A 112,714-nucleotide genomic window follows, 5' to 3' on the forward strand; every position below is an offset into this window, starting at 1 on the left:
TCGTTGGAATAGTTATCCCTATAATCCCTTTTTCCTTCCTTACTGGAGGTTCCTTTCCGTTGCTGCTCCTTTATTCATTTGTTTGCCTTATTGTTGGTTTTACTATTACTTTTATGGGCTCGATGTATATGAATAAAATTTTCAAAAATATTGATATAGTTCAACAGTTGAAGAGGTGGTAATGTGTCTCATATTTCCATGAAAAGTGTAAGTAAGTCCTTTAACCGTTCATTTATATTCCAAAATGTTGATTTGACTGTAGATGCAGGACAAATGATAGCCATAATAGGGAAAAGTGGTGTTGGAAAAAGTACACTACTAAATAATGGCAGGTTTAGAACCATTATCTACAGGTATGTACTATCTTGATAATTTTAAAATGGATGAAAGGAATTTAAATCAACTTTCAAGAATAAGAGGTGAAAAAATTGGCTATGTATCACAATTTAGCCCAATGATTCCTAAACTCACAGTTTTTGAAAACATTTGTATACCGCATTTCTTTAAAAAAAAGGATGAAATAAAATCATATACGGAGAGGATAAAATTTTTAAGTAATAAGTTTGAAATTTATCATCTTCTGGATAAAAGGATAGAAAAGTTATCTGGAGGGGAACTGCAACGAGTAGGTATTGCACGATCTTTGGTCAATAAACCTGAAATTATCATTGCTGATGAACCTACGGGGTCTTTAGATGATGAAACAGCAATAAGTATATTAAATTACTTTCAGGAAATGAAATCATTAGGATTGGTGATTATATTAGCAACTCATAATAATATGGTAGCAGAACAATGTGATAGCATATATCAATTAAAAAGTGAGGGTTTATTTATCACGCATTAAACTGGCCGAAATCCCCTTACTGATGGAATTTTCATCTAATAGTTCTGAAGAAAAAAGCGAAAGAGGCTAAGCAATGCCCTTCCGCTTTTCTATTGTCCAGCTATGGCTCCTAACCGGTCGCCTTCGCTTTTCTACGCATTCCCAACGTTGCCCTGGTCCTGTACGTCTGGGTCGAATGGGTTGGTTGAGCTTAGGCCGTTGTTGGTGACGATGAAGTCGCCTGTGTTAAGGGCACCGGAGCCTGCGTTGGTTTTTGAGGAAGACTTTGGTGCTAAATAGAAGGCATCCCCAAAATTGACGACGCCCCCACCTACACTGTTTATTTTAATGGGTCCAACCATAGAAGGCATTAGACAACACCTGCTTTTTTCGGTTTTATCACGCGTTAACTGGCCGTAATACCCCCACTTCAAGTCTTAAGGGTAACCCAACAAGACTAAGTGGGAGATAAACGGTCAGTAAATTCCTGATAAGTTCAACTAACCATCAGTAGGGAATAGAGAAAACCTCCCACTGATGAAAGTTTCCCTCTATCTGCTGATTGTGAACGTATAGCAAGGAGAACTGGGAATTTTAATGGCTTTTATGCCACTGTGCTTACATGATTATTATATGAACTATACCGGAAATGGTTCTATTCGTTTTCATCAATATCCTGATTTTGTTCCATTCCATCCTCATTTTCATCCGCTAAAATCCGAAAATGCTTTAATCTTGCTTTTGCATCAATCTCTTTTAAGCTTCCTACCTGCATGATTGAGGACCCCGTGATCCCTTCAATGTCTATAGAATGAACATGAATATCGCGGTTTTTGTGGTGGCGGTGCTGCTGAATGGAAACGTCTTCTCTAATTTCCGGAAAAGGCCGGGAAAAGAAGGGGAAATCGGAAAAAGGAAAATCGCCTGTATCGAAAAACGCACCTTCCTTTTGTACAGCTAATGCCCGAATATAAGGATCGGCTTTTATGGCATCACCGATTTGAATGGAGGATGCATAGGCAGTTGAATTAATATACATATGCTGTACCTTAGCATTTCGTTTCATCAATTAGTCACCCCTGCCTGCCCCAAATGGAACAATGGAGCCGAAAATGTAAGATTCGGGTGGCGTATCAAACATGGAAGAAAGCTTAATCGTTTCATTATCGCCAATTAAGAATACGGATGATGATGAAACCCCTGTAATGTGGACATGCCCTACATCAAGTCCCCAGTTGTGTACGGTAAAGTTCATGATGGACCTCCTTTTTCATGATCACCATTGATAAATTTTTGAATCGAATGAAGCATTTCATGTTTTACTTCTTCGATAATCTGTTCTTTTGTATGCTGATTAAGTAAACCGTTCTGATTTTCGGCATGTGAACGGATATGATACTGGATTCGCTCTGGCAGCTGCTTATAGACGTCCTGAATAATCATTTTTTCAAATCCTGGTGGAAAGGATTTTTCTGCTTGTTGAGCGAACTGGTTTACTTTAGATGGTAATTCTTGATTCATAAAGGGCTGCAGCTGCTGCATAATGTCCCGGACGAGTGGCTGGTCACCGCTGGAAGAGCTGGTCTGCTGTTGCTGCTGATTGTCTGGAATGGAAAGGTCTTCTGTGGAGGATAAACCTTCAGGGGACAGTCCAATATTTAACGTTCCTTCTAAGGTTTCAATTTTCAGCTGATCGAATTTGTACTCGATTTTTTCAATATTTGTGGAAGGTTTATCCTGTACAGACTGCAGCTGACTTTCCAGGTGCTGAACTTGTTTTTCCAGCTGCTTCATTTTCTTATCCAATGTGGCTAAATATTGCTGCCAGTCATAATAGTGCATAAGCCCTTCCCTCCTGAAATGGGCGAATATCTAAAGCATCGTATGCATGTTCCTGAATTTTTGTGCATCAGGAAGGAGGAGCCAGTGGAACAAAGGGCTGGTATTCCATACTTTCGCCGATAGGTTCGGCTTCTTCTGCAGGCTGTTCATAACCTCCTGTATTGTATAAATTCGACAGTCCCTGAATCGTTCCGGAGCTTCCAATCTGCAGAACAGACGAATTCGTCACTGAGCCCACTCGGAAAAAGCGAATGGATATATTCTGATAAATTGTACAGCTCATCAATATCACCTCTTAAGCATTACCCATGATGGTCTGATCCATAGTATCTGAATCGGTTACGTACGTATACGATTGATCTAATGAAAGGGTTAATCCGTCCCCTGTATTAAAGGATCCTCCACCAGCGAAGGTTTTCGCAGAGCTTACCGGAGACATGGCATAGACATCGCCAATATGAAAAATGCTGGAGGAGCCGACACTGTTTACCTTTACTGCTCCGACAAATGCAGGCATAACCATCGCCTCCTTTTGTGGTAATGTATGTATATATAAAGGTATTTGTTCGCGGTTATTATTTGATTTGACTGAATAAGGAGAGGAGATTAAATATGCCTTCACCAATGAAACGTTCCCAGCGCCTGCCTTGGATTGACGGAGCACGGGGCTTTGCTTTATTTGGGATTTTAATGGTTAATGTTCCAGCTTTTAACGCGCCATTCTTTCTTTATGGCGGGGAAGAACAGTACTGGAGTGGATCTGTAAACCATGGGTTACAAGATTTTATTGATATCTTCTTTCAAGCGAGCTTTTATCCGTTATTCTCCCTTTTGTTTGGTTTCGGTGTGCAGATGATGTGGGAACGACTCCAAAATAATAAAGTACTGGTCAGACGATTGTTTATTTTACTGGCATTCGGGCTCATTCATGCTTTTCTTATATGGCATGGGGATATTCTATTAAGCTACGCAGGCGTTGGCTTTTTACTCTTTTTCTTTTTTCATCAACAGCCCCGGGTTCTTTCAAGATGGTTCTGGGGACTGCTTATGATTCCCGGTGTTTTGTATACCTGGTTTCTGTATATGTCGAGGGAGTATTTGGGATGGGTGAACAGAGAAGCCATTACAAATGCTTTTAATGGTTATACAAGCGATTCCTATATAACCATTGTGACGCAAAATTTTCAGGACTGGATGTATGCAAACAGCGGTTTTCTTGGACTGCTATTTTTAATCATCTCTTTATTACCGATGTTTTTAATCGGAATGCTCTTGATGAAGAAAAGATGGCTGCATGATGTGGATACTTTTCACCCCATAGTAAGAAGAATTCTGTATGTGTCATTGGCCATTTTTCTTATATTTAAGGCAGGCCCTTATCTGGCGGGGAATCCGGAGTGGCTAAGTTTTATCCAGGATCATATCGGGGGAGCGGCTTCCAGTATTTTTTATCTTACCGCCATTACGCTGTTGTTTCAGCATCAAAAATGGGGTAGGCGACTTCAGTTTTTAACGTATGCAGGTAAAATGTCTCTGACGAATTATCTGAGTCAATCGATCCTATGCTTTCTATTATTCTACGGACCAGGCTTCAATTTGTATGGGAAAGTAAGTCCGATTTGGAGTGTCGCTATTGTTTTCGCGATTTACAGTTTCCAGGCTTTCTTTAGCAAATGGTGGCTGGCACGCTTTTATTTTGGTCCTCTTGAATGGATTTGGCGTTCCTTAACTTACATGAAAAAGCAGCCCATGCGGAGAAGAAAGGAGACAGCATTTTGACACCTTTTACTGAAAAAGTCATAACGATTATACAGGACATCCCTGAAGGAAAGGTGATGACATACGGACAAATCGCAGCTCTTGCAGGAAGCCCCAGAGCAGCACGACAGGTCGTTCGCATTCTTCACTCCATGAGCAAAAAATATCAGCTGCCATGGCATCGGGTGATCAATGCCAGAGGTCAGGTTGCTATAAAAGGGGAAGAAGCATTTTTTGATCAGGTAACGAGCCTGCGTGCTGAAGGTGTGGAAGTAAGTGATGCTGGAAAGGTTGACCTTGAAATATATCAGCTTGTAAACCACTAAGCATGATCTTATTAGCCTCATTCAAAATCTTTTGTAAATAAACAGGGAATCATGCTCTTTTATAGAAATAGATAACTCAATGAAAAAAACGATTAATTTTTTTAAGGAGGCGAATCCTTAAGTGGAAAAAGACAGTTCTATCGCTATTAAGGGTGTGAAGGAAATAAAACCGGAAATGTGGGCTTTGGAGATTTATTCTGAATGGTCCGAAACCGAGGATTAGGTGTACTTATGTGATCCGATTTATTAATTATACTTGATTTGAAAATTAACAATTGCAGAATAGTGATGTTATTACATAAAAAGAATCGCCTGGAAAAATATCAGTATGAATGTTTTGGAATATGGGAGGAACGAATCCCTATGAAAATCTTTCGCGAGCGGTTATCTGATGAGGAACTAAGTATTTTAAAAGGAATGATAGGACTGGAACTGAATGGAATTTTAAGTCCAAAAGTTGATACTAAATATGGAAGTCAAACATACACACTTGATGATTCAGCCTCTTTTAGTCTTAATCAATTACAGAAGAAGTCCTATGTGATTTTTACCAATCACCATAAGGAAACAGATATGGGGGATGATTATTGGAAGTTATCCGTAGAGGAACTTAAACATCCTAAAAATATTGGATATGAGAATGATGAATATGGCTATGGATACGCACTAACAGGAAATTTTGCCGGTATTCATATTTGGTCAACAATAAATAAGATTGAAATTTATACGGTTGATTTATCTGAATATGAAGAAAAGCTGGAATATGACGCAGTACTTGTTTTTCACTTTGAGAATGGACTGAAAATAGCGATGTCTCACCTCGTGTTTTTAATTGAAATCTCCTCTGATCCTGAAAAAATCAATCAGATGACAGAAAACTGTTCTGAAAAATTTGTGCTGGAGTAGATGGTCATTATGTAAGGTAAGAAAAAAGACGCGATAAATGTCGCGTCTTTTATAATGGCCTGGGAGGCGCAGTTGGCCAAACGGGCGGTTCGCCTTTGTTTGTACTATAAAACTTCCTTAACTTTTTCAATGGCCCAGTCCAGATCATCTTTTTCGATTGTAAGTGGTGGAGCAAAGCGAATGACATTTCCATGGGTCTCTTTACATAACAACCCTTTTTCTTTTAGTTCCTCACAGTATTTACGGGCAGGCTCATGGAGCTCTACGCCAATAAACAGCCCCTTCCCGCGAATTTCCTTAATCACTGGGTTGTCGATGCTTTCCAGTTCCTGCTTCAGATGTTTTCCTAATTCGTAGGAACGCTCAGCAAGTTTTTCTTCCTCGATAACTTTCAGTGATGCTACAGAAACCGCACAGGCAAGTGGATTTCCCCCAAACGTCGAACCGTGTGAGCCTGGATTGAATACGCCTAGTACATCCTCGTTTGCAATGACTGAAGAAATGGGGAAAACTCCGCCACCCAATGCTTTTCCTAAAATGTACACATCAGGTTCTACATCCTCCCAGTCGCAGGCAAACATCTTTCCTGTACGCCCAAGTCCTGCCTGAATTTCATCAGCCACGAATAATACATTTTCTTCTTTACACAAATCATAGGCTTCTTTAAGAAATCCTTCAGGAGGAACAACAATCCCTGCTTCTCCCTGGATAGGCTCGATTAAAAATCCAGCCGTATTTTCCGTAATAGCTTCTTTGAGAGCGTCTATGTCTCCATATGGAACGACCTTAATGCCTGGAAGTACCGGCCCAAATCCTCGTTGATACTCAGCTTCAGAGGAAAGGGAAACAGCTGTCATTGTACGACCATGGAAGTTGCCTTCACATGCGATAATTTCTGCTTGATCTTCCTCAATGCCCTTCACATCATAGCCCCAGCGACGTACAGCTTTTATTGCTGTTTCCACGGCTTCAGCTCCGGTATTCATTGGAAGGGCCATGTCTTTATTGGTCAGCTTACAGACCTTTTCCAGCCAGGGTCCAAGCTGATCATTATGAAAGGCACGGGAGGTAAGGGTGACACGATCCGCCTGGTCTTTTAACGCTTGAATAATTTTGGGATGTCTGTGTCCCTGATTCACTGCAGAATAGGCACTTAACATATCTAAGTAGCGATTACCTTCTGGATCCTCTACCCAGATTCCTTCTGCTTTAGCAGTGACAATCGGAAGTGGTGAATAGTTAGGTGCTCCATATTTTTCGGTTTGTTCAATGACATTTGTACTGGTGATCGACAAGAAAATCCCTCCAAACAAATATGTGAAATATTTTGAATATAATCATTATAACAGTTTATTCTGGATATTATAATGAATTATCTGAATTAATTAGCAGATTGGACAAAAAGATGATATGATAGACAATGAATGACTTTGTAAGGAGGAGAGAACGTGACACATTTACATATTACAGCGTGGGTTCTGGCCCTCATTTTGTTTGCGATTGTACTGGCTTTTTCCAATCAATCCGGAAAAGAAAAGCCGGCAAAAATTCTGCACATGATTTTGCGTTTGGATTATTTACTTATCCTGTATTCAGGTGGGGATTTATTCGCTAACTATGGAAGCATGAGTGGAGAATTAATCATTAAGGCTATTGCCGGATTATGGGTGATCATTGCAATGGAGGTCATTGCGGTGAGGAAACAAAAAGGCGGGGCAACAAAATCCTGGTGGACCCAGTTGGTTATTGCCTTTATCATAGCCCTTGTACTTGGCTTCGGCCGTCTTCCATATGGGGTTTCATTATTTGGGTAAAGTTTAGGAAAAGTCTATGTTTACACGAAAAAGGCTTAAATCTTTTATTGAGAGATTTAAGCCTTTTTCGTGTGTTCAAAATAGGATGCGGGTGGACTGGTAGAAAAGGTGCGTACAGACTGATTAGCAAGGAAAAATGACATGAATCAACCTTCAACAAACGGATAAAACGTGTGAAAGGACTGATTCAAACTGGAAATTAACCGATAAATACAGAAACCCGGCGTATATGAGAGCTGGCTCAACATTAATGAACGATATCAACCACAAATAGACGTGAATGATATAAAAATAGATTGATAAAATAGATAAACAGACTGATAGATTTTATAAAAAGACTTCCATCATTATAAAGGGAAACTTCCATCAGTGGGGGGATTTCAATCCCCCACTGATGGTTAGTTGAACTTATCAGGAATTTACTGGCCGTTTATCCCCCACTTATTCTTTTTGGTTTACCCTCAAGACTTGAAGTGGGGTATTACGGCCAGTTAATGCATGATAAATCCATAAAACAATCCATTCCACAGGATTATAAAATCCCATGGAATGGATTTTTTGATATTTTATCCGCTTTTCTACTGTTCAGCTCCGACTCCCAGGCCTAAGCGGTCGCCTTCGCTTTTCTACTAATGCGCGGAGGTTGTTTCTTCTTTATGTAGTTGGAAGAAAAGGTTTCGGTAGGTGGCTGCCGGGATTTCTCCTTTATTGTATTTATATTGACAGAAATCCAGCAGGCTGCTTGGTGATTCCGGCCATTCATTCTTTTCATCGTGATACTCAACGATTAAATCTTTCAGACGCATAAATAATTCCTCCCTTTGTTTCATCATGATGTTTCTTTCATCACCTTCAATTTCATATTCTATCACACAAATCGTTGATAAAAGGCGATATAAAAGAATTCATGCGTGGTAATTTCTTCAGTAAGGGAGGAAGTTTCTAACATCTTATAAAATAAGTGTTAAGAGTCATGAAGTAGGGTAGATTATTTGTAAAGATCATTTAAGAAAAATAATGCAATGGTGCCAGGTCCTGCATGGGCTCCAATCGCCGAACCAATATCACCTATAAGGATTTTTTCAGGCTGATATTTTTCTTTAATGATTGAGGCGAGCTTTTCGGCTGTTTCCAAATCGTCACCATGACTTATAGCAATAGTCTGCCGATTGATTTCATTCCCTCGTTCCTCCATCACTTCAAACATACGCTTTAAAACTTTAGCCTTTTTAGCTCCGCGTATTTTTTCCAGAGGGACGAGCTGGCCTTCTTCAACATGGAGAAGAGGCTTAATATTTAAAAGTCCTCCGAAAAAGGCAGCAGCTTTACTTACTCTTCCACCGCGCTGTAAGTATTCCAGGTTATCAACCGTAAAGATGTGCTCCATATGACTTGCATGAAACTGGACGGTTTTAATGATGTCTTCAGCAGCTTCACCATTTTCAGCCATCTGGGCGGCTTTCAGAACAACTAACCCTTGACCAAGAGATGCACATTTGGTGTCTTCAACAAAAACCTCAGCATCAGGGTGTTCTTCAAGGACTTGCTGCTGTGCAATTTTGGCACTTTGAAAGGTTCCTGAAAGCTCTGATGAAAAGCCAACATACACAACAGGCTGGCTTTGTTCAACATAGGAAGAAAACACTTGAAGAAAGTTTTCGGGAGAGGCCTGTGATGTTTTAGGTACCGCACCTTTTTTCATGGCATCATACACCGTTTTTGACTCAATGTCTTTCACATCACGGTAATCCTGATCATTTACATGGACGGTTAACGGCACCATATCAATATCATAATCTTTATAATAGTCATTTGGTAAATCACAAGAAGAATCTGTAATAATTTTCACGTTCATATTTTCACCCACTATATTTTATGGTATTATTTGTACCTTAGTGTATATTGGAAACGGCCATTCGTCAATGTATATCGTACAAATTCGTGTTCATTCTATTCCTTTTAAAAAAAAACAGAATGATTCACTAGATAGACGATAGCTATGAATGCTGGAAGAGAGGTGAAGACGTTGTTCATATTTGAAGCGAAACGTTTTATTATTGTTATTATCGGAGCCTTATTAAATGCTCTTTCCTTAAATTTATTTTTAATTGAGGCCAATGTTTACGCCAGTGGCTTTACTGGATTTGCCCAAATATTATCCAGTGTGTTTAAAGATTTTATAGGGTTTGATATTTCAACCGGTATTCTTTTATTCCTGTTAAATATCCCAGTGACCATTCTGGGCTGGTTTAAAGTAGGAAGAGGCTTCACTGTATACAGTGCCATTTCTGTGGCCTGTACGACATTCTTTCTGGAAATTATCCCGCTGCAGAACCTTGCTGACGATATTCTGCTTAATGCTGTATTTGGAGGGATTCTGGCAGCAATAGGTATTGGGATTACTCTTAAATGGGGAGCCTCAACTGGAGGAATGGACGTCATTGCCATGATTCTTTCCAAGATGAAGGATCGGCCAATAGGTGTGTATTTCCTAATCATGAACGGGTTTATTATTTTAATGGCAGGTTATCTCTATGATCCGGAAAAAGCACTTTATACATTAGTTACTCTGTATGTCACCACCAGATTTATTGATGCCATTCATACGCGTCACGAAAAGCTTACAGCCATGATTATTACGACTAAGGCTGATGAACTTGAAAAGGCCATCCATGCGAAAATGGTGCGGGGGATTACAACGCTTCCTGCCAAAGGAGCTTTTACAAAAGAGGATAAGAATATGCTCATCATGGTTATTACGCGCTATGAGTTGTATGATCTGGAAAATATTATTCGCGATGTGGATCCAAATGCGTTTACCAATATTGTTCAGACAACGGGGATATTCGGATTTTTCAGGAAAGAAGATGAAAAGGTCGTATAAATCTGTAACGCTTTTGGATGAAGTTCGTCTATTTATGTAACAGACAGTCTTCCAAAAAGGCAGGTTTTTTATGTGAAAAAATATTTAATCGTGACATCACTCATTATGCTTCTGGTTGTTCTTTTTGGGTGCGGTACATCCGGTTCGGTAGATGAGGGTGACCAGACTCAGGCTGACCCTTTACCAGCTGATCAGGATAAACAGAAGAATGAGGGAGATGGGTTAGCATTGTTAAAACAGTTGGCGTATGAAGTGACATCAGAAAAATCGGACGATCAAATAACCTTTCAGATGGAATTGACCAATCCCACGGACGAGCAGGTGAAGATTTCTTTTCCATCAGGCCAGCAATATGAAATTATCATAAAATCTAAAAAATCAGATGAGGTTGTGTACCGTTATTCAGAAGGCAGAATGTTTACACAAGCCATCGTTGATTATGAGATCGAGCCGGGAGAAACCAAAACCTGGGAACAGGCATGGGACTTTAAGGAAGCAGAACCTGGAGACTATACAGCAACGGTTATGCTGCTCCCTGAACCTGTCCATCAGCCTTCTAATGAGAACAATCCCTTCGTTAAGCAAGTGTCGTTGTCTATTGATGGTGAAAAATAATGGTAAGAAATGAAAAAGGAGAGCCACCTACTTTGGCATCTCCTTTTTTTATTTTCTGTCTGCTACAATGAAACTTTTTTGTGTTAAAATAGGTAAGAATGTTTTGAAAATTTGTTCGAGATAGAAAGTAGGAGATTTTACAATGAACGCTTTAAGGCAAAAACTATTCTGGATCATCCCCGTACTCATCATACTTACCGGTTTTGTTTTATTATTTGTAACGAATCTGCAACGTTTTACTGCCCCGCCTGCAGAAGGATGGAGCAGAGGGCTTGAGGTAGCTAAAATGGATGGCTTTCATGATCCACAGGTTGAGGCAGACAAAAATGGAACGGACCTTTATTTTCTTCGTAATGGATCGATTCATCACGTGAGCTATGACGCTGACTTTTCAAAAAAGGGAGAAAACGTCATCCCTGTTGATCGTGAACGTGTGGATAGCTTTTATGTACATGGGGATCACGTCTATTATTTTGATGAAGGCTCGATTATAAATGGAAATACAGGTGAAGTAATAGATGAGGCAGAAATATTCCACAGAGGTGAGGATGGTGTCATTTATTACTCACAGGGACAAAATGTTTTTCAGTTCAATCTAAAGACGGAAGAGAAGAAGAAAATCTTTTCGTCATCCCATCCATTTGAAGAAATCCAGGTATCAGGGCCTTATGTTCTGGTATATACAAGTGATTTAAATAAAGGAATCTTATCTATTTTTAAGTATCAGGAGCAGGAAAAATCCTATACAGAGTTTACTCAAACTACTGTCAATGTGGGTATGAGTAACAGGATGAATGAAATCGTATTTTCTGCCGGGAAGGACAAGCTTCATCTGGCTGTCTCTGCTGAAACGCAAAGCAAGCAGAATAAAGATTTTTATTTTTTCTATAGTTCAGTGGATACAGATAAGCCTGAAATTGAATTAGTGGAACTGCAACCGAAAGATCCCGTTACTCAAACGCCCTTACAGGAAATTTCACAATTTCAACTAAGGACAGATGAGGATGGTAAGCTAGAAGTATTATTTAGAAGTGCCGGTTTTACTTTTACGGATACGAATGATGAACAGGCAATGAATGCTTATCACATGAAGTTAGGTCCGGACCAAAACCTGAAAGTTGAAAGGAGAAGCAATACTTATTCATTAACCTCTCGTCCATTTTTTATCGGGGGAGAAGCCATTGGATGGAAGGACAGAATTGATGGAAGTGAGTATCAGCTGTTGATGTCGTCAAGTCACCCTAATATGATTGAAAAAACAAACAATCGTTCACTGAATGAATACTTAATTGCCTTTGGGATTAGTATTGGTGATCTGTCAACAGCAGCTTTTATTCTTTACTTAGTTTTAATACTGATTCTAATCCCTGTTCTGTACTTTGGAGTGGCAGCTCTTTACTATCGATGGAAAGGTAATCGAGATGGCCTTGAGCGGAATCCGAAAGTTTTCTATGGAGGTATGATTGTTTATACGCTGGGAGCTCTGCTGCTCCGAAATCATTTATTCCCGGATAATGCTTATACCATGGCTCCCGGTTATATTTCCTTTCCTGGAAACGATCTGGTTTTTATCCTTGGATTTTCACTCCTTTCCTTTGTAAGTATTCTGCTTGTTAAAAGGGATTGGGGACTTATAGGGAAGTACAGCTATTTTATAGGCTTACAGTTCTTATTTTATGTACTGTTCTTAGGCCCTTATTATTTCTAAAAAAGCGGAAGCACTTATCATGTGCTTCCGCTTCTATCATTTCAGACAGACTGCTTGTCCTTTATTGTGGCTTTACTTGCTGAGAGTGGTTCCTGCTGACCTTTAATAGCCGTAGTTTTCCAATACTTCTTCAACCTTTGGTGTAAGCTGATCCCACTCTGCATCAAAGGTTTTGTTAACGGTAATAAAGTTCTTGTAGCCAAAGACGTTATCAACACCGTCAAGCGTCATTAACTCATTCAGAATTTCATATTCACTCGTTTGTCCAGGCATGACAGAGATACTGCCTTCTCCTGAAAAAATCGCTTCTTTTGCTGTAAATTTCATTGCATTTGGATTTGGAGTACTTTCTACTAATACGCCCATTTTTTTATCCCTCCCTGACTTTCTTCCTTTATATTAGCATGAAAACAAAGATAGAAAAAGATAATAAGACAAGGTTCATAAAATTTTTAAGCTAAGAATAGGGTAGACCAGAGGCATAATTTATAAACGTGATTCATATAAAAAGAAGGTTTTTTTAATAGAAATGGCGTAAATAGGGAAATGGTTCAGGTTTAAAAATATGCGTAAAGAGGAATATAAGTTTGATGGAGAAGGGGTGAAATGATGGATGCCATCCAAAGCAATATGAAAAAAATAGGGACAAGTGTTGTTGAATGGAGCAGAAACAAGCGGGTATCATTAATGAACTGGTTATCATCAGCAGAGCTGGAGGAGTTTATAAACACGTATCCCTATCGAACGTATTTCTTCCTGCTCATGACACCACTTTTTTTAGTGGTTCCGATATTTACACTTCTGGGATCATTTAGCCTGATGACAAGTTATTTTCTGGCAGGGGCGGGCTTGTTTGCCTTTTCTATTTGCTCCCTGTTTGTCTTTCTTATTTTTCCTGCCATTATTATTTATATAAAATTTAAAGAACATCATCATTGGCGCATCATTTGGACAGGCAGTGCCGTATTAACAGGGATTCTGATGATTTACTGGGGCTTCCACTACTATCAGTGGTTTCTGCCGGAATTATAAAACAGGCTGACATTATACGTCAGCCTGTCTGATCAATTCCTTAAATCCTTCCAGAATACGACTGGTGATTTCGCCAGCCTTTCCGTCCCCGATCTTTTGCTGATCAACCTCCGTTATTGGCACCACTTCTGAAGTGGTAGAAGCGAGAAATGCCTCGTCTATGCTTTCCAGATCACGAATACGCAGCTCTCTTTCTTCAAATGGTATACCAAGCTGATCGCAGACCTTTAAGATTGCTAAGCGGGTAATCCCATTTAAAATGTAGTTGTTGGCAGGGTGGGTGATGACTGTCCCATTCTTAACAGCAAAAAAGTTAGAGGAGGATCCTTCCGTAATATGGGCTTCATCACGATAGAGCAGGGCTTCAAAATGGCCATTTTCCTTCGCCTGCTGTTTAGCCATGACATTATAGAGAAGATTGAGGCTTTTAATATCACACCTGAGCCAGCGTCTATCCTCCAATAAAGTCACACTTACGCCATTTTGTTGTGCATCCACAGGGCTTGATACCGGAATTGGGTACGCATAAAGCTGTGGTGGTGTTTGTTTAGGGTATGGATGACTGCGTGGGGCAATTCCTCTCGTAATTTGAAGGTAAATGGCACCGTTTTTAATCTGGTTCTTTGATACTAATTGATTGAGAAGCGTTCCCAGGTCTTCGCTGTCAGTATCATAAGGAATAGCTGTCTCTGTTAAACTGAACTGAAGACGCTCTAAATGCTCCTTCAGCATAAAAAAAGCACCATTATATACTCGTATGACTTCATAAACCCCATCCCCGAACGTATATCCCCGGTCTTCAATATCAGTTTTTGCATTATCGCGCTGGATAAATTCCTGATTTTTTAAAACAATCATGTTAAGTCCCCTTCTTCATAGAATGTTATCCATATGATAGGTTGAATTTTCAGAAATGTAAAGAGGAAATTTTACAGATATGGATAGTCCTGGCCTGCAGCATTTCAGATTTGAGGATTCAGGGTTCCTAAAGTGTGATTTTGATACTAAAAAACAGGTATGGATTCTTTCCTGATCCATACCTGTTAAGGGATATTATACCAGACGTTTTCTTATTTTCGAGCTGATGTAGTCGATGATCATAACAACGACTATAATCGAGATGATAATAAGTCCCAGCTGCTCCCAGTCCCTGTTGGCGGCGGTTAGAACGATTAATGTACCAATACCCCCCGCACCAACGAGTCCAAGTACGGTTGAAGCCCGGATATCGACTTCGAAACGGTAGAGCGCAAAGGATAAAAATTCAGGTAAGACCTGTGGAAAAATGGCATAAAATAATATCTGAGCTTTGTTTGCCCCGTTTGCTTCCATAGCTTCCACTACGTCCATATCAATGCTCTCGATGACTTCTGCATAGAGCTTACCGAGCATACCAAAGGAGGTTAAGCCAATGGTAAGAACCCCTGCAAAAGCCCCGGGTCCTACGGAAATAACAAAGAAAATGGCCAGAATTAATTCAGGGAATGTACGGTCCAGAATTAAGAACCACTTTCCGGCTGTATTCCATATCGGTGATTTCACCATATTTTTAGCAGCCCAGAAGCCAAAAGGAACCGCCAATACGGCTGCAATTAAAGTTCCTGCATAGGCGATAAATACGGTTTCCAGAATTAATTCTGATACTTTACCTAATTCAGCCCAGTCAGGGTTTGCAAGTCGGGGAACAATTCTCGATAAATTTTCCGATAATTTATCCATAAAGGACCATTCAATGCGATTAGCAACTCCTGAAAAGGCCCAATAATAGATAACGGCCAGTATGAGAGCGATGATGAGATTGCGAACCCGTTTCTGATTGTTTTTAGGCTTGGGTGGCAGCTTGAATCCTTCTCTATCCATCATACAACTCTCCTTCTCAGCGCGTTACTAATGGTTTCAATAACAATAACAGCCACAAGTAACAGAATTAATATAGCCATGACCTTCTGATAGGCCATGAAATTCAATTGTGTATCAATAATCGAACCAATGCCTCCAGCACCTACAAAACCAAGGACCAGGGAGGCGCGTACGTTGAGTTCAAATACATATAATCCATAAGAGATAAAGTTTGGCAGAACCTGAGGAACGACACCATACCAGATCACTTGTATGATATTTCCTCCTGTTGACCTTATGGCTTCCATCTGTCTGGGATCAATCGTTTCAATCGTTTCACTTAAGAGTTTAGCCAGCAGTCCTAATGAAAAAATCGTTAGGGCTAAAATACCAGGAACAATCCCAACACCGAAAAAACTGACGAATATCGTTGCCAATAGAATATCAGGCATGGTACGTAAAATGTTCATGATGTTACGGAAGGTTTGATAAAGATACTTATTTTTCACAATGGTATTTGCTGATAATAGACTCATTGGAATACAGATAATTACAGAGAATGTTGTTGCAACTACTGCAATTTGAATGGTCTCAATGAGTGGATCAAAGGCTGCCTGAATGTAGCTCCATTCCGGTGGAAACATCCGTAAAAGCTTTTCGATTACGAGATTTAACTCTGAAAAGAATTCTAAAAAATCTGCCTCTGTTTCACGCAGGCTATAAAGATAAATCCCGAAGACAATCGCAAAAATCACGGAAATTTGCATTTTCACCTTTTTAGGATAGATGGAATAGACGTTATTCTTACTATCATTCTTTTCTGGCTTATTCTGTTGAAGCTGAGGCATCTTCTTCACTTCCTCTCAAATCTTCTTCCCTAATAGGGCGATTATAGATTTGTTCAAATGTTTTTTCCTCAACTTCACTGACTGGGCCGTCAAATACGATTTCACCATCCCGCATGCCAATAATCCGGTCTGCATATTCCATAGCCATATCGATAAAGTGCAGATTTACAATTGTCGTAATGTTATCCTCTTTATTCACTCTTCGTAAATAGGTCATAACCTGATGGGAAGTAGGCGGATCAAGACTGGCAACAGGCTCATCGGCCAGAATAATGGATGGTTCCTGAGTTAGAACCCGGGCAATACTGACTCGCTGCTGCTGACCTCCACTCAGTTCATCGGCACGGTTATAAACTTTTTCTTCCATATGAACACGTTTCAGGGTTATCGTAGGCTAACTTCTTGTCTTCTTTTGGGTAGAGGTTAAAAATACTTCTAAGCGTACCAGTATGACCCAGTCGGCCACTAATGGTATTTTTGATCACACTGGAACGATTGACCAGATTATAATTTTGAAATATCATTCCTATGCTTGTCCGTAGATTACGAAGATCTTTACCTTTCTTAGGTATAATATCCTCATTATTTACGAGTAACTCCCCGTTCGTTGGTGTTACCATCCGGTTGATGCTGCGAATAAAAGTGGACTTACCGGCTCCTGACAAACCAACAATAACAACAAATTCCCCTTCATTAATCTCAACGTTGATATTTTTTAAACCTTGTGTCCCATTGGGATAGACAAGTGAAACGTCTTTGAAAGTAATCATGCTATCTCCCTTTCTTCCTTTAAAAAATAGGGAGAAGCTGGTTTCTTCTCCCTACTTATGGAACATTTCTGTATATTGACTGATTTATCTCTTAATCCAGTCCAACGTTTCCGCCTAAGTTATTATAGGTTTCACGAACGATATCATAGTCGGAATCCTCTGCTTCAATAATGGCATCCCAGTTATAAACTTCATTCATAATTTCAATCATTTCATCATCCTCATTAAAGCTGAGGAATGCTTCTTCAATTTCCTTAGTAAGATCGTCATCTAAGGAAGCTGGAACAGTGATCGTATCATTTGGAATTTCCTCTGTAGTTCCAATTACTTTCAAGTCTTCCTTAATATTTGGATAATCTTCTTCCATCGTATCCCGAACATCATCAAAGGTTGTAGCGATATCTGCGTCACCATCTAATACGGCTACTGCACTGTTGTCATGCCCGCCTGATTGCAGTACGCCACCAAAGAACTCTTCCTGAAGTGCTGTCGTATCTTCTATATCAAACATACCCATGAGTTGTGAAGCAGGGAATAAATACCCTGATGTAGAAGAAGCGTCTCCATAAGCCCAAGTCATGTCACCTGCATGCTCTTCAAGGTCTTCCAGGCTCTCTACTGGAGAATCAGCTCGTACCAGGTACTGAGCAACGTATGTAGCACCACCATTTCGTTCAGATTTTAGTAGCACGTCAACATCATATTCATTGGATGCAAGAACATATCCAAAAGCCGGAAGAAACCCGATATGAGCTTCATCATTCCCTAAAGCCTCAACAAGGGCGCTATAGCTGGTCATAGTTGTTGCTTCTACTTCCTTATCAATAATTTCCCCTAATTTGTCTGCTAAAGGCTGTGCAGTTTCAGCAATTTCTCCCGAGTCCTGTGAAGGTACAAATCCCATCACAAGTTCGTCCGGGTTCAGAGACTCACCGTCACCATTCCCGCTGGTATCATCAGAACCCCCACATGCAGCCAGTACAAGAACCAGTGCCAAGATGAAACCAAGACCTAAAATTTTCTTCATCCTAATTGCTCCCCCTTTGTAGTATTTCGAAATTTTCAACTTCAAAGATAATTATATAGAATGATTCGTAAGGAAACAACAAAATTTACGATTTTTTTACACAATTTTTTATAAAAAATGGATGAGAAACGATCTTACAGAATTAAAATCCAAACATTTATAGGTTTTAAACACAAAAATGTCCGGCATAGGGGACTATGCCGGACTTACAGCATTCACTTATTTTAAGTGCTGATCAATTTGCTGCTCCAATTGCTGCAACTGTTGTTTTTCTTGAGGGTCAGACTCGTTATAAGCAGATTGAATGACGTTACGGGCAACCTGTGCTTCTTTTTGTTTCTGCTGTTGGTTCATTTGTCCATTGGTTAAGCGATTAACGGCATTTCTGGCTTGTTCCATTAACCGGTTTGCCATCGTTAAACTCCCCCCAACGTATGGTTATCAGCTTCATCACGTTTTCTTTCGGCCTCGGTAAATCGTTCCCGATAAGGAAAACGTTCATCGTGCTTCTCAACTGCCTTAACACCCTGTGAAACAAAACGTTTGGATTTGCTTCGTTTACTCAAGGCATGATCCCCCTCAGATAGCACTAAAAAAGCCTGAACACCTTAAGAAGTGTTCAAGCTTAGTTTGTGAGTTTCTCCCCTTGATATGAGAGTATATTAATGGAAATAAGAAAAGCGTAGGCGACTGTTCAGGTCTGGGAGCTGCAGCTTAATTTACAGTCCTTAAAAACTCATCAAGAAACTGGGCGATACCTTCTTCTTCATTGGTTTTTACGGTGTAATTGGCAATGGATTTCAATTCTTCAATGCCATTGCCCATCGCAACGCCAATCCCCGCATAATCAATCATTTCCAAGTCATTGTCTTCATCACCAAATGCAATAATTCGTTCTTTCGGTATATTATAATAATGAGCAATCTTTTTTAAACCAACAGCTTTACTTAACCCTGAGCGGACAATTTCAATAATATGCCATGGAGCTCCCCATTTCCGGTGGTCAATCACGGAAGCATGTTTCTCATCCAGATGACTACGCAACTCGGAAATATGATCCTCCCTTGGAGAAATTAAAATGGATGTAGGATCCTCTTCCAATGTATTTTTCAGACTGCCGACAGTAACAGGGTATTCTTTAAAGTCTGCATGGAAAATTTCCATAATTTCTTCATCATGTTTGTCTAAATATACATGGTCACGTATTTCAGCCATAACGTTTGGTACATTAAAATCATAAGATGTCTGGACAATGGACTGAGCTGTACGAATGGACATTGGAGAATGAACCACATCCCAGTTTCGATCTTTTGGATGGTGAACAAGTGCACCGTTCATATTTACCATAGGGGTATTAAGTCCAAGCTCGTTATAATATTGTATACTTGCACGCTGAGGTCGTCCTGTTGCAATCACTACAATGTGACCTTTCTCGATTGCCTGGCGCAGGGTATTTTTTGTTTTGCTGCGAATCACCTTATCATCGGAAAGTAAGGTGCCGTCAAGATCTAAAGCGATTAAATGTTTACTCATAAGTTCTCACCTCGATGATACTTAGTTTATATGGATTGTTCAGTTGTGTAAAGGATATTTTAAGCGTTTTTTCATCCTTTATTAAATATTCTGATTTCGGAACTGAAAAAGGCTATTTATATGTCAATCACCCTTTTGTTTTCGTAAAATAGAGGTTGATGTTCCAATTCCCTTAGCTTTTCTTCAGTCATCGTTTCTGTTACATTAATGATATTGAGACATAGAAAGAGGGGATCGATTTGATCAAAATTAAGGATGAGATGATACAGGATATACCCGTTTTGCAGGTAGTGGATGACGCAGATCAGCATTCCCCTTTACCAGTCGTTACATATATTCACGGTTTTACAAGTGCTAAGGAGAATAATCTGCCCTTTGCCTACTTATTGGCAAAAAAAGGATATCGGGTTTTATTGCCTGATTGTCTTGAACATGGAGAGCGCACTTTAGGAAAAACAGCCTTTGAAATGGAGCTGGAATTCTGGAAGATTGTAAAACAAAATCTTAAAGAACTGACCATTTTAAAGAACGATATGGAAGAGCGGGGCCTGATAAAGGATCAGAGGTTTGGTCTGGCTGGAACCAGTATGGGCGGAATTACAACGAGTTCAGCGTTAACGCAGTTCCCGTGGATCAAAGCAGCAGCTGTCCTTATGGGGTCACCAAAAACCATGGAAATGGCGCAATATACTATCAATCAAGTGGAAAAAAGCGGGACAAAGCTGCCTTTTAGTGAAGAGGAATTACAGAAGCAAATTCAATCATTAGAACCGATTGATTTATCTCAGCATATGGATAAACTGAACAATCGGCCTTTACTTTTCTGGCATGGGGATCAGGACCCTACCGTTCCATTTAAGCATTCGGAAAGCTTTTATCATCAGGCTCTTGAACAATATCAGGATAAAGAAAGGCTGCATTTTATTCCGGAAAAGAACCGAGGACATAAAGTCAGCAGAGCTGCCATTCTTGCTGCTGTAGATTGGTTTGAAAAATATTTATAATATGTGATAAATATCATTTTGTCTTTACTGTTATTTGTTTTATACTATGAGTAACAACCTTTTCATTTAAATAAAAAAGGGGGGACTTTACAGATGGAAAAAGAATTGGAAGAAAATTTAATGGGAGCCCTTGAGAACGTCATTGACCCGGAACTGGGAATTGACATTGTAAATTTAGGACTGGTTTATGGTGTTGATTTGGATGAAGAGGGAATCTGCACAGTTACAATGACATTAACAGCAATGGGATGTCCACTTGCCGGTCATATTGAACAGGACGTAAAACGGGTTCTTTCAGATATTCCTGAAGTAAAGGATTCGGTGGTCAACATTGTTTGGAATCCACCATGGTCCAAGGATTACATGTCCCGCTATGCGAAAATTGCATTAGGAATTCCAGATTAAAAAATGGCTGTTTCCGATGAGGGAACAGCCATTTTTGTATAGTCAAGGCTTATATCCGCCTTGACCTAGAAGCCGTAGCTGGACAAACGGGCGCTTCCGCCTTTGATCAGATTAGGCAATATGGGAATCAGGCTTAAATCAGTTCGTTCTCTAAACCTTCTACATCAAGGGCCATGTAGTGGTCGTTCATGTTAAGGATGTATTTCTTTTTCAATTTCGCAATAATCCGATTGACCGTCTTCCTGCTTGAACCTATCGTGTTTGCAAGCTTACGATTGGTGAATACCGTATTTAGTTGTACCCATCCGTCTTGATCTTCCTGTCCTCCATGTAATTTTGCCAGTCGAACCAGAAGCAATACAACCTGCCCATGAGTGTTATGAAGTAATTTTTCCTCAAGGCGATTTTGTAGGCTGCGACTAAAAGAGGTCTTATGTTAAGACAAAGAAAATGATGAGCGCAACGGCAAAACAATACCAGGCAAAATATTTCAGATTTCCACTTTTCATGATATTCATAAACCAGATTAAGGCAAAATAAGAAGCAATTAAGGCCCCAATCAGCGCAATCAGGGAAGGAATCCATAATACATTCCCAGGTTTATCCATCATATCTGAGACGGAAAAAATCATTGTGCCTAAACTGACAGGTATATAAAGTAAAAACGAAAAACGCAGGGCTGTGTCCTGTTTTAAGCCTAAGAGCATAGCACCGACAATGGTTGCTCCCGAACGGCTAATACCAGGCATAAGTGAAACAGCCTGAGCCAGTCCAATAATAATCGCATCCTTTACCGTGATATCAGCCTCTCCTTTATGTCCGCGCAAATTTCGGATTATCCAGAGAGCGACACCTGTTATAAACAGGGTAACACCAACCATACGAATTTTATCGCTAAAAGTAGTACTAATCCATTCTTCCAAAAGGACACCTAAAATCCCGGCTGGAATGGTTGCAATGATTAAAAATAAGACAAAGCGGAAGTCGCTGGCCTTTTCTTTATCACGATTGATGACATAGTTGACACTATTTATGGTCAGTCTTACAATATCCTTCCGGTAAATCAGTAAAACGGCCAGCAGGGAACCAAAGTTTAAAAAGCCTTCAAAGGTAATATTTAAGTTGTCAAGTCCCATTAGGTGGCGCAAAAGTACCAAATGTCCACTTGAGGATACGGGTATGGGCTCTGTAAATCCCTGAAAAATTCCTAAAAACAGATATTCCAAAAGGATGAGTAAATCATTCATGTATGTACCTCCTACTGTTTACGTTTCTTATATATAAGATTAACGGATGACAGGCACGAATCCCTCTATGATTCATAAAAAAGTCCCTATTTTTTGTCAATAGCTATGGAACGTGACAAATATTGAACGAATAGACTATTGATGTATAGAAGGAGGGAATATAAGTGCACAAAACTCAACCACATCATCAGGATTTCTATTCGTTATGCAAGTCGCATATGAATAAGTATGTACTGGCGGAAACATCTGATGGGCGTCAATTTGATGGAATCATCGTTGACGTGGATGCAGAAAATGTTATTCTGGCAGTTCCAATGGCCTCAAATGATATGTCTGTTTATCAGGATTCCCAAATGGCTAATCAGAGACAATGGGGCTGGTATGGATTCTACCCGCCTTATGGTTATTATGGATACGGATTTCGTCCACGCTTCAGCAGACTGGTATTGCCTCTGGCTGCACTAACAGCCCTCAGTGTATTGCCGTGGTTTTAATGTAAGGCAACTGTGATTCAAGAAAAAACAAAGAAGAAGGGTCAGATCAGCAAGAAGGAAAGAGAAATCGTCTGCTCCATAAATGATTTCTCCTGAATCACATACTTGCCTTAATCTGACCCTCACTTTACCATATGGTATAACGGATTGAATCATTCCATTAGTTGGTATCTTCCGTTAAAATACCATCTCCTAAAACCGAAACAACGATTGTGAACACAACGGCTAAAACGAGAGCTGCATTGAGATTAAAATTGACTGCAGCCATGTTTGAGATTACATAAACAACGGTTGAGCTTAATAGTATACTCCAGATAAATGTCCAAATGATTCGCATGGTTTCACCTCGTTTGTATCATTCTGTTCTTAGTTTACCAAAGAGACCTTTAAAAATAAAGAATATTTCATTTAGGAATGGGGGGGTATAATTGAATGTAGTGGTGTTCGATTGCTTTAATTGGAAGGGGTATCATTTTGTTGAAAAGTATTTAAATGAAGGTATAGAGGTTATTGGTGTGGGAGAAATCACAGATTCACAGCAGGAGTTTTTATATAGTTTAATTGGACGGAATGCACTCTTTACCTGGAAGAAGAATTTTCAGGAGCTTACAGTTGGAGATAGCCGAACCATCGTTATATCTCTTCAAAAAACACCTTCAGAAATGAAAGAAATCGTAAATTCCTGTTTTCCAAAAGGAGAATACTATATGTTAATGGAAGAAAAAGATAGGGAAAAAGTGCAGGATCCGGCTCATAATGAGTTTATTATTTTGATTCCCCCAACGGTTGGCCCTTGGATGAGTGAAGAGGAATTTGAAAAAGTGTCAAAAAATGATTCCGTTTTATTTGTAGACGATTTAGTTCATAGCGTTTATGATTTAACACAGGAAAAGAATAAGGAAAACTTGTTACATTTTACTTATCAGGAGGATACGGATTGTTTTTATCTTGGGAAGAGGGAGGCTTCTACATTCTCAAGTGATCAGGCTGTCCAAAAAGTCTTAAACCATATCGAACAATGGAAAAATGTCTATTATCGTTTGAAATAACTACATTTATGGGTAAACTAAAGAGATACGTAAAGGCTTTACAAACCGTTATTCATATATCTGAAATAGAGATAGAATTGGGAGTGCAGCAGCGTGAAAAAAATAGGAGCTTTAATTTTTATCATTTTCCTTTTATTAACAGGCTGTTCAAATGTTTTAGAGACCGGAAATATTCAAAATGCCGGATTGCTGGTGGAAGGTTCCATACATGATCAGACATGGGGAAAGAAAGGATATTTAGGCCTCTTAAACATTCAGGAGAATATGGATACTAATGTTTATTTTAAAGAAGGGGTCAACACGCAGATGAAAGTCAACGAGGCCGTTGAGACTTTTGCCAATAAGGGTGTGAATTTAATTTTTGGACATAGCAGCAGCTATGGACAATATTTTTCTGCCATTGATCAGGATTATCCGGATATACAGTTCGTCTATTTTAATGGCGATACATATAGCGAAAATATCACCAGTATTAAATTTAATGCTCATGCAATGGGATTTTTTGCCGGAATGGTAGCAGGAGCTATGACAGAAACCAATAATGTTGGTGTACTGGGAGCCTTTGAGTGGCAGCCGGAAATTGACGGTTTCTATGAAGGGGTGAAATATCAAAATTCGGAAGTGAATGTGGAAATTCGCATGGTCAACCATTGGGATAGTTCAGAACAGGCCCTCAATCGATTTCAGACTCTGAAGGAAGCGAATATCGATGTCATTTATCCAACAGGGGACGGGTTTAGTGTGCCCATTGTGAATGAGGCAAAGGAGTCAAATATATATGCCATCGGTTATATTTCTGATTTGATTGATATGGGAGAATCAACAGTTCTTACAAGTACTGTACAGCATGTTGACCGGTTGTATCCCATTATAGCCAAAAAATTTAACAAAGGTGAACTCCCATCAAAAGTTATGAATTTTGACTTTCGTGATGATGTGATCACAATGGGAACATACAGTGATGAAGTACCGAAGCATGTAAGGGAGGATGTAGCTGAAGCTATTAATCAATACAAAGAAACCGGAGACTTACCCAATCAGATTAAATAGGATGGAAGGTTCCCTGCAAAAGGGAGCCCCCACGGCGTCATTTTTCAAATACTTGAAAAATGATTTTTTTTACATTAAAATTAATACCAGGTCATAATAATAAGTAATAAAAAAGATTGATTTGACCTTTTTGCCGGAACAGGAAAAGCGGAGGCGACTGTTCAGGTCATGCGGGATAAGACAAAGACATGGAGTGGCATGGTTTTGGCCACGGAAAGGCTTTGACTTATATCCGCCTTGACCTAGGAGCCGCAGCTGGACAATGGAAAAGCGGAGGCGACCGGTTAGGCCTGAGAGCCGCAGCTGGATAAAGAAAGCGGAAAACCTTTTAAGGGGATGAATATATGAATGCAGGATTAATAGGAATCGGTCATTTTGTACCGGACAAAGTGGTTACGAATGAAGATTTGGAGAAAATTGTAGATACCAGTGATGAGTGGATTCGCACTCGTACGGGTATCGAAGAAAGACGCATTGCAGATGATGATATGGATACATCTGATATGGCCTACCGTGCAGCGGAAAATGCGCTTAACGATGCAGGAATTAGCGGGGAAGAGCTTGATTTAATTCTGGTTGCAACCGTAACACCAGATCAGCCTTTTCCATCTGTTGCGTGCCGCTTACAAGAGCGATTTGGGGCCAAAAAGGCAGCGGCTATGGACATTAGCGCAGCCTGTTCAGGATTTATGTATGGTTTAGCCACAGCCCAGCAGTTTATTAATTCAGGTGTATACCAAAATGTACTTGTGATTGGCGTGGAGAAGCTCTCGAAAATCACAAATTGGGAGGACCGCAATACATGTGTACTGTTTGGTGATGGAGCAGGTGCAGCTGTTGTCGGTCCTGTAGAAGATGGCAAAGGAATTCTTTCGTTTGAATTAGGATCTGATGGAAGTGGAGGAGATCACCTGTATCAGGACGAATATATCGTCATGAATGGCCGGGAAGTCTTCAAATTTGCCGTTCGTCAAATGGGTGAATCGGCAGTCAATGTTGTAGAAAAAATCGGTTTAAAGAAAGAGGATGTAGACTACCTAATTCCACACCAGGCAAACATCCGAATCATGGAAACTGCCAGAGAAAGATTAGGCATTGAGAAGGAAAAAATGTCCAAATCTGTTCACAAATATGGAAATACTTCAGCAGCTTCCATACCAATTGCTTTGTCAGAAGATGTGAAGAACGGTAAAATAAAAGAAGATGACCTCGTCGTCCTAGTAGGATTCGGCGGAGGTCTAACCTGGGGAGCCGTAGCCTTAAGGTGGTAGGCAGAAAAGCGGAGGCGACTGTTCAGGTCATGCGGGATAAGACAAAGACATGGAGTGGCATGGTTTTGGCCACGGAAAGGCTTTGACTTATATCCGCCTTGACCTAGGAGCCGCAGCTGGACAAAGAAAAGCGGAGGCGACTGATCAGGTCATGCGGGATAAGACGAAGACATGGAGTGGCATGGTTTTGGCCACGGAATGGCTTTGGCTTATATCCGCCTTGACCTAGGAGCCGCAGCTGGACAAAGAAAAGCGGAGGCGACTGATCAGGTCATGCGGGATAAGACGAAGACATGGAGTGGCATGGTTTTGGCCACGGAATGGCTTTGGCTTATATCCGCCCTGACCTAGGAGCCGCAGCTCTAAAAAGAAAAAGCGGGTGACCGTTAAAGTGAAAAAAGGAGGAAGGTGAAGTCCATGGATAATCGTCGCGTAGTGGTTACGGGAATGGGAGCAGTTACTCCTGTTGGAAATAATGTAGAAACAATGTGGGATCAGATTCAAAAAGGTCAATCTGGTATTGATGGCGTAACCCGGGTGAATCCAGATGATTTTCCTGCCAAAATTGCAGGTGAAGTAAAAGATTTTGACCCTGCGGAGTATATGGATAAAAAGGATGCCAAAAGAATGGACCTTTTCACCCAATTTGCTGTTGCATCATCCATGATGGCTGTGAAGGATGCGAATCTGGAGATTAATGATAAAATCGCAGACCGTACAGGGGTATGGATTGGTTCAGGGATTGGCGGAATGGCTACATATGAGGAACAATTCCGGAAATTTATAAATCGGGGATACAAAAGAGTCAGTCCGTTTTTTGTACCCATGATGATCCCGGATATGGCTGCCGGACAGGTATCGATTTTACTTGGCGCCAAAGGGATAAATTCCTGTACAGTAACCGCCTGTGCATCAGGTGCGAACTCCATTGGGGATGCGTATAAAGTTATCCAGCGGGGAGATGCAGATTACATGATTACAGGTGGTGCAGAGGCTCCGATTACGAATATGGCATTTGCAGGCTTTTCAAGTGCCAAAGCATTAAGTACGACTGAGGATCCAAAGACAGCAAGTCGTCCCTTTGATTTAAACCGTAACGGATTTGTAATGGGAGAAGGAGCTGGAATTCTCGTTCTTGAGACTCTGGAATCTGCTAAGAAACGTGGAGCAAAAATTTACGCGGAAATTACAGGGTATGGATCAACAGGAGATGCCTATCATATCACAGCACCAGCCCCTGAAGGTGAAGGAGCAGCAAGGGCCATGCAACAGGCAGTGGAGGATGCTGACATTGAAAAAACGGATATCCAATATATTAACGCGCACGGAACGAGCACAGAATTAAACGATAAGTTTGAAACCCAGGCAGTTAAAACGGTTTTTGGTGATCATGCCTATGATTTATCTGTCAGTTCCACAAAGTCAATGACAGGTCATTTATTAGGTTCAGCGGGTGCAGTAGAATCCATCATTTCGATAAAGGCCTTAACAGATGGTGTACTTCCGCCAACGATTAACTACGAAACAGAAGATCCTGACTGTGATCTGCATTATGTACCGAATGAAGCGATTGAAAAAGATGTTGATGTCGTGATGACGAACTCGTTAGGCTTTGGTGGGCATAATGTATCTTTAATCTTTAAAAAATACAGTGAATAATAGGACCCCCCTGATTAGCAGGACAATCAGGGGGTAAAAAAATCGGCCCAGGGCCGATTTTTTTATGTGTCCGTATTTTCATTTAAAAATTCCTGCATGATTCCTCTCATTTCTGATTCATTAAACTCTAAAACATCTCCTACTCCTTCATGATGGGCATCCCATGCCTTTTCACGAACGGGGATTCGGAGGGTCTCAATCTCATCAACAGGATTCAGAAGAAAATCCTTTCCTAAAGAAATGATCTTCCCGGTATCCATATTCGTTTTAATATAAGGCTGCAATGTTCCGACTAAGCGTGGCAATTTTAATACGCCCGAAAACGAAATGACTTTATCCTTTAATTTCCTCATAACCTTCTGCTGTCTTTCCACACGTTCAAAGTCACTATCACTATAGCGGTATCTTGCATATCCTAACAATTCCTTACCATTCAGGGTTTGCCGGCCTGGCTCTAGGGTAACACCGATATGGCGTGACATATGTTTTTCAACATTGATTTCTACTCCATCAGGTGCGATGGTATTTACTATTTTTACAAACCCCTGAAAGTCGACAATTGCATAATACTCTAGATCTATGCCAAAATTTCTTTTAATTGTTTTTCGTAATAGTTCAGGTCCGCCAAAGCCAAATGCTGCATTAATTTTTTTGTACCCATGTCCTGGTATGTCGACATAACTATCGCGCATAATGGAGACTAATTTGGCTGTTCCTTTTTCAGGGTCATATTGTCCAATCATGATGGTATCGGATCTTGCATTTTCTTCCCCTCTGGAGTCACTGCCTAATAGCAGAACATTGGTTTTTTTGAGTCCATCATCGACCCCTTTAAATTCCTCTTCGTACTGCTTACTTTTTTCACTTTTTTCGTCATTTCCAACGTCTTCCATTGCTGCATTTTTTCCAGCCATATATTCATAAGTTACATACGTTGCCATGCTTAAAAAAATCAATAGAACCGAAAACAGAATCCACTTATTCCGCTTTTTTCTTCTTAATTTTCTTCTCGTTATACGATTATCATCCATCACTTATCTCACCTTTAAAATAGCCTTCATTGATTCGAAAATAAAAGACGTACAGACTGCTAATTATTAATGTACCTTTTATCCATTCAATAGTAAAGGGAATTTCTTATATTTCCCCAGTTATAGTTTATTTATTTGAACATATATATATATATAATAGATGGACATGCCTGGGGGAAGAAAAAATGATTTGGATATTCTGGTTCTTTGTTGGATTTGGATTGACCGTAGCTGGAGGAGTATCGCTGATTATTTATTTGAATATCATTCCAGTCGGATTAGGATTTATCGATTACCTTATATTTATAAAGGACAAGCCCGAAAGTTATTTGCTTCTCGTTGGCATTCTGATTATAACGTTCAGTTGTTTTTTTTATCCATCCGACTGAGGTAAAGATTGGCTCATATAGAATAAAAATGCCAAACATGGCCATAATGAACAATAGAAAGGATGAAATAGTAAAGCGAGGGTCTTGGATGATGTATTTACATGATGTGTGGGTAAACTGGTTTGAAGGGGAAGAAAACGGCTATAATGTATGTCATTTTCACGAATGGAGAAAAGAAGACGGAATTGAGCTTTTAGACCAGGTTCCATTAGTTTATGTAACAGAAACATTATACGATTACATTGAAAACGACCTGCAGGATCTTCCAAAAGAATTACTGGATTCTGTTTATCAACGGGCCTATCTGCGTAAAAATCAGGAACGTATCCCGCTTGAATATGCCTTTGTTGCCACTGATGGAAAATCCATTGTTACGATCGATACGATGGGTTATTCACTGCCAATACGCAAAAGCCGCCTTATTCCAAGGCAGGAACGATTAGTATACGATATGATTGAAAAATTAGAACCAGTATCCTATTCCTTTTCACCCGAACAATACGTCAAAGAATATCATACGCTTTCTCTTCCACCACATGAAATGATTGGATTAACAAGGAAGGAAAGACAATTAAAACAATTACTTATGATGATGCTGGACCAAATGAGACAGACCTCCCATGTATCCGAGTTACGCTATTGGCTAACAGAATGGGCTCCGGGAAATTATGAAAGCATTCAGCAAATGGATTTTGGAGAAGCATGGCAGGAGCTGTATGAGGGATTAAAGCAAGGATGGACGAAAACACACGAAGAAATCTGCCGAAAGATGACAAAGGGACAGCCTTTTTTTGAAAAGCTTTGGGAGCTTGAAACAGGAACAATGAATTCATCGTCAAATCAAGCCTATTATTGACAGATTGCCAAAATAAATAGATGGACCGGCTTACGTAAGCCGGTCATTTTTTAGTTTAAATACATTTACTTTTTATGAAATCGGCCTAAGCCCATCGCTTTCTTAGCTTTTTTCAGCATTTTCCCTGCTTTGAATTCAGCTTTATCAGCGCCAAGATCCAGAACCTCATCCAGCTTGTCTGATTCAATAAGCTCATAGTAACGTTCCTGTAATGGGTTCAAGGCATAAATTACTACCTCTGCCAGATCCTGTTTGAATTCCCCATAGCCTTTTCCTGTGTACTTTTCCACGATTTCATCAATGGATTGACCAGTGAAACTGGAATAAATCATAAGCAGATTGGAGATACCCGGCCGGTTTTCCTTATCATATTCAATCGTACCTATAGAATCAGTAACAGCACTCTTAATCTTCTTCTCAATTTTCTTTGCATCATCCAGTAAAAAGATGGTAGCCTTTTGATTTTCATCGGATTTACTCATTTTCTTCGTTGGATTCTGCAGAGACATTACTCTTGCGCCAACCTTTGGAATATGGGCTTCAGGAATCGTAAAAATATCATTATATTTACGATTAAACCGTTCAGCTAAATCCCGGGTTAATTCAATATGCTGTTTCTGGTCATCACCAACTGGAACGAGGTGGGTACTATATAATAAAATATCCGCAGCCATCAATGGAGGATACGTTAACAACCCGGCAGTGACAGCCTCTTTCCCTTCTGACTTATCCTTAAATTGTGTCATTCTCTCCAGTTCCCCTGTATAGGCCACGCATTGCAGCATCCAGCCAAGTTCAGCGTGAGCAGAAACCTCTGATTGAATAAATAATGTTGATTTTTCAGGATCAATCCCGGCAGCAAGATAAAGTGCGGCCAAAGAACGAATATTTTCTCTTAATTTCAGCCGATCCTGAGGTACCGTGATGGCGTGTTCATCCACGATACAAAAATAACAATCATATTCTTCCTGAAGGTCAACAAAATTCCGAAGAGCTCCAAGATAGTTCCCGATGGTAAGGGATCCACTTGGTTGAATCCCTGAAAAAATGGTTTGCATTCTTTATCACCTCAATAGTTTGTTCATTCTCAAAATTTTTCATTAAAAAAAGCGATTCAGCACATCCCAAAAATAAGGGACGGATGAACCGCGGTACCACCCTTGTTATCTTAACATGTTAAGATCGCTTCATTCGGTAATCAGCTCCAAAGTCCAATTCCAATTCGCCTTGATGCTTGTTCACACCACCCACAAGCTCTCTGAAAATCAGCGGGCTATTGTACTGCGCCTTCTTCACAGCTAATGATATTTAGTTGTTTCTTATTATATAAAGTCTGGAGGAGGAATGCAAGGTGGAAGGTAGGATGATGAGTAATTGCATTAGTCAAAACGTTACCAATAAGCAATAAGTATGTCGTCCGTACATCGGCATGGAATACAACGTTTACATATAATAGATAAAAAGCAACAAAATCATTAAAATGAGTAAACTGAGAGCCTGGAAGGAAAGGGCCTTTAAAAATCGAATACTAATCTTTTCAGATGGAAGGGGTCGTTCCTTCCATTCCTCCATATAATCCTTCTTTGACATTTCAGCCCAGAACCTCCGAAATCCGAACGTTATCCCGTCGAAAAAACGTTCCCTTGTTACGTAGAGAATAAGAGAGAGCATGATATAGGGAAAACTGACATAAAACAGACTGTTAATCAAATATTTCAGGGAATGACCTGGTGCAGCATTGTAAAAAAAGACAAAAAGAGTAATAAGGATATTGATGAATAGGAAGAACCATTTATTTTTTATTATGTACATAATCGAACACCTTTTTTTATTTTAAAAACTGCTTATTATTATACCATGCTCTGATCCTGAATAAACAATAAAAGTATATCGGCCTGAATTTACAAAATATTTCGCCTTTACCAACAAATGAATAAATATTGTATAAAAATAAAAATCTCGTCCATTTAAAAAACATTCCTAAATTTTTATTCATTTGACAAAATTTTCAGTAATCTAGGGGGTGGGTTTGCTGTGACGATAATGGGTAAATAGTCCTATTTTTTGTTATGCAAAAGTAATAATATCAACAAATTTTTAAATTTATATAAAAAAGTTGATGCAAAATGTTTAGAAAACTTGTATAATTCTAAGCGTAGATCATTCATCTACAAAAAATTTAGAAAATTAAATCTTAAGGGGAGGTCATTTAAACCATGAAAAAGTCAAAATGGTCACTGCTCTTAGTACTTGGTCTGGTACTAAGTCTATTCCTGGCTGCATGTTCTGGTGGAGATGATGGTGGAGACACTTCAGACGACGCAGCAGATGACAGTCAGGATTCATCAGAAGAAGGTTCTTCAGAAGAAGTAGAACAAACGTTTAACTTACTTAATGGTGACACGATTCCAACAATGGACTCTTCTATGGCTACTGATGAATTTGCATTTCAATTCTTAGGGGCAACTATGGAAGGTCTTTATCGTGTTAAGGATGGAGAAATTGTAGAAGGTATTGCAAAGGACCATACCGTTAGTGAAGACGGGTTAACCTGGACCTTCGAATTGCGTGAAGATGCAAAATGGTCAAATGGTGATCCTGTTACAGCTCACGATTTTGTTTATGCATGGAGACGTGCTGTAAATCCTGACACTGGATCTGAGTATGGCCCATACATGATGGGTGGCGTAATTAAGAATGCTACAGAAGTAAACAATGGTGATGTACCAGTTGAAGAGCTTGGTGTAAGTGCTGATGGAGACTACAAATTAGTTGTAGACCTTGCGAACCCAACACCATACTTCGAATCATTAGCAACTTTCGGTACATTCCTGCCGTTAAATAAGGACTTTGTTGAAGAACAAGGTGATGCTTATGCAACAAGCACAGATACTTTACTATTCAATGGTCCATTTACATTAGATAACTGGGAAAGTACAGCTAGTTCCTGGGAATTAAACAAAAACCCTGAATATTGGGATGCTGAGACAGTAAAACTTGAAAAGCAGACTTATCAGGTTGTTAAAGATCCTCAAACTGCTGTAAACTTATATGAAGAAGGTGAAGCGGATAGAGCTGGTCTATCCTCTGATCTGGTTGACCAATATTCTACTCATGACGATTACACAGTAACTCCTGAAATGACTGTCTTCTACCTGAAGATGAACCAGACTCGTAATGAAGCTCTGGCAAATGTGAATGTTCGTCGTGCGATTTCAAGAGCGTTTGATAAGCAGGGCATTGTTGATACAATCCTGAACAATGGATCTATGGTAGCGAATGGTCTTGTACCTGAAGACTTCTATCAGCACCCTGAAACAGGTGAAGATTTCCGCAGCATTAATGGTGATCTTGTAACCTATGATCCAGAACAAGCTAAAGAATACTGGGAGCAAGGTTTAGAGGAACTAGGTACAGATTCTGTTGAACTTGAATTCCTTGCTGGAGACAGTGAAACAGCTAAATCAATGAATGAATTCATTGTTAATGAACTTGAAAGTAACCTTCCAGGGTTGGATCTTACATTAGTTCAAGTGCCGTTCGAGCAGCGTTTAGATGCTGATACAAACATGGATTATGATATCCAATTTGCCGGATGGGGCCCTGACTACATGGATCCATATACTTGGTTAAACCTCTGGTTAACAGATGGTGGAAACAATAAGATGGGTTACTCCAATGAAGAATATGATGAGCTAGTAGAATCAACAAAGAATACTACTGACATGGTAGCTCGTATGGAAGCTTTCTTAGAAGCTGAGAAGATTCTATTTGAAGATGCAGCCATTGCACCGGTTTATCAGAGTGCACGTGCTCAGTTAATTAGTCCTAAGGTTGAAAATGTTTACAGCAATTCCTTTGGACCAACTTATGAGTACAAATGGGCTGAAGCTGTTGCTGCTGAATAAGATTAATCATTAATCTTAATCGAATAGGCTAGCTTAAGATTGGGAGGAGAGTATATAGACCATTAAGGTGGCGTATACTCTCTTTTCCATTGTTGGAGAGTTTTTTGGCAATAATGAACTTTCAGTCAACTTACAACAAAATTCGATAAACTTTTTCAGGAGGTGTTGGAAATGGGACGTTTTTTACTGAAGCGGATTGTCTATATGCTGATTACTTTATTTATCATTGCATCCATTACGTTCTTCTTAATGAAGATTTTACCTGGTAGTCCGCTGAGCGCTGAAAATAAACTATCTGAAGAACAGCAGGAAATTGTTCTCGAAAAATACGGTCTGAACGACCCCATTCCTGTACAATACGTCAATTATCTGGTCGGGATTGTACAATTAGATTTAGGACTTTCCTATAAATTTGACTCAACGCCGGTAACTAAAATTCTTGCTGACAGAATTGGACCATCTGCAATTTTAGGTGCTGAGTCTTTAGTGATTGGTGTACTTTTAGGGATTTTACTTGGCTTGATAGCTGCGATCTTCCACAATGGAGTACTTGACTTTACTTCTACTATTATTGCCGTGCTAGGAACTTCGATTCCTTCCTTCGTATTCGCAGGATTACTGCAGTATGTATTTGCGGTTAAATTAGGCTGGTTCCCGGTAGCGCTGTGGAAGGGTGGTCTTGAGTATCATGTTCTCCCGGTAATAGCGCTAATGATTTTCCCTATGGCGATTTCAGCGCGTTTTACGCGAACAGAAATGCTCGAAGTATTGGGATCCGATTATATTACAACGGCCAGAGCAAAGGGTGTAACTCAGGCAGGTGTTGTTTTTAAACATGGACTGAGAAACGCATTAATTCCTTTAATTACAGTAATTGGACCTATGGCTGTAGGTTTAATTACAGGTACGCTTGTTATTGAAGAAATATTTGCTATACCAGGTATTGGTGAACAATTTGTTAACTCAATTATGGTAAATGATTATCCAACAATTATGGGAACGACTTTGTTCTATTCCGTATTATTTGTGGTAATCATCCTGGTAATCGACCTCCTATATGGAATTATCGACCCTAGAATCCGACTGTCAGGAGGGGAGAAATAATGGCTAATAATCAAAATAACCAATATAATGAAAATAATTTGCCAGAAGAATTATTTGAACCCATAGAAAGAACGGAAGACACGAGTGAAAAAATCTCCAGAGAAAGCAGAACCTTTTGGCAGGATGCAAGAAGGACATTATTTAAAAACATACCAGCGATGCTTTCGCTATTTGTATTGATTGCGATTATCATTATGAGTTTCGTTGGCCCTGGTATGAATAAATATGGATATAACGATCAGGACTTGTCCGTTTCCAAGATGCCGGCACGTGTACCCGGATTGGAGAATATTAGCTGGCTGGGCTTTGACGGTACGTTCCAAAGAACTTTTGAAGGGGACACAGTGGAAGAAGCGTCTCAGAAAGCTATTCAACGCTTTGGTAATAAAGAAGAATTTATGGACATTGAGGTAATTAATGAAGGAGATGGAAGTGAAGATTCCGCAAAAGTATCAGGAACCTTTCATCCTTATGAAGCGAAAGGAATGGAAGATACCTATTTCTGGTTAGGTACGGATGAACTGGGACGTGACCAATGGACTCGTGTCTGGCAGGGTACACGTATATCTCTGTATATTGCCTTTTTAGCGGCTACCATTGACCTGTTAATTGGTGTCGGCTACGGTGGTATTTCCGGTTACTTTGGCGGACGTATTGACGATGTTCTTCAGCGGATTATCGAAATATTAACTGGAATTCCAAACCTTGTTGTTATACTTCTAATGACTGTTGTGCTTCAGCCGGGGGTATTATCGATTACCATTGCCCTGACGATAACTGGATGGACAGGTATGGCCCGTATTGTCCGTGGAGAAATACTCAAGCTGAAAACTCAGGAATTTATACTGGCAGCCCGAACCTTGGGGACACCTGACCGAAGAATCATATCGAAACACTTAATGCCGAATATAAGTGGAATCATTATCATCAATACGATGTTTACCATACCAAATGCGATTTTCTTTGAAGCCTTTTTAAGCTTTATCGGTCTTGGAATTGTTCCACCTGAAGCATCACTTGGTACGTTAATTAACACAGGTTTTGATTCTTTAAGACAATATCCATTTTTACTAGTATTCCCGGCGATTCTCATTTCTGTTATTATGATTGCCTTTAATATTTTAGGTGACGGATTTAGAGACGCATTTGATCCTAAGATGCATAAATAGAAAGGTAGGTGTTTAATTATGGATAAGTTACTAGAGGTGAAAGACCTTAAAGTTTCCTTTGATACGTTTAGTGGAGAAGTACAGGCTGTACGTGGTGTCAGCTTTGATGTAAAAAAAGGAGAAACCCTTGCAATTGTTGGTGAATCAGGTTCAGGTAAATCCGTTACAACAAAAGCTTTAATGCAGCTTCTCCCTAAGCCACAGGGATATGTGAAAGATGGACAAATTCTTCTTGAGGGAGAAGATCTTGTCCAAAAATCAGAGAAAGATATGCAGAAGCTTCGTGGGCAGGATATTTCAATGATTTTTCAGGATCCTATGACTTCGTTAAACCCTACAATGAAAGTAGGTACTCAAATTATGGAGCCCCTCGTTAAACACCAGAATATGAGCCGGGCTAAAGCAAGAGAGAGAGCGATAGAATTACTTGAACTGGTTGGAATCCCGGATGCAAATACCCGGATAAAACAGTATCCTCACCAGTTTTCCGGTGGTATGCGTCAGCGTGTAGTCATTGCCATTGCATTAGCGTGTGATCCTAAGCTGCTAATAGCCGACGAACCAACGACAGCACTTGACGTTACCATTCAAGCGCAGATTTTGGAATTAATGAAGGATATTCAGCGAAAAACAGATAGCTCAATTATCTTTATTACTCACGATCTCGGTGTCGTGGCCAATGTTGCTGACCGTGTGGCCGTTATGTATGCAGGAAAGATTGTGGAAATTGGTACAGCTGATGAGATTTTCTATAATCCAAAGCACCCATACACATGGGGATTACTTGGTTCCATGCCGACATTGGATAATGATGGCTTAGACCTTGTAGCCATCCCTGGATCACCACCGGACATGACAAATCCTCCAAAAGGGGATGCATTTGCACCACGTAATCAATATGCACTTAAGATTGATGAGGAGCTTGAACCACCGATGTTCAAAGTATCAGATACGCATTATGCTGCTACCTGGTTGCTTCATGAAAAGGCTCCGAATATTGAACCACCGGAATCGGTCAAACGTCGTATGCATGGTATTGCCAGTACAGGTACGATTCCGGGTGTAGCTAAGGACGGTGAAGAATAATGGCATCTAATGAAAAGTTACTCGAAGTAAAAGATTTAAAACAGCATTTCCGTGTCGGACGTAAGGGTGTCGTAAAAGCCGTTGATGGTTTAACATTTGACATCTACAAAGGAGAGACCTTTGGGTTGGTGGGAGAATCCGGTTGTGGAAAATCTACAACAGGAAGAACGATCATTCGGCTATACGATGCCACAGATGGCCAGGTGAAGTTTAATGGCGAAGATGTTCATGGAAAAAAATCCAACACTGAACTTAAAAAGTTTAATCGGAAAATGCAAATGATTTTCCAGGACCCTTATGCATCCTTGAATTCCCGTATGAATGTGCAGGATATCATTGCAGAGGGAATCGACGTCCATGGTCTTGCGAAAAATGAAAAGGAACGCAAAGAAAGAGTACAGGAATTATTGGAAACAGTAGGATTAAATAAGGAGCATGCCAGCCGCTTTCCCCACGAGTTTAGTGGTGGACAGCGTCAGAGAATCGGTATTGCCCGGGCGCTAGCCGTTAAGCCGGAGTTTATTATTGCTGATGAGCCTATCTCAGCTCTTGATGTATCTATTCAGGCTCAGGTTGTAAACCTTCTGAAGCAGTTGCAGGATGACCATAACTTAACCTATTTATTTATTGCCCATGACCTCTCCATGGTAAAATATATTAGTGACCGAATTGGGGTAATGTATTTTGGACATATGGTTGAATTGGCGGATAGTGAAGAGCTGTACCGTAATCCGCTTCATCCATATACAAAATCTTTACTTTCAGCGATTCCTCTTCCAGACCCTGATTATGAGCGTAGCCGTAAACGAGTGGAATATGATCCATCTATTCATAATCAAGATGAGGAATTTGAATTTCGAGAAATCACACCAGGACATTGGGTAAGATGCACCCCAACCGAATTCGAAAAATATAAAAGAGAATCAGAAAATAAATAATATCCGTTTCTTTTACATGTATAAAGTGTAATAAGAGGTAAATCCCTGTTATTTTATAATATAACAGGGATTTTTTCGTGTCTGAATAATAAAGGCTGTGATTGGTTTATAGCATACCATGAGAGGCCACGTCCGGATTCAGCACCATTGACAAGGAAACATCCTCATTTTGGCCTTGTCAATAGGTGAATAAAATATTTTTCCCGGAGAAAATTAAAAAAAGCCAACAAAATAAAACAAACTTCTAATATAATATAGACATACAATAAAAAATGGGAGTTTGATCAAATTGAATAAACCAAGAAGAGAGAAGGCAAGAACCGACATCCATCCGCTTGGGGTAAATTTATCAGGAGAGGAATTCAATGGCAGTAGGGATGATCTGACCTGGCACCCGTTGCAACCGGGAAAGATACTTTTGATGGCTATTGTAACTCTGATTCTTTCCTTTTTCCCACAACTCATTGTGAATGCGGAAGAAGAAGTGCAATCATTTACTGCAAAAATTCATGATTCATATCAAGTACAATTGAAGCAGCGTTCTCTTCCTGAAGATCCGATTGCACGGTTCCTGTACGACTCGGGTCTTCAATTTGAGTATCCGGAAGCTGTAAGGGGCATTTATGTAACAGGACCATCTGCAGGAGGAAGCCGTTTTGAAGAACTGCTGAATCTGGTTAATCAAACAGAATTGAATTCCATGGTTATTGACATTAAAGACGACTATGGAGATCTAACTTTCGATCCTGGAGAGGACTCGCCATATTCGGATATTGGTAAGAATTATATCAGTGATCTAAGAAGTACACTTGAAACATTGGAAAAAGAAGGGGTATATCCGATTGCACGTATCGTGGTGTTTAAAGATACGAGGCTTGCTGAAAAAAGACCGGAATTATCCTTTAAAGAGAATGGATCAATTTGGAAAAATGGACGAGAGGAAGCCTTTGTTAATCCATTCATGAAAGAAGTCTGGGAATATAACCTTGAAATTGCCAAAATGGCTGCTGAAGCAGGGTTTAAGGATATTCAATTTGATTATGTAAGATTTCCGGAGGGCTTTGAAAAGCGGGATGATATCCTTCAATACAGTGAAGGTGAGTATGCAGATTTAGACATGGATAATGTTCAGAAGCGTGTCAAAGCGGTTACGGACTTTGTATCCTACGCTAAAGAGAAATTGGCCTATTATAATGTTGATTTATCTGTAGATATTTTTGGTTATTCTGCAACAATTCCGGAAGCTCCTGGGATTGGACAGAACTTTTCCAAGATTTCAAGCAATGTCGATGTCATTTCCTCCATGGTCTATCCAAGTCATTGGACCAGTTATTTCGATATTCCATTCCCAGACAAGGAACCCTACAAGCTGGTTAAGGAATATGTAAAGGTGGAAAATGAACGCTTGGGTGAACTTGAGAACTCCCCTGTTTCAAGACCGTGGATTCAGGACTTTGAAGCTCCATGGTTATATTCAGGAGCACCAACCCAATATGGGAAGGCTGAAGTGGAAGCCCAAATTAAAGCATTGAATGAAGGCGGGGTTCATGAGTTCCTTCTCTGGAACCCATCAAATAAGTATACAAAGAATGTGGATTATACCCCACTAGATTAATTAATAAAAAAGGACAATTCTGCTCAGGAAGTGTCCTTTTTTCTCATTAATGATTCAAGTTTGATGCTTTCCGCCAACCTGTTTCCAGTTTGATTGGATGGAGTGAGACTGTGAGGAATAGTGATTTTTTGTTTTTCGACCAAATAGCCTTTCACCGGAAAATTGAACAATAACAGCAGAGAAAGCGGTTAATCCAATGATTAAAATCCCCAATAATGATAACTCTAAAACAAAGGAACCCATAACTTCCGACCCCCCCTACAGTCATCTTATAATTCATTGTATGCTATCAGCGGCGGTTTGAAAAGTCTGAAAATAATTCTCAAGTAATCCCGGAAATATTTCACTTTTACAAGAGGTTTCGTTATAATAAAAAAGGACAAATGGAGAAGGAGTAGATTTATGAACTGGTATGAAAAGCTCAGTAAGTATTTTCCCGTTGAGGAAATGAAATCAAAAGAGCATATGGAAAGACTTCTTGAAGAAAAAGGAGACGTCTATTATAAGGATGAGGGTGAGCATCACGTTATGATGTATGCGGAGTTTGACACCTTCATTTTTATTGATTACGTCTATGTTTCCAGTGCTTCCAGAGGAAAAGGGATTGGGCATCAATTGATGGAGAAGCTGAAAGAAAAAGGGAAGCCCATCATTCTGGAAGTGGAACCCATTGATTATGAAGATACGGATACAGAAAAGCGACTGCATTTTTATCAAAAAGAAGGGTTTCAGCATGCAAGATCGATAGGTTATACAAGAAGGTCATTGGCAACAAATGAAATAAATGAAATGGAAATTCTTTATTGGTCCCCTGAACATGAAACAGAAGAAGAAATTTTTGAGAAAATGAAAAAGATGTATAAAAGTATTCATACCTATAAAGATAAAGAATTCTACGGTGAATCCTATGAGCCTGTTGATAAAGTACTGACCTTTGATGAGAGCAGAAATGACAATATCTTTGACGAACTGGATGATTAAATTTCTGAGCGAATTGAAAAAACCTCCCGCCTGAATGATAATGAACGTTTGTTATTTCTCCCTAAAAAATGGTTTAGGGGATGAGATAATAGGGAATAATAACTAATAATAGTGGCGAAATATTGAACAATATTTAAACAATTCCAATACCCTCTATCCTCATTTATCATTTTGTAGTATACTTAGTATGTAGTATTTTAGATTATATTAATTATAATCTAATAAAACTTTTTTTGTTTCTGGAAGCAATCCTTTTAAAGGAGTGAAACATATGGTAACCTTATTCACATCTCCAAGCTGCACATCTTGTCGGAAAGCAAGAACCTGGCTTGAGGAGCACGATATTCCATTTAAGGAACGAAACATTTTCTCTGAATATTTGACCATTGATGAAGTCAAGGAGATACTGAGAATGACTGAAAACGGGACAGATGAAATCATCTCTACTCGTTCAAAAGTGTTTCAGGAATTAAATGCGGACTTAGATCAACTGCCATTGAAGGATTTAATTGATTTAATACAGAAAAATCCTGGACTTCTTCGTCGCCCGATTATTATGGATGAAAAGAGACTCCAGGTAGGGTATAACGAAGATGAAATTCGTCGATTCCTGCCTCGAAAAGTACGTTCATTCCAGCTGAAGGAAGCGCAAAGACTTGTCAATTAATTAAAGTTCAGGGAAATGAAATTAAAAGGTCCGATTCCTTACATTCATATATATGAGAGGCTAACTGCCACTCATGTATATGAAAAGAATCAGACCTTTTTTCTTTTAATCAGACCTTTTTTCTTTATTCAGGTACTTTCATTATTTAACGGTTTTGATTTTACGCTGATCAACGTTGTAACCAGTGATAATGACAAACAGGATCATTACGATTGGAAGTATATAGTGGAGTATGCTGAACTGCTCAAAAATTGGCTGCAATCGTTCCTCGCCAAGGATCATCTCACTTGCTGTGTAAGCCAGAATACTTGCTCCAATATAAACCAATACAGGGAATTTCTCCATTGTAAATAGAATAATTTTGCTTCCCCAGATGATAATAGGTACCGAGATGATTAAACCAATGATAACAAGGATGATGTTTCCGCCGGATGCACCTGCAAGCGCAATGACATTATCAAATCCCATAACTACATCTGCAAATACAATCGTTTTGATAGCTGAGAGCAGGTTATCACTGCCCTTAATATCCGGGTCGTCCCCGTCATCTGTAAGTAAATGGATAGCAATATAAACAAGAAGAAGCCCTCCGACAAATTGTAAAAATGGGATTTGTAATAGATAAAGTGCTACGGCAGTTAACAAGATTCTGATACATATAGCTAAGCCTGTCCCCCAAATAATCGCTTTATTCCGCTGGCTTAAGGGGAGATTACGACTTGCAAGTGCAATGACAATGGCGTTATCACCACCGAGGACCAAATCAATACCTATGATTGCAATAATGGACTTAATGAATTCAAAATCTAAAAATTCCATGGATAATACCTCCCCAAACAGGTGACAAATAGAGTGAAATACGGTAAAATAATAAATCAAACCTTAGCACATAAGGAGCATGATGTTTAGCTTTTTAAATGCAGGGTAACTAATTTGTAAGGTTTAGATATATGGACTCACGTTTGTTTTTTAAAGAACGAGCAATATAATTTTCATTTTATTTAGTTTTATCATAAAATATAACAAAAGTAGTTTATTTTAAGGGGTTAGTTTTCCCTTCAATTGATAAATGAAAACCAGAAGGGAGAGTTTTAAAATGGAAATCGAGCGTATTAATGAAAACACAGTCAAGTTTTACATCTCCTATATGGATATAGAGGATCGCGGTTTTGATCGTGAAGATGTCTGGTATAACCGGGAAAAAAGTGAACAGCTCTTCTGGGAAATGATGGATGAGGTGAATGAACAGGAAGAATTTACTGTAGATGGTCCATTATGGATTCAAGTACAGGCAATGGATAAAGGCCTTGAGATTATTGTTACGAAGGCCCAGTTATCCAAGGATGGCCACAAGCTTGAGCTTCCAACTGATGAAGGAAAGTTATTGGATTTACCAATAGATGATAAAATGGAATCATTATTAGATAAAGGCCACTTTTTGAATGGTGAGCAGACAGACACAGAGGATCAGGATGAGGAAAATGAGGATGATCAGGAGGAATTTTCCATTGTTCTGAAGTTTACCGATATTGAAAACGTCATACAGTTAGGTCATTCCATCCGTGATTCATTTGTATTTCATGATGAACTTTATCACTATGATCAGGCCTACTATTTGTTTATTCAGTTCAAAGATGATTTGCTGGACGATGATGAACAGGAAGATGTCATTAGCCACATGCTCGAATATAGTGAAGAAAGCAGTATGACCATTCACCGATTAAGTGAATATGGGAATCAGATTTATGAGCAAAGTGCATTGGAACAAATCAAAACCCATTTCCCTAATTTATAGAGGTTCAAGGACATTCCAAAAATATTGGAATGTCTTTTTTTGTGGTTCTAAAATATATATGGGGGTGGGGGAGATAAGGGAAAAACTCTCTGAGTAAATGGTGATAAGGATGTATGATGCTTGTTTTTATTGAAAAATTACATTAGATTAGAAGTGTGAGGTCATTAATCTGAAACAATATTCCAGCTAAAATCGTAGAGGAATTTATCACGTATTAACTGGCCGTAATACCCCCACTTCAGGTTTTGGGGGTACCCCAACAAGACGAAGTGGGGGATAAACGGCCAGTAAAAACCTGATAAGTCAACTAACCATCAGTGGGGGATGGAGAAAACCCCCTACTGATGGAAGTTTCACTTTATAACAGTTAAGGAAGGTCTATCTATGTTTAAACGTATTCAACTTTTCGTATTCTTGATTATGGTCGTCGGTTTTCTCTATATCGTAACCGAATTCTGGGGAAGTTGGATTGTTACGGCTTATTCTATTTTTATATCCATATCCGTCGTTTTTATCTCGTTTTTAATTTTTATTGAGAATCGTAATCCCAGTCAGACTTTAAATTGGCTGCTTGTTCTGGCCGCCTTCCCGGGTGTTGGTTTTTTCTTTTATCTTTTTTTCGGTCAGAACTTTCGTAAACGTAAAATGTTTAAGCAAAAGGCTGAATTGGATCTGAGAGCGTTCAGGCAGGTTGAGGGCAGTCGCTTTCTGAATCAGAGAGAACTTAATCATTTGGGAGATTACCAGCGACAATCCTTTCGTCTGGCTCAGAGGCTTGGACATTCTCCTATTTCATTTCATACGGATACAAGAGTTTTAACAAATGGTTCCGAGAGTTTTCCTGCTATGCTGGAAGAGCTGAAGCAGGCGGAACACCATATTCATTTAGAATTTTATATTGTAAGAGATGATCAATTGGGAAATGAATTTAAGGATGTCCTGGTAGAAAAAGCGAAAAATGGCATCGAAGTTCGTTTCCTTTATGATGCAGTAGGGAGCTGGGAGCTTTCTAATGGTTTTAAAGAGGAACTGAAGCGTGCAGGTGTGGAAATGGTTCCTTTTTCTCCGGTTAAACTGCCATTTCTGAACAATAAAATTAATTTTCGTAACCACCGAAAAATTGTTGTGGTTGATGGAAAAATAGGGTTTGCAGGTGGATTAAATATCGGGGATGAATATATTGGCCGAAACAAGTACTACGGGAATTGGCGTGATACCCATTTATATGTTCGTGGTGAAGCGGTGCGAAGCCTTCAGACGATTTTTCTGCAGGATTGGTATTATATGACGGGAAAAGCTTTGCTGAAGCCTGCCTACTTATCCCCTGAATACATCATTGAAAATAAAGGGGGAGTTCAGCTCGTTGCGGGTGGACCGGATACGGAATGGGAGACCATTAAAATGCTGTTCTTTTCTCTCATGACATCTGCACAGCAGTCAATCTGGATTGCCTCACCCTATTTTATTCCGGATACCGATATTCTCTCAGCCATTAAAACGGCTGCTCTGAGTGGGGTTGATGTGAAACTGCTCGTTCCCAATCGGCCGGATAAAAAAATCGTTTTTTATGCTTCTCAATCCTATTATCCTGAGCTGTTAGAAGCGGGCGTGAAAATTTATCGTTATAATGAAGGGTTCCTACATAGCAAGGTCATGATTGTCGATCAGGAACTGGCATCCATAGGAACGTCAAATATGGATATGAGAAGCTTTCACCTGAATTTTGAGGTCAACGCCTTTCTTTATAAGACAGACAGCGTAGAGCAGCTTGTAACGGATTTTGAGAAGGATCTTCAGCATTCCACTCAGCTGGAACATTCCAGATTTTTAAAGCGCCCGATTTTTATGAAAATATACGAGTCAACCTGTCGGCTCTTATCACCACTATTATAATTTAACGAAACATGTATTTCTCGAAATGAGAGGTACATGTTTTTTTAATTACTCTAGTAAAATTTCAGATTTTATACGTGTTCCTGCCTTATACAAAAGCAAAATAGTCTTTTTACAGATAAGATTTCGTTGTTTATTCTAAGTGAAAGGAATATTCAGACGGAGAGGTGATGGATTTGTTAAAAGCTGTAGATAAGAATGGAACACCTATATTACTTATCAATAAAACCAGGCAGGAGCTGGCAGATTTAAGACAGGAAATCTTTTATTGCCCTCAATGTAATGAACAGGTATTTATCAGGGCAGGGGAAAAGGTGATGCCTCATTACGCGCATTTCCAGCAAAGCTCCTGTCCTAATCGTCATAATGGGGAGGGGGATTACCATTCGAAAGGAAAAGCTGCTTTATTTCAGTGGTTTTCTACTCAAGGAATACCAGTGGAATTGGAATATTATCTCTCTGCTATCCGGCAGCGTCCTGATTTGCTGGTGAAATGGAATGATTGCTACTTTGCTATTGAATATCAATGTGCTGTGATTTCACCGACAATTGTCAGGGAGCGTACAAGGGGATACAGGAAAGCGGGGATTTTTCCCATATGGATACTTGGAGAAAACCGGTTAAAAAGAAGAGGGACCAGCCAGATTAAAACTACATATTTTGATTCCTTATTTATTCAGAAGTTCACGCCTGATACCCAGCCCCAAATCCTCTTTTATAATCCTGTAACCGACCTAATGACCTCACTCGTTTCCCCAAGCCCAATAAAATCCAGAATGTATGGCCGCTTACATTCATGGGTTCTGTCGCATTCAGGTTTTCAGCACTTCTTTTTAAAATCCCAGGTTCTGAATCATCAAATATATGAATATTGGTTAAATGAGAAGAAGAGATTCCGTGGTCTGCGAGCCAAATATGCAGGTTCATCGGACAGGCGGTTTATTTCCTGGCTATATTCAAAAGGACTGCATCCCCAATACTTACCGTCAGAGATTCATTTGCCCGTAACCCATCATTTCTTAATTGAAACACCTACGTATATATGGCAAAGCAAAATTTTATTGGAAATTATTAAACCTTTATCAGTTGGGAAAACTTTTATGTATAATGAGGTGCAATCCACCTTACAATCCATACAAATAAGACGTCCACTGGCATCCATCTATCTCGAGGAATCTGTGGCTGTTATAGAGTATTTGTATCTGCTGGAAAGGCTTCAGATCCTTTCACGTGTAAATGAATATACTTTCAGAAAGGAGAAAGAGGTTGTATTTCCCCGGACTTTGGAAAAGGCTATAAACAGGGATTCCCAATTATTGAATCAATTAGTAAAGTTGGAAAAACAAACCCGACTTCATGTAAAATAGATAAATGAGGATACAGGATGACTTGCAGGATAGATGATTATTGTATACCCATTTATCACGCATGAATTGGCCCCCACTGATGGAAGTTTCACTTTATAAGAAGGAGGACATTGACCGTGGCGAAAAATACAAAAGAATTGCCAAAGAGAGAAGACATTCCAGAAGAACGCACCTGGAAGCTGGAAGATATATTTGAAACGGACGAGGCCTGGGAAAACGAATTTAAAGAAATACAGAACCTTTATCCGAAAATGACTGAATTTCAAGGCAAAATTACAAACTCTGCTGATCAGTTATTAGAGATGCTAAAGCTGCAGGATGAAATATCCAACCGATTAGGAGAGCTGTTTACATATGCGCACATGCGGTATGATCAGGACACAACCAATTCCTTTTATCAGGAGTTAAACACCCGTGCTGAAACATTGATCACGCAGGCTTCAAGTGCAATGAGTTTTATTGTCCCTGAATTATTGACATTAACCGAGGATCAGGTTAAAGCGTTTTTATCTGAGAATGAAGAGTTAAAGACTTACGAGCATTATCTGGAGGATGTTCTGCGGCAGCGCCCACATATCCTAAGTGAAAAAGAAGAAGAGCTTCTTGCTGAAGTTTCAGAGGTTACAAGCAGTCCTGAGCAGACATTTGGAATGCTGAATAACGCGGATATAGATTTTCCTTCTGTAAAAGATGCAGACGGAAATGAAAAGGACCTTACGCATGGACGTTTTATTCAGTTTATGGAATCTAAGGATCGTAATGTAAGAAAAAATGCCTTTGATGCTATGTATGATACTTATGGAAAATACAAAAATACCCTTGCTTCTACACTTAGTGGCGCGGTGAAACGGGATAACTTTAATGCTAAGGCCCGTCATTATGATTCAGCAAGACAATCCTCACTGGATGCCAACAATATTCCGGAGAGTGTTTATGATAATCTGGTGGAAGCGGTAAACGATAGAATATCATTGCTTCATCGCTATGTAAGCTTACGCAAGCAGGTATTGGATGTAGAGGAACTGCATATGTACGATTTATATGTTCCTCTCATTGATGATGTGGATATGGAGGTAAAATATGATGAAGCCAAGGAATATGTTCTAAATGGATTGGCCCCATTAGGTGAGGAATATCAGGAAATCCTGAAACAAGGTTTTGAGAGCCGCTGGATCGATGTTGAAGAAAACAAAGGGAAAAGAAGCGGTGCCTATTCCTCAGGCGTTTATGGAACCAACCCATATATCCTGTTAAATTGGCAGGATAACATTAACAATCTCTTTACGCTTGCCCATGAATTAGGGCATTCGCTGCACAGCTACTATACACATAAGCATCAGCCCTTCCGTTACGGCAACTATTCAATTTTCGTAGCTGAAGTGGCATCTACCTGTAATGAAGCGTTATTGAATGATTATCTGCTAAAGAATACGAATGATAAAAGAGAGAAGCTTTACCTGTTAAATCATTTCTTAGAAGGCTTCCGCGGGACAGTATTCCGTCAGACAATGTTTGCTGAATTTGAACATGATATCCATGTTCGTGCACAGAACGGAGAAGCGCTAACTGCAGAAAAAATGACCCAGCTTTACTATGACCTTAATAAAAAGTACTTCGGTGACGATATAACGATTGATGATAAAATTGGTCTGGAATGGGCTCGTATTCCTCATTTCTATTACAATTATTACGTTTATCAATATGCAACAGGCTATTCGGCCGCAACAACACTTGCCTCTCAAATCCTGAATGAGGGAGATGAAGCTGTGGAAAGGTATTTAAACTATCTTAAAGCAGGAAGCAGTGACTATCCAATCGAAGTTCTGAAGCGTGCCGGAGTAGATATGACTTCCAAGGATCCAATTCTGTCAGCATTAGACGTATTTGAAGAAAAGCTCAATGAGTTTGAAGAGCTTTTAAAGTAAATGATTGAATGAGTATAGTCACTTTCAAAAAAGAATCAAAAAAGTCCCTGTTGAGCAAGTAGCTAACAGGGACTTTTTTTGTCCCGAAAAGGGTGTTTTTGATGTTTTGTGACTAACGATTCTATGGGGCACTTCCGCCTCTGTATTGTCAGAGTAACCTTCTCCTTTTTCCACGATATGCTTTCCTGAAAACGAAAGTATAAATGAGCATATAGGTGGAAATAAACAATAAAGGTAAGGTAATCAATCGTGGGACCATGTTCATCATACCAAGGAAGTTAAGCCAAAGCATAAACAGGAAAATACCTGATACAATGATGAGCTGAATTTTCATGCTGATCACCTCTCGTTTTTGTTAAAATATATGCTAGTACAATCGCATACATAACAGAAAAATGAATATTTTTAATGGCTGCTCAATTATTTTGTGACAGATGTGTGAAATAGTTCACCAATCTATTGCGTTCATTGGACATCCTTGTTATTATATATACGTGAAAGATATCACAATTTAAACAAAACCCCTTTTGTTTGTAGTGAACTTTCTCCCAACCCCCTTTGTCTTGATGAAATAAAAAGGAAGGATGATTATAAATCATCCTTCCTTTTTTACTAATTATTTTTTTCACGCATTAACTGGCCTTAATATCCCACTAATATCCCACATAAATGCTTAATTTCCGATATAACGCCAGAATGTATCATACTTTGCCGGCATTTTTTCTACCAGCCTCTTTATCTGAAGCTTTTTCATTTCCTTTTGTGTCTGTTCACTGCTCCAGTTAAAAACAACGGAAATTTCCTTGGAAGCCACAAAATGGTAGTATTTTAAAAACTCTTTTAATGGCGGTTTTACAGCTGGATTTGGCTCTGATCCGAGCATTTCAAATAATACCTTTACATAAACGTCGTATGGATAAAGTCCTGATACTTTTATGCCTTCCTGTTCATCAGACTGATTAAATAAAACAATCGCCGGTATTTCGTCAACTTCCATTTCCCTTGTAAGCTTTAAATCACACTGTAAGGCTTTTTTTGCTGTTTCACCTGATAAATCCTTCTGAAATTCTTCGAGGTCAAGATTCACTTCTTTAGCACATTGGATCAGAATTTCGTCATTGGATATATTTTCTTTATTTACAAACAAATGCTCCTGGAGCTTACGCAAAAAGGAAGCTCCGGCTTTTCCGCCCTGGAGCTCTGCTGCCTTAATAGCAATGGAGGGCAGCCAAGGTAAAGAAACAGGGTTTTCCAGCCATAAGTCTCCGTCACAGCTCATTCCAGTTCGACTTGCTGTTCGATTCCAGGCTTTAGCCAAGTCTTTTGGATTCTTCGTTTTAGCAAGGTTCAGGGAACTCAGCTTTCCACTTATAATCGGTTTAATTTTAAAGAAGCGTCCATATTCGAGCCTCAGTTTTTTTAGATAGGGCTCCAGTGACCAGCATTCAGGGCACAATGGGTCAATAAATGTATAAATTTCAATTGGTTTATTTAATAAGTCAGAAAAACCATACTGGGTATTATCAGTTTTTGGTGTGCTGCTGGTTGTTGCCCCAGTACTTTTGCGAATCACTTGGATTCTCCTTTCTCATTCTCAGGTGTGTTCATCATGTGGGTTGCGGTCATAGAAAGCTTTTCTAACATTACAGTACGATAGGGTTCTTCAATGCTGGCTTCCTCTAAAGCATTTGTCATACAGTCTACCCAGGCATTTCTTCTTGCAGGGGTAATTTCAAATGGTATGTGGCGAGCTCTAAGTCTAGGATGCCCTCTTTCCTGTGAAAATAAAGGAGGACCACCAAAAAACTGAGTTAAAAACATTTTCTGTTTCCTTGCAGTCTCTGTTAAATCATCAGGAAATATCGGAGTAAGCTTTGGATGTTTTCCTACTCTCGCATAAAAAGCCTCAACAAGCTCTTCAATTTTTTTATAGCCACCAATAGCGTCGTAGATATTGCCTTGTATATCACGCATGGTTATACTTACCCTTCTTCCCGTTATTTTATATTGAAATTAAAAAATGAATGAAAAATGAATAAAGGGAGATTTATTCATCAACTGTTCTATAACAACCTAAGCTTCTTGAGTCTATTGTAGCAACCTTGTTTTGATTCTGGCAACTCATCTGTTTTATCACGCATTAAATGGCGTCAAAGAAACGTTGAATTTTATTTTTGGTTGGTTTTTCTTTAATATTAAAGTCACGAAGAAGCTGGTCAAATACTTCTCGCCCGTATTCAAGGCCGGGGGCTTCAAGTTCCAGTTCAAAATCCTCAGTGTCTGCGTAGAAACTATGATCAAATACGAGAAGACAGGTACGCCATTCTTTCTCAAGTCGTAACGTTTGAAGCTCGCCCATGTATTTTAATTGGTCAACAGGGATTTCCAGCGCTGTAAGTCGTTTTTTTATATTTTCAGGTATCAGCATTGTTCCGTTCTGACAGCTTGTTAAATCGTCGTTGGATATGTCGGCATGCGTTTCAAGCAGTCCATCTGGATGTGGTTCCTTTAAAGTAAATTTGTAATTTCCGTTTTTTTCCCGTATTCGTAAGGCTGAACCCTTTTCCTTCAAGTGGAGGTTATCCGTTTCGAAATAATGATTTACTTGCTTAAAAGCTGTTTGTTCATTAAGATGAAAGGCATCCAGGAGATTATGATATTCAGCTCTGGTTAACATATTTTTAAATTCAATTTCAATTTCCTCATGCATAACATTCAGCTCCCGTAACAAAGTATATGCATCATTATGGACATTTCAGGACAGCATGTAAAGCGAAGATGACCGAATGAATAACTGATAGAATAAACAGATTATGATACAATAAGATTCGATGTAAAAGCTATGTTCGGATGACTGTGAGATGAAGGTGGGATTTAATGTGAATTGGGAAGTACTGCTTGCCCCGTATGCTCAAGCAGTAGATGAATTAAAGGTGAAACTTCGCGGAATGCGGAAACAATATGAAAATGAGTCCAGTCATTCTCCTATTGAATTTGTTACTGGCAGGGTCAAGCCCATTTCGAGCATTATCGATAAAGCCAGGCGAAAGGAACTCCCCATTGATCAAGTGGAAAATGAGATCCAGGATATCGCAGGCTTACGTGTTGTCTGTCAATTCGTTGATGATATATATGCTGTGGTAGAAATGTTAAGAAATCGCAAGGACTTTATTATTTTGGAAGAAAAGGACTACATATCTGATAAAAAGGAAAGTGGCTATCGTTCTTATCATATGATTATTCATTATCCGGTTGAGACGATAAAGGGAGAAAAAATGCTCTCCGCTGAATTACAGATCCGGACCTTAGCCATGAATTTCTGGGCAACGAATGAGCATTCGTTAAACTATAAGTATTCCGGGCAAATACCAGTTGAAATCCAGAGCCGGCTTAAGCGGGCAGCGGAAGCGGCTTTTCGATTGGATGAAGAGATGTCAGCAATTCGTCATGAAGTACAAGAGGCACAAAAAATTTTTCGCAAAAAAAAGGAACGGGATAATCGTGAAACGTGAGAATTGGGGAAAGGGGTGACAGGCAGATATGAAATTTGCCATTCAATGTAAAGGAGATCAGACTTCCAGGGAGATTAAATTAAAGATTAAAAATTACTTACAGGAATTCAATTTGGAATATAACGAACAAGAGCCGGATTTAGTCATTTCCGTTGGCGGGGATGGAACGCTCCTGGAAGCCTTTCATTCCTACAACCACCGTCTTAAGCAAACCGCTTTTATAGGGATTCATACTGGACACTTGGGTTTTTACGCAGATTGGCTGCCAAAGGAATTGGAGAAGCTTATTATTGAAATTGCCCGCACACCATTCCAGGTTGTGGAATATCCCATTCTTGATATTAAAATTCATCCCAAGAACGGCGAAAGTGAAGATCATTACTTAGCCTTAAATGAAGGTTCTGTGAAAACATCAGAGGGATCAGTCGTTCTGGATGTTGAGATAAAAGGAGAGCATTTTGAAACCTTCCGTGGAGACGGGTTATGCATTTCAACCCCTTCCGGAAGTACAGCCTATAATAAAGCATTAGGAGGAGCCATTATTCATCCTTCGTTAGAGGCGATACAGATTACAGAGATGGCCTCCATTAATAACCGGGTGTTCCGTACGGTAGGTTCACCACTTATATTACCGAAGCATCATACGTGTATGTTAAAACCGCTGAATGATCGAAGCTTTTTAATAACCATTGATCATCACACATACTCCTATAAAGATGTTAAAGCGATTGAGTGCAGAGTAGCGAAAGAAAAAGTGAAGTTTGCCCGTTTTCGCCCATTTCCGTTCTGGAAAAGGGTGCATGATTCATTTGTGGCTGATGAGCGTCAATAAAGCAGGTGAAACGAAAATGAAATGGACAATTGAACATAAACATGAGGGGATGCTCGTACGCGATTACTTAACTTCGGTACGGGCATTTTCACGGCGAATGATAAAAACCGTAAAATTTTCGGATGGTATTAAAGTGAATGGCTGCTCTGTTACGGTAAGGTATAACCTGACAAAGGGAGATCTTCTCGAAATTTCCTTCCCTGAAGAGCAGGAGAACAGTCGGCTTGGGCCTATGGAGATTCCTTTGAATATCGTTTATGAAGACCGGGATGTCCTGGTATTGGATAAACAGACCGGTATTCCGGTTATGCCAAGTCCCCATTCGAATGCCGGATCGATTGCGAATGGACTTGTAGCGTATTATCAAAAACGGGGAGAAAAGTATACAGCACACATTGTGACAAGACTTGACCGTAATACTTCCGGGTTAATGCTCGTTGCCAAGCATCGGTTTAGTCATTCACAGTTATCCTTTCAACAGCAGCAGGGAAAGGTGAAGCGGGTTTATATCGCTATAGTGGAAGGTTTTATGGAGAAGAGACAGGGTGAAATTCATGCGCCCATAGGACGAAAGGAAGGCTCGATTATTGAGCGGGAGGTTCGAACCGATGGGCAGGAGGCAATCACCCTGTATGAAGTGGAAAAGGAATATGCCCCGGGATTTTCCTGTGTCAATGTTTCGCTTCAGACAGGGAGGACACATCAGATTCGTGTCCACTTTTCGTGGATGGGTCACCCCCTTTTAGGTGATGACCTGTATGGTGGTCCTGTAGACAGAATGAATCGCCAGGCTTTGCACTGTCACGAGTTGACCTTTTATCAGCCTTTTAAACAGGAGTGGCTTCATTTTACTTCCGGATTCCCGGATGATATGAAACAGCTTATTCCTGAACAGAATTAATCCTCAAATGAACGGAATTTCTCTTCAATATAGGGCTGGTTGGAAGAAACTGAGACCAGCTTCTTTTCGGGTAAACGGAAGGCGGTAAGCTTTCCGCCGAACACGCAGCCCGTATCAATATTTGCAGTTTTTTGCTGAAAACGGGGCTCTTTTACAGGGGTGTGGCCATAGACGATCCACTGATCACCTCTGTAATGCTTTGCCCAGTCACGTCTCTCAGGTCTGCCCTGTTCATCTGTTTTTCCAGTGATATCTCCATACAAAACAAAGGTCTTTACTTTTTTTCCCTGCTTACCAATCATTTCTTCTTTTATTCCGGCATGTGCAACAACTGCATGGACTTCAGGAAGTCTTAAGTATAACGGTGCACTTTCGTATAACTCCATGAACTTTGCTTTTATGGATGCCTTCTCTTCCATAGTGCATTGCTCATATTCTGCGACCGTTGTCTCCAGTCCATGCTTCTGTTTAACTGGATTACCGAGAAAATATCGGTACAGCTTATCACAATGGTTGCCGGGTATATATTTTCCTTTCTGCTTTCCAATAACCAGTTGGTATACCAATTCAATGACATCCAGAGAATTTGGTCCTCTGTCCGTTAAATCCCCTAAAAATACAGGAATACGTGATTCTGGATGTTCGGGAATCCCATTGGTCCACTGATAGCCGAGCTTCGTCAACAGCTCCGTTAATTCCTCATAGCATCCATGAACATCACCAATGACATCAACCTTCATACGCCTTACCTCCTGAATATATAAAAAGAGTGGAAGACAATAGTATCTTTCCACTCCATGCTTCATCTAATAAATCCTTTAGCACGTTAATGCTTTAGTGAATGTGGGGACAGTCCCCGACTAGTCATCAAACATATAGCTCCGGATGCGTGAACGGATGTTTAAAATGAGTCCTATTGCCATCATATAGGCAATCAGGGAGCTTCCGCCTGCACTGATAAATGGAAGAGGAAGGCCTGATATGGGGAGGATTTTTAGTGACATCCCGATATTCTGGATCACCTGATAGGTAATCATGCCAACCACTCCCGCACAAATATAGCTTCCGAATGGATCCTTGCAGGCAAGAGCTGTCTGTATAATCCGGTAAATTAAAAAGAAAAACAAGATAATAACAATACTTGAACCGACAAATCCAAACTGCTCACCGATAACTGAAAAAATCATATCAGATTCCCTGACTGGAATATTGGTTACATCAAAGTTATCAAACCCTTTACCAAACAATTGTCCGGATCCAATCGCAAGGAGGGTATTATTAATTTGATAGCCGGACCCCTGAACATTTTGCTGAGGATCAAACCAGGCTTCCAATCTCTCGAATACGTGACTGAATATCGTATCATTCAAATAGTTCTGGACAAAATCGGGAAATAAAAAATACAGGCCAATGAAGGCGCCGATAATGAGTCCAACCAAACCTGTGATAACCAGCAAAATTCGCCAGCGTATACCAGATACTAAAATCATAAAGGCAACAATACAGGTCAGAACAACAGCTGATCCCACATCAGGCATACCAAATACGATCAAAACGGGGGGCAATGTTACAAGCCCAACCTTTGCAAGTAACCAGACATCATCTTTAAATCCAGGGTTTAACCGCTTCTCATTGTGGGTGGTGATGACGTGTGCAACAGTCAATATCAAAATAATTTTCATAAACTCGGCTGGCTGCACCGTCCCAACTCCAAGATCGTACCATCCCCTGGCATTGTTTAATTCAAGGGAAAACGGCAGAAAATAAACCCCTGCTAATGCAAAGAGTCCAATACCGTATAAGATCCAGGTCATTTTCCGGTAGTTGTCATAATCCAAAAACATCATCGCACCTATAACAATAAATCCTAATACATACCATATAATTTGCTGTTTATAAAAAATGGTATTAGAGTCTGTTAAAAGAATATCCTGCACTGTATATAATGAAATAACACTTATAGCTCCAAGTGCAAGAATAATAAATATTAAGATGTAATCAATATTAAACCGTTTATTATCCTTTTCCATTTTAATTCCCTTTCTATGGTAAAAAACAAAGAAGTTGGACATGATTCGCTAAAATATACATTCTTATTCTATTATATATTGTTCATGAAAATTCACGATTCGTCAATTATAAATATAGACGTCCCACAAGTTGACAAACCCTACAGACCGTTTTACGATAAAGTGAAACTTCTATGAGGGTTCACTGATGATTAGTTGAACTCATCAGGGATTTACTGGCCGTTTATCCCCCACTTCGTCTTGTTGGGTTGCCCTCAAGACTTGAAATGGGGGTATTACGACCAGTTAATGCGTGATAAAACGGTTCCGATGAAAACATACGGGAAACGAAACAGAACTAAGGGGGCTGTAACCTATGGAAAAGTTAGATGAACATACCCTCCCGCACTGGTGGAAAGATGTACAGAAGGCACTGGAAACTGAAAATATAGATGAATTTCGTTCTGAATTCATCAATCTTCACCCGTATGATCAGACACAAATCTTTTTGGCTCAGGAAAAAAAGGAACGAATGCTGATTTATACATACTTGTCACCAGAAGAAATGGCAGATATCCTGGAAAACATTGAATTAGACCGGCTTGATCCGATATTAACGGAAATGGATGCCCGTTATGCTTCTCAGGTATTGGGGGGGATGGCGACGGATGATGCCGTTGATGTTCTGAATACGCTGGATCAAAATGAAGTGGCAAGCTTTTTAACGATTATGGATAAAGAAGATGCTGAAGATATAAAAGGCCTGCTTCATTATGAAGAGAAAACAGCCGGAAGTATTATGACAACCGAATTTGTAGCCATTGAAGCGGCCATGACGATTCGGGAAGCAATGGTACACCTGCGGAACGAGGCACCAGACGCAGAAACCATTTATTATGTCTATGTCGTCAATGAAGATAAACAGCTTGTTGGAGTCATATCCTTACGAGACCTGATTATTTCAGAAGAAGACAGGGCCATATCAGATGTCATGAGTGATCGAATAGTATCCATATCCGTTGGAGAAGACCAGGAGGAAGCGGCTAAGATGATGCGTGACTATGATTTACTTGCGCTTCCTGTTGTGGATTTCCAGCAGCATTTATTAGGAATTATTACGGTCGATGATATTATGGATGTTATGGATGAAGAGGCAAGCGAGGACTATTCAAAGCTTGCGGCTGTATCGGATATGGAAACCCCTGATACAAGTGCATGGATGGCTGCAAAAAAAAGACTTCCATGGCTGATCGTTTTACTATTTCTGGGTATGCTTACCGCAAATTTAATTGGTCAGTTTGAGCAGGCGCTGACCAAGGTTCCCTTACTTGCCGTATTTATACCGCTCATTGCAGGGATGGCAGGAAATACCGGTACCCAGGCATTGGCCGTTGCGGTACGTGGAATTGCCACAGGGGAATCGAGGGCAGATGGAAAAATACGAATTTTGCTGCGTGAAGCGATGACCGGTTTAATTACGGGTATATCCTGTGGTGTGGTCATTACAGCGGTAATCTATCTGTGGCAGGGAGAATTTTATCTTGGATTGCTGGTAGGACTTTCAATTTTAGGATCATTGGTTGTAGCAACCATTGCCGGTTCGTTTATTCCATTGTTAATGCACAGACTTCATGTTGATCCTGCAGTGGCTAGCGGACCTTTTATTACAAGTATTAATGATATTATCTCCATTTTAATTTATTTTGGAATGGCTACCCTGTTTATGGATATGTTAATTTCCTGATGAAAATAGGGGTAATAGCACACACGAAGTTGACCTGGCATATAGTGGAGGGTAGAAAACCATTTAAGAGAAGGGGAGAAATTATGTCCACTAACGATAAAATGGCACAGAGTCCTCTGCTATATATCACTCAGCCGAGGGATGTCCGTGTACAGGCCAGTATGCAGGAGTATTCTGTTTATAAGAAAAAAACACAGAATCAAAAGAAAGATCCGGAACAAGGGGAGGAAAAAGTAAGCGGGGAAGAGGCTGAAACAAAGCTTGAAGATAAAAAATTCCGCGACATGACGGTAGAAGAGAAAATCAGCTACTTAACCCGCCTGCCTTCCCAGATGCCGAAAATGAAATGTGAAGTTCTTACTGAAGATCAGCGTTATCGTGGTCTGATTCAGGACTTTAATGATGACACGATTCGAATGAGAACGGTTCAAAAACCTTACCGTGTTGAACTTAGCCTTTCAGACATTGAAGATGTAAAATTAATGGGCTTCTAAAAGGAATCATTTTACAAAGGTATGGTAAACAATTTCCCTGATTTAGGACATTTAACCAAACACCGGGGAGTACAAACGCATAGACTGTATCTTGAAATGACTACTATCTTAAAGGAGTTGAAGTCCATATGTCTGATCGTAAAAGAGAGATTCATGTTAAAGACTTAGTCATTAAAGCAGATAATGTGGTATTTGAACCACCAAGAAGACGTTCGGCCGATCCATTTTTCGGACCGCCACGCCATCAACAGGAAGAAAATGAAGCAGAATCCAATACAGAAGTAGATGTAGACGTGGATGTGGATGTAAAACAGGAGGATGACTCAGAGGACGAAAGAGAAGGAAGACGCCCACCATTCTCATGGATCTAAACCAAAGGACAGTCTCAGTAAATGAGACTGTCCTTTTTCATTCAGGAAAGGAAGTTATTATGAAAGAAAAGGATCTAATTCGATTTCTTGACGCATTTGAACGTTTTCTCGGACGGAATGAACACTGGCTTCAAAAACCAGAGGAAAAAATTAAGCAATTTGAAAAAGATATGAACGAATGGGATCAGGACTTTATAAAACAAATCGGCAGTGTAGAGAAAATCATAAAAGAGCTGGAAAAAAGAATGGAATGACAAAAATCAGCAAACTTTTTTTGAACCATCCATTACAATGATAGAAAGCAGGCTTACACTCAGGCCTGCAAGGGTATAGATAAATAAGAAGGGAGTGTTATTTATGGGGTACATTCTGCCGATGCGACCTCTGCAGTATGACACTTACCATCAGCGAGTAAACAAAAAGGAAAACGGACCCTATATCATTGAAAAACCTCACCAGGTACTTCATCATAAACTGAACAGCCACGAATATCGCTCGACCAGATATATAAAGCCCGCTAAATTATATTCAGAAACAGGATCAAAAGAGGGAATAAACAATATCCCTGAGACAGCTGCCCGTAAGCTCGTAGCTGGCTTAACCGGGAAAGGGAAGCATATAGACAAAATTGTTTAGAACGAAAAAAGGGGAGGTTAATATGCCTCCACATATAAACCTTCCCCTTCTTTCCATTCAGCGTAGAATACTTCCCTATAATCCTTTATTTCCTGTTTGGAAAGTTCGTCCTTTAACTGGTCTTCTGTAAGCTGAACCTCCTTTAAATTGTCCTCCACAACCTCTCCGTCCAAAATGACACTGTAAGGGAGAGCCACACTTTCCGGTTTTGCATTTACATCGGCGCGCGTCGCCTGCTGCTGCATGGACTTTTTCAGTACTGAAATCGTGCCATCTGTTTCAAAAATGGCAAATTCAACATCCTGAATGGAAAATGTATCTTTGGAACGCAATAAATGCTGTAATTGATTCAGATCCAATTTCGCCTTTTTCATTTGATCTCTTTGCAGTTTGCCATTGCGTATGACAATAGAAGGTTTCCCTTCCAGAAGTTCTCTTGACTTGGACACCTTTTGCGTAATCATTTCAGTTATGTAAATGAGGGACCCCCATAGCAGTACAGCGTATAAAATAGCGAGTATACCCGCATTTTTATCAAACAACGCATTTCCCACTAATTCACCGAGAATCAGTGCGGCAATAAAGTCAAAGGCAGTAATTTGTGTAATCTGTGATTTTCCTAAAATTTTTGTAAGTATAAATAAAGCAATAAAACCAACAATGGAATCAATGGTTAAACTGACAAAATTCATATGTATCCCAACCTTTGTTTAACAATTCTTCCGTACATTTTTTTAGTTTGCTCAACCGGCTGGTTTCCATACAAAATGACATAAAAAAATGACTAACCTGTTTAAAGTTAGTCATTTCGATTAAAGAGTTTTCACCATGGTGACATGCGGGATTCCTGCATCCATAAATTCATCTGAAATCGTTTCGTAACCAAGTGACTGATAAAATTTCTCTGCGTGGGTCTGGGCATTGAGCTTTGATTTCCTGATATGATTTTCTTTTATGACTTCTTCCATAGCTTCTATCATTTGTTTCCCAAAATGCTTTCCCCGTTCCTCTTTTAACACACAGATCCGCTCCAGCTTGCCGTAATCGTCAGCATACCGGAGACGACTGGCAGCAACAGGCTCTCCGTATTTATATCCAACGAAATGAACGGCGTTTTGGTCATGCTCATCCATTTCGAGTTCAGGAGAAACGCCCTGCTCATCAATAAAAACAATTTGCCGGACTTTATAGGCATCCATTAATTGATCATCATTTTGAACAACGTGAATCTGCATGTGGCTCATTTATTTTGTCTCTCCAAATTTAAAGGTTTCGTATACGGTCCAGGAGCCATTTTCTAATTGATAGAGAAGCTGAAAACGGTCAATGGTTTCTTCAATATCAAACTGATGCATTTTCAGGCTGCCATAAACATCTGAGTGTTCCTCAGTGGATAAATCCTGACCAATCGTAATGTGGGGAACGAAAGCAAATTGACGTTCATTCGGGAATTTTTCACTATACAGTTTGTCACTGAGTTCGACCAGCTCCTCAACAGGCTGAACCTTTAAATAGACGGTATTGGTAACTGGATAGAAGGAGCTGACTTTATTAATAATTAAGGGGAATGGTTTCGTTTCCTTTGCTACATTTCTAAGTTCCTGTACAATATCATCAATCTGAGAATCTTCAGCATCAAAGCGTTCCTTAATCGTCACATGAGGAGGGATTAATGCATAGCTGGGGTCATAACGCTTACGATATGAGTTGGCAATATCCTGAACCTCTTTTGATGGAAAAACAGCAATTCCATATTTCATAAATGGTCCTCCTTTAAATCCTTTTGATCCTGTTTAACAGTGAAACTATTTCTATTATAGCAAAAAATAATCCTTCATTTCTAAAAATTTCATCATGATTTTCCAAATGTGGAAATGATGGCGTCAGGTAAATCCTTTTGCCATGTCTTCCATGTATGACCACCTGGTCGTTCATGATAGGTATACGCTGAAGTTTTTATCTGAATCAGCTGGCTTAATTGCCGGTTCGGTTCCAGAAAATTTTCTGTCCCGCCGGTTGTGGTTTGTACCTCTGTTTCTTCCTCACCGATTGTGTGATAGATTTTGATTAAAGAAAGATTGTCGGATGCTTTTGCTGCTTCCAAAACTTTTTCATTTACATATGGTGATTGCATAATGACGTTTCCAAATGTGTTTGGGTAGGTAAGAGCTGTCAAAAAAGAGACGGTTCCTCCCAGAGAATCTCCCATTAATGTACGGGCAGCTCCGAGATAATAGCCGGGCAGGATGTCATCCAGCAGCGGGACAACCTCAAACCGCAGAAATTTTATGTATGGATTGTTTTTATGACCATCAGGGTGATATTTTGCCTGACGATCGTACTTATCCTTATAGTGTATTCCCACAAAAATCGTAGTATGGATTTCACCTTTTTCATGCAATCGATCGCTAAGTGTCGCTGCACGTCCAAGCTGATAGTAGTCATTGCCATCCTGCATAATGCAAATATGGTATTTATATAAAGTGGAAAAATTTTCAGGCTGATAAATTCTTAAAGTTATGGTCTCTTTTAAGTACTGGCTATGGATATTTCTATCAAACATTGTACCCTTTCTGCCCATGTTTACACCCCTTGATTCTGATAGTTGTATTATTTATTTTAACATATCAGAAAATTATGTCGTACAATGCTTTTGTCCCAATGTTATAATAAATCTATGAAAGGAAAGGAGGAGTCGGAGTGTCTGATTTAAAGCAGGTACCAAGTCAGGAGGTTGAACAGGCAGCAAGAGCCGCACTGACCAGTCGGGGAGTACTTATAGAGGATATTGCTCAAATTGTCTATGATATGCAGCATCCTTATAATGAGGGATTAACCATAGATGAGTGTGTTCTGAGTGTAGATCGGGTATTGGAAAAACGGGAAATTCAGCATGCCATCCTGGTAGGCATTGAACTTGACAAACTGGCCGAGGAAAAAAAGCTTTCAGAGCCATTACAATCAATTATTGAAACTGATGAAGGATTGTTCGGTGTTGATGAAACGCTGGCTTTAGGTGCAACCTTCAGCTACGGGAGTATAGCTCTGACAACGTATGGTTATTTGGATAAAAACAAAGTAGGGATCATTAACAAATTGGATACGAAGCGAAGCAATCAGGTCCACACGTTTTTAGATGACATAGTGGGAAGTATTGCAGCAACAGCTTCGAGTCGTTTGGCTCACCGTCTTCGTGATGCTCAGGATGAGGTACCAAGAGAGGAAGCTGAACGAAGAGACGAAGAGGATCGTCTTGGCTGAGACTAAAAAATAAAAACAGGAATGAACCAGCTGTCAGCTCTGCCCCGAGGCTGAGGATGGCAGGTTCATTCCTGTTTTTTATTGTGGAGAAATTTATAATAGTAGATTAAGTATGAAATCAGGTGAGGCCACATCCGTCGCTTGCGCCTTTGTAATTTCCATGAATTTTTATGACTAAAAAAACGAAGAAATTCAAACACTATTTATAAGTACGTCTTAACTAGGAGGTCATGAATGAAAGCCAACGCACTTACCTGGTTCATCATTGCTATTTCTATATTTACATACACCGTGGAGACTCCTCTTATTGTCCAGGCTGAACAGCTGCATCTCCCCGATATGAAAGCATCTTCAAAAGCTGAAGATTTAAGCATTACGTATGAGGAAGTAAAGGAAACCGAGCCGGAGTATAAAATAAATGTAAAGATTCCTTCTATTAAAGGGATGAAGGATGATGTTTTTCAGATGAAGTTTAATGTTGGAATCAAGGCAAAGGCTGAGAAAAAGATCGGGGAATTCAAAAAAGAAGCTGTACAATTTGCTAAGGAATTAGAGCAAAAAGGTCAGCCTTTGCGTCCTTTTCAATTACAAGTGGATCCAGCAGTTAAAAAGAAAGGAGAGCTTATCTCCATCTTAAACGAAGTTTTTGTGTATAAGGGGGGAGCTAACGGTATTCAAAAGGTTCAGACCCTTAATATATTAAACCAGAATCAGGCCAAAAAGCTTTCCTTTTCTGACATTTTTAAAGAGGGTGCGGACTATAAGAAGAAAGTCAATGAGCTTGTTAAGCAGGCTATTGAAAGAAGGAGGGAAGCAGGGGAGGCATTCTTTGAAGGTGAAGAAGGTTTTCAGACCGCAACAAAGGACCAGTCCTTTTATTTTGAAGACCGGAAGCTTGTACTTGTGTTTGATGAATATGAAATTGCGCCCGGAGTAATGGGAACGCCGGCATTTCCAATTTCCCTGGAGGATATTAAGGATTTATTAAAGCCGGAGATATACAATGCTGTTCTTCATAGCTGATTGATTTGTGGTCACCTGCATATACAAAGAGACTGAACCTGTATGTGGTTCAGCCTCTTTTTCATTCATTTCAATCATTAGGAAAGCGAACCGAAACTAAACTGGATCATGTCAGTCTGATTTCCTATTTAGCCTTCTTTACAGGTTTAGTTGGAACCTTCCTTTACGCTGGAACATCAGTGTTCCGAGACGCTGGCTGTCCATCTCCCTGAATGGGTTGGTATATCCCGGCATGGCCTGCGTTTGGGCAACAAGCATCATGTCCTCGTTATAAAGACCAATTTAAGGTAGACCATCGAAAAACAACAAGAAAAATGATACCGACAAAAAGCATGAGCATGACGCTAATAAATAGTTTAGCCTCCTGCAGCATTGAAAATCCCCCCTAATTAAATCCCGTTCTGAATTTATCTTACCGGTAAAAAAGTCGTGCAATAGTGACGGAACTCACGTATTAAATGTGAAAATAATCAATCTTTTTTACTATGAAGGGAGTGTAAAGGGGGCAGAGAGGAATGAAATGCTGCCTGCTTGAAATCTAAAGCTGATGAAGGACAAATCCGAGCGGGAATAACGGGTAATTTCATAGAGTGAGACGTTTCCTATAAAAATAGCAGGCCGAGAATAAAAAGCTCTCAACCTGCTAAAGTGCAATTTTTGGCTATCAAAATATCTGTGTACAAGGGAGTACTGTAATAAACTTACTTATAACTGATCGCCTGGTTTCCAAATTGGTTCCAGCCGGCAATAAACTTGTCTTTTGCTACTTTTCGATTTTTCATATTAGCTAAAGGATCATTGAAGTAAACATAATGATCATCATAGCCAGTGATTAAAACAGAGTGCATTTTATACGTAACCTTAACCTTTCCGGACGGTGTGTTCCACGTTTCCCAATAAGACTCTGGAACATAGGAGAACCAGCTGGTTGTGAGCACCCATACAGGCTTTCCTTTATCAATTTGATTTAATACACGGTCGAAGCTATTTCCAGTAAGGTCAACGATTCTCCCGGGTAAGTATTTTTCACCTAAATCCGCAATGGGGTCATGAAATACTCCAAGTCCGGGTTTATCAAAGGTATACATATTTCCAACAAATCCATTATTAGGATGACCGAAATGGACCTGCCCATTTTTTTTGCTGAAAGGTGTTGGATCCTTTCTGACCTCTTTAGCTAATGTCATTTTATCCACATTAACTCCCGCATGAGCTAACATCATCGATAGCGTTGTTACTTCACAGCCTCGTGGCAATTCAGGCATCTGAGAAACCAGAGGAGCAGATAACAGCTTTCTGTCTGATTGTTTTTCTCTGGCTTTCTGTTTGGCCTGCGGATCATAGTCTTCCACAATATTGGAGGAAATCCATCCCTTATTCTGATCCCCAAATTTAACATGGTACCAGGTTATATCTTCTACTTTCGCTTTTTCAAAGACATCCAGCTTTGTATAACGTTTTAGTGTAGTTATCTTAGAATAACTGGTATGTGGACCTTTTCGAATATTTGCAGCCTGAACGGCAATTTGCTTCGTGTCTTTATGTTCTGTGAGGTTAAAGGATAGCTGTTGGATTTGTTGCTGTTTTTCCTTTTTTGCTGCTTCCTTCTGCTGATTATTCTTGTTGTCCTTCTGTTTTGCAGCAGCAGATTCCACCTCTTTGCTTGATTCTTTCTCTTGACTCTTCATCCTGAGGAGATCCGTCTGTTTCGCTGCAGGGCTTTCACTCTTTGTCATTAGTTGCCCGGCGGTTAACGGATTTTCTGTCTGCTTCCCGGCTAACGTTCTCTCATCTGCCTGCTTTGCTGTATTGCAGCCTGTTAATAGAATAAATAAAAATATGAATACTATGACGAAAAAACGATTCATCATATACGCCTCCTATTTTTGTATATTTAATAGTGCAAAAGACTACAAAATTATTTTTTCACAATAAAATAAAGGATGGAAGTAGTTTACTAGAAGGCTATAATGAAGTCAACTAAATGTGTGTAAAAAACCCCTTAATTGAAAGGGGTTAGAACATAAGCATTTCTTTAGCTCGCCGACTCATTTTGTCGGGGGTCCATGCCGGTGTCCATACCAGATCCACCTCCACATTCTGAACCTCATCTGTACTGTACAGAACTGTCTCAACTCCTCCAACAATTGTGTCGTGAAGCGGACATCCTGGAGTAGTCAGAGTTAACCGGACATAGACTTCACTGTTTTCTTTTACTTGAACCATATAGACAAGACCTAAATCCATGATATTCATGTTCAGCTCAGGATCGATAACTTCATACAAAGCTTCTCCAACCTGTTCTTCTAAACTCACTTTGCTCATCTCCTATTCCTATTTCAAGGGCAGAACCTGCTTAATCCAGATAAACCAGAACCTGTTTGAATTAACCTTTAATATCATCAGTAGGAGATTTTCTATTTTGTTAGAATTCGTCCTATTGAAATACTGAACGCAAGGGCAAATAAAAACCAGATTCCCTGAAACACCTGTAAACCTGTCACACTGTTGAAAAAGGCAGCGATAACATTTCCAAATGTTGCCGCCACAATGCCGGAATAAATGATGACACTTGATTTTTCCCGGATTAAATCCTTTAACATGGGCACTTTTTCCTTACCAACACGATCAGCATATTTTAATGTCCACCATAGGACCGGAACAATTTTCTTGAGGTATCCCAGTGTGCTGAATAGTATCCAGGAAACCAGATACAGGTAAATGAGCAGCCCCCAGATTTTTGAATGGCCGGGTAAAAGGATACTTACTACGAATGTTAGAAAATGAATCGTTCAGCCAAAATATACAGAAATCATGGCAAAAAGGGTAAGAAAGGCCACTGGAACCAGCTGATACATAGCCCCCATAACGACCATAACGGGCAAACCCCAAAATGAGTAAATGAAAGGCCATCCACAGCGCGGGGGTTCGATAATAGCCTTCAGCAATCAAATCAGCATTTTGAAATAAAATCCATTGGGAGACGACTAATGCAATCATACTGCTTAATATAAAAGAAAAAGGAAGCTTTAAATTGACTTTTGTTTGCTGAAAACTCATTGTACATCACCTTTATTTATAGATCGTAATGATAAAGCCGCCATCCTCGTAAGGCTCACATTCATAGCGGATTCCCTGTTCGTCCAGTTCCTGAAACAGAAACATAGGTCTGCGATCGTTAATGATGGAAAGCTGTTCTCCTGGCTCTAATTCCTCGAACTCTAATTCCTCGAGCTTATCCAATGTACGTATCATTGGCTGTGGAGGCTGTAATCCCCTATTATCTAATGTGGTCATTTTTTTCACCTTCCCTTTTTCGGAATGTTACTTTCCAATGCTTTTTTTCAAGCTTTTCTTCTTCATGATCAAATCCCTTTCGATCCAATACTTTAAAAAGGGGGATAGGCTTAAATGGAGCATGTAAAATTAAACCCTGACCTTCCTCCAGATTTTTAATGGCATTCATGATTTTATGAAATGGCTCCTTATTTAAGCGGATATCCTCGCGAACGTCTACTTCAACAAAGGATTGCAATTCCTGTTCAAGCTGATCAATGTTTATAAATAAATTTCCTGTCGCTCCGGAATAGATAATTTTCTTTTTCTTTAATTGAGTCAGAGTCCGGCTAACCGATTTCCGGGTTCTGGATTAAAAATTGCTCAAAGGAGAAGATGGGAATAAAAATTAATATACCATCCTCAATCATTTCTGAATGGACAGGGTAGTTATCTTTACGGAAAAATCCTGCATGTGGAAAAATATCTCCTGGTTTTAAAACATTAACGATCTGTTCCTTTAATTCATCATTCTTATCATCCTTTCAACCCACTTTAAAACAGCCTCTAATATAGTGATACAACGAAATGAAATCGTATGAAGTGATAAAAATCATAGTTGATGCTTGCGTTATCTCACATCATGGCTGTAAAACATCGATTATGATGAATATGTAAAATAACAAGACGAGCTGAAAAGAGCTTAATGAAAATAAGGAGGGAATAAAAATGATTGAACAACAACACGAATTTGTAACAGAGATTATGGCTCCGGAAATTGAACCAAGAATTCGCCACTCTAAGATTTTTGAAGCCTTTGATGGATTACAATCCGGAGAGGTCATGAAATTAGTCAACGACCACGATCCACGTCCACTTCATTACCAATTCATGATTGAGCGTGAAGGAGAATTTACCTGGGAGTATCTGCAGGAAGGACCAGCTCTTTGGAAGGTCGCAATTGTTAAAAATAAACAAATAAATCAAACATACTTCATATGTCAGCATTCCTGAAATGGGATGCTGATTTTTTTGATTCAAGCGCACGATTTTAATTAGACTCAATTGTAAAAAATTAGCTAAATAAAATAAAAAAGGTTTATGTAAAATAAGCATGTGAATGAAGAAAAGCGTAGGCGACTGTTCAGGTACGTAAGCTAGATAAAAGAAAAGGAAGGATAGGACATGAGAAATTTCATGCTTAAGCTATGGCTGTATTTTGATCCCCTGTATTTCCGATTTACACGGTTAAAATATATTGGAATGCACCGGGGGAGTACGAGTAATATTTTCCGGGTTAGATTGACCCGATTTAAAGGCGGGCCCATTCGCCTATCTGATGGAACCGTTATAGAAAAAAATGATTTACTGCTCAAAATTCATCTGCATAATGTCCGTTTACTTCATGATTTAAAAAATGAGGCCAGCGAAGTGAAAAAGGCATTTATGGTCTATGAAAGAGTCAGGGATTCCATGCCGGGACTGGCAACCTATGTGCTTACACATAAACGTCATCAGGAAATTAAGGCTGTGATGGGAATTACATCACTCAATAAGGGGGCCGGTCGGCTTGGGTTTGAAATCAATCATATCAAAAGCCCGGCTTATAAGTGGATGAAAAAAATGACGTTTTATCCAATTCATATATTATCCCTGTCTGAACCTTCCTTAAATAATATGATCAATCAGCCTTCCCCCAATTATATTTTAATGTCCAAAAATCAATTATTGACGAATTATATACACAGACCGCTGGAGAAGGTGATAAGAAACAGAAAAAAAGCCGCCAGAAGCTCAATGTCCTGAGCTTAAGGCGACTTTTTTCATATGGTGTGGCTAACTGACGGCATTCGCTTTGGAAACCGCCGGAATGGAAATACGGTGAAAAGTTACTTCAGGGCGGCTGCCGATTCTGATGTTGACGCCTGTCTGTCCTAACCCCTCGCTGATGTAGAAGCTTTTTTCCTGATAGCTTTGCAGTCCTTTAATCATATTCATTTTAGGCAACTTGCCCATTTTAGCCAGATGATAGGCTTTAGGGTACAGAATCTGCCCACCATGAAAGTGACCGGATAACAGATAATCAAAGTCAAAGTCCTTCATATGAAGCACAGCGTTGGGATCGTGGGTCAGAACCAGATTATATCCGTCCGCCAGCCCATCATAAGACTTTTCAAACTGACTGCGTCCCGTACTAAAGTCATCAATCCCAATGATATTTACCTTTTCTCCGTTCACATGAATAGAGGCATTTTCATTTTGCATAGTGTAGCAATCATAATTCTCCAGCGTCTCTTTAAGTTTTTTAAAGTTTTCCTCATTTAGAACATAATCATGATTGCCAAAAATCGCATAGGTACCGTGTACTGGTTTAAGTTTTTGAAATACCTTCAAATAAGGAATAAGCTTCGGAATTGTTCGTTTTCGGTCTAAAAAGTCACCGGTTAAAGCTATGATGTCGATGGATTCATTTTTCAGTTTTTCATAGAGTTGTTCCGGGGATATGGAAATATGTTCCAGATGCATATCGGAAATGTGAAGTATATTAAGCTGCGTAGTGTTTGTTTGAGAGGATCCATCATGATTAAGGGTTATATGATTCATGGCGATGCTTTGGGTATTCTTATAGGCTTTATAGAAACCGATAATAATCGGAATGATAACCAGAAAAATAAGCAGTAGATTCATAGAAACACCTCCTTAATCATTATACTAGGAATTTGGCCTCAATGAAGTGGGAATTACAGGGGCAGGCTCCATAATATGGATGTTATTATCTTCTCCCGCAAACTTGAGGTTAACCGTTAATTGGTAACGACGAGACAGGGTTACTTCGGCAGGAAATGGTGTTAAAGCCTGAGGTTTGTAATTTTACTTAGGATAGTACAGGATCAGGAACACATACTAAAAAGGCGAAAGCAAGCAGTTTTCCATTGTATAAGTATCACTTAATCCTTATAACAGGAGCATGATGATCATGAAAAAGGTATTGTTTCTTCCGTTTTTACAAATTTCCTCGGGGCATCATCAGGTTGCCGATTCGCTAAGGGACGGGCTCAAGGAACTCGATCCTGCTATTGAATGCGATAAGGTCGATATTCTGCACTATGGTTATGGAAGGATCGAGCGGATGATCTCAGCCATTTATTTAAAATGGATTGATTCTTTTCCGCAAGTTTACAGCTGGATCTACCGCAAAATTGTCGTTGAAGGTCAGTATGAAGAGAAACGGTATCGGCATTACGAATGGTTGTTTATTCGGGTTATCGAGGACATATTAACTGAAAAACAGCCGGATCTGATCGTCTGCACCCATGCGCTGCCTTCTTATTTATTAAGCAGGTTAAAAGAGCGGAAGAAAATTTCAACTCCTGTTGTGAACGTGTATACCGATTATTTTATCCATCAGCTATGGGGAACAAGGAATATTGAATTTCACTTTGTTCCTTCCCTGAGAATGAAGGAATATCTGCTTAAGAAAGGGGTCACTGAAAATCGGATTTTTGTAACAGGCATCCCGGTTCATCGGAAGTTTTCACCTGTGAAGGACCAGCCTCATCAAGAGCGAACCAGGCTCAACCTTATGATTACAGGTGGAAATTTAGGTGTAGGCTTAATTGAAAACTTTGTGGCCAGGGTAAAGAATGAAAGCATTCAGTATCGGGTCCTTTGCGGCAAAAATCAGTCCTTATATCAACGGTTGAACGAGCTTCACCATTCTAATGTGACGCCTATTCCTTATATATCCTCCCGTGAAGAAATGGATTCCATGTATGAGACCTGTGATGGAATTATTACAAAACCGGGGGGCGTGACCATTAGTGAAAGTTTGTTAAAAAGAGTGCCCATATTTGTTTATCATACCCTTCCCGGGCAGGAAGAGTTAAACATGGAACAGCTACGGAATCTTGGTTTAGCTACCAGCTTTCAAACCTGGCAGTCTAATCAAAACTTTGAAAACATGCTGGTAAAGTTTTATGAGAATGACAACACGATCATTAGATACAATCAAAAGCTCAATCAATATCATGCAAGCCTCGAACCAGAATCCCCGGAGGAATTGCTTTATAAGTTGGGGACTGTCCCGCACTCCATTAACGCGTTAACGCGTTAATGAACGTGGGGACAGTCCCTGCATAAAATTCCAGTGCCTGACACATGATAAGATTCAAAGACGTGTCGTGGAGGTTTGGGGTATGAAGAAGAAGTTTCGAAGTTTAATGGGAAAGTCTAAATCAAAATCTGCGAAATCAAAGAAAGCTCAGCAGCAAACCTCCTCCAATCATCAACAGCCACTGACGGGTGCAGTCAATAACGATGTACAGTATATCCAAAACGGGATGGGAAACAGTTCCGATCTTGTCACTCGTTTATTTCAAATTGGAACCGATTATCCTGTTCAGGCAGCGGTAATTTATACAGATGGACTCGTGGATAAAAATTTTGTTCAGAACTTCATCATGGAAACCTTAATGGTGGATATCCGTGTGTCTGACCAGGGACAGAACCCTCTTGAAATGAAAGATATCTTAACCCAAATGAAGGATCGTTCCTTAGCCACGAGTGACATAAGAGAACTTACGGATTATCAAACGGTTTATGAGGAAATTTTATCAGGGAACACTGTCCTCTTATTAAACGGATTTATGATAGGGTTGGCGATTTCTTCCCCGGGCTATGAGAGCCGAAGCGTTGAAGAACCCTCATCACAGCCGGTAGTCCGCGGGCCCAAAGAGGGTTTTACCGAAGTATTATGGACAAACACGAGTCTTATACGGAGAAGAATTAAGGATCCGAATCTTTGGATTGAATCGAAAAAAATCGGAAAGAAATCAAACACTGATGTTGCCGTCTGCTATATAAATGGAGTCGCCAATGATGATATTGTTCAAGAGGTCCATCGCAGGCTGGATAAGATTAATATCGACGGAATTCTCGAAAGTGGTTACATAGAAGAACTGATTCAGGATGAAACGTTTACCCCTTTTCCAACCTTGTATAATACTGAGCGGCCGGATAGTATTTGTGCAGGTCTGCTGGAGGGGAGGATAGCTATTTTAGTAGATGGGACACCATTTGCATTATTGGCACCTACCGTATTTATTCATTATTTTCAGGCAACTGAAGATTATTATCAGCGATCGGATATCGGATCGTTAATGCGCCTGCTTCGATTTCTCTGTTTTTTTCTCGCTTTATTAACCCCATCTGCTTATATTGCATTAACCACGTTTCATCAGGAAATGATTCCTACCCCATTGCTGATCAGTCTGGCTGCCCAGAGAGAGGGGGTTCCCTTTCCGGCGTTTGTTGAAGCCTTCATGATGGAGGTTACTTTTGAAATTTTAAGAGAAGCAGGAACAAGAATGCCCAAAGCCGTTGGTTCTGCTATACAGGTCGTTGGAGCTCTAGTGATAGGTCAGGCCGCTGTTGAAGCAGGGATAGTATCCTCGGCAATGGTCATTGTTGTGGCCTTAACCGCAATCAGCAGTTTTGTCACACCTGCTTTCAATATGACGATTTCCATACGAATCATTCGTTTTGGCTTCATGATGGTAGCTGCAGTGTTTGGTCTCATTGGGATTATTTTAGGATTGATTATCTTAATTTTGCATTTATCCAGTTTACGCTCCTTTGGGATTCCATATCTTGCGCCTATGGGACCGTTCATTGCCAGTGATCAGAAGGATGTCCTTTTACGTCTGCCTTTTTGGAAAATGGGAGAAAGGCAGAAGCTGATTAACAAAAAGAATGTTGTCCGGGGTAATACTTCATCTCCAAGGCCTCCGAACAACAAGAATGATCAATAGGAGATTATGCTTATGATCAAAAAGCTTCAGGGAATTGGCTTATGTTTAATAGTAGCTCTGAGCATTTCGGGCTGCTGGAGTTCCAGAGAATTAACAGATATTGCTATTGTTACCGCACTCGGGATCGATAAGGAAGGGGAAGATATAAAAGTAACGGCTCAGGTGATTAATCCAAGTGAGAATGCCGGTCAAACGTTTACCACACGAACAGCTGTCACCACTTTTACATCCACTGGACAGACCTTATTTGAAACCATCCGGCGGTTAACGACATTGGCCCCAAGGAAGCTTTATTTGAGCCATATTCGAATGATTATTTTTGGTGAGGAATATGCAAAACAGGGGATTGGCGACAGCCTCGATTTTATCTCCCGTGATCACGAAATGAGAACGGATTTTAACTTTGCGATTGCTCGAAATTATGATGCAGAAGACATTATCAACATTTTAACCCCTATAGAAAAGATTCCGGCGAACAAAATCTTTTCCACTTTAAAGTCTTCACATAATTTCTGGGCCCCAACAAAGGTAGTCCAGCTTGATGAACTGATTGCTTCCATGACATCAAAGGGGAAAGAGGCGGTTCTGACTGAATTAGTCATATTAGGGGATGTGAACCTGGGTCAAAATCTTGAAAACGTACAGAATGTCCCTCCTTATGCCTCCATTAAGTCCAGTGGTCTTGGTGTCTTTCAAAATGATAAATTGGTGGGCTGGCTGGATGAGGATCAAAGCAGAGGGTTTAACATCATTACAAACAATATTCAAAATACTACCGGAGTCGTTCCTTGTGGAAAAAATGGGGAATTATCAGTTGAGGCATTTAAAAATTCTACAGAACTGAAAGGAACGATTAAGGGCAATAAACCGAAAATGAAAATCAAGTTTACGTCAGAAGCCAATATCGCTGATGTATCCTGCAGCATTGATTTTACGAATCAGAAGACAATAAAAAAATATGAAAAAAAAATGGAGAATGAAGCGAAAAATGTAATAAAAGCCAGTGTGAAAAGGGCACAGGAACTAGAAGCGGATATATTTGGCTTTGGAGAGGTGCTTAGCCGCTCGAACCCAAAGAAGTGGAAAAAGATTCAGAAAAATTGGGAGGAAACATTTGTTCAAGATTTAGAAGTGGATGTGAAAGTGGATGTGAAAATAAGAAGGACCGGAACGATAACCCAGCCGTTTATGAAAGACATTTCCGGGAAAAAACAGGGTGATCAGTAATGCTTAAGGTGATTTCGCTGCTTGTCGCTGCAGTTATTGTATTTAAGATTGATTATTCATCGGTAAAGACTGGTAAGAAACGGGAGCGCCGGGTTTACATGGCTTTTTTTGCCATTAGTTTAGGTCTGCTCATGCTTCATATATTGGATGTGCAGATTCCTTATGTGGTCCACGGAATAGGGGAAATTTACCACCCAATTTTTGAATCGTTTAATCAGAGACTTGATCAGCACCAGAGCTATAAAATGAATTAAAGGATACTTTGACGTGAGGAGGGATGGTTATGATTGAAAAAGGCAAAATTGACGCACGCCAGTTTACAGTATTAGTCGTCATGTATTCACTGGGGACATCAATTATTGCCATCCCGTCCACTATTTCAACATATGCACAGGAAAATGCCTGGATAACTATAATCCTAACTACTCTTATAGGCTTAATGATTGTTTTTTTACTGAATCAGGTGAACCGGATCAATAAAAATAAAAATCTTTTTGAACTGTTTGAATACGTTTTTGGAAAATGGATAGGAAAAAGCGTTACCGTCCTATTTCTTACCTTTGTCTATATCGTATCAGGAAAAAATTTAAGGCAGATCGGGGACTTCATCACAACACAGGTAATGGTGGAGACACCCATTCAGGTGATTATGCTCATTTTTGTATTAACCAGTCTATATGCTATTAAACTTGGAATTGAGGTTATAGGACGAACAAGTGAAATCTTTTTTCCATACGCATTCACCTCGCTGATGCTCCTGATTATTTTTGTGGCACCACAGGCAGATTTTAAAAACATACAGCCAGTATTGGTAAATAATATTGAGGGTGCTTTTTTAACGGTTTTTCCTACACTGGGCACACCCTATTTTGAATTAGTTGTTTTTTTGGCCTTATTACCGTACGTTAATCGGATCGGACCAGGGAGAAAAGCCTTTTACATAGGTGTTGGAATCGGCTCATTTCTGTTATTTGCCGTTACTTTAATGTCATTACTGGTGCTTGGGCCTGATTTTAGTGCGCGTAATGTCTATCCGACCTATATCCTCGGGAAAAAAATAAGTGGTATACAGTTTCTTGAGAGAATCGAAATATTAGTGGCTATTGCATGGTTTTTTACGATATTTTTTAAGATATCCATCAATTTTTATGTTTTGTCACTGGGTATGAGTCATTTGTTTCAGTTAAGGTCACCAAAAGTTTTATCTACTCCACTGGCGTTCCTGATTCTGATTGCGGGCGTGTACCTGGCTCCCAATATGATTGCCTATCAAAACTTTCTGGCCCATGATCTTGCGCCTCTTGCAGGTACATTTGGAATTGTGCTGCCGGTCCTGTTAATTATCGTAGCCCGACTCCGGAAAAAAAATAAAAAAAAGAAAAAGCGAAAAAAGAGGAAATAGCACTTTAACGCTTTAAAGGATGTGGGGACAGTCCCAAAAAAGGCCGCCTGTTTTCAGGCGGCCTTTTTTGGGATTTATTAATCGTAATTAACAACGGTAGCTCCGATAATAATTAATAGGATGAACAGTACTACAATAAGCGCGAAGCCTCCGCGGAAGCCGTGGCCAAATCCACCATGGTCATAATAGCAGTAGTCTGGTCCTGCAAATCCATGATGCATTCCGCCGACGCCAGGTCCTCCAAAACCTGGTCCGCCAAAGTCATGTGCTCCGGCAACATTCTGGTTATATCCGTACATGTGTGACATGAGAACTCCTCCTTTTTAAGAATGTATCAACCGCTCATTTATTTAAAAGAGACGATTAGTAACCGTATCCAAAGCCAGCACTACCTGCGCCGACGATAATTAGCAAAATAAACAGTACGACAATCAAAGCGAATCCACCTGTATATCCGTGTGACATGATTCATATCCCTCCAAATTTTTGGCTTATCATGGTTCATTCAACCATTACACTAATACCCTATGAATTAGGGAAAATGTCTGTATAGGCTAATGCATGAGAATGACGAAATTTATGAGTGAGTAATGACTGGAAAAGAATCAATCCTTTCCCAGTCATTACTTTTTCCATCCCTTACCAAGGATGATAGCCGAACCCGGGACGAGGACGCGGACGTGGACCGTATCCGAAGCCTGGACGTGGTCTGCCATACCCGTAGCCGAATCCAGGCCCATATCCGTAACCAAATCCTGGTCCTGGTCCTGGTCCGTACCCGTAACCTGGACCGAAAAAGTCGTCAAAAACTGCGCCTGCAGCTGCGCCAGTTAAAAATGGGACTGCAAATCCTCCCCAGATTCGTTCATCATTTTCATATACAGGTTCATGTGGCTGAGGTAAAAAAGGTGGTTGTTGATCGTACATAATTCCCCTCCTAAATATGATAAAGTCATGTCTCATTCAAATGCTGTACGTACTGAAATGGATCTATTGTTAAGCCTGTTAAGCTTTATACACAAGCAGCTCCTACGATGATAAGCAGAATAAATAAAACAACAATCAGCGCAAAACCGCCTGAATAACGATGTGACACAACAGATCCCTCCTTGTTAACTTTCTGAAATAGTCTGATTAACTATCTCTACAGTCAACGTATGTACCTGGTATTTTTGTGTATAGGACACATAACCAGGATAAGAGGATTTTTTAAAAACTTTTTAAGTAAGACTGAGTTAAAACACTTTGGTCGATGAAAAAATTTCCGCCATAACTTAATACAACGTTAAGTAAGATTCTAATGAGCTTTCCAGAGACGGATATCAAGTGAAACAATGAAAAAGGAGAGCAGGCGGAGAACCTTTTTTTATCACGCATTAACTGGCCGTAATAGCCTCACTTCAAGTCTTGAGGATACCCCAACAAAACTAAGTTGGGGATAAACGGCCAGTAAATTCATTATAAGTTCAACTAACCATCAGTATGGGATAAGAAAACCCCCACTGATGGAAGTTTCACTTTCTACAAAAATATAAGAGGCCACCTATTCAGGTGGCCTCGGTTCAAAACATATGATTATCTATCATTTATTAACCAACATAAGCTGCCCCAACAATAATGAGTAGGATAAACAGCACTACAATTAACGCAAATCCGTTGTTGTAACCGAATGACATAATGAAGCATCCCTCCGTTGGTTAGTTTGAAATAGCCTCATGAACTATTTCTACTCCCACCCTATGTAGCAGAAAGAAAAGTGTTCAGGGCAAACACCCAGATCCGAAAAAAATTAATACTTTATCGGTTTAAAGCATGTGGGGACAGTCCCGGCGCATATTCCCCACCCACTCGAGCAAACTAAAATAAGGAAATTCAGAACTCTTTTTGGGGACAGTCCCTCACCCCTTCACCGCGTTAACGCGGTAGCAAATGTGGGGACTGTCCCCACAAAAAGAAAGGATGAGCCACGTGAAGGTTGCGGAGTTATTTGTAAAATGCCTGGAGCAGGAGGGTGTGGAGTATGTGTTTGGTGTTCCAGGTGAGGAAAATATAGATTTAATGGATGCTTTCAATGACTCAAATATTGAGTTTATCGTAACCAGACATGAGACAAGTGCAGCTTTTATGGCAGGAGCTTATGGCAGGCTGACTGGTAAACCAGGTGTCTGTCTCGCAACCCTGGGCCCTGGTGCGACCAACCTTCTTACAGGTGTAGCCAATGCGAATATGGATCACTGCCCACTCGTTGCGATTACCGGACAGGCTGGACTGGATCGTCATCATAAAATATCTCATCAGCACTACGATTTAATATCCATGTACAAACCGGTAACAAAATGGAATGCACAGATTAAAAAAGGTGAAATCACTCCTGAAGTCGTTCGAAAGGCATTTCAGGTTGCTGGTCAGGAGAAATGGGGAGCGACCCATATTGATTTACCAGAGGATATAGCGGAAATGGAAATTGAAGCACATCCACTTGAACCGACCGAACGTCCACACACCACAGCTGGTACTCAGATGATTCAGGAAGCGGCTTCCCTGATTGAAAAAGCAGAACACCCTCTCATCCTTGCTGGAAACGGAATTACAAGACAACAGGCAAAGGAAGAATTAGGCAAACTAATAGAGAAAACCGAGATTCCTGTGGTACATTCGTTTATGGGAAAGGGGGCTCTTTCCTGGAAGGATGATCTAAGTCTTATGACAGCTGGAATTGGAGGACAGGATTATATTACTTGCGGGTTTACAGGAGCAGATTTAATCATTACGATTGGTTTTGATATTGCCGAATACCCGCCAAAAAATTGGAACCCCGAAAGGAAGACCCCTATTTTGCACATTGATACCGAAGAGGCGGAAACCGATAAACACTACCCTGTTGCTTTAAATGTGTTGGGTGATTTAAAACTCAATTTGGACAAACTTCAGCAGGCCTTATCCAAGACTGGCAGAAACAATGATTGGGTTATGAATGTTCGAAAACAGGCCTTAAACGAATTGGAAATGTACAAACAGGATTCAGGTTTTCCTGTAAAGCCGCAAAAAATTATTGCTGATTTACGCTCCGTTTTAAATGAACAGGACATCGCGATCTCAGATGTCGGGGCTCACAAAATGTGGATGGCAAGGATGTATCATACGTATGAAACGAACACCTGCTTAATTTCAAATGGCCTTGCCTCTATGGGTGTTGCTGTTCCGAGTGCGATTGCGGCCAAAATGGTGCACCCTGAAAGAAATGTCGTCGCTGTTTGTGGAGATGGTTCTTTTCAAATGACCGGAGCTGAAATGGAAACAGCCAAGCGACTGAATCTCCCCATTGTTGTGCTGATGTGGAGGGATGAAGGCTACGGTTTAATTGAATGGCATCAGAACAAAAAATTCGACCGGGCTTCCTATATCAAATTCGGTAACCCGGATTACGAGCTTTTGGCAAAATCATACGGCTTTGAATTTATGAAGATTGAAAAAGCAGAAGATTTACAGTCATCATTAGAAAAAGCCGTTTCTTTAAATCAACCTGTTTTCATTGATTGCCCAGTTGATTACCGCGAAAATATGAAGCTAACTGAAAAGCTGGGAAACATCATTTGTTAGCTTCCAATAGAGGAGGAAAAAACATTGATTGGTTCCATTATTAACGGCAAAGAGCTTACAAGTGAAAACACTATGCCTATTCACAACCCTTATTCAGGAGAAAAAATCGATGACATCGCACTCGCTACAGAGCAGGAGCTAAATGAGGCCATTGATGATTCCTATAAAGCCTTTCATGACACGATGAAAAAAATGCCTGCGCATGAACGTGCCGATATTTTGCGAAAAACGGCTGATTTACTGGAGGAGCGAACGGAGGAATTTGCCCAGACCGTCGTTAAGGAAGCCGGAAAACCGATTAGTGCCAGTCGCGGTGAAGTGCATCGTGCCATTCAAGTTCTGAGATTTGCTTACGAAAAAGCGAAAGACATTACTGGTGAAGTTATTCCTATGGATGCAGCAGTTGGCGGAAACGGAAGAATGGGCTTTGCCAAGCGGGATCCGCTTGGGGTAGTAGCGGCTATTACTCCCTTTAATTTTCCATTAAACTTATCCCTTCATAAATTGGCACCAGCGCTGGCAGCCGGAAATGCAGTGATTTTTAAACCGGCCGAAAAAACACCGATTTCCGCCTATAAATTAACGAAGCTCTTTCATGAGGCAGGACTTCCTGAAAGTGCATTAAATTTAGTCATGGGAACCGGCAAGGAAGTGGGCGATCCACTCGTAAAGCACGATAAAATCCATAAAATATCCTTTACAGGAAGTCTGCCGGTCGGACGCTCCATTAAAGAATCAGCCGGGTTTAAAAAGGTCACTCTTGAACTGGGTTCCAACTCCCCTAATATTATTTTTTCGGATGCAGACCTGGATCAGGCAGTGAAGAGCTTAGTAACCGGAGCCTTTGCTTTCTCGGGTCAGGTTTGTATTTCAGCTCAGCGAATTTACGTACAAAAAGAAGTGTATGATCAGTTCCTCAAAGAGTATGTAAGCCTGACAGAATCGTTGAAAGTAGGGGATCCTGCTGAAGAGGGAACGGATGTAGGTCCAATGATTAATGAAAAGGAGGCTGAACGTGCTAAGCAGTGGATTGATGATGCGGCTGAAAAAGGCGCTACCATTGCTGCCGGGGGTGAACGGAACGGAGCTATCCTTAAACCTACCATTATGACAGATGTGGATGAAAATATGAAAGTGATTGCTGAAGAGGTTTTCGCACCGATTGTATCCATTATTCCATTTGATACTGAAGAAGAGGCTGTGAGGTTTTCCAACAACTCCATTTACGGTCTGCAGGCAGGCGTGTTCACGAAAGACATTAACCGCGCCTTCCGTGTAGCTGAAAAACTGGAAATGGGCGGCGTATGGATCAACGAAATCTCCACCTATCGCCAGGATAATATTCCCTATGGCGGGGTTAAGAAGAGCGGGTTTGGCCGGGAAGGGGTTAAATACGCGATTGAAGATATGACAGAATTAAAATTTATCGGCGTAAAACTGGAGCAATAAAGAAAGGGCTGCCTTGTGCAGCCCTTTTAAATTGCGTGAGTTGGTTCAGTGCTGAATTTTTTACATCAGTGACAGTTTCAAAAATAACCCCGGCTGGCCAAACGGGGGATTAATGTCTAATATCGTATCATTCCACATCCATACGTTCCTTTACCCATCCACGTGCATGGAAAGCCTCAACCAGGTGTTTAATCGCAGTTGTATAAGCGGCATCACGCATGCGGGATTTTTTTTGTTTCTGAATTTCCAGGACTCTGTTAAATCCTTCAACCATCCGTTCTTCCAGCTGTTTATTAACCTCATCCTCTTTCCAGTAATAGTTCATCGCATTTTGTACCCATTCAAAGTAGGAGACCGTGACCCCGCCAGCATTACAAAGGATATCAGGTATGACAAAGATTTCTTTTTCCTCTAAAATTTTGTCACCTTCCGGGGTTGTGGGACCATTTGCAGCTTCAGCCAGAATTCGAGCCTGAATTTTCGGTGCTGTTTCTTTTGTAACCTGGTTTTCAATCGCAGCAGGAATGAGTACATCGACGGGAAGGGCAAACATTTCTTCATTGCTCATTGAATCGGCTTCTGTATAATTGGATGCGATATTTCCTTTATTAACAAACTCCAGTAATTTCGGAATATCCAGGCCGTTTTTATTATAAATTCCACCTTTGGCATCTGTAACTGCTACAATTTTCACTCCAAGCTGATGCAAAAATTTTGCCGTCATACTCCCCACATTTCCAAATCCCTGAATGGCTGCAGTTGCCTCTGTCAAATCTAAATTCAGATGGCGGGCAGCTTCACGGATAGTAAACACAACTCCACGTCCGGTAGCAGCGATACGCCCCTGAGAACCACCAATGATAAGAGGCTTCCCCGTTAAAATGCCCGGAATATTATACCCTCTTAATTTGTCAAATTCATCCATCATCCAGCCCATAACTTCCGGATTGGTGTTGACATCAGGTGCCGGAATATCCTTCTGGGGGCCAATAACGGGAGTGATGGAGCGGATATAAGAGCGACTGAGCTCTTCAAGTTCCCGCTCATTTAACTCATTAGGATCTACAATCACGCCACCTTTACCACCGCCAAACGGGATATCCAGAATTGCTGACTTCATCGACATCCAAATGGAAAGCGCCTTGACCTCATCCAAGGTTACAGATGGATGGAAACGAATCCCGCCTTTGGTTGGACCCAGGACATCATTGTGCTGAGAACGATATCCGGTAAAATTTTGGATTTCTCCATTATCCATACGGACAGGTACCGATACCTCCATTACACGCATCGGTTTTTTCAATATATGATAAACATTTTCATTCAACCCGAGATTTGAGACGGACTCTTTAATAAGATCTTTCACAATGTCATATGGATTTTTATGATGAGTGGTAATATCAGCTTCCGGCTTATGCTGTTCCTTCATGTTCATACCTCCAAACATTTTATCCCTATTAGTAAAGTCCCTCGTTCCTGCGTTTTTATGTATGGTTTGGGACTGTCCCCACACCCTTTAAAGCGTTAACGCGTTAATAAATGTGGGGACAGTCCCAAACATGAATAATTAAATTCCCTCCTGAGAATAATAAAAATGGTTTTATGTTTAGTACCTTCATTACATTAATGAATAATTAAGGGGGGATTGGTATGAGGAAATTTTTTATCTGGATGATAATTTTTATGGTACTTATCATTATTCTGGGCTTCAGAATAAAAAAGCTTACCTACTGGTTCTATTATTTAAGAAGAAATATGATGTTATTTTTCAGAGACCGATTTTATTATCTAAAAGACAAAATACGCGCTTCGATAAACGTTAACTAAAATTTAACTAAAATTTAACTGAACTTAGAGGTTGTGAACTATGAGAAAAAGATCAACAGAAGAGAACCAAAATTTGACACCAACTGAAATGGGAAAAATGTGGGCTACATATACCGGAAATACGATGGCCATTTGTGTTCTGAAGTATTATCTTCGTCATGTGGAGGATCCGGATATTAAAAAGGTTTTGCAGCATGCGTTACGCTTAAGTGAGCAAATCGTCAATCAGATTCAGATTTTCTACAAAGAAAGTCATTTTCCGGTGCCCAAAGGGTTTACGGAGGATGATGTGAATTTAGATGCTCCAAGGTTATTTGAAGATGTCTTTTATCTTTATTATCTTCAGTATACAGGAAAAGCAGGGTTAAGTATTTATAATGCAGGCATACCTTTGTTGACGAGAACAGATATCCGTGACTTTTTTATCCAGACCCTCGATTCAACCATAAAGCTTATTTCAGAAGTGAATGATGTTTTACAAAAAAAGGGTTTCTTAATAAATCCTCCTGTATCAAGTCCCCCTGATCAAGTAGATTTTGTCCATAGACAGAGCTTCCTGAACGGTATGTTTGGAGATATCAGACCATTACACGGATTAGAGACAGCACACATTTATGACAATATAAACAACGACATGACCAGTAAAGCATTGCTGATTGGCTTTAGTCAGACAGCCAACCGTGAGAAAGTAAGAAGATATTTTTTAAGAGGAAAAAATATAAATGATAGACATATCGGAACGTATAAGAAAAAGCTGGAGGAGGAAAAAATCCCGACACCAAAATCCATTGATCATCTGGTGACCAATTCAACTACCGCTCCATTCTCTGATAAACTGATGCTCTATCACAAAATTGATATGTTCTCGATGAAAGTACGGACCTATGCCAATGGGGCATCCCTTAACGGCCGGCGTGATATTGGCGGAATGTACGCAAAATTTCTTTTAGATGTTTCTTTATTTGTCGAGGATGGGGCCAATATCATGATTGACCACGGCTGGATGGAGCAGCCGCCCTTAACGGATTATACAAAACGAGATCAGTCAGAATAACAGGAAAAGATCGCCAGGGTGGCGGTCTTTTTTTCTTGTTTTAAGCAATCTCACAAATCATTCAGAAAAATGATAAAATTCCTATATCTATATGTTAAAATAATGGATGCAATCATTCTGAGGTAAGTACCATGTACCGTGCAAAAACATCACTTCCTTAAAAATTTTAATGAAGGAGTTTATCATGAATTTTCAGGAATTTGGCTTCATTCTTTTTGTAGAAAACTATGATGAATGTGTGTCCTTCTACAGGGATCAATTACAGCTGGAAGTAAGAACAGTAAAAGACTCACTCGTTATTTTTAATCTGCCACAGGGATATTTGATGGTCGAACAGGGAGGTGTGTCCGCGAATCAGGAAAAAACAAGAGAACAGAATCCTGCCGTTATTCGTTTTAATGTAGATAATCTTAAGGAAACGGTCCTGCAGCTGGAAGGAAAAGGGGTTCCGTTTTCGAACAGAGAGTTGTCGTTTGATTGGGGGACGATAGCCGTTTTTCATGATCCCGATGGTCACCGATTAGAGTTATTTGAAGTTCACTAGTTAAATAGAATACATATGAGCAAATGTATAAAAAGATGGATGGTATGGAACGGTCACTGTCAGGAGTAAGTCTTTTTTATCACGCATTAACTGGCCGTAATACCCCTACTTCAAGTCTTGAGAGTATCCCAACAAGACTAAGCGGGGGATAAACGGCCAGTAGATTCCTGATAAGTTCAACTAACCATCAGTGGGGGATGAAGAACCCCCACACTGATGGAAGTTTTACTTTATAAAATTCAACAATGACTGGAGGGGTTGCAAATGATTGAATTAGAGCACTTTGAGCGATCAGATTTTAAGCAGTTGATTGAGTGGATAGAGTCGCCGGCATTTATGCTGCAGTGGGGGGGTCCCCATTTTGATTTTCCGCTAGATGAAGGACAGCTGGAAGAATACATAAAAAATGCGAATCATAAGGATGCCGATACAATGGCATATAAAGTCATCGAGCAGGAAACAGGGAAGGTCGTCGGACATATTGCATTAAAGCAAATTAATAAAAAGACAAAATCGGCCAGAGTAAGCAAGGTGCTCGTAGGAGATAAGCAGATGCGGGGAAAAGGAATCGGCCAGCAGATGATCAGGGAAATTTTAAAAATTGCCTTTGATGAGCTTGAACTACATCGAGTAAGTCTGGGAGTATTTGATTTCAATGAATCAGCCATTGCCTGCTATGAAAAGTGTGGTTTTGTAAAAGAAGGCTTACGGAGAGAGGTCGTACAAAATGGAGGTCGTTACTGGAGTATCTATGAAATGAGTATGCTGGAATATGAGTGGTCTAAGGTTAAACAGATTACATAATGCTTCGTGCCTATTTTTCCATGTGCCCATGAACTCACCATCCTTCCCGCATAGTTTAGTAGTAAAAAAAGGAAGGGAGTGGTGGAGGATGGGTTCAAATCGAAAATATCGCCCAAAGCGTCTGAATGATTCACCATTTGAAAATCTGATGCAGCAGATGGATCAGTTTTTCCAGGAGTCGATGAAAAATTTTGATAGCCTGCTTCAGCCGAATTCGTTTCAGGTTGACATGTACGAGGATCAAACCCACGTGGTTATTGAGGCTGATTTATCCGGTTATAAAAAAGAACAGATTTATGTCAGACCAAATGGCCATCAGTTAAAAATCGCCGTAGAGGATTCAAGTGTTTTTGAAGAAAAAAATGATCAAACCTCCTATATCCATCAGCAGCAAACATTTCAGCGGATGGAAAGGAGTATTGCTCTCCCATTTCCCATTTCAGAAGAAGACACGTACGCATCCTTTAAAGATGGGCACCTTAAAATAAAGATTCCAAAAAGAAATCCGCATACAGGCTATATAGACATAGAAGGTTGAGCAGAAAAATGCTCAACCCTTTAACGCTTTAAAGCATGTGGGGACAGTCCCAAGATTCCAATTAATAACAGCACACTTGCAGTCAGGAACCCTTCATTGTATAGGGGGAGCACTCCATATCCCAGCCATCCAAACAGACTTTGCAGAAAAAGAAGTCCTTCATTCAGCAGGAAGCCTGCCAGGAAAATCCATAGTCTCAAGCGTTTTGAACGGTTAGCCTCAATCAGGTTCAGCATAAAATAAAGAGTGACTATAAACAGGCTTACAAATCCGAGTAGAGTAAGATGCAGGTAACCAATGATTTCAAACGTATTGACAATAATATAAAAACAAGTTATATTTATTTTTGTCGATATAAATAACTACATAGGACTCCGTAGCTCAGTGGGAGAGCACTTGCTTGACAGGCAAGGGGTCGGTGGTTCGAAACCACTCGGAGTCACTGCGAAAGATACCCTCATCCATAAACGCTATGGATGAGGGTGTTTTTATCACGTATTAACTGGCCGTAATACCCCCACTTCAAGTCTTGAGGGTAACCCAATCAAGACTAAGAGGGGGATAAACGCCCAGTAAATTCCTGATAAGTTCAACTAACCATCAGTGGGGGATGGAGAAAACCCTCACTGATGGAAGTTTCACTTTATTTGGCTTCCCCTTCCTCTGCTGCTTCCAATTGTAATTCCTTGTTCAATGAGTCTATCATTCCACCACCCAGACCTTCATTAATCATGCGTTCTACATCGAAAAAGCTGGTTTTATTATTGTCCTTTTGCTGACCCATAGAGCTTCCCCTCCAATCCATGTGATTTATATCAACGAATATTTGGAGAGGCTGTGCTATGGTTGTGATGACAGGAAATTTTATAAAGATCAATTCAGGAATCAAACTTTAATTACAGGAAGATATTTTAATTTGCAGGGGACAGGAAAGTGAGGATCATTTAAGAAGGTTTTATAAAAATGGAAAAGAAGTCCTTGGACAATTTTACAAAATTTAAAGAGAATCGGTTTACCAAAAAGATGGTTTATAAAAAGAACGGACATAATGCTTTTGTATAAAACTTTTTGCCGGGACAGGAGCTGCCGCCTCATAAGCATCCAGGTATGAATTTATTTATACATGTGCTTAACGGATCAGGACTCTTCATCACGGATGACACAGAAACAGAAATAAACGAAAATGACATCCTGGATATTGAAGAAGACGAAATGCTTTCCGTTCAAAATAATAGTCAACACCCTTTATAAGTCTATATGTAAATTTGAGTAAAAAAGGGTAACGGAAGAGGAACTGACGGAGCTGCCGGTGTTAAGTGAGATACGAGAACTTTCAGGAAAAACTTTCAGGAAATGAAGAAGAGGGATAAATAATAAATAGCAAGGGCAACGAAATCTGAAAATGACTTTGTGCCCTTGCTGCTTCATAAAAATAGGATTCGAATGATTAATTAAGTTAGCTGGCAGCCTGTTGAACGGCCTTCTTATCTGGAAATACTAAGCTGAATACAACTCCAACAATCAGACAGACAAAGAAGGTTCCTGCCCTGGCTGACACTACAGCCTCCAGCGGGGACAGTGTCCAGATAATTGCACTGAAAAAGCCTGTTATGATGGTCGCAATGACTCCAATTCCGGAAGTTTTCTTCCAAAAGAATGTCAAAAGAACGACGACTGAAAATGTATTACCGATTCCTGCCCAGGCAAAGCCGACCACACCCCCGACAAATGAGTCAGATAATAATGAAATAATGATTCCGAGGATTCCGCCAATAATAACGGTTATTCTTGATATTTTAACAATGGTGCTTTCTTTGGCTTTAATTCCAAATGTTTTGTGGATGATGTCTTCACTAATGGACGTTGTAACCACCAGCAATTGAGAAGATGCAGTCGACATAATTGCAGCGAGGATTGCAGCAAAGATAATCCCTGCGATCCATGGTGGCAGCAATTCAGAAACCATATAAGGAAGAATCATTTCCGAATCTGTAATCGTGTCCTGTTTGTAGAGGACAGATCCCAGAATGCCTACTAAAAATGCTCCAATATAGACGACAATGGTCCAGAAAAAGGCCACCCATTTTGCCGTCTTTAACTCTTTTTCACTTTTAATCGCCATAAAACGTGAACTGAGCTGAGGCTGTCCTCCAAGAAACCCGAAGAACCACGAGAAGTTCGTTAATAACATGGCTCCGAGTGCCAGGCCGGAAAGACCGCCAAACCACTGGTCAGCTCCATTTCCCATAGAGGCCAGGGATTGACTGATGGATAAATCACTTTGCTGGATTTCCATAAAAGCAGCGATAGGCACAATGATAAATGCCAGTACCATTAACGCACTTTGAACCGCATCCGTCCATACTACGGACATAAATCCCCCCATGCATGCATAGGCAATGACAATAATCGCAACGATGATTGTTCCCCATGTAATATCAATTCCGGATATGGAATACAGTGTTTTACCAGTCCCGGAAAACTGCCCGGCAATATAAAACAGGGAGAAGGCTCCCATTATAATGGCAGATAATAAACGGATGATGGTCGCATGCTCAGGAAATTTCACCGCAAAATAATCCGGTAATGTATACACATCATATTTTTTTCTTTCATTAATAAACCTTCTTGATAAAAATAGCCATGAAAAAATAACACCAAAGAACATCCCTGATAAAAGCCAGATCCCGGAAAGACCTGCTAAGTATATAAATCCAACCGCCCCAAGAAACATGTAGGCGGATTCTGCTGTTGCTCTTTCAGAAAAGGCCAATACCCATCCAGGCAGTTTATCCCCGCCCAAAAAGTACTCTGAGGAATTGAGTTTTTTTCTGCTGAAGTAAATTCCTATTCCCAGTACAATGAGTAAATACACGGCAATTTCCACATAAATGATTATACTGTCTGCTGTTAAATTCATGATTTCCTCTCCCTTAAATCCTATTAAACTGATATGTTTTACAGTATTTATTGATTTTAATATAATATATGCAGAGAGAACTGTTTGTCAATCTATTAATGATAAAGGATGTGCAGAAGCATGAATGAAACAAAAATCAATATACCACCATTGTCTATGGACGGGATTACGGCCAAGCTGTTTACGCATGTGGAAAAGTCCGTCATTCAGGATTTTGGACAGGAGGGTAAGAAACTCATTGAGCAGGGGGTTGAAAATTTTGGATATAAGGATGCTGAAGAAATCGCGAAGCAGGCTACAGTTGACGGAATCAATCACAGACTATTCAGCTATATTCCTAGGAATCACCGTGCAGATCGAAACTATGATGAAAATCTAACAATCTATGCTTTAATGGCGAAACTGTTTGCACAAATTGCCAAAGCCGTTGTTGCTCAATTCGGTGAAAAAGGAAAGGATGCCATTCGTGAGGGTGTTCGAACCTTTGGCGAAGAACGGGGGCGTGGCATTGCACAGCGAGCGCGAGCAAATGGAGAAAATAATGCGAGGGAAAACTACCTAACCAACTATGATATGCCAAGAAGTGAATTATTTACTTTTTCCACAGAATACAAAGAAGGTGAAATTGAGCAAAACTTTACTGTGTGCCCGTTTGGACAACAATGGGCGGACGACAGCATGCATGAATATGGGATTCTATATTGCCAAATGATTGATCCTGCTGTTGCGAAAGGGTTTAACCCGAATTTTGAAGTGGAACATGATCAATATATTTTAAGAGAAGGGAATTGTCATTTCCGATTTAAACTAAAGGATGAAGACCATGATTAATCGCAAACGTTTAATAAACCATATTGAGGAACTTTCCCAGATTGGAAGAACAGAAAACGGAGGAATCAACCGGTTTTCATTTACCGATGAAGAAAAGAAAGCTAATAAACTGGTTGAAGACTATATGAAAGAGGCCGGACTAAGTGTCCATTATGATGCGATTGGCAATCTTATTGGATCTGTGGAGGGTACAGAGGATCTGCCGGCCATCCTCCTGGGTTCGCATATCGATACAGTACCTGACGGGGGAAAATACGATGGCCCTGTAGGCGTTTTATCGGCCATTGAAGTCATGCATACGTTAAAAGATCAGGGGATAAAACCGAAGCATCCTGTTAAAGTTATTTCCTTCAGGGATGAAGAAGGAACGAGATTTGGCTTTGGGATGATAGGAAGTCGGGCCGTTGCAGGAACCTTAACGACAGAAGATCTCCAAAGAGAGGATCAGAATGGAATAACAATCGAACAGGCGATGAAGGATGACGGTCTGGAAATCGATCATCTTGACACGGCACAATTAGAAAACATAAAGGCTTATCTGGAAATACACATCGAACAGGGAAAAGTCCTGGAATTCAATCATACAGGTGTAGGCAATGTAACAGGTATTGCCGGTCCATTATGGCTTAAATTCCATCTGGAGGGACTTGCCGAGCATGCAGGAGCTACACCGATGGATCAGCGCCACGATGCACTTACAGCTGCCAGTCACATCATAACGGAGATCGAAAAAATTGCAAATCAGTTTCAGGATGCTGTAGCAACCGTTGGAAAAGTAGCAGTGAAGCCAAACGGTGTGAATGTCATTCCGGGCGAAGTGGAGTTTACAGCCGATATCCGAAGTATTGATGAAAGTGAAAGAAACTCTATCGAACAAAAAATAAAAGATTTTGCACAAAACATAGCAAATGATAGAAATGTATCCTTGCAAATTTCTGAACTGCAGCGTGTTGAACCGGTCCTATGTGATGAGGATATTCAAAAAGCAATTAAGGAAAGCATCCATGAACTGGAAGAGAACGTGGTAAGTCTTCCGAGTGGAGCAGGTCACGATGCAATGCAATTTAAAAATAACTTTCCAGTCGGGATGATTTTTGTCAGGTCTGTTAATGGAATCAGTCATAATCCTAAGGAATATTCCCTGGACGAGGATATCGAACAAGCAGCCAATGTCCTTTATAAAACGTTAAACCGTCTGTAACAGCCTGAAATGAATCATAAGTATTCAGGTTTTTGCAGCAAGAGCTATTCTCCAGGAAGGGGAGTAGCTCTTTTTGTTGAATAGGAAAAGTGGTAAATCTTTTACAGAAAATGGAGGGGCGGAATATGGAGCCACATCTGAAGAATTTTACCGAGATGCATGACCAGTTTCTCCTGGATTGGAACAAAGCTATGCAATCCGGGGATACTTCAGCATTAGAAAGGATGGCTGAAGACTATTATGTAGTTTTTTTTAATAATGGAGCTGCTAAGCCGATGATATTCAATCGGGAAGAGGCGATTCAGGGGATGAAGCAATCCGTTCAGCAGCATTCAGGGGCCAAAAAGAAATTTCATAACAGGGTGATTCGGTTGAAGGAACATGGCCATGCTGTGGTATTCTATGAACAAACCCTTGAAAAGGAAGGAACGATATTGGCGAGGCTGTTTACGATTGAAAACTGGCAGTTGATCAGTGGTGAATGGCTGCTGGTGCGGGAAACCGAAGAGCCTGTAAGTTAGTTTATTCCTTCCTCTATTATCTAAGGGGTTAGCCAATAATTAATAATCCTGAGGCAATAATAGTAATGGATAGCTATGTGTAATGAGGAGGTTGCAGTCGTGCGAACGTTATTAATTGTGTCACATCCAGACATTATCGAGTCCTACAGTCAGCAGTATTTTCTAAACGGAATAAAAGATTTCAGCAATATAACGGTTCACCATTTAGAAAATCTTTATCCTGACTGGAATATTGATGTCAGGAAAGAACAGGAGCTTCTAAGAGAACATGATCGAATTATTTTTCAGTTTCCTTTCTACTGGTACAGCTCCCCGCCCTTATTAAAGCACTGGCAGGATGTTGTTTTAGAAGAAGGGGTGACCCATGGCCCTCGTGGCGGAATCTTGGAGGGTAAGGAATTTGGATTAGTTTTAATGATTGGCGTATCAGAAAAAGAGTATCGGGCTGGCGGCAATGAGCAATTTACCATAAGTGAACTGACAAAACCTTTTCAGGCCATGGCGGGTAAAACTGGAATGCACTATCTTCCTCCGTTTGAAATATACCAATTTGTCTACACGGAGGATGACAGGAAAATGGATATTCTGATTCCCTATTGGCAAATGCTTACGATGGAGAATAATGACAGTCTGGCAACTCGTGAAAATTGGCTGATGGACCTTCTGGAAGACGTAATTAACACCAGTGAAGGCACAGATGAACAGAACATATTGGAGTATGCGAAAAACATTATTGAAGAAAATCAATCAGAAATAGAGGATTTAAAAATTGTCCTGAATCAGATGTATCATCGTTAAGAGAGGTGGATAAACATGGAACAAAACGCATGGATTCATGAACAATTACAGCACTTATTTACGAACACCGATGACTATAATCGGCGTACACTGATCAAAGCGGCCCAGGACTTGATCAGAGAACAGGAAAAACGTATTTACCAGATGGAAGGAGAAATCGAAGGAACCATCTGGAGCCCGAAAAGATGGGGAGAGTAAATGTGGAGTGGGATATGGAGGGATAGGATGAAAGATTTGATACAAATAGATGGGGAAGAAAAAACAATGCATACGTTAGCGAATCTTTACCAAAAGGTTTGGGGACTAAAGGATCATCAATCTATTTATAAAAACTTTTTAAAGCACACAACCTATGAGGGGTATAAAGGGTTAGCTGCTGAAAATAGAGAAGGCGAAATAATCGGTTTTGCCTATGGGTACACATCTCTGCCAGGGCAATATTATAACAGTTTACTAATCAGGGAGTTCCGTTCAGAAGAGAAAGAAAAATGGTTTTGTAACTGCTTTGAATTTGTTGAGCTGTTGGTTGATCCATTGTATCGAAAACAAGGCTATGGCAGGATGTTGGCAAGTCATTTGTTGGAGGGAATCAACCATAAAACAGCTATACTTACCACTCAGGCAAATAACCATGCTGCACAGCATTTATATAGACAGCTGGGCTGGCAGGTCATAAAAGAACCCTTTTTTCCGAATGAGCCGAGTGAACCATTTGTGATTATGGGGAAGGAACGAACAGAACACTCCTGATTAGTAAAACGTTGAGGTTGGGGAATGAGATCACATTGCTTTACTCGAGATAAGACACACCATAATTCGCAAAATGATTAATCATCACAGCCATTTCTTCAGGGGACTTTCCCATGTTCCCCTCAATCCAATCCTTGATGACATTAATAGCCCCGCTGACAACAAAGGTACTGAAATAACGGGATTGTTGCTCGTCTAACTGATTGGCCGATCCCCAGTTTTTTATCATGAAGCTTTGGGCGATTTCCATCAGACGCTCCTCAAAAGTAGGGTCCCCGTTTTTACTTAGAAGGGTTTGAAACATAAATTGGTTTCTTGTGATATATTCCAGCAGTTTTTGTGTCATCTGCAGGGACTCCTCGTCAATGGTAAAGCTGTAGCTGTTTAAGTATTCACTTAAATCCTCAATGATTTCCTCTTCTATTTTTTCCATTAAATCATAATGATCGGAATAGTGAGTGTAGAATGTCGAACGATTAATATCTGCTATTTCGCAGATTTCTTTTACAGTAATGGAAGCTATCGGTTTTTCAGCCAGTAATGAAATAAAGCTTTCCTTTAATACTTTACGTGTATATTTTTTTCGACGGTCCAATTTTTCACTCATCGTTTTAGCCCCTTTTGAATCATTTTTCGTGAAATACAACACAAATGAAAAATGTGTTGAATAGCTGACGGAATTTATAAAACTGTTTGTTGATTATCCAACACACTGTCTATTATAATATTAAAATGGATAAAGGGGATATTGCAAGAGAGGATGAGGCCTTATTGATTTGTCAGCAAGAATAATTAAACATAAAAAACCTATTGTCATCGTGTTTATTTTCGTTGCGCTCATTAGTACAATTGCACAGTTCACTGTATCTGTGAATTACAATATGGTTGATTATTTGCCGGATGATACGCCTTCTATGGAGTCCATGGATGTTATGGAAGAAGAATTTGATGATCCGATTGCAAACGCCAGAGTGATGGTCCGTGATGTTTCCTTAACAGAAGCCCTGGACTATAAAGAAAAACTGGAAGCCATTGATGGTGTATCAAATGTCAGCTGGCTGGATGATGCCATAGATGTAAAAACACCAATTGAAATGGCCGATCCGGATACAGTTGAATCTTATTATAAAAATAAAAATGCGCTATTTTCGATTCACGTCCGTGAAGGGGATGAAGTCGCCGTTACGGATGAAATATACCAATTGATTGGTGAAGAAAATGCCATTACAGGAGAAGCGGTTGATACCGCAACATCACAGAAAATGGCTGGTCAGGAGTCACTAAATGCAGCCTTAATCTTAGTTCCGATTATCATCATTATTTTAATTGTATCCACAAACTCCTGGATGGAACCGTTATTCTTCTTAACAGCGATCGGAATTTCTGTGTTAATCAACTTAGGCACAAATATTTTTATTGGGGAAATTTCATTTGTTACCCAGTCTGTAGCACCTATTCTGCAGCTGGCTGTATCCCTGGACTATGCCATTTTCTTACTGCATAGTTTTTCCGATTATCGAAAACAGGTGTCCAATCCAAATGAGGCAATGCAACTAGCTGTTAAACAATCATTTCCGGCCATTGCAGCCAGTGCATCCACAACATTCTTTGGATTTATTGCCCTGACTTTTATGGATTTCGGAATTGGTGCAGACTTAGGGCTTAACCTGGTAAAAGGAATCGCACTAAGTTTTATCAGTGTCATCCTGTTTCTGCCTGCATTTACTCTGATGTTTTATAAGTGGATTGACCGTACCCAGCATAAGCCTATTGTTCCGGAATTAAAAAACATTGGGAAATGGGTTATGAAATTCAGAATTCCGAGTTTCATTTTATTGTTACTCTTGATTGTCCCTGCATTTTTAGCTCAGGGCCAAACCAACTTTATTTATGGTACAGGGGAGCAGCCTGAAAACACACGTGCTGGTGCAGACGCGGCAGCTATTCAGGAAGAGTTTGGGAAAAACACACAAATGGTTGTTCTTGTTCCAAGAGGAGATATGGCAAAGGAAGAAGAACTCGTTCAGCATTTAGAGGGCCTTCCGAATGTGTCAAGTGTCGTTTCCTATGTGAATACGGTCAGCTCGGCCATTCCACCGCAATATCTGGAGGAGTCAACAACAGAGCAATTTTACTCGGATCACTATGCTCGAATCATTCTGAACACTGAAACGGATTCTGAAGGGGACGAAGCCTTTACATTAGTAGAGGAGGTTCGGAATACGACAGAATCCTACTACGATGAGGTCCATTTACTTGGAGAGAGTGTGACCCTGTATGATATGAAGAATACGGTTGAACAGGATAATACCGTAGTAAATTTGTTGACCGTTATTACGATAGCCGTTGTTTTACTCGTCACATTCAAATCGATTTCCATTCCAGTCGTCCTGTTGTTAACTATACAATCAGCTGTCTGGTTAAACCTGTCTGTTCCTTACTTTATGGATACACCACTGGTTTATGTGGGATATTTGATTGTCAGTACGGTACAGCTGGCGGCGACGGTTGACTATGGAATCCTGTTTACAGAGAATTATGTGAAAAACCGTCGGGAAATGCCGGCCATGAAGGCTATTAAGAAGACCATTGATGGAAAGATTTTTGCGATCTTTATTTCCGCATCCATTCTTTCCAGTGTCGGGTTTATATTATCCTTCACATCAACAAATCCAATTGTGTCATCGATCGGATTACTGCTAGGCAGAGGTGCGCTCCTTGCGTTTCTTATGGTCGTGTTCGTTCTGCCGGCTATGCTGGTGCTGTTCGATCGGGTCATTAGAAAAACAACATTCAGAGCAAATTTTGATAAGGGAGAGGAATGATGATGAAATTAAAACGGTTTACGGCCATATCTATGGCGTTTCTCCTGATTTTACCGACAACACTTGCTTCAGCAACATCAGGCGATTCTTCTTCAGATAATAACAGGGAAGCAAAAGCTGGCACCTATTCTGAGAAAAGTGAGGTTGTCTATGCTAATTTAAGTGCGAATGGTGAACAGGAAGAAATATATGTGGTCAACAACTTTTCCGTTGATCAGCATGGAAATTTGACAGATCATGGTCCATATACAAGTGTGGAAAATTTAACGAATTTAAAAGAGATTCATCTGGACGGTAACAAGGTTGAGTTTGAAGCAACAGAAGATCAGTTTTATTACCAGGGAAATTTAAATGAAAAGCCTCTGCCATGGGATATCAATATTTCCTATAAATTAGACGGAAAAAAGGTTAACCCTGAAGACATTTTAGGTGAGGATGGAAAACTTGCCATTCATATTGAAACAAAGAAAAATGAGAAGGCCGACTCTGTCTTTTTCGAAAACTATATGCTGCAAATTTCGCTTCCATTAGACTCGGAAATCTATCAGAATATCAAAACAGAAAACGGCATGATTGCGAATGCCGGGAAAAACAAGCAAGTGACTTTCACAGTAATGCCGGGTAAGGAAGAAAGCTTTGTGGTGAAAGCTGATGTTACTGATTTAGAAATGGCCGGCATCGAAATAACGGGGATGCCATCCTCAATGTCCATTGAAGAACCCGATTCAGGTGAAATGACAGAGGATATGAAATCACTATCTGATGCCACAGCTGAAATTAATGATGGTGTTGCCGATCTGAATGATGGAATTTCAGAATTAAATGAAGGTGCTGCCAGTCTGCAGGATGGTTCGGCTGAGTATAAAAAAGGCATTAAAGAGCTGGATAGTGGCTCGTCTGATATGATTAAAGGATCAGAAGAGATTAAAAATGCTCTGAATCAGATGAGTAAGTCATTAGAGAGCGGTTCTGGTGAGGATAATTCCGCCAACTTAAATGAATTAAAGTCCGGACTTCAGCAAATTGCTGGAGGATTGGAAGAAACCGAAACCGGATTGTCACAGACGAATCAGCTGCTGGGCCAATTAATTGGAAATATTCCAGACTATGATATTAGTAAAGCAGAGATTGCTGAGTTGAATAGAAGTAATGCAGATTCTCAAGTTATTAATCAACTGGTCGAAACTTATAAGGCAGCTCAAACGGTTCGAACCATGTACTTTGAGGGTAATGGGGAGAAGCAGCCAGCTATAGGTCCGTCTATAGAAAAAACGGTTAAATCATTACAAAAGCTAAAAGATGAAATAGATGGTATCGTGAAGAGCCTGGAAAATTCAGATATGAATAAATCCATGCAAGAATTGCAGCAAGGATTAAGTCAACTATCATCAAATTATAAAGAGTTCCATTCCGGTCTGATTGAATACACAGGTGGTGTGTCCGAATTATCTACTTCATATGGTGAATTGCACGGGGGCATCACAGATTTAACAGATGGAACCAGTGAATTGGAAAATGGCGTGAGTGAGCTTCATGAAGGAACATCTGAACTCGCTGAATCAACACGTGATTTGCCTGACGAAATGCAAAACGAAATTGACAGCATGATGAATGAATACGATAAATCAGATTTTGATCCTGTATCCTTTGTTTCACCTAAGAATGAAAAAGTAAGCAACGTTCAGTTTGTTATCAAAACAGAAAGTATTAAAAAAGATGACGATGAACAGGAAAACGAACAAGAGGAACAGGAAGAAGAAAAGGGATTCTGGGATCGCCTGTTAGATTTATTCAGATAAGAAAAAAGCCCCTGTATTTTAATAGGAATACAGGGGCTTTTGTATCTAGTATTTATCATTCGACAAAATTCGGGTCGTGACAGGCACCTTGACTTTTTTTATTTTTCCTGCAATAATAGTGAAAATTACATATTGGTACCTTTAAGAGCAGTCCAGTGAGGCTGACAAGGGCGTCGGATAATTGGAATAGTGGGTGAAGTCTATTCTTTCGCAGGCATAAGTATGCGTTTATGTTTACCTGTGCATACCTGTGCATACCTGTACCCATCGGAAAAGCTCCTTGTCAGATAATGGCAGGGAGCTTTTTTTATGGCCATTATTAAAAAGGATTTATATTCTAGTTGTCCGATTACATGGTACCAATTCTACTAAATCATTTAGGAGGAATTGGTTATGAAACAAACAGATCATGAATTTTCATTACAGGCAGTGCCTGGCAATCAGCGTAATGGATTTTGGAAGATGTTTGTCGTGATGCTGGGATTTACATTTTTCTCCGCCAGCATGCTGTCAGGTGGTGAACTTGGAGCAGGACTCACAATGGAGCAGTTTATTTGGATTGTTTTAGCCGGAAATTTAATTCTGGGACTTTATACAGGTGCACTCGCCTATATTGCGGCGAAAACTGGTTTATCCACCCATTTATTGGCCCGCTATGCTTTTGGTGAAAAAGGGTCTTATCTAGCGTCTTTTCTGCTAGGTGGAACACAGGTTGGCTGGTTTGGGGTAGGGCTTGCGATGTTTGCCGTTCCTGTACAAAGAGTAACAGGTCTTGAAATGTGGCCGATTATAATCATGGCCGGTTTGGTTATGACAGCATCTGCTTATTATGGAATGAAGGCTCTGGCCATTTTAAGTTTTGCAGCGGTTCCGGCCATTACCATTTTGGGAAGTCTCTCTGTGTTTAAAGCCGTAGATACAGTGGGAGGAGTCGCCGGCCTGATGCAATATGAACCGGCTGAGACGATTAGTCTGGCGGCTGCCCTTACGATTTGTGTGGGCTCCTTCGCAAGCGGAGGAACTTTAACCCCTGATTTTGCCCGTTTTGCAAAAACACGACGTTCTGCGGTTATTACCACTTTAATTGCATTTTTTATCGGAAACACGCTGATGTTTACCTTTGGAGCCATCGGGGCAATGGCAACCGGGTTTTCGGATATTTCTGAAGTCATGTTCACACAGGGACTTATCGTTGCGGCCATCATTGTATTGGGATTAAACATCTGGACGACAAATGATAACTCATTATATGCCTCAGGGCTGGGCTTTTCAAACATTACAAAAATCAAAAAAAGCAAGGTAGTTATCTTTAATGGCATCACAGGTACGATATTTGCTCTTTGGCTATATAACAATTTTGTGGGATGGTTAACGTTGCTCGGGGGAGCATTACCGCCGATTGGAGCTATACTCCTTGCTGACTTTTTTCTCTTAAACAAAGGAAAGTATGACTCATTCGAAAAGATGACTTTTAAAACCGTCAATTGGCCAGCCATTATTGCCTGGGGATCAGGTTTTGCTGCAGCACAATTATTGCCGGGAATTCCCCCTCTGAATGGAATGATCGGATCCGTCATCATTTATGCTGGATTATCTATTTTAATAGAGAAGGTAAACCAAACAGCTTCATCAAATGTAAAAAAAGGTGGCCTGAAATATGATTATTAAAAATGCTAAGCTACGAGGAAAAGAAGGTCAATGGCAGCTTATCCTGGAAAATGGATTCATTAAAACGATAACGCAAGAAATAGTGGATAATCAAAATCATCAAATAATCAATGCGGGTGGAAGGCTCGTTCTTCCGCCTTTCATCGAACCGCATATCCATTTAGATACGACCTTAACAGCGGGTGAACCAAAATGGAATAAAAGTGGAACACTATTTGAAGGAATTGAAACCTGGGCTGAAAGAAAAAGGACTTTGAACGTTGAGGATGTAAAAATCAGGGCCGAAAAAGCTCTGAAATGGCAAGTCGCTCAAGGGATTCAGCATGTTCGTACTCATGTGGATGTAACCGATCCGGACTTAACCGCCCTGAAAGCTCTTTTGGAAGTCAAAGAGGAAATGAAAGACTTTGTGGATTTACAGCTGGTGGCTTTTCCCCAGGAAGGAATTTTATCGTATCAGAATGGGAAACAACTCCTGGAAGAGGCACTTAAAATGGGCGCCGATGTGGTTGGAGGTATACCACACTATGAATTTACCAGGGAATATGGTGTTGAATCATTGAAGATTGCTTTTCAGTTGGCTGAAAAATACCATCGCCTGATAGATATTCACTGTGATGAAATTGATGACGAACAATCCCGTTTTGTTGAGACAGTAGCAGCAGAGGCCCACCGGTATGGACTGGGAAGCCGGGTGACAGCCAGTCATACGACAGCTATGCACTCTTATAATGATGCTTATACTTCAAAACTTTTCAGACTCCTTAAGCTGTCGAATATGAACTTTGTTGCCAATCCTCTGGTGAATATCCACTTGCAGGGGCGGTTTGAATCCTATCCAAAGCGCCGAGGAATCACAAGAGTGAAGGAAATGCAGGAAGCAGGTATAAATGTGTGCTTTGGTCATGATGATATATTTGATCCCTGGTATCCTCTTGGGACGGGGAATATGCTGCAAGTGCTTCACATGGGCATTCATGTGACGCAATTAATGGGGTATCAGCAGATTGTGGATGCTATGGACCTCATTACCAGCAATAGTGCTAGGACGTTAAATATTGAGGACCAGTACGGTATAGAGGAAGGAAAGCCTGCAAACCTGATTGTATTGGATGCTGGAAATGAATATGAAGCCATTCGAAAACAGGCAACAGTTCGTTATTCAATCCGAAATGGAAAACTCATCGCTGAGACTAAACCGAGTGACAGCAGACTAATACTGGAGAATAATGAGGAAAAAGTAACGTTTTCAAAATAAGCATATTCTTATAATGAAGAGGCTGGGATAAAGTACCTGGGCAGGCTTAAGCACCAATCTATTGTTTTTCCGAAAACACTCATGTCCCAGCCTCTTCAATTTTTCATAGAGCGTTCTTTTTGTAATCTATTAAATATTCCAGCACTTCTTCCAAAGATAGTCTGTGGATTTGATAGACTGTCAAGTTTTCAGTCTGTAATACAGCCTCTATGCTAGCTCTGTGATTGGTAACAATTTGCGGTGGGGAAGTTTCAAGCTTCAAAACATTAGGGTGGTGTTTCAGGTTATCTGATAACTCCGAAACCCAAATTCTTGCCCAGCTTTCATAGATGTCATCTTTATTAAAGGAATGAACGATCTTACCTGATTCCAACACCTTAATCTCATCACAAAGCTGATGAACTTCGTCAATGGTATGTGTAGCCAGAATTACACTTTTCTCTTCATGCTCCATAAACGTAAGAATATCTTCTTTCATTTTTCTTCGTGAAACAATATCTACTCCTGCTGTTGGTTCATCTAACAGAAGCAGGGATGGATGGTGACATAGAGAAAGAATAAAATCAATTTTTTTCTTTGTACCCTTTGAACATTTTTCATATTTTTCATCCAGATCAATGTCGTACCGTCTGCTTAGCTGTTCAAATTGCTCATGATCCCAGGCTGGATACCAGCGGGAAATCAGCTTTGCCAGTTTTCTTATTGTTAAAAAATGATACCCACTCAGCAGTTCACCTGCGTAACCGACTTGCTTCTTCCATTCGTCCTCATTTTTTGACCAGTCCTTTCCGAAAACTTTCCCTTGTCCGGAGTCCTTTTTTAAAACCTTCATCAGCAAACGAAAAAATGTTGTTTTTCCTGAGCCATTAGCACCCACCAGTCCGGTTATCGATCCTTGTTCAACCGTCAAGTTCAGTGGACCAATCTTAAACTTCCTAAAACTTCTGGATAAATCTTTTACTTCTAAGGCATGCATCATAATCCCCCATTGTTAAATGTTTTGTTTACGATATTTGAAAAAATAACGTTCAATTCCTCACTCGAACAGCCCATTTGTTTTCCCTGCTGAACCACCTTTTCAAATGCATCATGAAGAATCTGTTGTCGGGACTGACTTATTTGATTATTTTTTATTTCACGGACAAAAGTCCCTTTACCTTGAATCGTCTGAATGAAGCCATTCATTTCTAAATTTTGATATGCCCGTCTGGTGGTAATAACACTGCAGCCCAAGTCACTTGCTAAAGCCCTTATGGAAGGAAGTGGGGTCCCAGGAGGAAGCTTACCTCCCACGATAAGTGTTTTGATTTGCGTTTCGACTTGATAATATATAGGTTCTCTGCTTTCATTGGATACTTGGATAGGTATCCTCATAGGAGAGGACACTCCCTTCTACAAGAAATCTTTTTTTGCCATTCGTTGTTGCAGTAATCGGTTCCAGCCATAACAGCTTGTTATCCCGACAGTCATTGACAATAAAGCTACAGGCCATCCGACTGTTTTTACTAATCCGACGATATTCTCTGCAATTCCACTTGAGAAATATTGATAAAAAAGGATTACAGCGATAACGATGATGGCTGCATAAATGAACGGAATGATATGAAGGGTTTTTCCACTGGTGCCGTATTCCAGAAAGGGGCTCAAACCACCTACTGCAAGCATGAATCCAAACCACACAATCATTAATAGAATCAGTTCAGAAATTGTGAATAGGGTTAAAACGTTATCCGGTATCACAGCAATTAGGACACCTATGCTTCCAAAAAATGCAAAGGACATCGTTAACAAAGTCAAAATCATAAATATGGTCCGACTTAATGTTAATACGGAAAGCGTAATGGGTAAGGTACGAAGCGCTGCCATTCGCTTTAAGTATGGATTTTCCTTTGCTGATTTATAGCTTAAATAAGGTTTGGACATGAAAAGTGAACTGAAAGCGGGGGCAGTACCAATAATCATAAAGTCAAGTAAATAAGGTGTTACCGAAGTGGATCTAATATTTATAATGATATTATCAGAATTCGCGAAGAAGCCCCCAAGAGCAAAGCCAAGTATACTGCTTGCCAGAAATGTAATAAAAACTGCTGTTATATTCTGTTTGTATTCATTTGTGGCGAGCCAGATTGCATCCTTCAACAACGTTCATCACCTCTCTTTTATTCGGCTGGTTGAAATACATTAATAAGACCACGGTCCTCAAGATTTAAAAAGTCGATACCGTATAGGAGTAACACTGTAAAAGCAATACTCCATGTTGTAATACTTGCTGATGTCCAAATGAAGGCCTTCTTCTTTGTAGCTCCTAATGTCATGCTGATTAATGCGGTTAAATGACTGCCAACGAATAAAGGACCAAGCATAGCTAATCCAGGCAAACCGTATTTCTTCCATATATTTTGGGCTCTCACGGAACGTTTGCTTTCTCCTTTGTCTTTATCTTCCCGGCGTCTTTTTCGCCATGATTTTATTTGATGCACAAACATGATAACCAGAAACACCGTTACAATATTTCCGGTTAATCCGAGTAGCATAACAGATGTAATGGATAGTCCGGCTATGGAAGCAATTGGTATGACGCCAAAGGCTTCAAAAAACGGAATAGCAGATAAAATAAATACAAGAGTATATGCCCAAAGCAATTTCACTGATATTTCCCCCTTTAACTGTTAAGGTGTATATATTTATATATACAGTATAACAATAAAAAAATCAACCGAAATTAATAAAAATTCTGAAAAATATGTTAACCTCATGGCTAAAGTGAGGAAGGTTCAAGTGGAAAAGAAGGAGGGATTGATTTTTGGAGAATATTATAGGGCTGTTACTCGGCGGATTAAATTATCAGTTGCTTTAAATATGGAAAGGAAAAAAGGAAACATCTGCAATCATGCAGATGCTTCATCATTCTTATGCTTGATAAATTCTCCCCGATCCGCTGCATCAGGTGGACGTTCGAGCCATTCTTGGTTAATCATGATATTTGCTCCGTCCTCAGCAAATTGACCAATCTTAGCCAACTGCCTGGAATATTCTGATGTAATATCCCAGCACATAGACATGGAGATGGCTGCTCCATAATTTATGGATGTCCTCCTCTTTTATAGGTATTTTTTACAGTTTAAATTGCCATTATCCATCCAAATAAGAAGCAAAAAACATTAAAACATGAAAGCTATTGTGGCCAAAAAAATTCTATAAAAATAGTCATTGACATCTCTACAGAAGGGGAGTAGATTTTACTAGTAATAACAAATCAATCTCATATTTTACTTCTATTGAGGGGACGGTTCTTTTGTTTATGTATCGAAAAATAAATCTATCAGCTGCTCAAAGTATTGCGTTATTTTATGTCTTTGCAGTTATGGTATCGATTAGTTTGCTCAGTTTACCATTTGCCTTAAAACCCGGGGTAAATTGGAGCTTTGTAGATCTCCTTTTTACAGCAGTTAGTGCGGTAAGTGTTACTGGGCTTTCCGTTGTATCCATTGTTGACACATTAAGTACACCAGGAATCTTTATTTTGTTGTTTATCCTGCAGTTTGGCGGAATTGGAATTATGACCTTGGGCACTTTTTTGTGGTTATTAATAGGGAAAAAGATCGGGCTTAAAGAAAGACAGCTTATAAAAACAGATCAGAACCAGTCTACATTTTCAGGTCTGGTTAATCTGATGAAACAAATACTGCTCCTCATCTTAATGATTGAAATGTTTGGTGCTATTATATTAGGAACTTATTTTCTTACCTATTTTGATACATGGCAGGAAGCTTATTTACAGGGGCTGTTTGCTTCAGTCAGTGCTACAACAAATGCTGGATTTGATATTACTGGAAGCTCCCTGGTTCCTTTTGCTCAGGATTATTTTGTTCAGTTTATAAATATTATTTTATTAACACTGGGAGCAATAGGGTTTCCGGTACTCATCGAACTAAAGGAATATATAAGAAATAGAGATCGGAACTACGGATCTCACTTTTCCCTGTATACGAAATTAACAACCGTTACCTTTTTTTCATTAATGGTTGTAGGTACAGTTATGATTATACTGTTTGAATTTAATCATTTCTTTGCAGGGAAAAGCTGGCATGAGTCTTTTTTCTATGCATTTTTTCAGTCATCCACAACTAGGAATGGCGGATTATCCACCATGGATGTCAGTCAGTTTTCTAATGCGACATTATTGGGAATATGCTTTTTAATGTTTATCGGGGCTTCTCCCAGTTCAGTTGGAGGTGGGATAAGAACAACGACTTTTGCTGTCATTGTATTGATGATTATCTCATTTGCGAGGGGACAAAAAGGATTAAAAGTATTTAAACGGGAGGTACATGAAGAAGATATCAGAAAGTCAGTTGTTGTCACTTTTCTGGCTTTAACATTGTGCTTTACAGCAATCATGATACTGGCAAAAACGGAAAATTTTACTATGATGCAGATCCTGTTTGAAGTAAGCTCTGCATTTGGTACGACCGGTTTGTCCATGGGTATAACTCCTGAATTAAGTATGATTGGTAAAATTGTGATTATCGCATTGATGTTTTTAGGGAGAATTGGCATTTTAACATTCTTATTTTTATTTAGTAGAAGTAAACGGGAGGCAGCATACCATTATCCAAAAGAACCACTGATTGTTGGATAATCAAGAAGGGGGATAAGGAGAAAGAGGTATGTATCCATAAACATTTATGGTTGCATGCCTTTTTACATTTAAAGATTGGCACCTTATCCGATTAAGTTGATATTCCTTTCTAATACTCTTATTTTTTCATTTCATAGCTAGCGTGATGTTCAATATCCGTACTCTATATGAAATAATGCAGAAATTTTTTGAAAACTGGGGAAATAACCGTTTAAATATTCTAAATTCTGTACATGCTAGGTAAAAATAAAAAAATTAAGAGGTGTTTGAATTGAAAAAATCTATGTTTCTCAGTTTCCTGGGAATATTTGTTGTCCTGGGAATTGTCGTTATAGTAAATGTAATGAATAATGAACAGACGAATGATAATGCAGAAACGGATGGACAGACTCAGACTGAGGATCCGTATAATCAGGATGCTGTTGAAGTGTCAGAGGAATCAATTGAGGTTACGGCCACCGATGATGGCAAAATAACAGCCAATAACTTATTTATTCCATGGACGATTAACAAAAACGGAGGAACCTTCTATCTGAGTCAGCGGGAAGGATCTGTTATTGAAATTAACGGGGAATTAGGTCTGGTAGAAGTGCAGGATGTTCAAGTATCCGAGAATATTCTTCATGAAGGACAAGGTGGATTTCTTGGCTTTGCACTCGATCCGAACTTTAAGGAGACAAACAGGGCGTATGCCTACCATACCTACTCTAAAAATGGAGAGGTTCTAAATCGCATTGTCTCTTTAACATTAAAAGATAACACTTGGGAGGAAGAAAATGTTCTTCTGGAAAACATCCCTGGTGGAGAAGTAAATAATGGCGGAAGACTGAAAATTGGTCCGGATGGCTTTCTTTATGCAACTACTGGAGATACAGGACAGGCGGAGTTAGCACAGAATCTGGACAATTTGGCAGGGAAAATCTTACGGATGAATCTAGAAGGAGAAGTTCCACAGGATAATCCATTTGAGAATTCGTACGTCTATTCCTATGGTCATCGAAATTCTCAGGGACTTGCCTGGGATGAACAAGGAAATCTTTATAGCTCTGAGCATGGTGAAGATGGCCATGATGAGATTAACCTGATTGAAGCAGGTCAGAATTATGGATGGCCGGAAATTACTGGAAATGAGGAAGAATCCGGGATGAAGGCACCTGTTGCTCATTCAGGTGAAGATACCTGGGCACCAGCCGGAATGGCCTATTCTGATGGTCGACTATATGTAGCATCTTTGGCAGGCAAGCAGATATTCACCTATGACATCGAAAGCAGTGAAACGACTGAATTCTATGACGAAGCAGGTAGACTGCGCGATGTACTGGTTGAAAATGGAAGTATCTTTACGATAACTAGCAATAATGACCAATATGGTGAACCAACAGCCAAAGATGACCGATTATTACAGCTTTCCTTAACCAAAGAGGTTTCCGCTGATTAATGAAACGATGAAAAGGGAAAAGGTAATCGCCCCTATAAGGGAACGATTACCTTTTTTCGTCTGGCTCCAGCGCCCGGCGACTAGCGAGACTTCCTTCACCTCCGTCCGATAAGTCAACATCGACTCACACAGTTCGTCGTGTTTCCTTTTCCGCGTGTTAACTGGCTGTAAGACCCCTGTTAGAAATAAGTGAGGGTCAACAGCCCGTAGACACCCGATTTGTTCAACTAACAATCAGTGGGGGATGCCCCCCACTGATTGAAGTTTCACTTTATCTCCTCCGGCTCAGTCCAGTCCGTACGTCGCTAATAAGAAAAGCGGAGGCGACCGTTTAGGCCCGACGGCATAAGCAGAATATCCGGAGTGGCCGCTTTTTGGCCATGTAGGGTATTCTGCTTATGACCGCTTGGGCTTGGGAGCCGCAGCTGGACAGAGAAAAGCGGAGGCGACTGTTCAGGTCATGCGGGATAAGACGAAGTCATGTAGTGGCATGGGTTTGGCCACGGAATGGCTTTGGCTTATATCCGCCTTGACCTAGGAGCCGCAGCTGGACAAGAAAAGCGGAGGCGCCCGTTTAGGCCCGACAACTTAAGCAGAATATCCGTAGTGGCTGCTTTTTGGCCATGTAGGGTATTCTGCTTATGACCGCTTGGGGGCCTGGGAGGAGCAGCTGGATAAACGGGCGCTTCCGCCTTTGTTCATTCCTTATTGGCTAGTTTTTCCATAATATAATCGGAAAGGACATTGATTTCATCCTCGGATAATGTACCTCCAAATGGTGGCATGCCTCCACTTCCGTTTTTGATTTGCTCAATTAGCTTTTCCCGATCCTTTGTGATGTCACTATTTTTGATGCTTGGACCGTTATGACCACCTGCTCCCTGATCTCCATGACAGGATAAGCAGTTGTTTTCATAAATGGTACGTCCCTGATCCAGAGAGGCATTGCCTTCATCCTGAGTTTCGGTTGAATCCTGCTCCTCATGTTCTTCATGCTCTTCACGTTTCTCGGCTAAAGGAGACGTATTGATTTCTTCCTTTGGGATGTCCTCTGCCGAATTGTACTGGCCTTCCAGGGAAAACGTATAAATTTTATCTCCATGTTTTGTACCAGCCAGGGAATTTCCTGCGGAGAATATAGAAATATATTGTTTTCCGTCAATTTCATACGTAATAGGTGGCGCATTTGCACCTGCGTCTGTTTTGAACTCCCATAAATGATCTCCTGTTTTTGCATCGTAGGCAATGATTCGTCCGTCATTGTGACCGACAAATACAAGGTTTCCTTTCGTTGTTAGAACACCACTGTAGGCAATGGTGTCCCAGTTTTTCTGCCATACGATTTTATTGGTTTTAATATCAATGGCTGTGACAGTACTTCGCATTGGCGAGTTTTCAACAGGCTGCCATACACTGCCCAAATACTCTTTTCCCTGTTCATAGGTGTTTTCTTCATCATCGGCATAGTGAGCGTAAGAAAAATAGTTGTCATTCCCAAGAACATAAAAATACTCTGTATTCGGATTGTAAGCGGACGGCGGCCAGTTTCCACCACCTTGAGGCGATGGTTTTACAGTCATTGGTTCGTCCCAGAATGGTGTAAATAACTTCCCATATTTCCCATCAAATTCTTCTGGTAAATCATTTTTTACGTCTTCTTCAGTCACTTCCTGTGGAACAAAATTATCTCCTTTAGGAAATGGCTGAGTAGGGGATGTTTTTTGTTTATCCAGTTGCGGAACCTCTTTCTCATCAATCCCTATCAGAGGCTCACCGCTTGTTCGGTCAAGAATATATACCCATCCGGTTTTACCGGCCTGTGCAATTCCTTTTTTCATTTCGCCATCCATTTCCACATCAAATAAAACAACCGGATTTGCTGCATCTAAATCCCAGATATCATGGTGAACCTCCTGAAAGTGCCAGTTACGTTCACCAGTATCTGCATCAAGTGCAACCACTGAGTTGGCAAAGAGATTATCCCCCTCACGATTACTTCCATCTAAGTCAGGGGATGTATTTCCGGTTGAAAAGTAAATCTGTCCTAATTCCGGATCTATCGCTGGTGTTTGCCAAACAGGTGCCCCGCCGGTAAGCCAGCTGTTATTGTCCTGTGGCCAGGTTTCGTGGCCTTCTTCGCCAGGGCCGGGAATGGTATAGGTTCTCCAAATTTGTCTGCCCATTTCTGCATCATACGCTGCAACATAACCCCGAATACCATATTCTCCACCTGCAATTCCTGTATAGACTTTCCCATCATAGTAGAGTGGGGCACTTGCAATGGTATGGCCTTTTTCCCATTCATCCACTTCTGTTTCCCATACTACTTCACCGGTTTTCTGGTCTAAAGCCACTAGCCTTGAGTCCAATAGTCCAACAAATACCTTTCCTTCACCTATGGCCACACCTCTACTGGTCCATCCGCAGCACACAGTATCCAGACCATCCGCAAGCTCAGGCTGGAACTCCCAGATGATTTCACCGGTTTTGGCGTTTATGGCCTGTACATCATTTGCTCCTGTAATATTGAACATGACTCCATCATAGACGATTGGAGTTGACTCACCTGAATATTTAAACTTGAAGCCTGAGCCCATGCTTGTTACCCATTCAGCCTTCAGGTCAGCAACATTGGAAGCATTAATTTGATCCAGCTGTGAATAGCGTCCATTGGAAATATTTCCTCCATTTGTAATCCAGTTTGCAGATGGAGGAGAAGTTAATTGTTCCGCAGAAAATTTGGGAGATACTTTTCCCGGATAATCCATATGCTGAAAGGATTGATGTTCCGCTTCAAATTGAGTTTTTTTGTCTTTTTCTTCATTACTGTCTTTCTGTTGCTCTTCTTGATTATTCTGATCATCAGGTTTTTTTGCGACATCGTCCGGGCCGGTGAATTGACTAATGATAACAATGGCAATGATAACAGCAGCCAATACCGCAACACCTGTAATGATCCAGGTATGTCGTTTCATTCTGCGAAGCTCCTTTCCTAATATAATCAAGTTTTCTTCAGTTGTAATTTACCCGAATATGAATAAATTACCCAAAATGTTATGGAAAGGGGAAGATAAAGAAATTTCAGGAAAATGGAGGTGCGGGGAGACTAAAATCAGAGGAATTACCCAGGTTCGCTCAAAAATAGGGATTATGAATAGCTAAATGCAGAGACAACTTATCTATAGTATTCGAGGCCGGAACATCCCAGCCTCATAACCTTATTTTCCAAATTCATTTAATCGTTCATAGGTTTTACGGAGAAAGCGATAAAACAATTCTTCTGTTGGCAATAATTTGCGTTGTGCCGGATAGATGACACCTACAGAACGTGTTAAATTCGGGTCTGCTATCGGTACAACAACGGTTGAACGTGGAGTGTTATCCACCATGGTCATTTCAGGCATCAACGCTACACCTAACCCTGCTGCCACAAGTCCCTTTAATGCATCAATATCCTTTCCTTCAACACCTATGTCAGGTGTGAAGCCTACATTATCACAGGCATCCATGACCTGCTTACGAAAGACAAATCCTTCCGGCAGAATAACAAAAGAATCCTCTTTAAGTTCCTGTAACATAATGGAGGAACGGCTGGCTAACCGATGATTCATAGGAAGAAGAGCTACAATCTTTTCACTGAACAATGTAGTCCCTTTAATTTTTTCTGATTGTTCCCGTTTAGGCATAGGTGCAATCATGGCCAGATTAAAGGTCCCATTAATGACACCATCCATTAATTCGGAATAGAGACCATTACTCATTTGAAATTTTGCCTCAGGATAGTACCGGCGAAATGCAAAAATAATGGAAGGAACGATATAAGCAGCCATACTAATAGGAAAAGCAATTCGTACTGTGCCTCTTTCAGGATTTAAGTATTCCTTGACCTCCCGTTTTGCTTCCTCCATCATATTCATGACCTGCTTCATCCGCTCTAAAAAAACCTCGCCGATAGGAGTTAATTTAACACGTCTTCCTTCTCGTATAAAAAGCTGAACACCCAGTTCATTTTCAAGATTAAAGATTTGTCTGCTGACTGAAGATTGAGCAACATGCAGGGCATTCGCTGCGTCGGTAACATGCTCTCTTTCAGCAACTTCCATAAAATACTTAATTTGACGGTGTTCCATTTCTATTCACCTCATTTAATGCGTTTAATGCATTAATTTCATCTATTATTAATATTGAAGCTATCATTTAATTAATTATAAAATGAAAACATGACAATAAAAAGAGATTATCTAAATTTTTAAATAAGTTACAGGGGTGGATGTTCATGAAAACCATGGAGGATGTGAAGGATATACAGAAACAAAACGTCAGGGATTATGTACAGCAAGTATACCATAGAGTAGAGAAACGAAATGAGTATGAACCGGAATTTTTGCAGGCCGTTAAAGAAGTATTTGATTCGTTGCTGCCTGTGCTTGTGAAAAATCCAACATACATTAATAAGGGAATCCTGGAAAGAATAGTTGAACCTGAGCGTTTCGTGTTCTTTCGTGTCCCGTGGCTGGATGACAAGGGAAATGTAAGAGTGAATCGGGGCTTTCGGGTTCAGTTTAATAGTGCTCTTGGACCATACAAAGGCGGTTTACGGTTCCATCCTTCCGTCAATACGAGTATTATCAAATTCTTAGGCTTTGAACAGATTTTCAAAAATGCATTAACAGGGCAGCCCATTGGTGGAGGAAAAGGTGGATCTGATTTTGATCCAAAAGGGAAATCTGACGATGAAATTATGAGGTTCTGTCAAAGCTTTATGATAGAGTTAAGTAAACATATAGGACCAGATATCGACGTACCTGCCGGGGATATAGGTGTTGGTGCCCGGGAGATTGGCTACATGTTCGGTCAGTATAAGAGAATGCGCGGAGCCTTTGAAGCAGGTGTTCTCACTGGAAAAGGTCTGGATTATGGAGGAAGTCTCGGACGCACAGAAGCAACCGGTTACGGTACGGTTTATTTTGTAGAAGAAATGCTGAAGGATAAAGGGTACGAGTTCGAGGGAAGCACAGTAGTTGTGTCCGGTTCCGGAAATGTATCCATCTACGCCATGGAAAAGGCAATGGAGTTTGGTGCGAAAGTCGTTGCCTGCAGTGACTCCAGTGGCTATATTTATGATCAGAACGGAATAAACCTTGACACCATTAAGCAGTTAAAAGAAGTTGAAAACAAACGAATTTATGAATATAAAAATGAACATCCGGATGCCGTGTTTGTAGAGGGATGTTCAGGTATATGGTCCATCCCTTGTGATATTGCTCTGCCATGTGCTACTCAAAATGAACTAGACCGGGAATCTGCGGAGCTGTTAATTTCCAACGGAGTTAAGGCAGTTGGAGAAGGAGCAAATATGCCGTCAACCCAAGACGCTATTGATTTATTTATTGATAACGACGTCTTATTTGCTCCTGCAAAGGCAGCGAATGCCGGTGGAGTATCTGTGTCTGCGCTTGAAATGGCACAAAACAGCACGAGAATCATGTGGACCAGGGAAGACGTGGATAGCAAACTTCATGAAATAATGAAAAATATTTACCAGGATAGCATCCAGGCGGCAGAAGAGTACGGCGACCCCGGCAACCTGGTAAAGGGCGCAAATATTGCTGGCTTTATAAAGGTGGCCGATGCCATGGTCAGCCAGGGTGTGGTTTAAAAGAGATTGATAAGCGTTTCGATGAAGCATTAGGTCAGATTACGACCTAATGCTTTTTAATCATTTGCTGCTGGTTTCCATTACGTGCCACTTTTTACTTGAATGAGTGTGAACGTTAAGTTTTTTAGCGAAGGTTTCTGCGCTAGATTGGTCAAGAAAGATTTTGTAGGACGGACTGGTTGTATCTTTAAGGATTTCTGTTTTTCCATTTATTTCTCTTGCAATGACGTACATAATGGATCAACCCCTTATTTATAAGTCAACTCCATATTTTCCTAATATTATATCGTAAGGTCGAAGTTTTTGGATTACAGTTTGGTTAAGATTTTGTTTCAGATTATTGCTATATGTTAAAAACATATATGAAACCCGCTCAGATAAATTTTCGAGCGGGTTTGTTCATTCTTTATTTAAGAAAATCTGGTTCAAGGAAGGCTGGATTTGGGTATTTGTAGAAGCCTTCTCCTGTTTCCACACCAAGCTTTCCTTTATCAAGATATTCTTCTTTCAGGAATTTTGCGAGCTTTTCATACATAGGATCGCCGGTTTTATTGGCTTTGTCCTTTACAACATTATAGGCAGTAGTAATTCCAACAATATCTAATATTGCAAAGGGTCCATTTGGTGCACCAGTGGCTATCATCCATGTTTTATCGATGGTTTCCACATCAGCTACATCGTTCACAAGCAGTTTTTCGGCGGCATCCAATAATGGTACAAGCAGAGAGTTTAAAATATAGCCTGGTTGCTCTTTATGTAATGGCAGGGCTACCATGCCAATGGATTTGGCAAATTCGATCACATCTTTAAATACACCTTCATCCGTACCAGGATGCTTCATAACCTCAGCCGTATTATTTTTCCATATCTCATTAGCAAAATGAAGCGCCAGAAACTTCTCAGGACGACCGGTTGCTTCGGCGAACTGGCTCGGCAGTAGTGTGGAAGAGTTCGTCGCAAAAATCGTTTTTTCCGGTGCGGCTTTTCCTAACTTATTGTAGAATTCTGTTTTAATTTCAATAACCTCAGGCACTGCTTCAATGACAAAATCGGCATTTTCCACCGCCTTTTCCAGGTCTGAATGAAAAGATATACGGCTATAAGCTTGATTCACTTCTTGCTCAGTAGCCTTTAAATCTTTTTGATAACGGGTCTTTAGCTTTTCAATTCTTTCTTTTGCTTTTTCAACAGCTTCCTGATTCATGTCGTAAACGGATACATGAAATCCTTTAAATGCTGTCTGATAGGCAATTTGGCTCCCTAATACGCCGCTGCCTGCGACTGTGACGTTTTGATAGTTCACGTAAATTCCCCCTGTTGTATATTTTTTCTTGGACTGTTTATTTGTGATGGAAGTTTCACTTTATGTCAGTCAATATTCATTATATATGTATTCTGAGAAAACAGGAAGGAAAATGTTTTTAATATAGTAAAAGCTCAGGGTTAGTGGCGGCAGAAA

128 protein-coding genes, 1 tRNA gene, 2 pseudogenes and 1 other annotated feature (1 of these 132 only partly in view) are annotated in these 112,714 nt (G+C 40.1%); of the genes and pseudogenes, 70 read left to right on the forward strand and 61 right to left on the reverse strand.

All coding sequences use genetic code 11. The features are described 5' to 3' along the window. The 3 genes from ABD006_RS08575 to ABD006_RS08585 all read left to right on the forward strand — a co-directional run. A protein-coding gene (locus ABD006_RS08575; protein ID WP_343839777.1) for a hypothetical protein crosses the window boundary here: on the forward strand, window positions 1-182 show its end. The gene continues 466 nt to the left of window position 1, outside the view; only the last 182 of its 648 coding nucleotides appear in the window; its start codon lies off the left edge, out of view; it ends in the stop codon at window positions 180-182. A gap of 91 nt (window positions 183-273) precedes the next feature. Further along, window positions 274-369, forward strand: coding sequence for a hypothetical protein (locus ABD006_RS08580; protein ID WP_343840299.1), 96 nt, complete (start codon window positions 274-276; stop codon window positions 367-369). Beyond that, complete coding sequence (locus ABD006_RS08585; RefSeq protein WP_343839779.1) at window positions 326-847, forward strand: ABC transporter ATP-binding protein; 522 nt, start codon at window positions 326-328, stop codon at window positions 845-847. Before ABD006_RS08580 ends, ABD006_RS08585 begins: the two co-directional genes overlap by 44 nt. Before the next feature lie 131 nt (window positions 848-978). Here ABD006_RS08585 and ABD006_RS08590 read toward each other — a convergent pair whose 3' ends face one another. The 6 genes from ABD006_RS08590 to ABD006_RS08615 all read right to left on the reverse strand — a co-directional run bounded on the left by ABD006_RS08590 (window position 979) and on the right by ABD006_RS08615 (window position 3,185). Continuing rightward, on the reverse strand, window positions 979-1,197 hold the full coding sequence (locus tag ABD006_RS08590) for a spore germination protein (protein ID WP_044161490.1): 219 nt from the start codon (window positions 1,195-1,197) through the stop codon (window positions 979-981). Between the two features lie 284 nt (window positions 1,198-1,481). Then, entirely contained in the window at window positions 1,482-1,892 is a 411-nt protein-coding gene (locus ABD006_RS08595; RefSeq protein WP_343839782.1) for a spore germination protein GerPE, read from the reverse strand. A gap of 3 nt (window positions 1,893-1,895) precedes the next feature. Beyond that, window positions 1,896-2,081, reverse strand: coding sequence for a spore gernimation protein GerPD (locus tag ABD006_RS08600; protein ID WP_343839783.1), 186 nt, complete (start codon window positions 2,079-2,081; stop codon window positions 1,896-1,898). Further along, window positions 2,078-2,668, reverse strand: coding sequence for a spore germination protein GerPC (gene gerPC / locus ABD006_RS08605; RefSeq protein ID WP_343839784.1), 591 nt, complete (start codon window positions 2,666-2,668; stop codon window positions 2,078-2,080). Before gerPC ends, ABD006_RS08600 begins: the two co-directional genes overlap by 4 nt. Window positions 2,669-2,735: 67 nt before the next feature. Next, window positions 2,736-2,951: a spore germination protein GerPB gene (locus ABD006_RS08610; protein ID WP_343839786.1), complete on the reverse strand. Its 216-nt coding sequence runs from the start codon at window positions 2,949-2,951 to the stop codon at window positions 2,736-2,738. 12 nt (window positions 2,952-2,963) lie between these two features. Next, the gene (locus tag ABD006_RS08615) at window positions 2,964-3,185 is read right to left on the reverse strand and encodes a spore germination protein (RefSeq protein WP_343839787.1); all 222 of its coding nucleotides are present in this window, start codon (window positions 3,183-3,185) and stop codon (window positions 2,964-2,966) included. A gap of 95 nt (window positions 3,186-3,280) precedes the next feature. On the opposite strand from ABD006_RS08615, the gene ABD006_RS08620 reads away from it, so the two are divergent. The 3 genes from ABD006_RS08620 (at window position 3,281) to ABD006_RS08630 (ending at window position 5,658) form a co-directional block, all read left to right on the forward strand. Next, a complete protein-coding gene (locus ABD006_RS08620) occupies window positions 3,281-4,447 on the forward strand; it encodes a DUF418 domain-containing protein (protein ID WP_343839788.1) in 1,167 nt (388 codons plus the stop codon). Beyond that, complete coding sequence (locus tag ABD006_RS08625; protein ID WP_343839789.1) at window positions 4,444-4,752, forward strand: MGMT family protein; 309 nt, start codon at window positions 4,444-4,446, stop codon at window positions 4,750-4,752. The genes ABD006_RS08620 and ABD006_RS08625 overlap by 4 nt, the downstream gene beginning before the upstream one ends. Before the next feature lie 363 nt (window positions 4,753-5,115). Beyond that, window positions 5,116-5,658 carry a hypothetical protein gene (locus tag ABD006_RS08630; RefSeq protein ID WP_343839791.1) on the forward strand — a complete coding sequence of 181 codons (543 nt, stop codon included), beginning with the start codon at window positions 5,116-5,118 and terminating at the stop codon, window positions 5,656-5,658. Window positions 5,659-5,762: 104 nt separating this feature from the next. Here ABD006_RS08630 and ABD006_RS08635 read toward each other — a convergent pair whose 3' ends face one another. Continuing rightward, window positions 5,763-6,953 carry an ornithine--oxo-acid transaminase gene (locus tag ABD006_RS08635; protein ID WP_343839793.1) on the reverse strand — a complete coding sequence of 397 codons (1,191 nt, stop codon included), beginning with the start codon at window positions 6,951-6,953 and terminating at the stop codon, window positions 5,763-5,765. Window positions 6,954-7,106: 153 nt separating this feature from the next. On the opposite strand from ABD006_RS08635, the gene ABD006_RS08640 reads away from it, so the two are divergent. Then, on the forward strand, window positions 7,107-7,472 hold the full coding sequence (locus ABD006_RS08640) for a YisL family protein (RefSeq protein ID WP_343839795.1): 366 nt from the start codon (window positions 7,107-7,109) through the stop codon (window positions 7,470-7,472). 629 nt (window positions 7,473-8,101) lie between these two features. On the opposite strand, the gene yppF is transcribed toward ABD006_RS08640, so the two are convergent. Continuing rightward, on the reverse strand, window positions 8,102-8,305 hold the full coding sequence (gene yppF / locus ABD006_RS08645) for a YppF family protein (protein ID WP_343839797.1): 204 nt from the start codon (window positions 8,303-8,305) through the stop codon (window positions 8,102-8,104). Between the two features lie 155 nt (window positions 8,306-8,460). Further along, window positions 8,461-9,327, reverse strand: a complete 867-nt coding sequence (locus ABD006_RS08650) for a DegV family protein (RefSeq protein WP_343839799.1) — start codon at window positions 9,325-9,327, stop codon at window positions 8,461-8,463. 171 nt (window positions 9,328-9,498) lie between these two features. Here ABD006_RS08650 and ABD006_RS08655 point away from each other — a divergent pair, with 171 nt between their 5' ends. The 3 genes from ABD006_RS08655 to ABD006_RS08665 all read left to right on the forward strand — a co-directional run bounded on the left by ABD006_RS08655 (window position 9,499) and on the right by ABD006_RS08665 (window position 12,679). After that, window positions 9,499-10,356 carry a YitT family protein gene (locus ABD006_RS08655; RefSeq protein ID WP_343840302.1) on the forward strand — a complete coding sequence of 286 codons (858 nt, stop codon included), beginning with the start codon at window positions 9,499-9,501 and terminating at the stop codon, window positions 10,354-10,356. A gap of 72 nt (window positions 10,357-10,428) precedes the next feature. Further along, complete coding sequence (locus tag ABD006_RS08660) at window positions 10,429-10,971, forward strand: BsuPI-related putative proteinase inhibitor (RefSeq protein WP_343839801.1); 543 nt, start codon at window positions 10,429-10,431, stop codon at window positions 10,969-10,971. Between the two features lie 142 nt (window positions 10,972-11,113). Continuing rightward, the gene (locus tag ABD006_RS08665) at window positions 11,114-12,679 is read left to right on the forward strand and encodes a hypothetical protein (protein ID WP_343839803.1); all 1,566 of its coding nucleotides are present in this window, start codon (window positions 11,114-11,116) and stop codon (window positions 12,677-12,679) included. Between the two features lie 102 nt (window positions 12,680-12,781). Here ABD006_RS08665 and ABD006_RS08670 read toward each other — a convergent pair whose 3' ends face one another. Then, window positions 12,782-13,045 carry a NifU N-terminal domain-containing protein gene (locus ABD006_RS08670; protein WP_343839805.1) on the reverse strand — a complete coding sequence of 88 codons (264 nt, stop codon included), beginning with the start codon at window positions 13,043-13,045 and terminating at the stop codon, window positions 12,782-12,784. Between the two features lie 264 nt (window positions 13,046-13,309). On the opposite strand from ABD006_RS08670, the gene ABD006_RS08675 reads away from it, so the two are divergent. After that, entirely contained in the window at window positions 13,310-13,711 is a 402-nt protein-coding gene (locus ABD006_RS08675; protein ID WP_343839806.1) for a hypothetical protein, read from the forward strand. A gap of 12 nt (window positions 13,712-13,723) precedes the next feature. Here the strand turns inward: ABD006_RS08675 and dat are convergent, their stop codons facing one another. The 8 genes and pseudogenes from dat to ABD006_RS08715 all read right to left on the reverse strand — a co-directional run bounded on the left by dat (window position 13,724) and on the right by ABD006_RS08715 (window position 19,728). Then, entirely contained in the window at window positions 13,724-14,569 is an 846-nt protein-coding gene (gene dat, locus ABD006_RS08680) for a D-amino-acid transaminase (RefSeq protein WP_343839809.1), read from the reverse strand. A 195-nt stretch (window positions 14,570-14,764) separates the two neighbouring features. Next, window positions 14,765-15,571, reverse strand: a complete 807-nt coding sequence (phnE, locus tag ABD006_RS08685; RefSeq protein WP_343839811.1) for a phosphonate ABC transporter, permease protein PhnE — start codon at window positions 15,569-15,571, stop codon at window positions 14,765-14,767. Next, complete coding sequence (gene phnE, locus ABD006_RS08690; protein WP_343839813.1) at window positions 15,571-16,398, reverse strand: phosphonate ABC transporter, permease protein PhnE; 828 nt, start codon at window positions 16,396-16,398, stop codon at window positions 15,571-15,573. The genes phnE (ABD006_RS08685) and phnE (ABD006_RS08690) overlap by 1 nt, the downstream gene beginning before the upstream one ends. Then, a pseudogene (gene phnC / locus ABD006_RS08695) lies at window positions 16,376-17,168 on the reverse strand (phosphonate ABC transporter ATP-binding protein). The gene phnE (ABD006_RS08690) and the pseudogene phnC overlap by 23 nt, the downstream one beginning before the upstream one ends. Window positions 17,169-17,259: 91 nt before the next feature. Next, complete coding sequence (locus ABD006_RS08700) at window positions 17,260-18,195, reverse strand: phosphate/phosphite/phosphonate ABC transporter substrate-binding protein (protein ID WP_343839815.1); 936 nt, start codon at window positions 18,193-18,195, stop codon at window positions 17,260-17,262. A gap of 219 nt (window positions 18,196-18,414) precedes the next feature. Continuing rightward, a complete protein-coding gene (locus tag ABD006_RS08705; RefSeq protein ID WP_044160892.1) occupies window positions 18,415-18,609 on the reverse strand; it encodes a DUF3813 family protein in 195 nt (64 codons plus the stop codon). A 2-nt stretch (window positions 18,610-18,611) separates the two neighbouring features. Next, complete coding sequence (locus ABD006_RS08710) at window positions 18,612-18,761, reverse strand: hypothetical protein (RefSeq protein WP_343839820.1); 150 nt, start codon at window positions 18,759-18,761, stop codon at window positions 18,612-18,614. 148 nt (window positions 18,762-18,909) lie between these two features. Further along, window positions 18,910-19,728 carry a Cof-type HAD-IIB family hydrolase gene (locus ABD006_RS08715; protein ID WP_343839822.1) on the reverse strand — a complete coding sequence of 273 codons (819 nt, stop codon included), beginning with the start codon at window positions 19,726-19,728 and terminating at the stop codon, window positions 18,910-18,912. Between the two features lie 239 nt (window positions 19,729-19,967). On the opposite strand from ABD006_RS08715, the gene yjfP reads away from it, so the two are divergent. Together yjfP and ABD006_RS08725 are read left to right on the forward strand one after the other, a co-directional pair. Then, the gene (yjfP, locus tag ABD006_RS08720) at window positions 19,968-20,732 is read left to right on the forward strand and encodes an esterase (RefSeq protein ID WP_343839824.1); all 765 of its coding nucleotides are present in this window, start codon (window positions 19,968-19,970) and stop codon (window positions 20,730-20,732) included. 93 nt (window positions 20,733-20,825) lie between these two features. After that, the gene (locus ABD006_RS08725) at window positions 20,826-21,137 is read left to right on the forward strand and encodes a metal-sulfur cluster assembly factor (RefSeq protein ID WP_343839826.1); all 312 of its coding nucleotides are present in this window, start codon (window positions 20,826-20,828) and stop codon (window positions 21,135-21,137) included. A gap of 133 nt (window positions 21,138-21,270) precedes the next feature. On the opposite strand, the gene ABD006_RS08730 is transcribed toward ABD006_RS08725, so the two are convergent. Both ABD006_RS08730 and ABD006_RS08735 read right to left on the reverse strand, forming a co-directional pair. Continuing rightward, window positions 21,271-21,495 carry a helix-turn-helix domain-containing protein gene (locus ABD006_RS08730; protein ID WP_343839828.1) on the reverse strand — a complete coding sequence of 75 codons (225 nt, stop codon included), beginning with the start codon at window positions 21,493-21,495 and terminating at the stop codon, window positions 21,271-21,273. Window positions 21,496-21,568: 73 nt separating this feature from the next. Next, entirely contained in the window at window positions 21,569-22,384 is an 816-nt protein-coding gene (locus ABD006_RS08735; RefSeq protein ID WP_343839830.1) for an undecaprenyl-diphosphate phosphatase, read from the reverse strand. A 164-nt stretch (window positions 22,385-22,548) separates the two neighbouring features. Between ABD006_RS08735 and ABD006_RS08740 the strand changes: the two genes are divergently transcribed. Then, entirely contained in the window at window positions 22,549-22,878 is a 330-nt protein-coding gene (locus ABD006_RS08740; protein ID WP_343839831.1) for a hypothetical protein, read from the forward strand. A gap of 160 nt (window positions 22,879-23,038) precedes the next feature. Here ABD006_RS08740 and ABD006_RS08745 read toward each other — a convergent pair whose 3' ends face one another. Next, window positions 23,039-23,215: a DUF2929 family protein gene (locus tag ABD006_RS08745; protein WP_343839832.1), complete on the reverse strand. Its 177-nt coding sequence runs from the start codon at window positions 23,213-23,215 to the stop codon at window positions 23,039-23,041. 91 nt (window positions 23,216-23,306) lie between these two features. Here ABD006_RS08745 and ABD006_RS08750 point away from each other — a divergent pair, with 91 nt between their 5' ends. The 4 genes from ABD006_RS08750 to fabF all read left to right on the forward strand — a co-directional run bounded on the left by ABD006_RS08750 (window position 23,307) and on the right by fabF (window position 27,907). Beyond that, complete coding sequence (locus ABD006_RS08750) at window positions 23,307-23,927, forward strand: hypothetical protein (protein ID WP_343839833.1); 621 nt, start codon at window positions 23,307-23,309, stop codon at window positions 23,925-23,927. A 93-nt stretch (window positions 23,928-24,020) separates the two neighbouring features. After that, entirely contained in the window at window positions 24,021-24,977 is a 957-nt protein-coding gene (locus ABD006_RS08755; protein WP_343839834.1) for a BMP family ABC transporter substrate-binding protein, read from the forward strand. A 344-nt stretch (window positions 24,978-25,321) separates the two neighbouring features. Then, on the forward strand, window positions 25,322-26,248 hold the full coding sequence (locus ABD006_RS08760; protein WP_343839835.1) for a beta-ketoacyl-ACP synthase III: 927 nt from the start codon (window positions 25,322-25,324) through the stop codon (window positions 26,246-26,248). Between the two features lie 417 nt (window positions 26,249-26,665). Beyond that, window positions 26,666-27,907, forward strand: a complete 1,242-nt coding sequence (fabF, locus tag ABD006_RS08765) for a beta-ketoacyl-ACP synthase II (protein ID WP_343839837.1) — start codon at window positions 26,666-26,668, stop codon at window positions 27,905-27,907. 62 nt (window positions 27,908-27,969) lie between these two features. On the opposite strand, the gene ABD006_RS08770 is transcribed toward fabF, so the two are convergent. Continuing rightward, the gene (locus ABD006_RS08770; protein ID WP_343839839.1) at window positions 27,970-28,938 is read right to left on the reverse strand and encodes an LCP family protein; all 969 of its coding nucleotides are present in this window, start codon (window positions 28,936-28,938) and stop codon (window positions 27,970-27,972) included. Between the two features lie 185 nt (window positions 28,939-29,123). On the opposite strand from ABD006_RS08770, the gene ABD006_RS08775 reads away from it, so the two are divergent. Further along, entirely contained in the window at window positions 29,124-29,327 is a 204-nt protein-coding gene (locus tag ABD006_RS08775) for a YuzI family membrane protein (protein ID WP_343839841.1), read from the forward strand. An 88-nt stretch (window positions 29,328-29,415) separates the two neighbouring features. Next, entirely contained in the window at window positions 29,416-30,183 is a 768-nt protein-coding gene (locus tag ABD006_RS08780) for a YjbA family protein (RefSeq protein ID WP_343839843.1), read from the forward strand. A gap of 65 nt (window positions 30,184-30,248) precedes the next feature. On the opposite strand, the gene trpS is transcribed toward ABD006_RS08780, so the two are convergent. Together trpS and ABD006_RS18000 are read right to left on the reverse strand one after the other, a co-directional pair. Further along, window positions 30,249-31,241: a tryptophan--tRNA ligase gene (trpS, locus tag ABD006_RS08785; protein ID WP_343839844.1), complete on the reverse strand. Its 993-nt coding sequence runs from the start codon at window positions 31,239-31,241 to the stop codon at window positions 30,249-30,251. Window positions 31,242-31,313: 72 nt separating this feature from the next. Beyond that, window positions 31,314-31,488: a binding site (T-box leader), on the reverse strand. A 138-nt stretch (window positions 31,489-31,626) separates the two neighbouring features. Next, window positions 31,627-31,995, reverse strand: coding sequence for a DUF3899 domain-containing protein (locus ABD006_RS18000; protein WP_425542203.1), 369 nt, complete (start codon window positions 31,993-31,995; stop codon window positions 31,627-31,629). A 404-nt stretch (window positions 31,996-32,399) separates the two neighbouring features. On the opposite strand from ABD006_RS18000, the gene ABD006_RS08790 reads away from it, so the two are divergent. The 6 genes from ABD006_RS08790 to ABD006_RS08815 all read left to right on the forward strand — a co-directional run bounded on the left by ABD006_RS08790 (window position 32,400) and on the right by ABD006_RS08815 (window position 40,003). Then, window positions 32,400-34,091 (forward strand): peptide ABC transporter substrate-binding protein, encoded by a 1,692-nt coding sequence (locus ABD006_RS08790; RefSeq protein WP_343839845.1) that lies wholly within the window; start codon window positions 32,400-32,402, stop codon window positions 34,089-34,091. Between the two features lie 171 nt (window positions 34,092-34,262). Next, entirely contained in the window at window positions 34,263-35,195 is a 933-nt protein-coding gene (gene opp3b, locus ABD006_RS08795) for an oligopeptide ABC transporter permease (protein WP_343839847.1), read from the forward strand. After that, complete coding sequence (gene opp3C / locus ABD006_RS08800) at window positions 35,195-36,364, forward strand: oligopeptide ABC transporter permease (RefSeq protein WP_343839848.1); 1,170 nt, start codon at window positions 35,195-35,197, stop codon at window positions 36,362-36,364. The genes opp3b and opp3C overlap by 1 nt, the downstream gene beginning before the upstream one ends. An 18-nt stretch (window positions 36,365-36,382) precedes the next feature. After that, entirely contained in the window at window positions 36,383-37,450 is a 1,068-nt protein-coding gene (locus tag ABD006_RS08805; protein WP_343839849.1) for an ABC transporter ATP-binding protein, read from the forward strand. Then, window positions 37,450-38,388, forward strand: a complete 939-nt coding sequence (locus ABD006_RS08810) for an ABC transporter ATP-binding protein (protein ID WP_343839851.1) — start codon at window positions 37,450-37,452, stop codon at window positions 38,386-38,388. The genes ABD006_RS08805 and ABD006_RS08810 overlap by 1 nt, the downstream gene beginning before the upstream one ends. 421 nt (window positions 38,389-38,809) lie before the next feature. Further along, the gene (locus tag ABD006_RS08815; RefSeq protein ID WP_425542208.1) at window positions 38,810-40,003 is read left to right on the forward strand and encodes a putative glycoside hydrolase; all 1,194 of its coding nucleotides are present in this window, start codon (window positions 38,810-38,812) and stop codon (window positions 40,001-40,003) included. 54 nt (window positions 40,004-40,057) lie between these two features. Here ABD006_RS08815 and ABD006_RS08820 read toward each other — a convergent pair whose 3' ends face one another. Next, entirely contained in the window at window positions 40,058-40,246 is a 189-nt protein-coding gene (locus tag ABD006_RS08820; protein ID WP_343839855.1) for a hypothetical protein, read from the reverse strand. A 159-nt stretch (window positions 40,247-40,405) separates the two neighbouring features. On the opposite strand from ABD006_RS08820, the gene ABD006_RS08825 reads away from it, so the two are divergent. Continuing rightward, window positions 40,406-40,984 (forward strand): GNAT family N-acetyltransferase, encoded by a 579-nt coding sequence (locus ABD006_RS08825; RefSeq protein ID WP_343839857.1) that lies wholly within the window; start codon window positions 40,406-40,408, stop codon window positions 40,982-40,984. Window positions 40,985-41,255: 271 nt separating this feature from the next. After that, window positions 41,256-41,651 (forward strand): transcriptional regulator SpxA, encoded by a 396-nt coding sequence (gene spxA / locus ABD006_RS08830; protein WP_343839859.1) that lies wholly within the window; start codon window positions 41,256-41,258, stop codon window positions 41,649-41,651. A gap of 141 nt (window positions 41,652-41,792) precedes the next feature. Here the strand turns inward: spxA and ABD006_RS08835 are convergent, their stop codons facing one another. Further along, window positions 41,793-42,470, reverse strand: coding sequence for a TerC family protein (locus ABD006_RS08835; RefSeq protein ID WP_343839860.1), 678 nt, complete (start codon window positions 42,468-42,470; stop codon window positions 41,793-41,795). 277 nt (window positions 42,471-42,747) lie between these two features. On the opposite strand from ABD006_RS08835, the gene mecA reads away from it, so the two are divergent. The 4 genes from mecA to pepF all read left to right on the forward strand — a co-directional run bounded on the left by mecA (window position 42,748) and on the right by pepF (window position 48,631). Beyond that, window positions 42,748-43,446: an adaptor protein MecA gene (gene mecA / locus ABD006_RS08840; RefSeq protein ID WP_343839862.1), complete on the forward strand. Its 699-nt coding sequence runs from the start codon at window positions 42,748-42,750 to the stop codon at window positions 43,444-43,446. A gap of 384 nt (window positions 43,447-43,830) precedes the next feature. After that, window positions 43,831-45,339 (forward strand): cardiolipin synthase, encoded by a 1,509-nt coding sequence (cls, locus tag ABD006_RS08845; protein ID WP_343839864.1) that lies wholly within the window; start codon window positions 43,831-43,833, stop codon window positions 45,337-45,339. Between the two features lie 170 nt (window positions 45,340-45,509). Beyond that, entirely contained in the window at window positions 45,510-46,706 is a 1,197-nt protein-coding gene (locus ABD006_RS08850; protein ID WP_343839866.1) for a competence protein CoiA, read from the forward strand. Between the two features lie 116 nt (window positions 46,707-46,822). Next, the gene (pepF, locus tag ABD006_RS08855) at window positions 46,823-48,631 is read left to right on the forward strand and encodes an oligoendopeptidase F (protein ID WP_343839868.1); all 1,809 of its coding nucleotides are present in this window, start codon (window positions 46,823-46,825) and stop codon (window positions 48,629-48,631) included. A gap of 673 nt (window positions 48,632-49,304) precedes the next feature. On the opposite strand, the gene ABD006_RS08860 is transcribed toward pepF, so the two are convergent. The 3 genes from ABD006_RS08860 to ABD006_RS08870 all read right to left on the reverse strand — a co-directional run bounded on the left by ABD006_RS08860 (window position 49,305) and on the right by ABD006_RS08870 (window position 51,341). Continuing rightward, window positions 49,305-50,204 carry a ClpXP adapter SpxH family protein gene (locus tag ABD006_RS08860; RefSeq protein WP_425542204.1) on the reverse strand — a complete coding sequence of 300 codons (900 nt, stop codon included), beginning with the start codon at window positions 50,202-50,204 and terminating at the stop codon, window positions 49,305-49,307. Then, window positions 50,201-50,605: a globin domain-containing protein gene (locus ABD006_RS08865; RefSeq protein ID WP_343839870.1), complete on the reverse strand. Its 405-nt coding sequence runs from the start codon at window positions 50,603-50,605 to the stop codon at window positions 50,201-50,203. The genes ABD006_RS08860 and ABD006_RS08865 overlap by 4 nt, the downstream gene beginning before the upstream one ends. Before the next feature lie 166 nt (window positions 50,606-50,771). After that, window positions 50,772-51,341 (reverse strand): CYTH domain-containing protein, encoded by a 570-nt coding sequence (locus tag ABD006_RS08870; RefSeq protein ID WP_343839871.1) that lies wholly within the window; start codon window positions 51,339-51,341, stop codon window positions 50,772-50,774. A 169-nt stretch (window positions 51,342-51,510) separates the two neighbouring features. On the opposite strand from ABD006_RS08870, the gene yjbM reads away from it, so the two are divergent. Genes yjbM through ABD006_RS08885 form a run of 3 tightly spaced genes read left to right on the forward strand, consistent with a single transcriptional unit; the run spans window position 51,511 to window position 53,876 of the window. Next, on the forward strand, window positions 51,511-52,143 hold the full coding sequence (gene yjbM / locus ABD006_RS08875) for a GTP diphosphokinase (protein ID WP_343839873.1): 633 nt from the start codon (window positions 51,511-51,513) through the stop codon (window positions 52,141-52,143). A gap of 28 nt (window positions 52,144-52,171) precedes the next feature. Beyond that, window positions 52,172-52,975, forward strand: coding sequence for an NAD kinase (locus ABD006_RS08880; RefSeq protein WP_343839875.1), 804 nt, complete (start codon window positions 52,172-52,174; stop codon window positions 52,973-52,975). After that, complete coding sequence (locus ABD006_RS08885) at window positions 52,962-53,876, forward strand: RluA family pseudouridine synthase (protein ID WP_343839877.1); 915 nt, start codon at window positions 52,962-52,964, stop codon at window positions 53,874-53,876. The genes ABD006_RS08880 and ABD006_RS08885 overlap by 14 nt, the downstream gene beginning before the upstream one ends. Here the strand turns inward: ABD006_RS08885 and prpE are convergent. Further along, window positions 53,873-54,616 (reverse strand): bis(5'-nucleosyl)-tetraphosphatase PrpE, encoded by a 744-nt coding sequence (gene prpE / locus ABD006_RS08890; protein WP_343839878.1) that lies wholly within the window; start codon window positions 54,614-54,616, stop codon window positions 53,873-53,875. The genes ABD006_RS08885 and prpE overlap by 4 nt on opposite strands. A gap of 120 nt (window positions 54,617-54,736) precedes the next feature. Beyond that, the gene (locus ABD006_RS08895) at window positions 54,737-55,906 is read right to left on the reverse strand and encodes an FtsW/RodA/SpoVE family cell cycle protein (RefSeq protein WP_343839879.1); all 1,170 of its coding nucleotides are present in this window, start codon (window positions 55,904-55,906) and stop codon (window positions 54,737-54,739) included. Window positions 55,907-56,261: 355 nt separating this feature from the next. On the opposite strand from ABD006_RS08895, the gene mgtE reads away from it, so the two are divergent. From mgtE to ABD006_RS08920, 5 genes are all read left to right on the forward strand, one after another. Continuing rightward, window positions 56,262-57,629 carry a magnesium transporter gene (mgtE, locus tag ABD006_RS08900; protein WP_343839880.1) on the forward strand — a complete coding sequence of 456 codons (1,368 nt, stop codon included), beginning with the start codon at window positions 56,262-56,264 and terminating at the stop codon, window positions 57,627-57,629. An 83-nt stretch (window positions 57,630-57,712) separates the two neighbouring features. Then, on the forward strand, window positions 57,713-58,123 hold the full coding sequence (locus ABD006_RS08905; RefSeq protein ID WP_343839881.1) for a CotO family spore coat protein: 411 nt from the start codon (window positions 57,713-57,715) through the stop codon (window positions 58,121-58,123). Window positions 58,124-58,251: 128 nt separating this feature from the next. Continuing rightward, complete coding sequence (locus ABD006_RS08910) at window positions 58,252-58,494, forward strand: hypothetical protein (protein WP_343839882.1); 243 nt, start codon at window positions 58,252-58,254, stop codon at window positions 58,492-58,494. A 59-nt stretch (window positions 58,495-58,553) separates the two neighbouring features. Beyond that, window positions 58,554-58,748, forward strand: a complete 195-nt coding sequence (locus ABD006_RS08915; protein WP_343839883.1) for a hypothetical protein — start codon at window positions 58,554-58,556, stop codon at window positions 58,746-58,748. 103 nt (window positions 58,749-58,851) lie between these two features. Further along, window positions 58,852-59,130 carry a hypothetical protein gene (locus tag ABD006_RS08920; RefSeq protein WP_343839884.1) on the forward strand — a complete coding sequence of 93 codons (279 nt, stop codon included), beginning with the start codon at window positions 58,852-58,854 and terminating at the stop codon, window positions 59,128-59,130. Between the two features lie 17 nt (window positions 59,131-59,147). On the opposite strand, the gene ABD006_RS08925 is transcribed toward ABD006_RS08920, so the two are convergent. From ABD006_RS08925 to ABD006_RS08940, 4 genes are all read right to left on the reverse strand, one after another. Next, window positions 59,148-59,822 carry a DUF421 domain-containing protein gene (locus ABD006_RS08925; protein WP_343839886.1) on the reverse strand — a complete coding sequence of 225 codons (675 nt, stop codon included), beginning with the start codon at window positions 59,820-59,822 and terminating at the stop codon, window positions 59,148-59,150. 120 nt (window positions 59,823-59,942) lie between these two features. Continuing rightward, window positions 59,943-60,365 carry a GNAT family N-acetyltransferase gene (locus ABD006_RS08930; RefSeq protein WP_343840307.1) on the reverse strand — a complete coding sequence of 141 codons (423 nt, stop codon included), beginning with the start codon at window positions 60,363-60,365 and terminating at the stop codon, window positions 59,943-59,945. A gap of 9 nt (window positions 60,366-60,374) precedes the next feature. Then, entirely contained in the window at window positions 60,375-60,890 is a 516-nt protein-coding gene (locus ABD006_RS08935) for a YjcG family protein (protein WP_343839888.1), read from the reverse strand. Between the two features lie 92 nt (window positions 60,891-60,982). Beyond that, window positions 60,983-61,711, reverse strand: a complete 729-nt coding sequence (locus ABD006_RS08940) for an alpha/beta hydrolase (RefSeq protein ID WP_343839890.1) — start codon at window positions 61,709-61,711, stop codon at window positions 60,983-60,985. Between the two features lie 119 nt (window positions 61,712-61,830). On the opposite strand from ABD006_RS08940, the gene ABD006_RS08945 reads away from it, so the two are divergent. Beyond that, window positions 61,831-62,391 (forward strand): phosphatidylglycerophosphatase A family protein, encoded by a 561-nt coding sequence (locus ABD006_RS08945; RefSeq protein WP_343839892.1) that lies wholly within the window; start codon window positions 61,831-61,833, stop codon window positions 62,389-62,391. A 234-nt stretch (window positions 62,392-62,625) separates the two neighbouring features. After that, window positions 62,626-63,414, forward strand: coding sequence for a DUF3298 and DUF4163 domain-containing protein (locus ABD006_RS08950; protein WP_343839894.1), 789 nt, complete (start codon window positions 62,626-62,628; stop codon window positions 63,412-63,414). Window positions 63,415-64,115: 701 nt separating this feature from the next. Here ABD006_RS08950 and ABD006_RS08955 read toward each other — a convergent pair. The 7 genes and pseudogenes from ABD006_RS08955 to ABD006_RS08985 all read right to left on the reverse strand — a co-directional run. Continuing rightward, entirely contained in the window at window positions 64,116-65,282 is a 1,167-nt protein-coding gene (locus tag ABD006_RS08955; protein ID WP_343839895.1) for a C39 family peptidase, read from the reverse strand. A gap of 148 nt (window positions 65,283-65,430) precedes the next feature. Beyond that, on the reverse strand, window positions 65,431-65,739 hold the full coding sequence (locus ABD006_RS08960) for a metal-sulfur cluster assembly factor (protein ID WP_343839896.1): 309 nt from the start codon (window positions 65,737-65,739) through the stop codon (window positions 65,431-65,433). Between the two features lie 92 nt (window positions 65,740-65,831). Continuing rightward, window positions 65,832-66,017 (reverse strand): hypothetical protein, encoded by a 186-nt coding sequence (locus tag ABD006_RS08965; RefSeq protein WP_343839898.1) that lies wholly within the window; start codon window positions 66,015-66,017, stop codon window positions 65,832-65,834. Window positions 66,018-66,042: 25 nt separating this feature from the next. After that, a complete protein-coding gene (locus ABD006_RS08970; RefSeq protein WP_343839899.1) occupies window positions 66,043-66,474 on the reverse strand; it encodes a hypothetical protein in 432 nt (143 codons plus the stop codon). 12 nt (window positions 66,475-66,486) lie between these two features. Beyond that, window positions 66,487-66,711 carry a DUF2249 domain-containing protein gene (locus ABD006_RS08975; RefSeq protein ID WP_343839900.1) on the reverse strand — a complete coding sequence of 75 codons (225 nt, stop codon included), beginning with the start codon at window positions 66,709-66,711 and terminating at the stop codon, window positions 66,487-66,489. Beyond that, on the reverse strand, window positions 66,695-66,949 hold the full coding sequence (locus ABD006_RS08980; RefSeq protein ID WP_343839901.1) for a DUF2249 domain-containing protein: 255 nt from the start codon (window positions 66,947-66,949) through the stop codon (window positions 66,695-66,697). The genes ABD006_RS08975 and ABD006_RS08980 overlap by 17 nt, the downstream gene beginning before the upstream one ends. Window positions 66,950-67,040: 91 nt before the next feature. Then, a pseudogene (locus ABD006_RS08985) lies at window positions 67,041-67,205 on the reverse strand (Crp/Fnr family transcriptional regulator); the annotation flags it as partial. 250 nt (window positions 67,206-67,455) lie between these two features. Between ABD006_RS08985 and ABD006_RS08990 the strand changes: the two are divergent. Together ABD006_RS08990 and ABD006_RS08995 are read left to right on the forward strand one after the other, a co-directional pair. After that, a complete protein-coding gene (locus ABD006_RS08990) occupies window positions 67,456-67,704 on the forward strand; it encodes a DUF2249 domain-containing protein (protein ID WP_425542209.1) in 249 nt (82 codons plus the stop codon). 171 nt (window positions 67,705-67,875) lie between these two features. Further along, the gene (locus tag ABD006_RS08995; protein ID WP_343839904.1) at window positions 67,876-68,496 is read left to right on the forward strand and encodes a YkoP family protein; all 621 of its coding nucleotides are present in this window, start codon (window positions 67,876-67,878) and stop codon (window positions 68,494-68,496) included. A 30-nt stretch (window positions 68,497-68,526) separates the two neighbouring features. Here the strand turns inward: ABD006_RS08995 and ABD006_RS09000 are convergent, their stop codons facing one another. Continuing rightward, window positions 68,527-69,378: a metallophosphoesterase gene (locus tag ABD006_RS09000; RefSeq protein ID WP_343839905.1), complete on the reverse strand. Its 852-nt coding sequence runs from the start codon at window positions 69,376-69,378 to the stop codon at window positions 68,527-68,529. 289 nt (window positions 69,379-69,667) lie between these two features. Here ABD006_RS09000 and ABD006_RS09005 point away from each other — a divergent pair, with 289 nt between their 5' ends. The 5 genes from ABD006_RS09005 to ABD006_RS09025 all read left to right on the forward strand — a co-directional run bounded on the left by ABD006_RS09005 (window position 69,668) and on the right by ABD006_RS09025 (window position 75,129). Next, on the forward strand, window positions 69,668-70,804 hold the full coding sequence (locus ABD006_RS09005; RefSeq protein ID WP_343839907.1) for an MGDG synthase family glycosyltransferase: 1,137 nt from the start codon (window positions 69,668-69,670) through the stop codon (window positions 70,802-70,804). An 82-nt stretch (window positions 70,805-70,886) separates the two neighbouring features. Further along, window positions 70,887-72,500, forward strand: coding sequence for a spore germination protein (locus ABD006_RS09010; protein ID WP_343839909.1), 1,614 nt, complete (start codon window positions 70,887-70,889; stop codon window positions 72,498-72,500). A gap of 12 nt (window positions 72,501-72,512) precedes the next feature. Then, window positions 72,513-73,727: a Ger(x)C family spore germination protein gene (locus tag ABD006_RS09015; protein WP_343839911.1), complete on the forward strand. Its 1,215-nt coding sequence runs from the start codon at window positions 72,513-72,515 to the stop codon at window positions 73,725-73,727. Beyond that, window positions 73,727-73,981, forward strand: coding sequence for a hypothetical protein (locus ABD006_RS09020; RefSeq protein WP_343839913.1), 255 nt, complete (start codon window positions 73,727-73,729; stop codon window positions 73,979-73,981). Before ABD006_RS09015 ends, ABD006_RS09020 begins: the two co-directional genes overlap by 1 nt. A gap of 29 nt (window positions 73,982-74,010) precedes the next feature. Continuing rightward, on the forward strand, window positions 74,011-75,129 hold the full coding sequence (locus ABD006_RS09025; protein WP_343839915.1) for a GerAB/ArcD/ProY family transporter: 1,119 nt from the start codon (window positions 74,011-74,013) through the stop codon (window positions 75,127-75,129). A gap of 77 nt (window positions 75,130-75,206) precedes the next feature. Here the strand turns inward: ABD006_RS09025 and ABD006_RS18005 are convergent, their stop codons facing one another. The 5 genes from ABD006_RS18005 to ABD006_RS09050 all read right to left on the reverse strand — a co-directional run bounded on the left by ABD006_RS18005 (window position 75,207) and on the right by ABD006_RS09050 (window position 76,805). After that, complete coding sequence (locus tag ABD006_RS18005; RefSeq protein WP_425542210.1) at window positions 75,207-75,428, reverse strand: YjcZ family sporulation protein; 222 nt, start codon at window positions 75,426-75,428, stop codon at window positions 75,207-75,209. A gap of 64 nt (window positions 75,429-75,492) precedes the next feature. Further along, window positions 75,493-75,594 (reverse strand): YjcZ family sporulation protein, encoded by a 102-nt coding sequence (locus ABD006_RS09035; RefSeq protein ID WP_343839918.1) that lies wholly within the window; start codon window positions 75,592-75,594, stop codon window positions 75,493-75,495. A gap of 174 nt (window positions 75,595-75,768) precedes the next feature. Next, a complete protein-coding gene (locus tag ABD006_RS09040) occupies window positions 75,769-76,056 on the reverse strand; it encodes a hypothetical protein (RefSeq protein ID WP_343839920.1) in 288 nt (95 codons plus the stop codon). A gap of 85 nt (window positions 76,057-76,141) precedes the next feature. Next, entirely contained in the window at window positions 76,142-76,225 is an 84-nt protein-coding gene (locus tag ABD006_RS09045) for a YjcZ family sporulation protein (protein ID WP_343840313.1), read from the reverse strand. A 493-nt stretch (window positions 76,226-76,718) separates the two neighbouring features. Then, window positions 76,719-76,805: a YjcZ family sporulation protein gene (locus ABD006_RS09050; RefSeq protein WP_143060138.1), complete on the reverse strand. Its 87-nt coding sequence runs from the start codon at window positions 76,803-76,805 to the stop codon at window positions 76,719-76,721. Between the two features lie 283 nt (window positions 76,806-77,088). On the opposite strand from ABD006_RS09050, the gene ABD006_RS09055 reads away from it, so the two are divergent. Together ABD006_RS09055 and ABD006_RS09060 are read left to right on the forward strand one after the other, a co-directional pair. Beyond that, the gene (locus tag ABD006_RS09055; RefSeq protein ID WP_343839922.1) at window positions 77,089-78,729 is read left to right on the forward strand and encodes an acetolactate synthase large subunit; all 1,641 of its coding nucleotides are present in this window, start codon (window positions 77,089-77,091) and stop codon (window positions 78,727-78,729) included. 24 nt (window positions 78,730-78,753) lie between these two features. Further along, the gene (locus ABD006_RS09060; RefSeq protein ID WP_343839926.1) at window positions 78,754-80,178 is read left to right on the forward strand and encodes an aldehyde dehydrogenase family protein; all 1,425 of its coding nucleotides are present in this window, start codon (window positions 78,754-78,756) and stop codon (window positions 80,176-80,178) included. A 127-nt stretch (window positions 80,179-80,305) separates the two neighbouring features. On the opposite strand, the gene ABD006_RS09065 is transcribed toward ABD006_RS09060, so the two are convergent. Beyond that, a complete protein-coding gene (locus ABD006_RS09065) occupies window positions 80,306-81,607 on the reverse strand; it encodes a Glu/Leu/Phe/Val family dehydrogenase (protein ID WP_343839928.1) in 1,302 nt (433 codons plus the stop codon). Window positions 81,608-82,045: 438 nt separating this feature from the next. Here ABD006_RS09065 and ABD006_RS09070 point away from each other — a divergent pair, with 438 nt between their 5' ends. The 4 genes from ABD006_RS09070 (at window position 82,046) to ABD006_RS09085 (ending at window position 84,945) form a co-directional block, all read left to right on the forward strand. Next, the gene (locus ABD006_RS09070) at window positions 82,046-83,059 is read left to right on the forward strand and encodes a DUF3231 family protein (protein WP_343839930.1); all 1,014 of its coding nucleotides are present in this window, start codon (window positions 82,046-82,048) and stop codon (window positions 83,057-83,059) included. A gap of 184 nt (window positions 83,060-83,243) precedes the next feature. Then, entirely contained in the window at window positions 83,244-83,603 is a 360-nt protein-coding gene (locus ABD006_RS09075) for a VOC family protein (RefSeq protein ID WP_343839932.1), read from the forward strand. Window positions 83,604-83,867: 264 nt separating this feature from the next. Beyond that, window positions 83,868-84,407, forward strand: a complete 540-nt coding sequence (locus tag ABD006_RS09080) for a GNAT family N-acetyltransferase (RefSeq protein ID WP_343839934.1) — start codon at window positions 83,868-83,870, stop codon at window positions 84,405-84,407. Between the two features lie 88 nt (window positions 84,408-84,495). Then, entirely contained in the window at window positions 84,496-84,945 is a 450-nt protein-coding gene (locus ABD006_RS09085) for an Hsp20/alpha crystallin family protein (RefSeq protein ID WP_343839936.1), read from the forward strand. Between the two features lie 20 nt (window positions 84,946-84,965). Here the strand turns inward: ABD006_RS09085 and ABD006_RS09090 are convergent, their stop codons facing one another. Next, window positions 84,966-85,181: a hypothetical protein gene (locus tag ABD006_RS09090; RefSeq protein ID WP_343839938.1), complete on the reverse strand. Its 216-nt coding sequence runs from the start codon at window positions 85,179-85,181 to the stop codon at window positions 84,966-84,968. Window positions 85,182-85,315: 134 nt separating this feature from the next. Between ABD006_RS09090 and ABD006_RS09095 the strand changes: the two genes are divergently transcribed. Further along, window positions 85,316-85,387 (forward strand) — tRNA-Val (locus ABD006_RS09095). Window positions 85,388-85,588: 201 nt separating this feature from the next. Here the strand turns inward: ABD006_RS09095 and ABD006_RS09100 are convergent. Beyond that, the gene (locus ABD006_RS09100) at window positions 85,589-85,729 is read right to left on the reverse strand and encodes a hypothetical protein (protein ID WP_343839940.1); all 141 of its coding nucleotides are present in this window, start codon (window positions 85,727-85,729) and stop codon (window positions 85,589-85,591) included. A gap of 284 nt (window positions 85,730-86,013) precedes the next feature. On the opposite strand from ABD006_RS09100, the gene ABD006_RS09105 reads away from it, so the two are divergent. After that, window positions 86,014-86,196, forward strand: coding sequence for a cupin domain-containing protein (locus ABD006_RS09105; protein WP_343839942.1), 183 nt, complete (start codon window positions 86,014-86,016; stop codon window positions 86,194-86,196). A gap of 205 nt (window positions 86,197-86,401) precedes the next feature. Here ABD006_RS09105 and ABD006_RS09110 read toward each other — a convergent pair whose 3' ends face one another. After that, window positions 86,402-87,865 (reverse strand): sodium/proline symporter, encoded by a 1,464-nt coding sequence (locus ABD006_RS09110; RefSeq protein WP_343839944.1) that lies wholly within the window; start codon window positions 87,863-87,865, stop codon window positions 86,402-86,404. Between the two features lie 120 nt (window positions 87,866-87,985). On the opposite strand from ABD006_RS09110, the gene ABD006_RS09115 reads away from it, so the two are divergent. From ABD006_RS09115 to ABD006_RS09140, 6 genes are all read left to right on the forward strand, one after another. Beyond that, a complete protein-coding gene (locus tag ABD006_RS09115; protein ID WP_343839945.1) occupies window positions 87,986-88,696 on the forward strand; it encodes an L-2-amino-thiazoline-4-carboxylic acid hydrolase in 711 nt (236 codons plus the stop codon). Beyond that, window positions 88,680-89,897: a Zn-dependent hydrolase gene (locus ABD006_RS09120; protein ID WP_343839946.1), complete on the forward strand. Its 1,218-nt coding sequence runs from the start codon at window positions 88,680-88,682 to the stop codon at window positions 89,895-89,897. Before ABD006_RS09115 ends, ABD006_RS09120 begins: the two co-directional genes overlap by 17 nt. A gap of 125 nt (window positions 89,898-90,022) precedes the next feature. After that, on the forward strand, window positions 90,023-90,418 hold the full coding sequence (locus ABD006_RS09125; RefSeq protein WP_343839947.1) for a DUF4440 domain-containing protein: 396 nt from the start codon (window positions 90,023-90,025) through the stop codon (window positions 90,416-90,418). 99 nt (window positions 90,419-90,517) lie between these two features. Continuing rightward, window positions 90,518-91,216 carry an NAD(P)H-dependent oxidoreductase gene (locus ABD006_RS09130; RefSeq protein WP_343839948.1) on the forward strand — a complete coding sequence of 233 codons (699 nt, stop codon included), beginning with the start codon at window positions 90,518-90,520 and terminating at the stop codon, window positions 91,214-91,216. Window positions 91,217-91,231: 15 nt separating this feature from the next. Next, window positions 91,232-91,414 carry a hypothetical protein gene (locus ABD006_RS09135; RefSeq protein ID WP_343839950.1) on the forward strand — a complete coding sequence of 61 codons (183 nt, stop codon included), beginning with the start codon at window positions 91,232-91,234 and terminating at the stop codon, window positions 91,412-91,414. A gap of 27 nt (window positions 91,415-91,441) precedes the next feature. Further along, on the forward strand, window positions 91,442-91,966 hold the full coding sequence (locus ABD006_RS09140) for a GNAT family N-acetyltransferase (RefSeq protein ID WP_343839951.1): 525 nt from the start codon (window positions 91,442-91,444) through the stop codon (window positions 91,964-91,966). Window positions 91,967-92,006: 40 nt separating this feature from the next. On the opposite strand, the gene ABD006_RS09145 is transcribed toward ABD006_RS09140, so the two are convergent. Beyond that, window positions 92,007-92,573: a TetR/AcrR family transcriptional regulator gene (locus tag ABD006_RS09145; RefSeq protein ID WP_343839952.1), complete on the reverse strand. Its 567-nt coding sequence runs from the start codon at window positions 92,571-92,573 to the stop codon at window positions 92,007-92,009. 274 nt (window positions 92,574-92,847) lie between these two features. Between ABD006_RS09145 and ABD006_RS09150 the strand changes: the two genes are divergently transcribed. The 4 genes from ABD006_RS09150 (at window position 92,848) to ABD006_RS09165 (ending at window position 99,516) form a co-directional block, all read left to right on the forward strand. Next, window positions 92,848-94,791, forward strand: a complete 1,944-nt coding sequence (locus ABD006_RS09150) for an efflux RND transporter permease subunit (protein WP_343840317.1) — start codon at window positions 92,848-92,850, stop codon at window positions 94,789-94,791. Next, window positions 94,791-96,590, forward strand: a complete 1,800-nt coding sequence (locus tag ABD006_RS09155; RefSeq protein ID WP_343839953.1) for a coiled-coil domain-containing protein — start codon at window positions 94,791-94,793, stop codon at window positions 96,588-96,590. Before ABD006_RS09150 ends, ABD006_RS09155 begins: the two co-directional genes overlap by 1 nt. Window positions 96,591-96,983: 393 nt before the next feature. Beyond that, window positions 96,984-98,258 carry a cytosine permease gene (gene codB, locus ABD006_RS09160; protein WP_343839954.1) on the forward strand — a complete coding sequence of 425 codons (1,275 nt, stop codon included), beginning with the start codon at window positions 96,984-96,986 and terminating at the stop codon, window positions 98,256-98,258. Continuing rightward, window positions 98,248-99,516 carry a cytosine deaminase gene (locus ABD006_RS09165; RefSeq protein WP_343839956.1) on the forward strand — a complete coding sequence of 423 codons (1,269 nt, stop codon included), beginning with the start codon at window positions 98,248-98,250 and terminating at the stop codon, window positions 99,514-99,516. The genes codB and ABD006_RS09165 overlap by 11 nt, the downstream gene beginning before the upstream one ends. Window positions 99,517-99,619: 103 nt before the next feature. On the opposite strand, the gene ABD006_RS09170 is transcribed toward ABD006_RS09165, so the two are convergent. The 5 genes from ABD006_RS09170 to ABD006_RS09190 all read right to left on the reverse strand — a co-directional run bounded on the left by ABD006_RS09170 (window position 99,620) and on the right by ABD006_RS09190 (window position 102,602). Continuing rightward, the gene (locus tag ABD006_RS09170) at window positions 99,620-100,492 is read right to left on the reverse strand and encodes an ABC transporter ATP-binding protein (RefSeq protein WP_343839957.1); all 873 of its coding nucleotides are present in this window, start codon (window positions 100,490-100,492) and stop codon (window positions 99,620-99,622) included. After that, window positions 100,492-100,890, reverse strand: coding sequence for a GntR family transcriptional regulator (locus tag ABD006_RS09175; protein WP_343839959.1), 399 nt, complete (start codon window positions 100,888-100,890; stop codon window positions 100,492-100,494). Before ABD006_RS09175 ends, ABD006_RS09170 begins: the two co-directional genes overlap by 1 nt. A gap of 18 nt (window positions 100,891-100,908) precedes the next feature. Further along, entirely contained in the window at window positions 100,909-101,658 is a 750-nt protein-coding gene (locus tag ABD006_RS09180; RefSeq protein ID WP_343839961.1) for a hypothetical protein, read from the reverse strand. A 17-nt stretch (window positions 101,659-101,675) separates the two neighbouring features. Continuing rightward, entirely contained in the window at window positions 101,676-102,164 is a 489-nt protein-coding gene (locus ABD006_RS09185; protein WP_343839963.1) for a small multi-drug export protein, read from the reverse strand. A 240-nt stretch (window positions 102,165-102,404) separates the two neighbouring features. Continuing rightward, window positions 102,405-102,602, reverse strand: a complete 198-nt coding sequence (locus ABD006_RS09190; RefSeq protein WP_343840320.1) for a DUF3231 family protein — start codon at window positions 102,600-102,602, stop codon at window positions 102,405-102,407. A gap of 215 nt (window positions 102,603-102,817) precedes the next feature. Here ABD006_RS09190 and ABD006_RS09195 point away from each other — a divergent pair, with 215 nt between their 5' ends. Together ABD006_RS09195 and ABD006_RS09200 are read left to right on the forward strand one after the other, a co-directional pair. Further along, window positions 102,818-104,158, forward strand: a complete 1,341-nt coding sequence (locus tag ABD006_RS09195; RefSeq protein ID WP_343840322.1) for a TrkH family potassium uptake protein — start codon at window positions 102,818-102,820, stop codon at window positions 104,156-104,158. Window positions 104,159-104,420: 262 nt separating this feature from the next. After that, window positions 104,421-105,596, forward strand: a complete 1,176-nt coding sequence (locus ABD006_RS09200) for a PQQ-dependent sugar dehydrogenase (RefSeq protein WP_343839965.1) — start codon at window positions 104,421-104,423, stop codon at window positions 105,594-105,596. A 698-nt stretch (window positions 105,597-106,294) separates the two neighbouring features. Here the strand turns inward: ABD006_RS09200 and ABD006_RS09205 are convergent. Then, window positions 106,295-108,571 carry an outer membrane protein assembly factor BamB family protein gene (locus tag ABD006_RS09205; RefSeq protein ID WP_343839967.1) on the reverse strand — a complete coding sequence of 759 codons (2,277 nt, stop codon included), beginning with the start codon at window positions 108,569-108,571 and terminating at the stop codon, window positions 106,295-106,297. Between the two features lie 243 nt (window positions 108,572-108,814). After that, window positions 108,815-109,726: a glutamate biosynthesis transcriptional regulator GltC gene (gltC, locus tag ABD006_RS09210; RefSeq protein WP_343839969.1), complete on the reverse strand. Its 912-nt coding sequence runs from the start codon at window positions 109,724-109,726 to the stop codon at window positions 108,815-108,817. Window positions 109,727-109,872: 146 nt separating this feature from the next. On the opposite strand from gltC, the gene gdhA reads away from it, so the two are divergent. Next, a complete protein-coding gene (gene gdhA, locus ABD006_RS09215; RefSeq protein WP_343839971.1) occupies window positions 109,873-111,255 on the forward strand; it encodes an NADP-specific glutamate dehydrogenase in 1,383 nt (460 codons plus the stop codon). A gap of 406 nt (window positions 111,256-111,661) precedes the next feature. Here gdhA and ABD006_RS09220 read toward each other — a convergent pair whose 3' ends face one another. Then, the gene (locus ABD006_RS09220) at window positions 111,662-112,606 is read right to left on the reverse strand and encodes a 3-hydroxyacyl-CoA dehydrogenase (protein WP_343840325.1); all 945 of its coding nucleotides are present in this window, start codon (window positions 112,604-112,606) and stop codon (window positions 111,662-111,664) included. Window positions 112,607-112,714 lie beyond the last annotated feature (108 nt).

Source organism: Salinibacillus aidingensis (genome assembly GCF_039522525.1).
GTDB lineage: Bacteria > Bacillota > Bacilli > Bacillales > Alkalibacillaceae > Salinibacillus > Salinibacillus aidingensis.

What these genes read in the sequence shown, in the direction of transcription:
- ABD006_RS09100 (WP_343839940.1), bottom strand. Translation starts at nt 85,729, where the DNA reads ATGGGTCAGCAAAAGGACAATAATAAAACCAGCTTTTTCGATGTAGAA.
- ABD006_RS08675 (WP_343839806.1), top strand. Translation starts at nt 13,310, where the DNA reads ATGAAAAAAATAGGGACAAGTGTTGTTGAATGGAGCAGAAACAAGCGG.
- ABD006_RS08760 (WP_343839835.1), top strand. Translation starts at nt 25,322, where the DNA reads ATGAATGCAGGATTAATAGGAATCGGTCATTTTGTACCGGACAAAGTG.
- ABD006_RS08925 (WP_343839886.1), bottom strand. Translation starts at nt 59,822, where the DNA reads ATGAATTTTGTCAGTTTAACCATTGATTCCATTGTTGGTTTTATTGCT.
- ABD006_RS08850 (WP_343839866.1), top strand. Translation starts at nt 45,510, where the DNA reads ATGGATTTGTTAAAAGCTGTAGATAAGAATGGAACACCTATATTACTT.
- ABD006_RS09140 (WP_343839951.1), top strand. Translation starts at nt 91,442, where the DNA reads ATGAAAGATTTGATACAAATAGATGGGGAAGAAAAAACAATGCATACG.
- ABD006_RS09035 (WP_343839918.1), bottom strand. Translation starts at nt 75,594, where the DNA reads ATGTCACACGGATATACAGGTGGATTCGCTTTGATTGTCGTACTGTTT.
- ABD006_RS09115 (WP_343839945.1), top strand. Translation starts at nt 87,986, where the DNA reads ATGAATGAAACAAAAATCAATATACCACCATTGTCTATGGACGGGATT.
- ABD006_RS09000 (WP_343839905.1), bottom strand. Translation starts at nt 69,378, where the DNA reads ATGAATCTACTGCTTATTTTTCTGGTTATCATTCCGATTATTATCGGT.
- ABD006_RS08810 (WP_343839851.1), top strand. Translation starts at nt 37,450, where the DNA reads ATGGCATCTAATGAAAAGTTACTCGAAGTAAAAGATTTAAAACAGCAT.
- ABD006_RS08705 (WP_044160892.1), bottom strand. Translation starts at nt 18,609, where the DNA reads ATGGCAAACCGGTTAATGGAACAAGCCAGAAATGCCGTTAATCGCTTA.
- ABD006_RS08950 (WP_343839894.1), top strand. Translation starts at nt 62,626, where the DNA reads ATGAAAGCCAACGCACTTACCTGGTTCATCATTGCTATTTCTATATTT.
- ABD006_RS09010 (WP_343839909.1), top strand. Translation starts at nt 70,887, where the DNA reads ATGAAGAAGAAGTTTCGAAGTTTAATGGGAAAGTCTAAATCAAAATCT.
- ABD006_RS08995 (WP_343839904.1), top strand. Translation starts at nt 67,876, where the DNA reads ATGAGAAATTTCATGCTTAAGCTATGGCTGTATTTTGATCCCCTGTAT.
- gdhA (WP_343839971.1), top strand. Translation starts at nt 109,873, where the DNA reads ATGAAAACCATGGAGGATGTGAAGGATATACAGAAACAAAACGTCAGG.
- phnE (WP_343839811.1), bottom strand. Translation starts at nt 15,571, where the DNA reads ATGGATAGAGAAGGATTCAAGCTGCCACCCAAGCCTAAAAACAATCAG.
- ABD006_RS08885 (WP_343839877.1), top strand. Translation starts at nt 52,962, where the DNA reads ATGAGCGTCAATAAAGCAGGTGAAACGAAAATGAAATGGACAATTGAA.
- ABD006_RS08665 (WP_343839803.1), top strand. Translation starts at nt 11,114, where the DNA reads ATGAACGCTTTAAGGCAAAAACTATTCTGGATCATCCCCGTACTCATC.
- ABD006_RS08630 (WP_343839791.1), top strand. Translation starts at nt 5,116, where the DNA reads ATGAAAATCTTTCGCGAGCGGTTATCTGATGAGGAACTAAGTATTTTA.
- ABD006_RS09125 (WP_343839947.1), top strand. Translation starts at nt 90,023, where the DNA reads ATGGAGCCACATCTGAAGAATTTTACCGAGATGCATGACCAGTTTCTC.
- ABD006_RS09135 (WP_343839950.1), top strand. Translation starts at nt 91,232, where the DNA reads ATGGAACAAAACGCATGGATTCATGAACAATTACAGCACTTATTTACG.
- ABD006_RS08780 (WP_343839843.1), top strand. Translation starts at nt 29,416, where the DNA reads ATGATGTATTTACATGATGTGTGGGTAAACTGGTTTGAAGGGGAAGAA.
- ABD006_RS09080 (WP_343839934.1), top strand. Translation starts at nt 83,868, where the DNA reads ATGATTGAATTAGAGCACTTTGAGCGATCAGATTTTAAGCAGTTGATT.
- prpE (WP_343839878.1), bottom strand. Translation starts at nt 54,616, where the DNA reads ATGAAGGTTGATGTCATTGGTGATGTTCATGGATGCTATGAGGAATTA.
- ABD006_RS08930 (WP_343840307.1), bottom strand. Translation starts at nt 60,365, where the DNA reads ATGCAGATTCACGTTGTTCAAAATGATGATCAATTAATGGATGCCTAT.
- ABD006_RS09070 (WP_343839930.1), top strand. Translation starts at nt 82,046, where the DNA reads ATGAGAAAAAGATCAACAGAAGAGAACCAAAATTTGACACCAACTGAA.
- ABD006_RS08600 (WP_343839783.1), bottom strand. Translation starts at nt 2,081, where the DNA reads ATGAACTTTACCGTACACAACTGGGGACTTGATGTAGGGCATGTCCAC.
- mecA (WP_343839862.1), top strand. Translation starts at nt 42,748, where the DNA reads ATGGAAATCGAGCGTATTAATGAAAACACAGTCAAGTTTTACATCTCC.
- ABD006_RS09040 (WP_343839920.1), bottom strand. Translation starts at nt 76,056, where the DNA reads ATGTACGATCAACAACCACCTTTTTTACCTCAGCCACATGAACCTGTA.
- ABD006_RS08865 (WP_343839870.1), bottom strand. Translation starts at nt 50,605, where the DNA reads ATGCGTGATATACAAGGCAATATCTACGACGCTATTGGTGGCTATAAA.
- ABD006_RS08735 (WP_343839830.1), bottom strand. Translation starts at nt 22,384, where the DNA reads ATGAATGATTTACTCATCCTTTTGGAATATCTGTTTTTAGGAATTTTT.
- ABD006_RS09085 (WP_343839936.1), top strand. Translation starts at nt 84,496, where the DNA reads ATGGGTTCAAATCGAAAATATCGCCCAAAGCGTCTGAATGATTCACCA.
- ABD006_RS09110 (WP_343839944.1), bottom strand. Translation starts at nt 87,865, where the DNA reads ATGAATTTAACAGCAGACAGTATAATCATTTATGTGGAAATTGCCGTG.
- ABD006_RS08715 (WP_343839822.1), bottom strand. Translation starts at nt 19,728, where the DNA reads ATGAGTAAACATTTAATCGCTTTAGATCTTGACGGCACCTTACTTTCC.
- opp3b (WP_343839847.1), top strand. Translation starts at nt 34,263, where the DNA reads ATGGGACGTTTTTTACTGAAGCGGATTGTCTATATGCTGATTACTTTA.
- fabF (WP_343839837.1), top strand. Translation starts at nt 26,666, where the DNA reads ATGGATAATCGTCGCGTAGTGGTTACGGGAATGGGAGCAGTTACTCCT.
- ABD006_RS08700 (WP_343839815.1), bottom strand. Translation starts at nt 18,195, where the DNA reads ATGAAGAAAATTTTAGGTCTTGGTTTCATCTTGGCACTGGTTCTTGTA.
- codB (WP_343839954.1), top strand. Translation starts at nt 96,984, where the DNA reads ATGAAACAAACAGATCATGAATTTTCATTACAGGCAGTGCCTGGCAAT.
- yppF (WP_343839797.1), bottom strand. Translation starts at nt 8,305, where the DNA reads ATGATGAAACAAAGGGAGGAATTATTTATGCGTCTGAAAGATTTAATC.
- phnE (WP_343839813.1), bottom strand. Translation starts at nt 16,398, where the DNA reads ATGCCTCAGCTTCAACAGAATAAGCCAGAAAAGAATGATAGTAAGAAT.
- ABD006_RS09145 (WP_343839952.1), bottom strand. Translation starts at nt 92,573, where the DNA reads ATGAGTGAAAAATTGGACCGTCGAAAAAAATATACACGTAAAGTATTA.
- ABD006_RS09090 (WP_343839938.1), bottom strand. Translation starts at nt 85,181, where the DNA reads ATGCTGAACCTGATTGAGGCTAACCGTTCAAAACGCTTGAGACTATGG.
- ABD006_RS08965 (WP_343839898.1), bottom strand. Translation starts at nt 66,017, where the DNA reads ATGTTAAAGGATTTAATCCGGGAAAAATCAAGTGTCATCATTTATTCC.
- ABD006_RS09065 (WP_343839928.1), bottom strand. Translation starts at nt 81,607, where the DNA reads ATGAAGGAACAGCATAAGCCGGAAGCTGATATTACCACTCATCATAAA.
- ABD006_RS09150 (WP_343840317.1), top strand. Translation starts at nt 92,848, where the DNA reads ATGGTTGATTATTTGCCGGATGATACGCCTTCTATGGAGTCCATGGAT.
- ABD006_RS08610 (WP_343839786.1), bottom strand. Translation starts at nt 2,951, where the DNA reads ATGAGCTGTACAATTTATCAGAATATATCCATTCGCTTTTTCCGAGTG.
- ABD006_RS09205 (WP_343839967.1), bottom strand. Translation starts at nt 108,571, where the DNA reads ATGAAACGACATACCTGGATCATTACAGGTGTTGCGGTATTGGCTGCT.
- ABD006_RS08835 (WP_343839860.1), bottom strand. Translation starts at nt 42,470, where the DNA reads ATGGAATTTTTAGATTTTGAATTCATTAAGTCCATTATTGCAATCATA.
- ABD006_RS08745 (WP_343839832.1), bottom strand. Translation starts at nt 23,215, where the DNA reads ATGCGAATCATTTGGACATTTATCTGGAGTATACTATTAAGCTCAACC.
- ABD006_RS09005 (WP_343839907.1), top strand. Translation starts at nt 69,668, where the DNA reads ATGAAAAAGGTATTGTTTCTTCCGTTTTTACAAATTTCCTCGGGGCAT.
- ABD006_RS08990 (WP_425542209.1), top strand. Translation starts at nt 67,456, where the DNA reads ATGGCTCCGGAAATTGAACCAAGAATTCGCCACTCTAAGATTTTTGAA.
- opp3C (WP_343839848.1), top strand. Translation starts at nt 35,195, where the DNA reads ATGGCTAATAATCAAAATAACCAATATAATGAAAATAATTTGCCAGAA.
- ABD006_RS08580 (WP_343840299.1), top strand. Translation starts at nt 274, where the DNA reads ATGATAGCCATAATAGGGAAAAGTGGTGTTGGAAAAAGTACACTACTA.
- ABD006_RS18000 (WP_425542203.1), bottom strand. Translation starts at nt 31,995, where the DNA reads ATGTACATAATAAAAAATAAATGGTTCTTCCTATTCATCAATATCCTT.
- ABD006_RS09050 (WP_143060138.1), bottom strand. Translation starts at nt 76,805, where the DNA reads ATGTCATTCGGTTACAACAACGGATTTGCGTTAATTGTAGTGCTGTTT.
- ABD006_RS09120 (WP_343839946.1), top strand. Translation starts at nt 88,680, where the DNA reads ATGAAGACCATGATTAATCGCAAACGTTTAATAAACCATATTGAGGAA.
- ABD006_RS09195 (WP_343840322.1), top strand. Translation starts at nt 102,818, where the DNA reads ATGTATCGAAAAATAAATCTATCAGCTGCTCAAAGTATTGCGTTATTT.
- ABD006_RS09025 (WP_343839915.1), top strand. Translation starts at nt 74,011, where the DNA reads ATGATTGAAAAAGGCAAAATTGACGCACGCCAGTTTACAGTATTAGTC.
- ABD006_RS09015 (WP_343839911.1), top strand. Translation starts at nt 72,513, where the DNA reads ATGATCAAAAAGCTTCAGGGAATTGGCTTATGTTTAATAGTAGCTCTG.
- ABD006_RS18005 (WP_425542210.1), bottom strand. Translation starts at nt 75,428, where the DNA reads ATGTACGGATATAACCAGAATGTTGCCGGAGCACATGACTTTGGCGGA.
- ABD006_RS08935 (WP_343839888.1), bottom strand. Translation starts at nt 60,890, where the DNA reads ATGAAATATGGAATTGCTGTTTTTCCATCAAAAGAGGTTCAGGATATT.
- ABD006_RS08585 (WP_343839779.1), top strand. Translation starts at nt 326, where the DNA reads ATGGCAGGTTTAGAACCATTATCTACAGGTATGTACTATCTTGATAAT.
- ABD006_RS09165 (WP_343839956.1), top strand. Translation starts at nt 98,248, where the DNA reads ATGATTATTAAAAATGCTAAGCTACGAGGAAAAGAAGGTCAATGGCAG.
- ABD006_RS08595 (WP_343839782.1), bottom strand. Translation starts at nt 1,892, where the DNA reads ATGAAACGAAATGCTAAGGTACAGCATATGTATATTAATTCAACTGCC.
- cls (WP_343839864.1), top strand. Translation starts at nt 43,831, where the DNA reads ATGTTTAAACGTATTCAACTTTTCGTATTCTTGATTATGGTCGTCGGT.
- ABD006_RS08790 (WP_343839845.1), top strand. Translation starts at nt 32,400, where the DNA reads ATGAAAAAGTCAAAATGGTCACTGCTCTTAGTACTTGGTCTGGTACTA.
- ABD006_RS08725 (WP_343839826.1), top strand. Translation starts at nt 20,826, where the DNA reads ATGGAAAAAGAATTGGAAGAAAATTTAATGGGAGCCCTTGAGAACGTC.
- gerPC (WP_343839784.1), bottom strand. Translation starts at nt 2,668, where the DNA reads ATGCACTATTATGACTGGCAGCAATATTTAGCCACATTGGATAAGAAA.
- ABD006_RS08880 (WP_343839875.1), top strand. Translation starts at nt 52,172, where the DNA reads ATGAAATTTGCCATTCAATGTAAAGGAGATCAGACTTCCAGGGAGATT.
- ABD006_RS09020 (WP_343839913.1), top strand. Translation starts at nt 73,727, where the DNA reads ATGCTTAAGGTGATTTCGCTGCTTGTCGCTGCAGTTATTGTATTTAAG.
- ABD006_RS08650 (WP_343839799.1), bottom strand. Translation starts at nt 9,327, where the DNA reads ATGAACGTGAAAATTATTACAGATTCTTCTTGTGATTTACCAAATGAC.
- ABD006_RS08920 (WP_343839884.1), top strand. Translation starts at nt 58,852, where the DNA reads ATGGGGTACATTCTGCCGATGCGACCTCTGCAGTATGACACTTACCAT.
- ABD006_RS08975 (WP_343839900.1), bottom strand. Translation starts at nt 66,711, where the DNA reads ATGACCACATTAGATAATAGGGGATTACAGCCTCCACAGCCAATGATA.
- mgtE (WP_343839880.1), top strand. Translation starts at nt 56,262, where the DNA reads ATGGAAAAGTTAGATGAACATACCCTCCCGCACTGGTGGAAAGATGTA.
- ABD006_RS09075 (WP_343839932.1), top strand. Translation starts at nt 83,244, where the DNA reads ATGAATTTTCAGGAATTTGGCTTCATTCTTTTTGTAGAAAACTATGAT.
- ABD006_RS08825 (WP_343839857.1), top strand. Translation starts at nt 40,406, where the DNA reads ATGAACTGGTATGAAAAGCTCAGTAAGTATTTTCCCGTTGAGGAAATG.
- ABD006_RS08820 (WP_343839855.1), bottom strand. Translation starts at nt 40,246, where the DNA reads ATGGGTTCCTTTGTTTTAGAGTTATCATTATTGGGGATTTTAATCATT.
- ABD006_RS08955 (WP_343839895.1), bottom strand. Translation starts at nt 65,282, where the DNA reads ATGAATCGTTTTTTCGTCATAGTATTCATATTTTTATTTATTCTATTA.
- ABD006_RS08970 (WP_343839899.1), bottom strand. Translation starts at nt 66,474, where the DNA reads ATGAGTTTTCAGCAAACAAAAGTCAATTTAAAGCTTCCTTTTTCTTTT.
- ABD006_RS09155 (WP_343839953.1), top strand. Translation starts at nt 94,791, where the DNA reads ATGATGAAATTAAAACGGTTTACGGCCATATCTATGGCGTTTCTCCTG.
- ABD006_RS08620 (WP_343839788.1), top strand. Translation starts at nt 3,281, where the DNA reads ATGCCTTCACCAATGAAACGTTCCCAGCGCCTGCCTTGGATTGACGGA.
- ABD006_RS09055 (WP_343839922.1), top strand. Translation starts at nt 77,089, where the DNA reads ATGAGCCACGTGAAGGTTGCGGAGTTATTTGTAAAATGCCTGGAGCAG.
- ABD006_RS08940 (WP_343839890.1), bottom strand. Translation starts at nt 61,711, where the DNA reads ATGGGCAGAAAGGGTACAATGTTTGATAGAAATATCCATAGCCAGTAC.
- ABD006_RS08770 (WP_343839839.1), bottom strand. Translation starts at nt 28,938, where the DNA reads ATGGATGATAATCGTATAACGAGAAGAAAATTAAGAAGAAAAAAGCGG.
- ABD006_RS08870 (WP_343839871.1), bottom strand. Translation starts at nt 51,341, where the DNA reads ATGCATGAGGAAATTGAAATTGAATTTAAAAATATGTTAACCAGAGCT.
- ABD006_RS08910 (WP_343839882.1), top strand. Translation starts at nt 58,252, where the DNA reads ATGTCTGATCGTAAAAGAGAGATTCATGTTAAAGACTTAGTCATTAAA.
- ABD006_RS08960 (WP_343839896.1), bottom strand. Translation starts at nt 65,739, where the DNA reads ATGAGCAAAGTGAGTTTAGAAGAACAGGTTGGAGAAGCTTTGTATGAA.
- ABD006_RS08615 (WP_343839787.1), bottom strand. Translation starts at nt 3,185, where the DNA reads ATGCCTGCATTTGTCGGAGCAGTAAAGGTAAACAGTGTCGGCTCCTCC.
- spxA (WP_343839859.1), top strand. Translation starts at nt 41,256, where the DNA reads ATGGTAACCTTATTCACATCTCCAAGCTGCACATCTTGTCGGAAAGCA.
- ABD006_RS08815 (WP_425542208.1), top strand. Translation starts at nt 38,810, where the DNA reads ATGGCTATTGTAACTCTGATTCTTTCCTTTTTCCCACAACTCATTGTG.
- ABD006_RS08915 (WP_343839883.1), top strand. Translation starts at nt 58,554, where the DNA reads ATGAAAGAAAAGGATCTAATTCGATTTCTTGACGCATTTGAACGTTTT.
- ABD006_RS09170 (WP_343839957.1), bottom strand. Translation starts at nt 100,492, where the DNA reads ATGCATGCCTTAGAAGTAAAAGATTTATCCAGAAGTTTTAGGAAGTTT.
- ABD006_RS08905 (WP_343839881.1), top strand. Translation starts at nt 57,713, where the DNA reads ATGTCCACTAACGATAAAATGGCACAGAGTCCTCTGCTATATATCACT.
- dat (WP_343839809.1), bottom strand. Translation starts at nt 14,569, where the DNA reads ATGATTGTTTTAAAAAATCAGGAATTTATCCAGCGCGATAATGCAAAA.
- ABD006_RS09175 (WP_343839959.1), bottom strand. Translation starts at nt 100,890, where the DNA reads ATGAGGATACCTATCCAAGTATCCAATGAAAGCAGAGAACCTATATAT.
- ABD006_RS08775 (WP_343839841.1), top strand. Translation starts at nt 29,124, where the DNA reads ATGATTTGGATATTCTGGTTCTTTGTTGGATTTGGATTGACCGTAGCT.
- gltC (WP_343839969.1), bottom strand. Translation starts at nt 109,726, where the DNA reads ATGGAACACCGTCAAATTAAGTATTTTATGGAAGTTGCTGAAAGAGAG.
- ABD006_RS08895 (WP_343839879.1), bottom strand. Translation starts at nt 55,906, where the DNA reads ATGGAAAAGGATAATAAACGGTTTAATATTGATTACATCTTAATATTT.
- ABD006_RS08590 (WP_044161490.1), bottom strand. Translation starts at nt 1,197, where the DNA reads ATGCCTTCTATGGTTGGACCCATTAAAATAAACAGTGTAGGTGGGGGC.
- ABD006_RS08670 (WP_343839805.1), bottom strand. Translation starts at nt 13,045, where the DNA reads ATGGGCGTATTAGTAGAAAGTACTCCAAATCCAAATGCAATGAAATTT.
- ABD006_RS08805 (WP_343839849.1), top strand. Translation starts at nt 36,383, where the DNA reads ATGGATAAGTTACTAGAGGTGAAAGACCTTAAAGTTTCCTTTGATACG.
- trpS (WP_343839844.1), bottom strand. Translation starts at nt 31,241, where the DNA reads ATGCAAACCATTTTTTCAGGGATTCAACCAAGTGGATCCCTTACCATC.